The 113127-nt window shown below is 71.4% G+C and carries 109 protein-coding genes, 3 pseudogenes and 1 riboswitch (2 of these 113 only partly in view); of the genes and pseudogenes, 88 read left to right on the top strand and 24 right to left on the bottom strand.

Annotated features, from left to right (window positions below):
* Positions 1–496, bottom strand: partial view of a DUF2470 domain-containing protein gene (locus tag AAT21_RS31420; RefSeq protein ID WP_046780375.1) — the 5' portion only. Its footprint begins 200 nt before the window's first position; the window shows 496 of its 696 coding nt (coding positions 1–496); its start codon is at positions 494–496; its stop codon lies beyond the left edge, outside the window.
* Positions 497–782: 286 nt separating this feature from the next.
* On the opposite strand from AAT21_RS31420, the gene rpsD reads away from it, so the two are divergent.
* Positions 783–1394: a 30S ribosomal protein S4 gene (gene rpsD, locus AAT21_RS31415; protein WP_030026606.1), complete on the top strand. Its 612-nt coding sequence runs from the start codon at positions 783–785 to the stop codon at positions 1392–1394.
* A 91-nt stretch (positions 1395–1485) separates the two neighbouring features.
* Here rpsD and AAT21_RS31410 read toward each other — a convergent pair whose 3' ends face one another.
* A complete protein-coding gene (locus AAT21_RS31410; protein WP_046780374.1) occupies positions 1486–3732 on the bottom strand; it encodes an ATP-binding protein in 2247 nt (748 codons plus the stop codon).
* Between the two features lie 161 nt (positions 3733–3893).
* Between AAT21_RS31410 and AAT21_RS31405 the strand changes: the two genes are divergently transcribed.
* The 15 genes from AAT21_RS31405 to nusB all read left to right on the top strand — a co-directional run bounded on the left by AAT21_RS31405 (position 3894) and on the right by nusB (position 17443).
* Positions 3894–4334 (top strand): DUF948 domain-containing protein, encoded by a 441-nt coding sequence (locus AAT21_RS31405; RefSeq protein WP_046780373.1) that lies wholly within the window; start codon positions 3894–3896, stop codon positions 4332–4334.
* 8 nt (positions 4335–4342) lie between these two features.
* Positions 4343–4687 carry a DUF6167 family protein gene (locus AAT21_RS31400; RefSeq protein WP_046780372.1) on the top strand — a complete coding sequence of 115 codons (345 nt, stop codon included), beginning with the start codon at positions 4343–4345 and terminating at the stop codon, positions 4685–4687.
* On the top strand, positions 4687–7356 hold the full coding sequence (gene alaS, locus AAT21_RS31395; RefSeq protein WP_046780371.1) for an alanine--tRNA ligase: 2670 nt from the start codon (positions 4687–4689) through the stop codon (positions 7354–7356). The genes AAT21_RS31400 and alaS overlap by 1 nt, the downstream gene beginning before the upstream one ends.
* 2 nt (positions 7357–7358) lie before the next feature.
* The gene (ruvX, locus tag AAT21_RS31390) at positions 7359–7829 is read left to right on the top strand and encodes a Holliday junction resolvase RuvX (protein ID WP_046780370.1); all 471 of its coding nucleotides are present in this window, start codon (positions 7359–7361) and stop codon (positions 7827–7829) included.
* 128 nt (positions 7830–7957) lie between these two features.
* Positions 7958–9715, top strand: coding sequence for an endolytic transglycosylase MltG (mltG, locus tag AAT21_RS31385; RefSeq protein WP_046780369.1), 1758 nt, complete (start codon positions 7958–7960; stop codon positions 9713–9715).
* 6 nt (positions 9716–9721) lie between these two features.
* A complete protein-coding gene (locus tag AAT21_RS31380; protein WP_046780368.1) occupies positions 9722–10549 on the top strand; it encodes a shikimate dehydrogenase in 828 nt (275 codons plus the stop codon).
* Positions 10550–10663: 114 nt separating this feature from the next.
* Positions 10664–10855, top strand: coding sequence for a hypothetical protein (locus AAT21_RS31375; protein WP_046780367.1), 192 nt, complete (start codon positions 10664–10666; stop codon positions 10853–10855).
* 133 nt (positions 10856–10988) lie between these two features.
* On the top strand, positions 10989–12173 hold the full coding sequence (gene aroC, locus AAT21_RS31370) for a chorismate synthase (RefSeq protein WP_046780366.1): 1185 nt from the start codon (positions 10989–10991) through the stop codon (positions 12171–12173).
* The gene (locus tag AAT21_RS31365) at positions 12170–12688 is read left to right on the top strand and encodes a shikimate kinase (RefSeq protein ID WP_046780365.1); all 519 of its coding nucleotides are present in this window, start codon (positions 12170–12172) and stop codon (positions 12686–12688) included. The genes aroC and AAT21_RS31365 overlap by 4 nt, the downstream gene beginning before the upstream one ends.
* On the top strand, positions 12685–13776 hold the full coding sequence (aroB, locus tag AAT21_RS31360) for a 3-dehydroquinate synthase (RefSeq protein ID WP_046780364.1): 1092 nt from the start codon (positions 12685–12687) through the stop codon (positions 13774–13776). Before AAT21_RS31365 ends, aroB begins: the two co-directional genes overlap by 4 nt.
* Positions 13773–14213 (top strand): type II 3-dehydroquinate dehydratase, encoded by a 441-nt coding sequence (gene aroQ, locus AAT21_RS31355; protein ID WP_030965137.1) that lies wholly within the window; start codon positions 13773–13775, stop codon positions 14211–14213. The genes aroB and aroQ overlap by 4 nt, the downstream gene beginning before the upstream one ends.
* Positions 14214–14306: 93 nt before the next feature.
* Positions 14307–15077, top strand: a complete 771-nt coding sequence (locus AAT21_RS31350) for an AAA family ATPase (protein ID WP_046780363.1) — start codon at positions 14307–14309, stop codon at positions 15075–15077.
* Positions 15078–15273: 196 nt separating this feature from the next.
* Positions 15274–16380 (top strand): aminopeptidase P family protein, encoded by a 1107-nt coding sequence (locus AAT21_RS31345; RefSeq protein WP_046780362.1) that lies wholly within the window; start codon positions 15274–15276, stop codon positions 16378–16380.
* 59 nt (positions 16381–16439) lie between these two features.
* On the top strand, positions 16440–17006 hold the full coding sequence (efp, locus tag AAT21_RS31340; protein ID WP_030026187.1) for an elongation factor P: 567 nt from the start codon (positions 16440–16442) through the stop codon (positions 17004–17006).
* A 2-nt stretch (positions 17007–17008) separates the two neighbouring features.
* Entirely contained in the window at positions 17009–17443 is a 435-nt protein-coding gene (gene nusB, locus AAT21_RS31335) for a transcription antitermination factor NusB (protein WP_030965741.1), read from the top strand.
* Positions 17444–17666: 223 nt separating this feature from the next.
* On the opposite strand, the gene bldD is transcribed toward nusB, so the two are convergent.
* The gene (bldD, locus tag AAT21_RS31330; RefSeq protein ID WP_030026184.1) at positions 17667–18167 is read right to left on the bottom strand and encodes a transcriptional regulator BldD; all 501 of its coding nucleotides are present in this window, start codon (positions 18165–18167) and stop codon (positions 17667–17669) included.
* 287 nt (positions 18168–18454) lie between these two features.
* Here bldD and pyrR point away from each other — a divergent pair, with 287 nt between their 5' ends.
* From pyrR to AAT21_RS31260, 14 genes are all read left to right on the top strand, one after another.
* Positions 18455–19030, top strand: coding sequence for a bifunctional pyr operon transcriptional regulator/uracil phosphoribosyltransferase PyrR (gene pyrR / locus AAT21_RS31325; RefSeq protein ID WP_030656222.1), 576 nt, complete (start codon positions 18455–18457; stop codon positions 19028–19030).
* A gap of 129 nt (positions 19031–19159) precedes the next feature.
* Entirely contained in the window at positions 19160–20155 is a 996-nt protein-coding gene (locus tag AAT21_RS31320; protein ID WP_046780361.1) for an aspartate carbamoyltransferase catalytic subunit, read from the top strand.
* Between the two features lie 2 nt (positions 20156–20157).
* Positions 20158–21444: a dihydroorotase gene (locus tag AAT21_RS31315; protein WP_046780360.1), complete on the top strand. Its 1287-nt coding sequence runs from the start codon at positions 20158–20160 to the stop codon at positions 21442–21444.
* Complete coding sequence (locus AAT21_RS31310) at positions 21441–22022, top strand: PH-like domain-containing protein (protein WP_046780359.1); 582 nt, start codon at positions 21441–21443, stop codon at positions 22020–22022. Before AAT21_RS31315 ends, AAT21_RS31310 begins: the two co-directional genes overlap by 4 nt.
* A complete protein-coding gene (gene carA, locus AAT21_RS31305; protein ID WP_046780358.1) occupies positions 22019–23167 on the top strand; it encodes a glutamine-hydrolyzing carbamoyl-phosphate synthase small subunit in 1149 nt (382 codons plus the stop codon). The genes AAT21_RS31310 and carA overlap by 4 nt, the downstream gene beginning before the upstream one ends.
* Positions 23160–26468, top strand: coding sequence for a carbamoyl-phosphate synthase large subunit (carB, locus tag AAT21_RS31300; protein WP_046780357.1), 3309 nt, complete (start codon positions 23160–23162; stop codon positions 26466–26468). The genes carA and carB overlap by 8 nt, the downstream gene beginning before the upstream one ends.
* An 89-nt stretch (positions 26469–26557) precedes the next feature.
* Positions 26558–27667, top strand: a complete 1110-nt coding sequence (locus tag AAT21_RS31295) for a quinone-dependent dihydroorotate dehydrogenase (protein ID WP_046780356.1) — start codon at positions 26558–26560, stop codon at positions 27665–27667.
* Positions 27664–28503 (top strand): orotidine-5'-phosphate decarboxylase, encoded by an 840-nt coding sequence (gene pyrF, locus AAT21_RS31290; protein ID WP_079026087.1) that lies wholly within the window; start codon positions 27664–27666, stop codon positions 28501–28503. The genes AAT21_RS31295 and pyrF overlap by 4 nt, the downstream gene beginning before the upstream one ends.
* 327 nt (positions 28504–28830) lie before the next feature.
* Positions 28831–29154, top strand: coding sequence for an integration host factor (locus AAT21_RS31285; protein WP_030008746.1), 324 nt, complete (start codon positions 28831–28833; stop codon positions 29152–29154).
* A 61-nt stretch (positions 29155–29215) separates the two neighbouring features.
* On the top strand, positions 29216–29779 hold the full coding sequence (gene gmk, locus AAT21_RS31280) for a guanylate kinase (RefSeq protein ID WP_079026086.1): 564 nt from the start codon (positions 29216–29218) through the stop codon (positions 29777–29779).
* Positions 29780–29853: 74 nt separating this feature from the next.
* Positions 29854–30126, top strand: a complete 273-nt coding sequence (rpoZ, locus tag AAT21_RS31275) for a DNA-directed RNA polymerase subunit omega (protein WP_004948662.1) — start codon at positions 29854–29856, stop codon at positions 30124–30126.
* A 130-nt stretch (positions 30127–30256) separates the two neighbouring features.
* Positions 30257–31471 (top strand): bifunctional phosphopantothenoylcysteine decarboxylase/phosphopantothenate--cysteine ligase CoaBC, encoded by a 1215-nt coding sequence (gene coaBC, locus AAT21_RS31270; protein WP_046780354.1) that lies wholly within the window; start codon positions 30257–30259, stop codon positions 31469–31471.
* Between the two features lie 197 nt (positions 31472–31668).
* A complete protein-coding gene (gene metK, locus AAT21_RS31265; RefSeq protein ID WP_046780353.1) occupies positions 31669–32877 on the top strand; it encodes a methionine adenosyltransferase in 1209 nt (402 codons plus the stop codon).
* Positions 32878–32989: 112 nt separating this feature from the next.
* A complete protein-coding gene (locus AAT21_RS31260) occupies positions 32990–35089 on the top strand; it encodes a primosomal protein N' (protein WP_459543216.1) in 2100 nt (699 codons plus the stop codon).
* A gap of 172 nt (positions 35090–35261) precedes the next feature.
* Here AAT21_RS31260 and AAT21_RS31255 read toward each other — a convergent pair whose 3' ends face one another.
* On the bottom strand, positions 35262–35852 hold the full coding sequence (locus AAT21_RS31255; protein ID WP_046780351.1) for a hypothetical protein: 591 nt from the start codon (positions 35850–35852) through the stop codon (positions 35262–35264).
* Positions 35853–36103: 251 nt separating this feature from the next.
* Here AAT21_RS31255 and fmt point away from each other — a divergent pair, with 251 nt between their 5' ends.
* The 15 genes from fmt to AAT21_RS31185 all read left to right on the top strand — a co-directional run bounded on the left by fmt (position 36104) and on the right by AAT21_RS31185 (position 50104).
* Positions 36104–37048, top strand: coding sequence for a methionyl-tRNA formyltransferase (fmt, locus tag AAT21_RS31250; RefSeq protein ID WP_046780350.1), 945 nt, complete (start codon positions 36104–36106; stop codon positions 37046–37048).
* A 160-nt stretch (positions 37049–37208) separates the two neighbouring features.
* On the top strand, positions 37209–38684 hold the full coding sequence (locus tag AAT21_RS31245) for an RsmB/NOP family class I SAM-dependent RNA methyltransferase (protein ID WP_046780349.1): 1476 nt from the start codon (positions 37209–37211) through the stop codon (positions 38682–38684).
* A 135-nt stretch (positions 38685–38819) separates the two neighbouring features.
* Entirely contained in the window at positions 38820–38987 is a 168-nt protein-coding gene (locus AAT21_RS36290; protein ID WP_079026085.1) for an Imm21 family immunity protein, read from the top strand.
* A gap of 193 nt (positions 38988–39180) precedes the next feature.
* On the top strand, positions 39181–39564 hold the full coding sequence (locus AAT21_RS31240; protein WP_046780348.1) for a DUF6507 family protein: 384 nt from the start codon (positions 39181–39183) through the stop codon (positions 39562–39564).
* On the top strand, positions 39561–41912 hold the full coding sequence (locus tag AAT21_RS31235) for a hypothetical protein (protein WP_046780347.1): 2352 nt from the start codon (positions 39561–39563) through the stop codon (positions 41910–41912). The genes AAT21_RS31240 and AAT21_RS31235 overlap by 4 nt, the downstream gene beginning before the upstream one ends.
* Before the next feature lie 12 nt (positions 41913–41924).
* Positions 41925–42212: a hypothetical protein gene (locus AAT21_RS31230; protein WP_046780346.1), complete on the top strand. Its 288-nt coding sequence runs from the start codon at positions 41925–41927 to the stop codon at positions 42210–42212.
* A gap of 4 nt (positions 42213–42216) precedes the next feature.
* Positions 42217–42753 (top strand): hypothetical protein, encoded by a 537-nt coding sequence (locus tag AAT21_RS31225; RefSeq protein WP_046780345.1) that lies wholly within the window; start codon positions 42217–42219, stop codon positions 42751–42753.
* Between the two features lie 15 nt (positions 42754–42768).
* Complete coding sequence (locus AAT21_RS31220) at positions 42769–43401, top strand: hypothetical protein (RefSeq protein WP_052758075.1); 633 nt, start codon at positions 42769–42771, stop codon at positions 43399–43401.
* Entirely contained in the window at positions 43401–44231 is an 831-nt protein-coding gene (locus AAT21_RS31215) for a hypothetical protein (protein WP_235439293.1), read from the top strand. The genes AAT21_RS31220 and AAT21_RS31215 overlap by 1 nt, the downstream gene beginning before the upstream one ends.
* 21 nt (positions 44232–44252) lie before the next feature.
* Positions 44253–45686 carry a DUF6177 family protein gene (locus AAT21_RS31210; protein WP_046780344.1) on the top strand — a complete coding sequence of 478 codons (1434 nt, stop codon included), beginning with the start codon at positions 44253–44255 and terminating at the stop codon, positions 45684–45686.
* A 1264-nt stretch (positions 45687–46950) separates the two neighbouring features.
* Positions 46951–47637, top strand: a complete 687-nt coding sequence (gene rpe, locus AAT21_RS31205; RefSeq protein WP_046780343.1) for a ribulose-phosphate 3-epimerase — start codon at positions 46951–46953, stop codon at positions 47635–47637.
* 138 nt (positions 47638–47775) lie between these two features.
* Entirely contained in the window at positions 47776–48792 is a 1017-nt protein-coding gene (locus AAT21_RS31200; protein WP_030964475.1) for a sugar-binding transcriptional regulator, read from the top strand.
* A 112-nt stretch (positions 48793–48904) separates the two neighbouring features.
* Positions 48905–49126, top strand: a complete 222-nt coding sequence (locus AAT21_RS31195) for a CarD family transcriptional regulator (RefSeq protein ID WP_046780342.1) — start codon at positions 48905–48907, stop codon at positions 49124–49126.
* 49 nt (positions 49127–49175) lie between these two features.
* Positions 49176–49673: a guanyl-specific ribonuclease gene (locus AAT21_RS31190; RefSeq protein ID WP_046780341.1), complete on the top strand. Its 498-nt coding sequence runs from the start codon at positions 49176–49178 to the stop codon at positions 49671–49673.
* Positions 49670–50104, top strand: coding sequence for a barstar family protein (locus AAT21_RS31185; protein WP_046780340.1), 435 nt, complete (start codon positions 49670–49672; stop codon positions 50102–50104). Before AAT21_RS31190 ends, AAT21_RS31185 begins: the two co-directional genes overlap by 4 nt.
* A gap of 142 nt (positions 50105–50246) precedes the next feature.
* On the opposite strand, the gene AAT21_RS39930 is transcribed toward AAT21_RS31185, so the two are convergent.
* The 5 genes from AAT21_RS39930 to AAT21_RS31160 form a co-directional block, all read right to left on the bottom strand.
* Positions 50247–50717: a group II truncated hemoglobin gene (locus AAT21_RS39930; protein ID WP_046780339.1), complete on the bottom strand. Its 471-nt coding sequence runs from the start codon at positions 50715–50717 to the stop codon at positions 50247–50249.
* Entirely contained in the window at positions 50714–51043 is a 330-nt protein-coding gene (locus tag AAT21_RS39925) for a putative quinol monooxygenase (protein WP_030036642.1), read from the bottom strand. The genes AAT21_RS39930 and AAT21_RS39925 overlap by 4 nt, the downstream gene beginning before the upstream one ends.
* Before the next feature lie 72 nt (positions 51044–51115).
* Positions 51116–51625, bottom strand: coding sequence for a hypothetical protein (locus AAT21_RS31170; RefSeq protein WP_046780338.1), 510 nt, complete (start codon positions 51623–51625; stop codon positions 51116–51118).
* A gap of 55 nt (positions 51626–51680) precedes the next feature.
* Positions 51681–53432 carry an FAD-dependent oxidoreductase gene (locus AAT21_RS31165; RefSeq protein ID WP_079026083.1) on the bottom strand — a complete coding sequence of 584 codons (1752 nt, stop codon included), beginning with the start codon at positions 53430–53432 and terminating at the stop codon, positions 51681–51683.
* Positions 53429–53728, bottom strand: coding sequence for a UBP-type zinc finger domain-containing protein (locus tag AAT21_RS31160; protein ID WP_412180359.1), 300 nt, complete (start codon positions 53726–53728; stop codon positions 53429–53431). Before AAT21_RS31160 ends, AAT21_RS31165 begins: the two co-directional genes overlap by 4 nt.
* Positions 53729–53989: 261 nt before the next feature.
* Here AAT21_RS31160 and AAT21_RS31155 point away from each other — a divergent pair, with 261 nt between their 5' ends.
* The 28 genes and pseudogenes from AAT21_RS31155 (at position 53990) to AAT21_RS31025 (ending at position 81002) form a co-directional block, all read left to right on the top strand.
* Positions 53990–54814: a type 1 glutamine amidotransferase domain-containing protein gene (locus AAT21_RS31155; RefSeq protein ID WP_030964488.1), complete on the top strand. Its 825-nt coding sequence runs from the start codon at positions 53990–53992 to the stop codon at positions 54812–54814.
* Positions 54815–54856: 42 nt separating this feature from the next.
* Positions 54857–56497, top strand: a complete 1641-nt coding sequence (locus AAT21_RS31150) for a thiamine pyrophosphate-binding protein (RefSeq protein WP_046780477.1) — start codon at positions 54857–54859, stop codon at positions 56495–56497.
* Positions 56498–56569: 72 nt separating this feature from the next.
* A complete protein-coding gene (locus AAT21_RS31145; protein ID WP_046780336.1) occupies positions 56570–57004 on the top strand; it encodes a nuclear transport factor 2 family protein in 435 nt (144 codons plus the stop codon).
* A gap of 44 nt (positions 57005–57048) precedes the next feature.
* A complete protein-coding gene (locus AAT21_RS31140; RefSeq protein ID WP_046780335.1) occupies positions 57049–57504 on the top strand; it encodes a nuclear transport factor 2 family protein in 456 nt (151 codons plus the stop codon).
* A 15-nt stretch (positions 57505–57519) separates the two neighbouring features.
* Positions 57520–57891, top strand: a complete 372-nt coding sequence (locus AAT21_RS31135) for a nuclear transport factor 2 family protein (protein ID WP_046780476.1) — start codon at positions 57520–57522, stop codon at positions 57889–57891.
* Between the two features lie 10 nt (positions 57892–57901).
* Positions 57902–59506, top strand: a complete 1605-nt coding sequence (locus tag AAT21_RS31130; protein ID WP_046780334.1) for a GMC family oxidoreductase — start codon at positions 57902–57904, stop codon at positions 59504–59506.
* Positions 59499–60110 carry a DJ-1/PfpI family protein gene (locus AAT21_RS31125; protein ID WP_079026081.1) on the top strand — a complete coding sequence of 204 codons (612 nt, stop codon included), beginning with the start codon at positions 59499–59501 and terminating at the stop codon, positions 60108–60110. Before AAT21_RS31130 ends, AAT21_RS31125 begins: the two co-directional genes overlap by 8 nt.
* Positions 60110–60547: a VOC family protein gene (locus AAT21_RS31120; RefSeq protein WP_046780333.1), complete on the top strand. Its 438-nt coding sequence runs from the start codon at positions 60110–60112 to the stop codon at positions 60545–60547. Before AAT21_RS31125 ends, AAT21_RS31120 begins: the two co-directional genes overlap by 1 nt.
* Before the next feature lies 1 nt (position 60548).
* Positions 60549–62372 carry an AGE family epimerase/isomerase gene (locus AAT21_RS31115; protein ID WP_046780332.1) on the top strand — a complete coding sequence of 608 codons (1824 nt, stop codon included), beginning with the start codon at positions 60549–60551 and terminating at the stop codon, positions 62370–62372.
* A 37-nt stretch (positions 62373–62409) separates the two neighbouring features.
* Positions 62410–62754: an STAS domain-containing protein gene (locus tag AAT21_RS31110; RefSeq protein ID WP_046780331.1), complete on the top strand. Its 345-nt coding sequence runs from the start codon at positions 62410–62412 to the stop codon at positions 62752–62754.
* Positions 62751–64898 (top strand): glycogen debranching protein GlgX, encoded by a 2148-nt coding sequence (gene glgX, locus AAT21_RS31105; RefSeq protein WP_046780330.1) that lies wholly within the window; start codon positions 62751–62753, stop codon positions 64896–64898. The genes AAT21_RS31110 and glgX overlap by 4 nt, the downstream gene beginning before the upstream one ends.
* A 16-nt stretch (positions 64899–64914) precedes the next feature.
* The gene (locus tag AAT21_RS31100; RefSeq protein ID WP_030964503.1) at positions 64915–65226 is read left to right on the top strand and encodes an STAS domain-containing protein; all 312 of its coding nucleotides are present in this window, start codon (positions 64915–64917) and stop codon (positions 65224–65226) included.
* A 14-nt stretch (positions 65227–65240) separates the two neighbouring features.
* Positions 65241–65696, top strand: a complete 456-nt coding sequence (locus tag AAT21_RS31095; RefSeq protein WP_046780329.1) for an ATP-binding protein — start codon at positions 65241–65243, stop codon at positions 65694–65696.
* Positions 65678–66937, top strand: coding sequence for a PP2C family protein-serine/threonine phosphatase (locus AAT21_RS31090; protein WP_052758074.1), 1260 nt, complete (start codon positions 65678–65680; stop codon positions 66935–66937). The genes AAT21_RS31095 and AAT21_RS31090 overlap by 19 nt, the downstream gene beginning before the upstream one ends.
* A pseudogene (locus AAT21_RS31085) lies at positions 66938–67544 on the top strand (MinD/ParA family ATP-binding protein); the annotation flags it as partial.
* A gap of 1 nt (position 67545) precedes the next feature.
* A pseudogene (locus tag AAT21_RS39485) lies at positions 67546–67764 on the top strand (MinD/ParA family ATP-binding protein); the annotation flags it as partial.
* Positions 67765–67833: 69 nt separating this feature from the next.
* Complete coding sequence (locus AAT21_RS31080; RefSeq protein ID WP_052758072.1) at positions 67834–68574, top strand: type 1 glutamine amidotransferase domain-containing protein; 741 nt, start codon at positions 67834–67836, stop codon at positions 68572–68574.
* A 39-nt stretch (positions 68575–68613) separates the two neighbouring features.
* A complete protein-coding gene (locus AAT21_RS31075) occupies positions 68614–70098 on the top strand; it encodes an aldehyde dehydrogenase family protein (RefSeq protein ID WP_046780328.1) in 1485 nt (494 codons plus the stop codon).
* Positions 70099–70129: 31 nt separating this feature from the next.
* On the top strand, positions 70130–70744 hold the full coding sequence (locus tag AAT21_RS31070; RefSeq protein WP_046780327.1) for an NADPH-dependent F420 reductase: 615 nt from the start codon (positions 70130–70132) through the stop codon (positions 70742–70744).
* Positions 70741–71253, top strand: a complete 513-nt coding sequence (locus tag AAT21_RS31065; protein ID WP_412180360.1) for a (2Fe-2S)-binding protein — start codon at positions 70741–70743, stop codon at positions 71251–71253. The genes AAT21_RS31070 and AAT21_RS31065 overlap by 4 nt, the downstream gene beginning before the upstream one ends.
* A 5-nt stretch (positions 71254–71258) precedes the next feature.
* Positions 71259–73664: a xanthine dehydrogenase family protein molybdopterin-binding subunit gene (locus tag AAT21_RS31060; protein WP_046780325.1), complete on the top strand. Its 2406-nt coding sequence runs from the start codon at positions 71259–71261 to the stop codon at positions 73662–73664.
* On the top strand, positions 73661–74491 hold the full coding sequence (locus AAT21_RS31055) for an FAD binding domain-containing protein (RefSeq protein WP_046780324.1): 831 nt from the start codon (positions 73661–73663) through the stop codon (positions 74489–74491). Before AAT21_RS31060 ends, AAT21_RS31055 begins: the two co-directional genes overlap by 4 nt.
* Positions 74492–74578: 87 nt before the next feature.
* Positions 74579–75799, top strand: coding sequence for an MFS transporter (locus tag AAT21_RS31050; protein WP_046780323.1), 1221 nt, complete (start codon positions 74579–74581; stop codon positions 75797–75799).
* Positions 75796–77325, top strand: coding sequence for an ATP-binding protein (locus AAT21_RS31045; protein WP_052758071.1), 1530 nt, complete (start codon positions 75796–75798; stop codon positions 77323–77325). Before AAT21_RS31050 ends, AAT21_RS31045 begins: the two co-directional genes overlap by 4 nt.
* Positions 77326–77337: 12 nt before the next feature.
* Positions 77338–77679, top strand: a complete 342-nt coding sequence (locus tag AAT21_RS31040; RefSeq protein ID WP_046780322.1) for a nuclear transport factor 2 family protein — start codon at positions 77338–77340, stop codon at positions 77677–77679.
* A gap of 101 nt (positions 77680–77780) precedes the next feature.
* Positions 77781–78425 (top strand): TMEM175 family protein, encoded by a 645-nt coding sequence (locus AAT21_RS31035; RefSeq protein ID WP_046780470.1) that lies wholly within the window; start codon positions 77781–77783, stop codon positions 78423–78425.
* 73 nt (positions 78426–78498) lie between these two features.
* A complete protein-coding gene (locus AAT21_RS31030; RefSeq protein WP_079026080.1) occupies positions 78499–79818 on the top strand; it encodes an IS701 family transposase in 1320 nt (439 codons plus the stop codon).
* On the top strand, positions 79818–81002 hold the full coding sequence (locus AAT21_RS31025; protein WP_046780321.1) for an XdhC family protein: 1185 nt from the start codon (positions 79818–79820) through the stop codon (positions 81000–81002). The genes AAT21_RS31030 and AAT21_RS31025 overlap by 1 nt, the downstream gene beginning before the upstream one ends.
* On the opposite strand, the gene AAT21_RS31020 is transcribed toward AAT21_RS31025, so the two are convergent.
* Positions 80983–81348 carry a cupin domain-containing protein gene (locus AAT21_RS31020; protein WP_046780320.1) on the bottom strand — a complete coding sequence of 122 codons (366 nt, stop codon included), beginning with the start codon at positions 81346–81348 and terminating at the stop codon, positions 80983–80985. The genes AAT21_RS31025 and AAT21_RS31020 overlap by 20 nt on opposite strands.
* A 247-nt stretch (positions 81349–81595) precedes the next feature.
* Here AAT21_RS31020 and AAT21_RS31015 point away from each other — a divergent pair, with 247 nt between their 5' ends.
* Positions 81596–83059: a GuaB1 family IMP dehydrogenase-related protein gene (locus tag AAT21_RS31015; RefSeq protein WP_046780468.1), complete on the top strand. Its 1464-nt coding sequence runs from the start codon at positions 81596–81598 to the stop codon at positions 83057–83059.
* A 91-nt stretch (positions 83060–83150) separates the two neighbouring features.
* Here AAT21_RS31015 and AAT21_RS31010 read toward each other — a convergent pair whose 3' ends face one another.
* From AAT21_RS31010 to AAT21_RS30985, 6 genes are all read right to left on the bottom strand, one after another.
* A complete protein-coding gene (locus AAT21_RS31010; protein WP_046780319.1) occupies positions 83151–84398 on the bottom strand; it encodes a sensor histidine kinase in 1248 nt (415 codons plus the stop codon).
* On the bottom strand, positions 84395–86125 hold the full coding sequence (locus tag AAT21_RS31005) for a sodium/solute symporter (protein ID WP_046780318.1): 1731 nt from the start codon (positions 86123–86125) through the stop codon (positions 84395–84397). The genes AAT21_RS31010 and AAT21_RS31005 overlap by 4 nt, the downstream gene beginning before the upstream one ends.
* Positions 86126–86220: 95 nt before the next feature.
* Entirely contained in the window at positions 86221–86496 is a 276-nt protein-coding gene (locus AAT21_RS31000) for a hypothetical protein (RefSeq protein WP_046780317.1), read from the bottom strand.
* Positions 86497–86683: 187 nt separating this feature from the next.
* Positions 86684–87508: a LytR/AlgR family response regulator transcription factor gene (locus AAT21_RS30995; protein WP_046780316.1), complete on the bottom strand. Its 825-nt coding sequence runs from the start codon at positions 87506–87508 to the stop codon at positions 86684–86686.
* Positions 87509–87630: 122 nt separating this feature from the next.
* Entirely contained in the window at positions 87631–88578 is a 948-nt protein-coding gene (locus tag AAT21_RS30990; RefSeq protein ID WP_046780467.1) for an SCO0930 family lipoprotein, read from the bottom strand.
* A gap of 116 nt (positions 88579–88694) precedes the next feature.
* Positions 88695–89672 carry a GDSL-type esterase/lipase family protein gene (locus AAT21_RS30985; protein WP_046780466.1) on the bottom strand — a complete coding sequence of 326 codons (978 nt, stop codon included), beginning with the start codon at positions 89670–89672 and terminating at the stop codon, positions 88695–88697.
* Positions 89673–90298: 626 nt separating this feature from the next.
* Here AAT21_RS30985 and AAT21_RS30980 point away from each other — a divergent pair.
* Both AAT21_RS30980 and AAT21_RS30975 read left to right on the top strand, forming a co-directional pair.
* Positions 90299–91789: an amino acid permease gene (locus AAT21_RS30980; protein WP_046780315.1), complete on the top strand. Its 1491-nt coding sequence runs from the start codon at positions 90299–90301 to the stop codon at positions 91787–91789.
* A gap of 10 nt (positions 91790–91799) precedes the next feature.
* Complete coding sequence (locus tag AAT21_RS30975; RefSeq protein ID WP_030027017.1) at positions 91800–92255, top strand: Lrp/AsnC family transcriptional regulator; 456 nt, start codon at positions 91800–91802, stop codon at positions 92253–92255.
* 43 nt (positions 92256–92298) lie between these two features.
* Here AAT21_RS30975 and AAT21_RS30970 read toward each other — a convergent pair whose 3' ends face one another.
* Complete coding sequence (locus AAT21_RS30970; RefSeq protein ID WP_030027015.1) at positions 92299–92490, bottom strand: DUF1059 domain-containing protein; 192 nt, start codon at positions 92488–92490, stop codon at positions 92299–92301.
* A 168-nt stretch (positions 92491–92658) separates the two neighbouring features.
* Between AAT21_RS30970 and AAT21_RS30965 the strand changes: the two genes are divergently transcribed.
* From AAT21_RS30965 to AAT21_RS30955, 3 genes are all read left to right on the top strand, one after another.
* The gene (locus tag AAT21_RS30965; protein WP_046780465.1) at positions 92659–93396 is read left to right on the top strand and encodes an SAM-dependent methyltransferase; all 738 of its coding nucleotides are present in this window, start codon (positions 92659–92661) and stop codon (positions 93394–93396) included.
* Positions 93397–93557: 161 nt separating this feature from the next.
* Entirely contained in the window at positions 93558–94358 is an 801-nt protein-coding gene (locus AAT21_RS30960; protein WP_046780314.1) for a carbon-nitrogen hydrolase family protein, read from the top strand.
* A 77-nt stretch (positions 94359–94435) separates the two neighbouring features.
* The gene (locus AAT21_RS30955; protein ID WP_046780313.1) at positions 94436–96133 is read left to right on the top strand and encodes a flavin monoamine oxidase family protein; all 1698 of its coding nucleotides are present in this window, start codon (positions 94436–94438) and stop codon (positions 96131–96133) included.
* 93 nt (positions 96134–96226) lie between these two features.
* On the opposite strand, the gene AAT21_RS30950 is transcribed toward AAT21_RS30955, so the two are convergent.
* The 3 genes from AAT21_RS30950 to AAT21_RS30940 form a co-directional block, all read right to left on the bottom strand.
* Positions 96227–96868, bottom strand: a complete 642-nt coding sequence (locus AAT21_RS30950) for a DUF5995 family protein (protein WP_046780312.1) — start codon at positions 96866–96868, stop codon at positions 96227–96229.
* Between the two features lie 75 nt (positions 96869–96943).
* Positions 96944–98341 (bottom strand): uracil-xanthine permease family protein, encoded by a 1398-nt coding sequence (locus tag AAT21_RS30945; RefSeq protein ID WP_046780464.1) that lies wholly within the window; start codon positions 98339–98341, stop codon positions 96944–96946.
* A 120-nt stretch (positions 98342–98461) separates the two neighbouring features.
* Positions 98462–99703 (bottom strand): MFS transporter, encoded by a 1242-nt coding sequence (locus tag AAT21_RS30940; protein WP_046780311.1) that lies wholly within the window; start codon positions 99701–99703, stop codon positions 98462–98464.
* A 55-nt stretch (positions 99704–99758) separates the two neighbouring features.
* On the opposite strand from AAT21_RS30940, the gene AAT21_RS30935 reads away from it, so the two are divergent.
* Entirely contained in the window at positions 99759–100910 is a 1152-nt protein-coding gene (locus tag AAT21_RS30935; protein ID WP_046780310.1) for an ROK family transcriptional regulator, read from the top strand.
* 334 nt (positions 100911–101244) lie between these two features.
* Positions 101245–101973, top strand: a pseudogene (locus AAT21_RS36275) (serine hydrolase domain-containing protein); the annotation flags it as partial.
* A 163-nt stretch (positions 101974–102136) separates the two neighbouring features.
* Here AAT21_RS36275 and AAT21_RS30930 read toward each other — a convergent pair.
* The 4 genes from AAT21_RS30930 to AAT21_RS30915 all read right to left on the bottom strand — a co-directional run bounded on the left by AAT21_RS30930 (position 102137) and on the right by AAT21_RS30915 (position 107214).
* On the bottom strand, positions 102137–102721 hold the full coding sequence (locus AAT21_RS30930; protein ID WP_046780309.1) for a DinB family protein: 585 nt from the start codon (positions 102719–102721) through the stop codon (positions 102137–102139).
* A 219-nt stretch (positions 102722–102940) separates the two neighbouring features.
* Positions 102941–103795 carry an SDR family oxidoreductase gene (locus tag AAT21_RS30925; protein ID WP_079026079.1) on the bottom strand — a complete coding sequence of 285 codons (855 nt, stop codon included), beginning with the start codon at positions 103793–103795 and terminating at the stop codon, positions 102941–102943.
* A 59-nt stretch (positions 103796–103854) separates the two neighbouring features.
* The gene (locus AAT21_RS30920) at positions 103855–104754 is read right to left on the bottom strand and encodes an RNA polymerase sigma-70 factor (protein WP_235439291.1); all 900 of its coding nucleotides are present in this window, start codon (positions 104752–104754) and stop codon (positions 103855–103857) included.
* 102 nt (positions 104755–104856) lie between these two features.
* Entirely contained in the window at positions 104857–107214 is a 2358-nt protein-coding gene (locus AAT21_RS30915) for a chitinase C-terminal domain-containing protein (RefSeq protein WP_046780308.1), read from the bottom strand.
* A gap of 296 nt (positions 107215–107510) precedes the next feature.
* A riboswitch (FMN riboswitch) is annotated at positions 107511–107640 on the top strand.
* Between the two features lie 150 nt (positions 107641–107790).
* On the opposite strand from AAT21_RS30915, the gene ribD reads away from it, so the two are divergent.
* From ribD to hisG, 7 genes are all read left to right on the top strand, one after another.
* A complete protein-coding gene (ribD, locus tag AAT21_RS30910; RefSeq protein WP_079026078.1) occupies positions 107791–108927 on the top strand; it encodes a bifunctional diaminohydroxyphosphoribosylaminopyrimidine deaminase/5-amino-6-(5-phosphoribosylamino)uracil reductase RibD in 1137 nt (378 codons plus the stop codon).
* Complete coding sequence (locus tag AAT21_RS30905) at positions 108928–109557, top strand: riboflavin synthase (RefSeq protein WP_046780307.1); 630 nt, start codon at positions 108928–108930, stop codon at positions 109555–109557. It begins immediately after the preceding gene.
* Positions 109554–110207 (top strand): nicotinamide mononucleotide transporter family protein, encoded by a 654-nt coding sequence (locus tag AAT21_RS30900; protein ID WP_046780306.1) that lies wholly within the window; start codon positions 109554–109556, stop codon positions 110205–110207. The genes AAT21_RS30905 and AAT21_RS30900 overlap by 4 nt, the downstream gene beginning before the upstream one ends.
* Positions 110204–111493 carry a bifunctional 3,4-dihydroxy-2-butanone-4-phosphate synthase/GTP cyclohydrolase II gene (locus AAT21_RS30895; RefSeq protein WP_046780305.1) on the top strand — a complete coding sequence of 430 codons (1290 nt, stop codon included), beginning with the start codon at positions 110204–110206 and terminating at the stop codon, positions 111491–111493. The genes AAT21_RS30900 and AAT21_RS30895 overlap by 4 nt, the downstream gene beginning before the upstream one ends.
* Positions 111494–111547: 54 nt before the next feature.
* A complete protein-coding gene (gene ribH / locus AAT21_RS30890; RefSeq protein ID WP_007262951.1) occupies positions 111548–112033 on the top strand; it encodes a 6,7-dimethyl-8-ribityllumazine synthase in 486 nt (161 codons plus the stop codon).
* A gap of 61 nt (positions 112034–112094) precedes the next feature.
* Entirely contained in the window at positions 112095–112376 is a 282-nt protein-coding gene (locus AAT21_RS30885) for a phosphoribosyl-ATP diphosphatase (RefSeq protein ID WP_046780304.1), read from the top strand.
* Positions 112377–112444: 68 nt separating this feature from the next.
* Positions 112445–113127, top strand: partial view of an ATP phosphoribosyltransferase gene (gene hisG / locus AAT21_RS30880; RefSeq protein ID WP_046780303.1) — the 5' portion only. The gene runs 166 nt beyond the window's last position; only the first 683 of its 849 coding nucleotides appear in the window; the start codon lies at positions 112445–112447; its stop codon lies beyond the right edge, outside the window.

The following is a 113127-nucleotide window of genomic DNA, read 5'->3' as shown; positions in this document are numbered from 1 at the left end:
ACAGCTCGGCGATCCGGTCGCCGTGGGAGGAGTGCAGGTGCTGGAGCAGCTCCGCCTCGTGCGGGGACACCGGGTCCGGCTCCGCCGATGCCAGGTCCTCGGGGTCCACCTGCTCGGCGCCCCACAGGTCGTCCACCGTGATCTCGCCGACCTCCAGCCGCAGCATCATCCAGGCCGGGCGGCCCCCGCCCTGGAGAAGATCCGCGGGGGCGTCGAGGGATTCGCCGAGGCCCAGCAGCTCGCCCACCGGGTGGCGCTCGGCGAGCAGTGCGGCGCAGACCGCGCGGTCGTCCCCGCGCACCGGAGTCAGCCACCCGGCCAGCCACGCACGGCCTCGGATACGATGTGGGACGGACACCGGCGCCACATCCGTGATCTCGATCACGGCGGTGAGGTCGTCGTCCTGGGCGTGAGCGGCTGCCCTGGCAGCCGCGGATTCCCCGGAAACAAGGAGAATCACGTCCCCGTCCGGGGTGACGGTCCGTGCGACCGGCATCCCTGTCCCGAACTCCTCGGAACCGTGACTGTCACGAGCACCGATCAGCGTGAGGGATACTGAGGCGTTGGACTCTACGAGGGTTCGTACGCGTTCGGCTCCGGTGAGCTGCCGAACGCCTTCCCTGGGACGCGGCTGACCTTGCTTATCGTCGGCGCAAGCGGATTCTGTTTCGTTGGAATCCGAACTGCGTTGCGCACTGGGCAGGGGGATCCCATGTGGTCGAGACATTACGTCCTCCTCGCTAAGGTAAGCCTCACCTAACTTACATGGAGGTAGGTTCCCCGTGAACCAGAAGCGACCCAAGGTCAAGAAGTCTCGCGCCCTCGGCATCGCCCTGACGCCGAAGGCCGTCAAGTACTTCGAGGCCCGCCCCTACCCGCCGGGCGAGCACGGCCGTGGCCGCAAGCAGAACTCGGACTACAAGGTCCGTCTGCTGGAGAAGCAGCGTCTGCGCGCTCAGTACGACATCTCCGAGCGCCAGATGGCCCGCGCGTACGACCGCGCCAAGAAGGCCGAGGGCAAGACGGGCGAGGCGCTGGTCGTCGAGCTCGAGCGTCGTCTCGACGCCCTGGTCCTGCGTTCGGGCATCGCCCGCACGATCTACCAGGCCCGCCAGATGGTCGTCCACGGCCACATCGAGGTCAACGGCGCCAAGGTCGACAAGCCGTCGTTCCGTGTCCGCCCGGACGACGTCATCACCGTGCGCGAGCGCAGCCGCGAGAAGGTTCCGTTCCAGGTCGCCCGTGAGGGTGGCTACGCAGGCGAGGGCGAGACCCCGCGCTACCTGCAGGTCAACCTGAAGGCCCTGGCCTTCCGCCTGGACCGCGACCCGAACCGCAAGGAAATCCCGGTCATCTGCGACGAGCAGCTCGTCGTCGAGTACTACGCCCGCTGATCTTCCGGCAGGCGTAGCCCTCACAGGCTGGTGCAAACCCGCCGTCCCCTCCGGGGGCGGCGGGTTTTCCGCTTCCGGCGCCGGGACACCCCTAGGGCTGGTCCGCCGGCGCCGTACTGCGCGAGAGACGGGGGCCGGGCATCCCGCCCGGTGCGCCGGCCGGTCGCGGCGCCGACGCCGCCCCGCGCAGCGCCCGCACCACCAGCGACTCCCGGCTCAGCTCCCGCCCCTCGGCCTCGTACGCCGCGTACCGCTCCGCGCCCAGCAGCTCACCCGCCCGCTCCCGGCAGAGCAGCCGCGGGGCGTTGAAGTACCCCGAGCCGAACAGCTGCAGCCCCACCGCGCCCCACAGCGGCTCCGCGGCGCCCTGGAGCACCGCGGCCTCGGCCGGATCGCCCTCCGCGACCGTCACCAGGGCGAGCAGCTCCAGCGCCAGCACCAGCCCGACCAGGTCGTTGAAGGCGTGGTTGACCTCCACGCACTCGGTCAGCAGCCGCCTGGCCTCCGGCGCGCCGCCCGCCTCCAGGGCCGCGTACGCCAGCACGTACAGGGCGTACGCCTTCGTCCAGAGCTCCCCGCGCTCCTCGCAGATCTCCCGGACCTCCCCGCACAGCGCCAGCGCCCCCGGCAGGTCCCCGAGGAACGCCAGCGCCATCCCCAGCTCCACCTGGCACATCAGGACGTTGCTGTTCAGCTCCCCGGCCGCCCGGTACTGCTCCAGCGCCTCGCCCAGCAGCTCCCGGGCCCGGGCCATGTCGTCCGACACCAGGGCCAGACAGCCCAGCCGGTGCACCGCGTACGCCGCCGCCACCCGGTTCCCGCTGCGCGCCGCCGCGTCCCGGCACTCGTGCAGGGCGCACATCGAAGCCGTCGCGTCCCCCTGCAGGGCCGCGACGTAGCCCAGCACCCACAGGGCCTTCAGCCGCGAGCTCTCGTACTCCGTCGCCGCCCCGCCCGGAGCGTCCAGGGTCCGGTCCAGCCAGTGCCGGCCTTCCGTCAGGCGGCCGCAGCCCGCCCAGAAGAACCACAGGGTGCCCGCCAGGTACCGGCCCAGATGCAGCTCGTCCGGCTCGTCCAGGCAGCACTCCAGGGCCAGCCGCAGGTTCGGCAGCTCCACCTCCACCAGCGCGGCCACCTCGTACTGACGCGGGCTGAACCAGTCCAGCTCGCACCAGGTCGCCAGCCCCATGTACCAGTCCCGGTGCCGCCGCCGCAGCCGCACCGCGTCGCCCAGCGACTCCAGCCAGCCCGCCCCGTACAGCCGTACGGTCTCCAGCATCCGGAAGCGGACCCCCGCGGCCGTCTCCTCCCGGACCAGCAGGGACTGGGCGAGGAGCTCGCCCACCAGGTCCAGCACGTCCTCCACCGGCAGGTCCGGACCGGCGCACACGTACTCGGCGGCGTCCAGGTCGAACTGCCCCGCGAACACCGACAGCCGCGCCCACAGCAACCGCTCGGACGGCGTGCACAGTTCATGGCTCCAGCCGATGGCGGTACGCAGCGCCCGGTGCCGGGGGAGCCCCCCGCGCGCACCGCCCGTCAGCAGCCTGAACGGGTCCTCCAGCCGGGCGAGCACCTGGGCCGGGGACAGCGTCCGCAGCCGGCCCGCCGCCAGCTCCAGGGCGAGCGGGATCCCGTCGAGGCGCGCGCACAGCTCCACGAGCTCGGCCCGGTTGGCCGCGGTCACCGCGAACGCCGGGTCGGCGGCGGCCGCACGGACCGACAGCAGCTCCAGCGCCTCCGCCGGGGCCGGAGGGGCGAGCGGGAACACGCGCTCCCCCTCCAGCTCCAGCGGGCGTCGGCCGGCTGCGAGCACCCGCAGGCCGGGGCAGCGCAGCAGCAGCTCCCGCACCAGAGCGGCGGTCTCCTCCACCAGGTGCTCGAAGCCGTCCAGGACCAGCAGCAGGTCCTGGCCGGCCACATGCTCGGCCAGGACCGCCCGGGGCGGCCGGGTGGTGTGGTCGGTCAGCCCGAGCGCCTCGGCGAGCGTCAGCTCCAGCAGCCCCGGATCCCGTACGCCGGCCAGCTCGGCCAGCCGGACGCCGTCGCGGTGGCGTACCCGCCCCGGCGCACGCGCCCCTGGTGCCCCTTGTGCTTCCCGCGCTTCCCGCGCCTGGGGCGTTCCCTCCGCGGCTTCCCGCGCCCCTTCGGCGGCCGCCCGGGCCGCCGCGAGCACCAGCCGGGACTTGCCGACCCCGCCCGCACCGGTCACGGTCACCAGCCGCGAGTCCTCCAGCAGGCGCCCCAGCGCGGCGAGTTCGGCACCCCGCCCGATGAACCCGCTCAGCTCCGAGGGAAGATTGCCCCGGCCGGTATCTCGAAGGGGTCTGTGTCGCATGGGACACGGAGCGTACTGGCCCGGATGCACTGCGTCCAAGACAGGTGCCCCCGACCCCGAATTCGGGTACGGCCGGGTATCCCCGGCGCGATAGGGTCGGAGGGTCGTTCGTAGGAATCGCCACTGCCGGCGATCCGGGTAGAGACAGAGAGCGGTGTGACGTGTCCGGTGTAGAGGTGGCCGGGATCATCGTGGCCGTCTTCTGGGCCATCCTGATCTCCTTCCTCGCCGTCGCCCTGGTGCGGCTGGCGCAGGTGCTCAGGGCGACCACCCGACTGGTGTCCGAGGTCACCGACCAGGCCGTACCGCTCCTGGCCGACGCCGCTGGCACCGTCCGCTCCGCGCGCACCCAGCTCGACCGGGTCGACGCGATCGCGAGCGACGTCCAGGAGGTCACCTCGAACGCCTCCGCCCTGTCCTCCACCGTGGCCACCGCCTTCGGCGGCCCGCTCGTGAAGGTCGCCGCCTTCGGCTACGGCGTCCGCAAGGCACTGGGCAAGAGGGACGCGGCCCCGGGCGGCGTGCCGCCGAGGGAATCCCGCCGTACTGTGATCGTTGGCCGAACGGTGCCGGCCGCCCGGCGCCGGAAGCAGAAGGGCTGAGACCGCCGATGTTCCGCCGAGCCTTCTGGTTCACCGCCGGCGCAGCCGCCGGCGTGTGGGCCACCACCAAGGTCAACCGGCAGCTCAAGAAGCTGACCCCGGAGAGTCTCGCAGCCCAGGCGGCGGACAAGGCCGTCGAGGCGGGCCACCGCCTCAAGGACTTCGCCCTCGACGTCAGAGCGGGAATGACGCAGCGCGAGGACGAGCTGAACGATGCGCTGGGGCTCCACCAGGACCCCGACCGGCCCGACAACGTCACCGCCCTCCCGGGGCCGCGGCGGCTGCGGGCCATCCAGAACGACCAGACCGACCACCGACCAAAGCTTTCGTACAACCGGAATGAGGACCACTGATGGAGTCGGCTGAAATCCGCCGCCGCTGGCTGAGCTTCTTCGAGGAGCGCGGTCACGCCGTTGTCCCTTCGGCGTCGCTCATCGCGGACGACCCGACTCTGCTGCTGGTCAACGCGGGCATGGTCCCCTTCAAGCCGTACTTCCTCGGTGAGACCAAGCCCCCGGCCCCCCGGGCCACCAGCGTGCAGAAGTGCGTCCGTACGCCGGACATCGAAGAGGTCGGCAAGACCACCCGCCACGGCACGTTCTTCCAGATGTGCGGCAACTTCTCCTTCGGCGACTACTTCAAGGAAGGCGCCATCAAGTACGCCTGGGAGCTGCTCACCAGCTCCGTGGCGGACGGCGGCTACGGCCTGGAGCCCGAGAAGCTCTGGATCACGGTCTACCTCGACGACGACGAGGCCGAGCAGATCTGGCGCGAGAAGATCGGCGTGCCCGCCGAGCGCATCCAGCGCCTGGGCAAGAAGGACAACTTCTGGTCCATGGGCGTCCCGGGCCCCTGCGGCCCGTGCTCCGAGATCAACTACGACCGCGGTCCGGAGTTCGGCGTCGAGGGCGGCCCCGCCGTCAACGACGAGCGCTACGTGGAGATCTGGAACCTGGTCTTCATGCAGTACGAGCGCGGCGCCGGCGACGGCAAGGAGGACTTCCCGATCCTCGGCGACCTGCCGTCGAAGAACATCGACACCGGTCTCGGCCTCGAGCGCCTCGCCATGATCCTGCAGGGCGTGCAGAACATGTACGAGACCGACACCCTGCGCGTGGTCATGGACAAGGCCACCGAGCTGACCGGCGTGCGCTACGGCGCCGCCCAGGGCACCGACGTCTCGATGCGCGTGGTCGCCGACCACATGCGCACCTCCGTCATGCTCATCGGCGACGGCGTCACCCCCGGCAACGAGGGCCGCGGCTACGTGCTGCGCCGCATCATGCGCCGCGCCATCCGCAACATGCGCCTCATGGGCGCCACGGGCCCCGTCGTGCAGGACCTCGTCGACGTCGTGATCGACACGATGGGCCAGCAGTACCCGGAGCTCGTCACCGACCGCAAGCGCATCGAGACCGTCGCCCTCGCCGAAGAGGCCGCCTTCCTCAAGGCGCTCAAGGGCGGCACGAACATCCTCGACACCGCCGTGACCGAGACCAAGGCCGCCGGCGGCACGGTCCTCTCCGGCGACAAGGCGTTCCTGCTCCACGACACCTGGGGCTTCCCGATCGACCTCACCCTGGAGATGGCCGCCGAACAGGGGCTCTCCGTGGACGAGCCGGGCTTCCGCCGCCTGATGCAGGAGCAGCGCGACCGCGCCAAGGCCGACGCCAAGGCCAAGAAGACCGGCCACGCCGACGTCGCCGCCTACCGCGAGATCGCCGACGCGGCCGGTGCCACCGAGTTCACCGGTTACGCCACCAACCAGGGCGAGTCCACCATCGTCGGCCTCCTGGTCAACGGCGTCTCCGCGCCCGCCGCCTCCGAGGGCGACGAGGTCGAGGTCGTCCTCGACCGCACCCCCTTCTACGCCGAGGGCGGCGGCCAGCTGGCCGACCAGGGCCGGATCAAGCTCGACACCGGCGCCGTCATCGAGATCCGCGACGTCCAGCAGCCGGTTCCCGGCGTCTCCGTACACAAGGGATCCGTCCAGGTCGGCGAGGTGACGGTGGGCGCCTCCGCGTACGCCGCCATCGACGTCAAGCGCCGCCGGGCCATCGCCCGCGCCCACTCGGCCACGCACCTGACCCACCAGGCGCTGCGCGACGCGCTCGGCCCGACCGCCGCCCAGGCCGGCTCGGAGAACAGCCCCGGCCGCTTCCGCTTCGACTTCGGCTCGCCGAACGCCGTCCCCGGCTCGGTCCTCACCGACGTCGAGCAGAAGATCAACGACGTGCTCTCGCGCGAGCTCGAAGTGACCGCCGAGATCATGAGCATCGACGAGGCGAAGAAGCAGGGCGCCATCGCCGAGTTCGGCGAGAAGTACGGCGAGCGTGTCCGCGTCGTGACCATCGGCGACTTCTCCAAGGAACTGTGCGGCGGCACGCACGTCGGCAACACCGCCCAGCTGGGCCTGGTGAAGCTGCTCGGCGAGTCCTCCATCGGCTCCGGCGTGCGCCGCGTCGAGGCCCTCGTCGGCGTGGACGCGTACAACTTCCTCGCCAAGGAACACACGGTCGTCGCCCAGCTCCAGGAGCTGGTCAAGGGCCGTCCGGAGGAGCTGCCGGAGAAGATCTCCGCCATGCTCGGCAAGCTGAAGGACGCCGAGAAGGAGATCGAGAAGTTCCGCGCGGAGAAGGTCCTCCAGGCTGCCGCCGGGCTCGCCCAGAACGCCCAGGACATCAAGGGCGTCGCCCTGGTCGTGGGCCAGGTGACGGACGGCGTCGGCGCCGACGACCTGCGCAAGCTGGTCCTCGACGTCCGCGGCCGCATCCCTGGCGACCGCCCGGCCGTCGTGGCCCTGTTCACCGTGGCGAACGACCGCCCGCTGACCGTCATCGCCACCAACGAGGCCGCCCGCGAGCGGGGCCTCAAGGCCGGCGACCTGGTCCGTACGGCCGCCAAGACCCTCGGTGGCGGCGGTGGCGGCAAGCCGGACGTCGCCCAGGGCGGCGGCCAGAACCCGGCAGCCGTCCCGGAGGCCATCAGCGCCGTCGAGCGCCTCGTCGTCGAGACGGTCTGACGATGACACTGCGCCGCGGCCGCCGACTGGCCATCGACGTCGGGGACGCCCGGATCGGGGTCGCGTCCTGCGATCCCGATGGGGTGTTGGCCACACCGGTGGAGACGGTTCCGGGCCGGGACATCCCCTTCGCCCACCGGCGGCTGCGGCAGCTCGTCGAGGAGTACGAGCCCCTCGAAGTCGTGGTCGGCCTCCCTCGCTCGCTCAGCGGGCGGGAGGGGCCGGCCGCGGCCAAGGTGCGCGCCTTCGCGACCGAACTGGCCAAGGGCATCAAGCCGGTGACGGTCCGTCTGGTCGACGAGCGGATGACCACGGTCACCGCCGCCCAGGGGCTGAGGGCCTCCGGAAGGAACGCGAAGAAGGGCCGGTCGGTCATCGATCAGGCCGCCGCTGTGGTGATCCTTCAGAACGCTCTTGAGACCGAACGGGTATCGGGTAATCCGCCTGGTGAGTGCGTCGAAGTGGTTGTCTGATCGCGATACGGTAACGTTCCGCGCGATGAGGCGGCATTCGAACAGCCGTCGATCACCGTCAAAGAGGCGGAACCGGTTGCCACGGATGACGGAGTCCGTGGCCTCCGTCTCGCGGCTCTAGGGGACCGATGACTGACTATGGCCGGGGCCGTGGCCCCGAACCCTGGCACCCTGAGGACCCCCTGTACGGGGACCAGGGGTGGACCGGGCACCAGACCCAGCAGGGCCCGGTGCCGTACGCCGGTGCGCCGCAGCAGGAGTACCAGCAGGAGCCCCAGTACCAGCAGCCGTACCCCCAGCAGCCCCAGTACCAGGAGTACCAGCAGTACCCCGGGTACCCACAGCAGCAGCAGTACGCGCAGCAGCAGTACCCCCAGCCTCAGCAGGGGTACGCCCCCCAGCAGGCTCAGCACCCGCAGCAGGCTCAGCATCCGCAGTACGCGCAGCAGCCGCAGTCCCAGCCCCAGCCCCAGCAGCCGGTCTACGACAGCCAGGGCTGGGACACCGGCCAGGGCCAGTACACGGCCGCGGTGCAGACCGACCCGTACGCGGGTGCGGACTACGCACAGCACCCGTCGGCCGGCTACCCGGGGGAGACCCCGGACCTCTACGGCACCGACGAGGCCTTCCCGCCGCCGCAGCCCCCGGGCCGGCGTCACCTGGAGCCGGAACCGGTCGAGGAGAAGGAGCCCGAGGGCGACCTCCGCGTCGGCGGCGCCGGCCGGGACGGTGACGACGACGGTGACGACGACGAGCCCGACGGCCGTCGCGGCGGTCGTACGAAGGGCGGCAAGCCCAAGAAGCGCAGCGGTATGGCCTGCCTGGTCGCGGCCGTGGTCATCCTCGGCGTGGTCGGCGGTGGCGGCTACTACGGCTACAGCTACATCAAGGAGAGGTTCGCGCCCGCCGAGGACTTCGCGGGCGAGGGCGCCGGCGAGACGGTCGACGTCGAGATCCCCAAGGGCGCGGGCCTCGGGCAGATGGGCCGGATCCTGAAGGAGGCCGGCGTCGTCGCGAGCGCCCAGGCCTTCGTCGACGCGGCGAACGCCAACCCCAAGGGCAAGTCCATCCAGCCCGGTGTCTACCCGATGAAGAAGAAGATGTCGGGTGCGGCCGCCGTCGCCGTGATGATCGACCCCACCAAGCTGAACGTCCTCACCGTCGCCGAGGGCTGGCGCAATACCAAGGTGTACGAGGCGATCGACAAGAAGCTCGGCCAGCCCCAGGGCGCCACCCAGGAGATCGCGCAGCGCGAGGCCAAGAACCTCGGCCTGCCGGCCTGGGCCGGGAACAACCCCAAGCTCAGCGATCCCCTCGAAGGCTTCCTGTTCCCGGCGCGCTACGACCTCAGCAAGGACACGACCCCCGAGTCGCTGCTCAGGCAGATGGTCAAGAACGCCTCCGACAAGTACGCGGAGCTGGGCATCGAGGCCAAGGCCAAGGAGCTGGGGCTGGAGAACCCGCTGCAGGTCGTCACGGTCGCCAGCCTCGTCAACGCCGAGGGCAAGAACCACGACGACTTCCGCAAGATGTCCGAGGTCGTCTACAACCGCATGAAGAAGACCAACGACGTCACGAACCAGAAGATCGAGTTCGACTCGACGTACAACTACGCCAAGAACCAGAGCGAGATCAACTTCAACCTCAAGGAAGCCCAGGCGTTCAACAACCCGTACAACACCCACTTCATCAAGGGGCTGCCGGTCGGCCCGATCGGGAACCCGGGCATGGACGCGCTTACCGCTACGCTCAACCCGGATCACGGCGGCTGGATGTTCTTCGTGTCGGTCGACGGCAACACGACGACCTTCACCAAGACCTACGACGAGCACCTCAAGCTCGTCGCCGAGTTCCAGGAACGGCAGAAGCAGAAGAACGGCGGGTAGCAGGACATGACACGGATACGGGCCGCGGTGCTGGGTTCCCCCATCGAGCACTCGCTCTCACCGGTGCTGCACCGTGCCGCGTACCGGGAGCTGGGCCTCGTCGACTGGTCGTACGACCGGTTCGAGATCGACGAGGCCGCGCTCCCGGGGTTCGTGTCCGGGCTCGGCCCCGAGTGGGCCGGGCTGTCGCTGACCATGCCGCTCAAGCGGGCGGTCATCGCGCTGCTGGACGGCGTCAGCGACACGGCGGCCTCGGTCGAGGCGGTCAACACGGTCGTCCGCACCGAGGACGGCCGGCTCCTGGGCGACAACACCGATATCCCGGGCATCGTCGCCGCGCTGCACGAGCGCGGTGTCGAGAAGGTGTCCGCGGCGGCCATCCTCGGCGCCGGGGCCACCGCCTCCTCGGCGCTCGCCGCGCTCTCGCGGATCTGCACCGGCGAGGTCACGGCGTACGTCCGCTCGCGGGCCCGCGCCGACGAGATGCGGCAGTGGGGCGAGCGGCTCGGCGTGGCCGTCCGCACGGCCGACTGGTCGCGGGCGGCCGCGGCGCTCGAAGCACCGCTGGTCATCGCGACCACCCCGGCCGGAGCCACCGACGAACTGGCCGCGGCGGTCCCGGACGCTCCGGGCACCCTCTTCGACGTCCTCTACGACCCGTGGCCCACGGCCCTGGCCGCCGCCTGGTCCGGGCGCGGGGGCAACCTCCTCGGCGGGCTGGACCTGCTGGTGCACCAGGCGGTCCTCCAGGTCGAGCAGATGACCGGCCGCTCCCCGGCGCCGCTCGAAGTGATGCGGCGGGCGGGCCTCGCGGCCCTCTCCGGAGCCCACTGACGCTCCGCGCCGCCGGGGCGGTCCACCGTCTCGGACGATCTTGGCAGGATCGGGCCTACTCACCGGTAATGTCAGCCCTTACCCTGTTCACCTGCACCTTTACAGGGGGATGGGATGGACGGGACCGACACGGAACAGATGCTCGCGTCGAAGTGGGACCTCCCCTTCGCGTTGTTCGCCATGCTCAGGGTCGCCTTCGGTGACCTGCCGATCTGGGCCAAGGCCCTGGTCTTCGGACTCCTCGGTTCCGTCGGCGTGTGGACGGCCGTCAGCTGGCTCCGCGGGCGCCGCGGCCGGGTCCGCTGACCAGCGGGGCGTCCGATAGCTGGACCGGGGCCCGTGAAACCGCTCCGGACGTGGGAGGATTCGGGTGAGGCGGGTCCGGGCCGCGCACCCGATCGCGCCGTCGCAGTACCAGGCGCGAGCATGAGGAGCATCGTTGAGCAGGTTGCGTTGGCTGACCGCGGGAGAGTCGCACGGACCGGCACTGGTCGCGACGCTGGAGGGCCTTCCCGCCGGCGTCCCGGTCACCACCGAGCTGGTGGCCGATCACCTGGCCCGGCGCCGGCTCGGCTATGGCCGCGGTGCCCGCATGAAGTTCGAGCAGGACGAGATCACCTTCCTCGGCGGCGTCCGCCACGGGCTGTCCCAGGGCGGCCCTGTCGCGGTCATGATCGGCAACACCGAGTGGCCGAAGTGGGAGACCGTCATGTCGGCCGACCCGGTCGACCCCTCGCTGCTCAAGGACACCGGCCGCAACGCGCCGCTGACCCGGCCCCGCCCCGGCCACGCCGACCTCGCGGGCATGCAGAAGTACGGCTTCGACGAGGCCCGGCCGATCCTGGAGCGCGCCAGCGCCCGTGAGACCGCCGCCCGCGTCGCCCTCGGCGCCGTCGCCCGCTCCTTCATCAAGGAGGTCGCGGGCATCGAGATCGTCTCCCACGTGGTCGAACTGGCCTCGGCCAAGGCGCCCTACGGCGTCTACCCGACCCCCGCCGACGTCGACAAGCTCGACGCCGACCCGGTGCGCTGCCTCGACGCCGACGCGTCGAAGGCGATGGTCGCGGAGATCGACCAGGCCCACAAGGATGGCGACACCCTCGGCGGCGTCGTCGAGGTCCTCGCCTACGGCGTCCCGGTCGGCCTCGGCTCGCACGTCCACTGGGACCGCCGGCTCGACGCCCGTCTCGCCGCCGCCCTCATGGGCATCCAGGCCATCAAGGGCGTCGAGGTCGGCGACGGCTTCGAGCTCGCCCGGGTGCCCGGCTCGAAGGCGCACGACGAGATCGTCTCCACCCCCGAGGGCATCAAGCGCACCTCCGGCCGCTCCGGCGGCACCGAAGGCGGCCTGACCACCGGCGAACTGCTGCGCGTCCGCGCCGCGATGAAGCCCATCGCGACCGTCCCGCGCGCCCTGGCCACCGTCGACGTGGCCACCGGCGAGGCGGCGGTGGCCCACCACCAGCGCTCCGACGTGTGCGCCGTCCCCGCAGCCGGCATCGTCGCCGAGGCGATGGTCGCCCTCGTGCTCGCCGACGCCGTCGTCGAGAAGTTCGGCGGCGACTCCGTCCCCGAGACCCGCCGCAACGTCCGCGCCTACCTCGACAACCTGCAGATCCGGTGACGGCCGGACCGCTCGTCGTCCTCGTCGGGCCCATGGGGTCAGGCAAGTCCACGGTGGGGGCGCTGCTCGCCGAGCGGCTCGGCGTCCCCTACCGGGACACCGACGCCGACATCGTCACGGCCCAGGGCCGGCCGATCTCCGACATCTTCGTCGACGAGGGCGAGCCGTACTTCCGTGAGCTGGAGCGGCAGGCCGTCGCGGCCGCCGTCGCCGAGCACACCGGAGTCCTCGCCCTCGGCGGCGGCGCCGTCCTCGACGAGGGCACCCGCACGCTGCTGACCGGCCTGCCCGTCGCCTACCTCTCGATGGACGTCGAAGAAGCCGTACGGCGCGTGGGCCTCGGTGCCGCGCGCCCGCTGCTCGCCGTCAACCCGCGCCGCCAGTGGCGCGAGCTGATGGACGCCCGGCGCCCCCTCTACACCGAAGTCGCCCGCGTCGTCGTCGCCACCGACGACCGCACCCCCGAAGAGGTCGCCCAGGCGGTCCTCGACGCTCTGGAGTTGAAGGACGTATGACAGACCAGGTGACGCGGATCCACGTCGGCGCAAGCGCCGGCCATGACCCGTACGACGTGCTGGTCGGGCGGCAGCTGCTCGGCGAGCTCGGCTCCCTGATCGGTACGAAGGCCCAGCGGGTCGCCGTGATCCACCCCGAGGCCCTCGCCTCGACCGGTGAGGCGCTGCGCGACGACCTCGCCGACCAGGGCTTCGAGGCGATCGCCATCCAGGTGCCGAACGCCGAAGAGGCCAAGACGGTCGAGGTCGCCGCGTACTGCTGGAAGGCGCTCGGCCAGTCCGGCTTCACCCGCACCGACGTCATCGTCGGCGTCGGCGGCGGAGCCACCACCGACCTCGCCGGGTTCGTCGCCGCCAGCTGGCTGCGCGGCGTGCGCTGGGTCGCCGTACCCACCACCGTCCTGGCGATGGTGGACGCGGCCGTCGGCGGCAAGACCGGAATCAACACCGCCGAGGGCAAGAACCTCGTCGGCGCCTTCCACCCGCCGGCCGGCGTGCTCTGCGACCTGGCGGCGCTGGAGTCGCTGCCGGTCAACGACTACGTCAGCGGCCTCGCCGAGATCATCAAGGCCGGCTTCATCTCCGACCCGGTGATCCTCGACCTGATCGAGGAGGACCCGCAGGCCGCCCGCACGCCCGACGGCCCGCACACCGCCGAGCTGATCGTGCGCTCCATCCAGGTCAAGGCCGACGTGGTCTCCAGCGACCTCAAGGAATCGGGGCTGCGGGAGATCCTCAACTACGGCCACACCCTCGCGCACGCCATCGAGAAGAACGAGCGCTACAAGTGGCGGCACGGCGCGGCCGTGTCGGTCGGCATGGTCTTCGCCGCCGAACTCGGCCGGCTCGCCGGCCGCCTCGACGACGCCACCGCCGACCGGCACAAGGAGGTCCTCGCCTCCGTCGGCCTGCCGCTGACCTACCGCGGCGACCAGTGGCCCAAGCTGCTCCAGACCATGCAGGTCGACAAGAAGTCCCGCGGCAACCTGCTGCGCTTCATCGTCCTCGACGGACTGGCCAAGCCGACCGTCCTGGAGGGCCCCGACCCGGCGCACCTGATCGCCGCCTACGGCGAGGTGTCGGCGTGAGCCGCCGCGTCCTCGTGCTGAACGGCCCGAACCTGGGCCGGCTCGGCTCGCGCGAGCCCGACGTGTACGGGGCCACCTCGTACGCAGGGCTGGTGGACAGCTGCCGCTCGCTGGGGGAGGAGCTCGGCTTCGACGTCGAGGTCCGCGAGACCAACGACGAGGGCGAGATGATCCGCTGGCTGCACGAGGCGGCGGACGGGAAGATCCCGGTGGTCATCAACCCCGGGGCCTTCACCCACTACTCGTACGGCATGCGGGACGCGGCCGCGCAGCGTACGGCGCCGCTGATCGAGGTGCACATCTCGAACCCGTACGCCCGCGAGGAGTTCCGGCACACCTCGGTCATCGCGGCCGTGGCGACCGGGACCGTGGCGGGCTTCGGGATCGGTTCCTACCGGCTGGCGCTGCGGGCGCTGGCGGACGAGACCGACGCCTGACACTCCCGCCCGGTGGCCTGGTGGACGGCCGGGCCCGCGCGGTCATATAACGTTCTCGCATCAGTGGCAGGAACGAGACGAAAGTGGCAGCGGATGCACCAAGGAGTGGGTGGCGGGGGCTGGGGGCAGCCGGGGCAGCGTCCTTCTGCGCCCCCGCAGCCGCCCATACCCCCGGCCCAGGGCTGGCCGGGTGCGCACCCGCCGGCGCCGCCGTCCCGGCACCCGGCCCCGCCGCCGCCCCAGGTGGCGCCCGTGCCGGAGCCCACCGGGCACATCCCGCTGCCGCCCGCGGTGGCGGGAACGGGCGGCGCCGTGCTCGCCGTCCTGCTGATCGGGCCCGCCGGCGCGGGCAAGACCACCGTGGCCCGGCACTGGGCCAGCACCCGGCCCGTGCCGACCGCCCACATCAGCCTGGACGACGTGCGCGAATGGGTCTGCTCCGGCTTCGCCGACCCGCAGGCCGGCTGGAACGAGCACTCCGAGGCGCAGTACCGCCTCGCCCGCCGCACCTGCGGCTTCGCGGCCCGCAACTACCTGGCCAACGGCATCTCCTGCATCCTCGACGACGCCGTCTTCCCCGACCGGCCCGTGGTGGGTCTGGGTGGCTGGAAGCGCCACGTGGGACCGACGCTGCTGCCGGTCGTGCTCCTGCCCGGCCTGGAGATCGTCCTGGAGCGCAACGCCGAGCGCTCCGGCAACCGCAGGCTCTCCGACGAGGAGGTCGCCCGCATCCACGGCCGGATGGCCGGCTGGTACGGATCCGGGCTGCCGATCATCGACAACTCCCAGCTCGACGTCGAAGGCACCGCCCGCGCCCTCGACGAGGCCCTGGCCAGGGCCCTCCCGGCCCCCAGCGGCTGGTAGCCGCCCGGGGAGGACCTCCGGCAGACCTCCGGGGGAGCCGGCCCGGTGGGACAGGCCCCGGCAACGGGCCGGCCGGGACGGCCCGGGGATCCGGCCTGCGGATCCCGCCCGCCGTGCTGCCCCGCCGTGCCCTGCCGCGCCCCGTCCGGACGCGCTCGCCGGGCCGGATCCGCGGGGCGCTCGTACGCTCGAAGACATGTCAGACGTGTACGCCGCCCGTCGGGGCCTGCTTCGCGACCGATGCGCCGCCGCGGGGAACGCCGCCGCGCTGATCACGCGTCCGGCGAACGTCCGCTACCTCTCCGGGGCGTCACCGCTCGGCGCCGTCCTCCTCGTGGGACCGACCGAGGACGCCCTGTTCTGCGCCGGCGCACCCACCGGCGAGGCCGACGAGGGCCGCCTCGACGAACACCTCCGGGTCACCGTGCTGGCCGGCCGCGGCGGGGACCCCGCCGTCGCGGCGGCCGACGCCGCCTCCTCCGTACGCGCCGACTCCCTCGCCGTGGAGGAGCACCACCTCACCGTCGCCCGGCACCGGGCGCTGCGGTCCGTCGCGCCCGGACTGCGCCTCGCCGACCTCGGGACCGCGGTCGAGCAGCAGCGCCTCGTCAAGGACGAGGGGGAGATCGCCTGCCTGCGGATCGCCGCCGAGATCGCCGACCAGGCCCTGGGCGAGCTGCTGGAGTCCATCCTCGTCGGACGTACCGAGCGCCACCTCGCCCTGGAACTGGAGCGGCGCCTCGTCGACCACGGCGCGGACGGCCCGGCCTTCCCCACCTCCGTCGGCACCGGCCCGCACTCCGGCCGCTCCCGGCACCGGCCCTCCGACCGCAGGGTGGAGGAGGGGGACTTCCTCTCCGTCTGCCTGGGCGCCAACTACCGCGGCTACCGGTGCGAGATCGGCCGGACCTTCGTCATCGGCACGACGCCCGCCGACTGGCAGATCGAGCTGTACGACTGCGTCTTCACCGCCCAGCGGGCGGGACGGGAGGCACTGCTGCCGGGAGCCGCCTACCGGGAGGTGGACCACGCGGCCCGCTCCGTACTGGACTCCGCGGGCCACGCGGAGGCCCTCGCTCCATGGACCGGACACGGCGTAGGCCTCGAAATCGACGAGGACCCGCAGCTTGCACCTACGGCAATGGGTAAACTGGACGCTTGCGTGCCGGTCACCGTCGAACCGGGGGTTCACCTCCCCGGCCGGGGAGGTGTCCGGATCGATGACACGCTCGTCGTACGCCCCGAGGCGGACGGCGGTCCCGAGCTACTCACCATTACGACCAAGGAGCTGCTCGCGCTCTAGCCCGCACTGCCGGGTGGTGCGTGCACCCGTGGTCTTCCAGTGCAGGAGATTCCGCAACCGTGGCTTCCACGAACGACCTCAAGAACGGCATGGTGCTCAAGCTCGACGGTGACCAGCTCTGGTCCGTCGTCGAGTTCCAGCACGTCAAGCCCGGCAAGGGCCCGGCCTTCGTGCGCACCAAGCTCAAGCACGTGCTTTCCGGCAAGGTCGTCGACAAGACCTTCAACGCCGGCACGAAGGTCGAGACCGCCACCATCGACCGCCGTGACATGCAGTTCTCGTACATGGACGGCGAGTACTTCGTCTTCATGGACATGCAGACCTACGACCAGCTGATGGTCGACCCCAAGGCCGTCGGCGACGCCGCCAACTTCCTCATCGAGGGCTTCACCGCCTCGGTCGCGCAGCACGAGGGCTCGGTGCTCTACGTCGAGCTCCCCGCCGCCGTCGAGCTCACCATCGAGCACACCGACCCGGGCGTCCAGGGCGACCGCTCCACCGGTGGCACCAAGCCGGCGAAGCTGGAGACCGGCCACGAGATCCAGGTCCCGCTCTTCGTCAACACGGGCGAGAAGGTCAAGGTCGACACCCGCACCAGCGACTACCTCGGCCGGGTGAACAGCTAACCGTGGCTGCCCGGAGCAACGCGCGCAAGCGCGCCTTCCAGATCCTCTTCGAGGCCGACCAGCGCGGGGTGTCCGTCCGCGAGGTCCTCGCGGACTGGATCCGCCACGCGCGGTCGGACGACCGGCAGCCGCCGGTCAGCGCCTTCACGATGGATCTCGTCGAGGGTTACGCCGACAAGGTGAACCGCATCGACGACCTGATCGTCACCTACGCAGTGGACTGGGACCTCGACCGTATGCCGGCCGCGGACCGGAACATCGTGCGACTCGGTGCCTACGAGCTGATCTGGGTGGACGACACCCCGGACGCCGTGGCCATCGACGAGGCCGTCCAGCTGGCCAAGGAGTTCTCGACGGACGAGTCCCCCTCGTTCGTGAACGGGCTGCTGGCCCGTTTCAAGGACCTGAAGCCGAGCCTGCGGCGCAGCGAGAGCTGACCGCAGGCCACCCCACAGCAGCACCGGCACCGCCGTACGGAAGGGCCCGCAGCGCACGCGCACGCGCTGCGGGCCCTTCCGTCGCCCCGCTCCCGTCGCCGGGGCGCGGGGCGCGGGGCGAAAAGAGGGCACGAAACAGGTGACGAAAAACCGGTGGGTGCCGGGCCCCCGCAAGGGTCCGGCACCCACCGGTAAACGTTTCTGCTGGTGTGGAGCCCGAGGATCAGACGTCCTCGTGCGCCACCGCCCGACGGGCGTCCGCGTCCAGCACGCCCCAGCTGATGAGCTGCTCGGTCAGGACCGAGGGCGACTGGTCGTAGATGACAGCCAGGGTGCGCAGGTCGTCCTGGCGGATCGACAGCACCTTGCCGTTGTAGTCGCCGCGCTGGCTCTGGATCGTGGCCGCGTAACGCTGCAGCGGGCCGGCCTTCTCGGCGGGCACGCCCGCCAGACGCTCCAGGTCGAGGCGCAGCTTCGGCGGCGGCTCGGCCGCTCCGCCGGGAGTCGTGCCGGGCAGCAGTTCCTGCACCGGAACCCCGTAGAAGTCCGCCAGTTCGGCCAGGCGCTGGACGGTCACGGCGCGGTCCCCGCGCTCGTACGACCCGACCACCACGGCCTTCCACCGGCCCTGCGACTTCTCCTCGACACCGTGGAGGGAAAGGCCCTGCTGGGTGCGGATGGCGCGGAGCTTGGCCCCGAGCTGTTTGGCGTATTCGCTGGACATAACGCTCCCGGACGCTGTGACGCTGTGACTGCATGGACACTGCGACTACATAACTACGTGCGGCTCCGCCGCGCGGCTGGTAACTCACTGTGAGGTTACGCAGCGTTACTTGGGTGCGTCAAGCCGAATGGTCTTCATCCCCCCGCGAGGGCGGCGCCAGCAGCCCCGTGGGCGCCCCCGCACCACCCCCGGGTGCCGGGCCACCGCCGCCGCCCTGGTACCGTGGGAGACGTACATCAGACGTCCTTTAAGGTCCGTCCCGTGAGGCGGAGAAGGAGGTCCTTTTCATGGACGCCCAGCAGAATTCCGATTCCGCGCGCCCCGTACTGGAGGCGCAGGACATCGCCCGGGTCCTGACCCGTATCGCCCACGAGATCGTCGAACGCGCCAAGGGCGCCGACGACGTGGTGCTCCTCGGCATCCCCACCCGCGGTGTGTACCTGGCCCGCCGGCTGGCGGCCAAGCTCGAAGAGATCACCGGCACGAAGATCCCGGTCGGCTCCCTCGACATCACCATGTACCGCGACGACCTGCGGATGAAGCCCGCCCGCGCCATCGGCCGCACCGAGATCCCCGGTGACGACCTCGACGGCCGCCTCGTCGTCCTCGTCGACGACGTCCTCTTCTCCGGGCGCACCATCCGCGCCGCGCTCGACGCCCTCGGCGACCTCGGCCGCCCCCGCGCCGTGCAGCTCGCCGTGCTCGTCGACCGCGGCCACCGCGAACTGCCGATCCGCGCCGACTACGTCGGCAAGAACCTCCCCACGTCGCTGCGGGAGACCGTCAAGGTCCAGCTCCAGGAGGAGGACGGCCGTGACGCCGTGCTGCTCGGCCAGCGGACCGCCCAGGCAGCAGGGCAGTAGCCGACCACGACGACGGACCCCGGCGGGGTCCGCGCCGAGCCCTGCCCTGCCCGCCCGCACGCCTGCACGTCAGTCCGCTGCACGTCAGTCCGCCTGCACCATGCCCTCCCGACCTACGGAGCCATCCAGATGAAGCGCCACCTCATCTCGGCCGCCGATCTCACGCGCGACGACGCCGTCCTGATCCTCGACACCGCCGAGGAGATGGCCCGCGTCGCGGACCGGCCGATCAAGAAGCTGCCCACCCTGCGCGGTCTCACCGTCGTCAACCTCTTCTTCGAGGACTCGACCCGCACCCGGATCTCCTTCGAGGCGGCCGCCAAGCGGCTCTCCGCCGACGTCATCAACTTCTCCGCCAAGGGCTCCTCGGTTTCCAAGGGCGAATCCCTGAAGGACACCGCGCTGACCCTGGAGGCGATGGGCGCCGACGCCGTCGTCATCCGCCACCACGCCTCCGGCGCCCCCTACCGGCTCGCGACCTCCGGCTGGATCGACTCCGCCGTCGTCAACGCCGGCGACGGCACCCACGAGCACCCCACCCAGGCCCTGCTGGACGCCTTCACCATGCGCCGCCGCCTGGTCGGCCGCGACGCGGGCCTCGGCAAGGACCTCTCCGGCCGTCGCATCACCATCGTCGGCGATGTCCTGCACAGCCGCGTGGCCCGCTCCAACGTCCACCTGCTGCACACCCTCGGCGCCGAGGTCACCCTGGTGGCCCCGCCCACCCTGGTCCCGATCGGCGCCCGGACCTGGCCGTGCGAGGTCTCGTACAGCCTCGACGACGTGCTGCCGAAGTCCGATGCGGTGATGATGCTCCGTGTGCAGCGCGAACGCATGAACGCCGCCTTCTTCCCGACCGAGCGCGAGTACTCCCGCCGCTACGGCCTCGACGGCGACCGCATGGCCAAGATGCCCGAGCACGCCATCGTGATGCACCCCGGCCCGATGAACCGAGGCATGGAGATCACCGCCCAGGTCGCCGACTCCGACCGCTGCACCGCCGTCGAGCAGGTCGCCAACGGCGTCTCCACCCGGATGGCCGTCCTCTACCTGCTGCTCGGAGGCTCCGAGCCTGCTGTCACGACCACCCCCGCCGCCCCCGCCCGTACCGAGGAGAGCAAGTAACCATGAGCAAGATCCTTATCCGTGGCGCGAAGGTACTCGGCGGCGAGGCGCAGGACGTCCTGATCGACGGCGAGACCATCGCGGAGGTCGGCACCGGCCTGTCCGCCGAGGGCGCGACCGTCATCGAGGCCGCCGGCCAGGTCCTCCTCCCCGGCCTCGTCGACCTGCACACCCACCTGCGCGAGCCCGGCCGCGAGGACTCCGAGACCGTCCTGACCGGCACCCGCGCCGCCGCCTCCGGTGGCTACACCGCCGTCTTCGCCATGGCGAACACCTTCCCGGTCGCCGACACCGCCGGCGTCGTCGAGCAGGTCTGGCGCCTGGGCAAGGAGTCCGGCTACTGCGACGTGCAGCCCATCGGCGCCGTCACCGTCGGCCTGGAGGGCAAGCAGCTCTCCGAGCTGGGCGCCATGCACGAGTCCGCCGCCCGCGTCACCGTCTTCTCCGACGACGGCAAGTGCGTCGACGACGCCGTGATCATGCGCCGCGCCCTGGAGTACGTGAAGGCCTTCGGCGGCGTCGTCGCCCAGCACGCCCAGGAGCCCCGCCTCACCGAGGGCGCCCAGATGAACGAGGGCGTCGTCTCCGCCGAGCTCGGCCTCGGCGGCTGGCCCGCCGTCGCCGAGGAGTCGATCATCGCCCGCGACGTCCTCCTCGCCGAGCACGTCGGCTCCCGCGTCCACATCTGCCACCTCTCCACCGCAGGCTCCGTCGAGATCGTCCGCTGGGCCAAGTCCCGCGGCATCGACGTCACCGCCGAGGTCACCCCGCACCACCTGCTCCTCACCGACGAGCTCGTCCGCTCGTACAACGCGGTCTACAAGGTCAACCCGCCGCTGCGCACCGAGCGCGACGTCATGGCCCTGCGCGAGGCGCTCGCCGACGGCACGATCGACATCGTCGCCACCGACCACGCCCCGCACCCGCACGAGGACAAGGACTGCGAGTGGGCCGCAGCCGCCATGGGCATGGTCGGCCTGGAGACCGCGCTCTCCGTCGTCCAGCAGACGATGGTGGAGACCGGGCTGATCGACTGGGCGGGCGTCGCCGAGCGGATGAGCTTCGCCCCGGCCCGCATCGGCGGTCTCGAGAACCACGGCCGTCCCGTCTCGGCAGGTGAACCCGCGAACCTGACGCTGGTCGATACCTCGTACCGTGGTGTCGTGGACCCCGCACATTTCGCCTCCCGCAGCCGCAACACGCCTTACGAGGGCCGCGAGCTGCCGGGACGCGTCACTCACACCTTCCTGCGGGGCCGGGCAACGGTCGTGGACGGGACACTGGCGTGACACCTGCAGTAATCCAACTGGCCGCCGAGGCCGCCGAACGACAGTCGGCGGAGGTGACCGAAGTCGGCGCCCGCATCGCATGGGTGATCGGCCTGGTCGTCTTCATCGCGTTCGTGTACTGGCTGATGCGGCAGGGCTGGAAGTGGCGAGGGGCCCTGCAGAACGATCTGCCCGAGCTCCCCGCCGCCCCCGACGGCCTCCCCGAGCACCGGCTGGCACTCACCGGCCGGTACCACGGGTCCACCACCGCCGGGCAGTGGCTCGACCGGATCGTCGCCCACGGCCTGGGCGTCCGCAGCCGGGTCGAGCTCACGCTCACCGACGCGGGCCTCGACGTGGTCCGACCGGGTGCAGGCGACTTCTTCGTACCGGCCGCGCAGCTGCGCGGCGCCCGCCTCGACAAGGGAATCGCGGGCAAGGTACTCACCGAGGGCGGTCTGCTGGTCGTCACCTGGGCGCACGGCGACAAGCTGATCGACTCCGGATTCCGCTCCGACCGCGCGGCCGAACACGCCGCATGGGTCGAAGCGATCAACCTCATGAACTCATCCATCACGACGGAAGGCGCCGAACGATGACGACCTCCACCAGGGGAGCAGCCAAAGCTCCCGCCGTACTCGTCCTGGAGGACGGCCGCATCTTCCGCGGCCGCGCCTACGGCGCAGTGGGGGAGACCTTCGGCGAGGCCGTGTTCTCCACTGGCATGACCGGATACCAGGAGACCCTCACCGACCCGTCGTACCACCGGCAGGTCGTCGTCATGACCGCCCCCCACGTGGGCAACACCGGCGTCAACGACGAGGACCCCGAGTCCTCCCGCATCTGGGTCTCCGGCTACGTCGTGCGCGACCCCGCACGCGTCCCCTCCAACTGGCGCTCCCGGCGCACCCTGGACGAGGAGCTCGTCCAGCAGGGTGTCGTCGGCATCTCCGGCATCGACACCCGCGCCCTGACCCGGCACCTGCGCGAGCGCGGCGCCATGCGCGTCGGCATCTTCTCCGGCGAGGCCTGGGCCGGCACCCGTGACGAGGCCCTGCTGGACAAGGTCCGCTCCCAGCCCGAGATGAAGGGCGCGAACCTCTCCGCCGAGGTCGCCACCAAGGAGACGTACGTCGTCCCCGCGATCGGCGAGAAGCGCTTCACCGTCGCCGCCGTCGACCTCGGCATCAAGGGCATGACCCCGCACCGCATGGCCGAGCGCGGCATCGAGGTCCACGTCCTGCCCGCCACGGCGACCGTCGAGGACATCTACGGCGTCTCCCCGGACGGGGTGTTCTTCTCCAACGGCCCCGGCGACCCGGCCACCGCCGACCACGCCGTCTCCGTCATGCAGGGCGTCCTGGAGCGCAGGACGCCGCTCTTCGGCATCTGCTTCGGCAACCAGATCCTCGGACGCGCCCTCGGCTTCGGCACCTACAAGCTGAAGTACGGCCACCGCGGCATCAACCAGCCGGTCCAGGACCGCACCACCGGCAAGGTCGAGGTCACCGCGCACAACCACGGCTTCGCCGTCGACGCGCCCCTCGACAAGGTCTCCGAGACCCCCTACGGCCGCGCCGAGGTCTCCCACGTCTGCCTGAACGACAACGTCGTGGAAGGCCTCCAGCTGCTCGACCAGCCGGCCTTCTCCGTCCAGTACCACCCCGAAGCGGCCGCCGGCCCGCACGACGCCGCGTACCTCTTCGACCGCTTCGTATCTCTGATGGAGGCCGAGCGTGCCTAAGCGCACCGATATCCAGTCCGTCCTGGTCATCGGCTCCGGCCCGATCGTCATCGGCCAGGCCGCGGAGTTCGACTACTCCGGCACCCAGGCCTGCCGCGTGCTCAAGGCCGAGGGCCTGCGCGTCATCCTGGTGAACTCCAACCCGGCGACGATCATGACCGACCCGGAGATCGCCGACGCCACGTACGTCGAGCCGATCACCCCCGAGTTCGTCGAGAAGATCATCGCGAAGGAGCGCCCCGACGCGCTGCTCCCGACCCTCGGCGGCCAGACCGCCCTGAACACCGCCATCTCCATGCACGAGCAGGGTGTGCTGGAGAAGTACGGCGTCGAGCTCATTGGCGCCAACGTCGAGGCCATCAACAAGGGCGAGGACCGCGACCTCTTCAAGGGCGTCGTCGAGGCCGTCAAGGCCAAGATCGGCTACGGCGAGTCCGCCCGCTCGGTCATCTGCCACTCGATGGACGACGTCCTGCGGGGCGTCGAGACCCTCGGCGGCTACCCCGTCGTCGTCCGCCCCTCCTTCACCATGGGCGGCGCCGGCTCCGGCTTCGCCCACGACGAGGACGAGCTGCGCCGCATCGCCGGCCAGGGCCTCACGCTCTCCCCGACCACCGAGGTGCTCCTGGAGGAGTCCATCCTCGGCTGGAAGGAGTACGAGCTGGAGCTGATGCGCGATCGCCACGACAACGTGGTCGTCGTCTGCTCCATCGAGAACTTCGACCCGATGGGCGTCCACACCGGCGACTCCATCACCGTCGCCCCCGCGATGACGCTCACCGACCGCGAGTACCAGCGGCTGCGCGACATCGGCATCGCGATCATCCGCGAGGTCGGCGTCGACACCGGCGGCTGCAACATCCAGTTCGCGATCGACCCGGCCGACGGCCGCGTCATCGTCATCGAGATGAACCCGCGCGTCTCGCGCTCCTCGGCGCTCGCGTCGAAGGCCACCGGCTTCCCGATCGCCAAGATCGCCGCCAAGCTGGCCATCGGGTACACCCTCGACGAGGTCCCCAACGACATCACCGAGAAGACGCCGGCCTCCTTCGAGCCGACCCTCGACTACGTCGTCGTCAAGGCCCCGCGCTTCGCCTTCGAGAAGTTCCCGGTCGCCGACGCCACCCTCACCACCACCATGAAGTCGGTCGGCGAGGCCATGGCCATCGGCCGCAACTTCACCGAGGCCCTCCAGAAGGCCCTGCGCTCGCTGGAGAAGAAGGGCTCGCAGTTCACCTTCGTCGGCGAGCCCGGCGACAAGGACGAACTGCTGGCCACCGCGGTCCGCCCCACCGACGGCCGCATCAACACCGTCATGCAGGCCATCCGCGCCGGCGCCACCCAGGAAGAGGTCTTCGCGTCCACGAAGATCGACCCCTGGTTCGTCGACCAGCTCTTCCTGATCAAGGAGATCGCCGACGAACTCGCCGGCGCCGAGAAGCTGGAGCCCGAGCTCCTCGCCGAGGCCAAGCGCCACGGCTTCTCCGACGTCCAGATCGCCGAGATCCGCGGCCTGCGCGAGGACGTCGTCCGCGAGGTCCGCCACGCCCTCGGCGTCCGCCCGGTCTACAAGACGGTCGACACCTGCGCCGCCGAGTTCGCCGCCAAGACCCCGTACTTCTACTCCTCCTACGACGAGGAGTCCGAGGTCGCCCCGCGCACCAAGCCCGCGGTCATCATCCTGGGCTCCGGCCCGAACCGCATCGGCCAGGGCATCGAGTTCGACTACTCCTGCGTCCACGCCTCCTTCGCCCTCAGCGACGCCGGCTACGAGACCGTGATGGTCAACTGCAACCCGGAGACCGTCTCCACCGACTACGACACCTCCGACCGCCTGTACTTCGAGCCGCTGACGCTCGAGGACGTGCTGGAGATCGTCCACGCCGAGTCGCTCGCCGGCCCCATCGCCGGCGTCGTCGTCCAGCTCGGCGGCCAGACCCCCCTGGGCCTCGCCCAGGCCCTCAAGGACAACGGCGTCCCGGTCGTCGGCACCTCGCCCGAGGCCATCCACGCCGCCGAGGACCGCGGCGCCTTCGGCCGCGTCCTGGCCGAGGCTGGCCTGCCCGCCCCCAAGCACGGCACCGCCACCACCTTCGCGGGCGCCAAGGCGATCGCCGACGAGATCGGCTACCCGGTCCTGGTGCGCCCGTCCTACGTGCTCGGCGGCCGAGGCATGGAGATCGTCTACGACGAGACCCGCCTGGAGTCGTACATCGCGGAGTCCACCGAGATCTCCCCGACCCGCCCCGTGCTGGTCGACCGCTTCCTCGACGACGCCATCGAGATCGACGTCGACGCCCTCTACGACGGCAACGAGCTCTACCTCGGCGGCGTCATGGAGCACATCGAGGAGGCCGGTATCCACTCCGGCGACTCGGCCTGTGCCCTGCCCCCGATCACCCTCGGCGGCTACGACATCAAGCGCCTGCGCGCCTCCACCGAGGGCATCGCCAAGGGCGTCGGCGTCCGTGGCCTGATCAACATCCAGTTCGCGATGGCCGGCGACATCCTCTACGTCCTGGAGGCCAACCCCCGCGCCTCCCGGACCGTCCCCTTCACCTCGAAGGCCACGGCCGTCCCGCTCGCGAAGGCCGCCGCCCGCATCTCGCTCGGCGCCACCATCGCCGAGCTGCGCGAGGAGGGCCTGCTCCCGAAGACCGGCGACGGCGGCACCCTGCCGATCGACGCGCCGATCTCCGTCAAGGAGGCCGTCATGCCGTGGTCGCGCTTCCGCGACATCCACGGCCGCGGCGTGGACACCGTCCTCGGCCCGGAGATGCGCTCCACCGGCGAGGTCATGGGCATCGACGCCGTCTTCGGCACCGCCTACGCCAAGTCGCAGGCCGGCGCCTACGGCCCGCTGCCCACCAAGGGCCGCGCCTTCATCTCCGTCGCCAACCGCGACAAGCGCTCGATGATCTTCCCGGCCCGCGAGCTCGTCGCCCACGGCTTCGAGCTGATGGCCACCTCCGGCACCGCCGAGGTCCTGCGCCGCAACGGCATCAACGTCACCGTCGTGCGCAAGCTCAGCGAGGGCGAGGGCCCGAACGGCGAGAAGACCATCGTCCAGCTGATCCACGACGGCCAGGTCGACCTGATCGTCAACACCCCGTACGGCACCGGCGGCCGCCTCGACGGCTACGAGATCCGCACGGCCGCCGTGGCGCGCGGCGTCCCGTGCCTGACCACGGTCCAGGCGCTCGCCGCGGCCGTCCAGGGCATCGACGCGCTCAACCGCGGCGACGTGGGCGTCCGCTCCCTCCAGGAGCACGCGGAGCACCTGACCGCGGCCCGCGACTGACACCCGTACAGCCCGGAATGGGGGAGGGGGACACCGGCTTTCACGACGGGTGTCCCCCTCTTCACGAGCGCAGAGGGATCCTCTCGACGATGTACAAGATCTTCTTCAACCTGGTCTTCAAGCGGATGGACCCGGAAGCCGCCCACTACATGGCCTTCCGGTGGATCCGCCTCGCGGCCCGCACCCCCGTGCTGCGCACCTTCGTGGCGGCCGCCCTGGCCCCGCGGTACGAGGAGCTGCGCACGGAGGCCCTCGGCCTGCGCATGCACGGCCCCTTCGGGCTCGCGGCCGGCTTCGACAAGAACGCCGTCGCCATCGACGGCATGTCGATGCTCGGCTTCGACCACATCGAGATCGGCACGGTCACCGCCGAGGCGCAGCCCGGCAACCCCAGGAAGCGGCTGTTCCGGCTCGTGCCGGACCGCGCCCTGATCAACCGCATGGGCTTCAACAACGAGGGCTCGGCGGCCGTCGCGGCCCGTTTGGCGGCCCGCCAGGAGGTCTTCAGGACCGTCGTGGGCGTCAACATCGGCAAGACGAAGGTCGTCCCCGAGGAGGAGGCCGTGGGGGACTACGTCACCTCCACCGAGCGCCTCGCCCGCCACGCCGACTACCTCGTCGTCAACGTCTCCTCGCCCAACACGCCCGGCCTGCGCAACCTCCAGGCCACCGAGTCGCTGCGCCCCCTGCTGACGGCCGTCCGCGAGGCCGCGGACCGGGTCGTCACCGACCGCCGGGTCCCGCTGCTGGTCAAGATCGCCCCCGACCTCGCGGACGAGGACGTCGACGCCGTCGCCGACCTGGCCCTGGAGCTCGGCCTGGACGGCATCATCGCGACGAACACCACCATTGCGCGCGACGGCCTCGGCCTGAAGTCCTCCCCGTCCCTGGTCAAGGAGACCGGCGGGCTCTCCGGCGCACCCGTCAAGGAGCGCTCCCTGGAGGTCCTGCGCCGGCTGTACGCCCGCGTGGGCGACCGCCTGGTGCTGGTGGGGGTCGGCGGCATCGAGAACGCCGAGGACGCCTGGCAGCGGATCCTGGCCGGCGCCACGCTGATCCAGGGCTACAGCGCCTTCATCTACGAAGGCCCGTGCTACGCCCGCGCCATTCACAAGGGCCTGGCTGCGCGCCTGGCCGCCAGCCCGTACGCGACGCTCGCCGAAGCGGTGGGCGCCGAGACCCGAAAGGCCGCACAGTGACCCTGACCCCGTTCGGCACCCGCCTGCGCGCCGCGATGGACTCCCGCGGCCCGCTGTGCGTGGGCATCGACCCGCACGCCGCCCTGCTGGCGCAGTGGGGACTGAAGGACGACATCGCGGGCCTGGAGCACTTCTCGCGCACGGTCGTCGAGGCGCTCGCGGAGTCGGTGGCGGTCTTCAAGCCGCAGGCCGCCTTCTTCGAGCGGTTCGGCTCCAAGGGCGTCGCCGTGCTGGAGCGGACCGTCGCGGACGCCCGCGCCGCCGGGACCCTGGTCGTGATGGACGCCAAGCGCGGCGACATCGGCTCGACCATGGCCGCGTACGCCTCGGCCTTCCTGGACCCGGCCTCGCCGCTGTTCTCGGACGCGCTGACGGTGTCCCCGTACCTGGGCTACGGCTCCCTGGGGCCCGCCGTCGACCTGGCCCGGGAGTCGGGCGCGGGCCTGTTCGTCCTGGCGCTGACGTCGAACCCGGAGGGCGCCGAGGTCCAGCGGGCGGTCCGCGAGGACGGCCGCACCATCGGGGCCACGATGCTGGCGCACCTGGCCGCCGAGAACGCGGACGCCGCCCCGATGGGATCCTTCGGCGCGGTGGTCGGGGCCACCCTGGGCGACCTGTCCTCCTTCGACCTAGACATCAACGGGCCGCTGCTGGCCCCCGGGATCGGCGCGCAGGGCGCGACCGCGGCGGACCTGCCGACGGTCTTCGGCAAGGCCGTGCGCAACGTGGTCCCGAACGTCTCCCGCGGTGTCCTGAAGCACGGCCCGGACGTGAACGCCCTGCGCGACTCGGCGCGGCGCTTCGCCGACGAGATCCGCGAGGCCGTTTCCGCATAGGAAAACGCCCGCCGGGACCTCCCGGATCCCCTCCTGGGACCCCGCTCCGCATCCGCGCGGAGCGGGGTCTCGCACTTTCTGACGAAAATCGAACGCTCTTCATCGGACAAAACAGGGGTATTTTGTCCGTGATGTACGGTTCAGCAGAGGCTGACCAGGACTTTTCGTTCGTTCTCGCTGACTGGAGCGGTGTTGGCCGCTAGTCTCCGAGCAGAGTGAACGCGCAGCGAACGAGTTTCATCGCTGTTCGGGAGCTCGCCTGGTGTGGTGCCCTTGGGTTCCCCACCGGTCCGTATCCGACAGTTCGACATCCGAGGTGACGTAGGCGTGGCTCTTCCGCCCCTTACCCCTGAACAGCGCGCAGCCGCGCTCGAAAAGGCCGCCGCGGCTCGCCGGGAGCGGGCCGAGGTGAAGAATCGACTCAAGCACTCCGGCGCCTCGCTCCAAGAGGTCATCAAGACGGGCCAGGAGAACGACGTCATCGGCAAGATGAAGGTCTCCGCCCTGCTGGAGTCCCTGCCTGGCGTGGGCAAGGTGCGCGCCAAGCAGATCATGGAGCGTCTCGGCATCTCCGAGTCCCGGCGTGTCCGAGGTCTCGGCTCCAACCAGATCGCCTCTCTGGAGCGCGAGTTCGGCAGCACCGGCGCCTGAGGCGTCGCCTGGCGTTCTCCCGGTGTTCTCAGGCAGTCCTGGGAACCTGGATAATCGCTCTATGGCAGCAGAGGTTCGTCCGCGGCTGACCGTGCTCTCCGGCCCCTCAGGGGTCGGCAAGAGCACGGTCGTCGCGCATATGCGCAAGGTTCACCCCGAGGTATGGCTCTCGGTGTCGGCCACCACCCGCAAGCCGCGGCCCGGTGAGCGACACGGAGTCCAGTACTTCTTCGTCAACGACGACGAGTTCGACAAGCTGATCGCCAACGGCGAGCTGCTGGAGTGGGCCGAGTTCGCGGGCAACCGCTACGGCACACCGCGCGGCGCGGTGCAGGAGCGCCTGGAAAACGGCGAACCCGTACTGCTGGAGATCGACCTCCAGGGCGCACGGCTCGTCCGCGAGTCGATGCCCGAGGCCCAGCTGGTCTTCCTGGCCCCGCCGAGCTGGGATGAACTGGTCCGACGGCTGACCGGCCGGGGCACCGAATCGGCCGAGGTGATCGAGCGCCGGCTCGCCGCCGCCAGGATCGAACTCGCTGCCGAGTCGGAGTTCGACGTCACCCTGGTCAACACCTCCGTCGAGGACGTGGCGCGTGAGCTGCTAGCCTTGATGGAAGTTGTCTGAATCGTCGGTCGATCTTCACAGAAGTCGCCCGACCCGGACGGCCCAAACTTTCATCCATCTTCGGAAGGTAGAGCGTGTCCTCTTCCATCACTGCGCCCGAGGGCATCATCAACCCGCCGATCGACGAGCTGCTCGAGGCCACGGACTCGAAGTACAGCCTCGTGATCTACGCGGCCAAGCGCGCGCGTCAGATCAACGCGTACTACTCGCAGCTCGGTGAGGGCCTGCTGGAGTACGTCGGCCCGCTGGTGGACACCCACGTCCACGAGAAGCCGCTTTCGATCGCGCTGCGCGAGATCAACGCGGGTCTGCTGACCTCCGAGGCCATCGAGGCCCCGGCCCAGTAAGGCACCGAGAATTTCCTTCACCACAGGCCCGGCAGAACATCTGCCGGGCCTGTGGTGTGTCATGGGTGGGTACGACGATCAGAGCCGAACGCGGCGGACGTGTCGAGAGTGTCAAAAGGGGTGTGCGCGGATGGGTAAGCCGAAGGTCGTGCTGGGCGTCAGCGGCGGGATCGCCGCCTACAAGGCGTGCGAGTTGCTGCGCCGGCTGACCGAGTCCGGGCACGACGTGCGGGTGGTGCCCACGAAGTCCTCCCTGAACTTCGTCGGCGAGGCCACCTGGGCCGCCCTGTCCGGGAACCCGGCCTCCACCGAGGTGTGGGAGACCGTCCACGAGGTGCCCCACGTGCGCATCGGCCAGGGCGCCGACCTCGTCGTCGTCGCCCCCGCCACCGCCGACATGCTGGCCAGGGCCGCCCACGGGCTCGCCGACGACCTGCTCACGAACACCCTGCTGACGGCCCGCTGTCCGGTGGTCTTCGCCCCCGCGATGCACACCGAGATGTGGGAGCACCCCGCCACCCAGGAGAACGTGGCCACCCTGCGCCGCCGCGGGGCCCTCGTCATCGAGCCCGCCGTGGGCCGGCTCACCGGCAAGGACACCGGCAAGGGGCGGCTGCCCGACCCCGAGGAGATCTTCGAGGTGTGCCGGCAGGTCCTGCGCCGCGGGGTGGCCGAGCCGGACCTCGCCGGCCGCCACGTCGTGATCAGCGCCGGCGGCACCCGCGAGCCGCTCGACCCGGTGCGCTTCCTCGGCAACCGCTCCTCCGGCAAGCAGGGCTACGCGCTCGCCCGCACCGCCGTCGCCCGCGGGGCCCGGGTCACCCTGGTGGCGGCCAACACCGCTCTGGCCGACCCCGCCGGGGTGGACGTCGTACGCGTGGGGACGGCCGTACAGCTGCGGGAGGCCGTGCTCAAGGCGGCGGGGGACGCCGACGCCGTGGTCATGGCCGCGGCCGTGGCCGACTTCCGGCCCGCCGAGTACGCCGGCGGCAAGATCAAGAAGAAGGACGGGGAGGACCCCGCCCCGGTGGCACTCGTGCGTAACCCGGACGTCCTCGCCGAGGTCTCCGCCGACCGGGCGCGGGAGGGCCAGGTGGTCGTCGGCTTCGCGGCCGAGACCGACGACGTGCTCGACAACGGCCGCGCCAAGCTCCGCCGCAAGGGATGTGATCTTCTCGTCGTGAACGAGGTCGGCGAGACGCGCACCTTTGGATCCGAGGAGAACGAGGCGATCATCCTGGCCTCCGACGGGTCGGAAATCCCGGTGCCCTACGGTCCCAAGGAAGCCCTCGCCGAGGTGATTTGGGACCAGGTTACGCAGCGGTTCACATCACGACGCGCCTGAGCCGATTCCCCTTCACTCGGTCATCTCTGTGCGCAAGAATGTCAGTGCCGCAGGTCACACGGCTCCCACAAGGCGAGACGGATGGTCCGGGCAACGGTGACGACCGATAAACTGCATCCGGAACGTGATCGGGCGCAGCCCCCGATGCGGTTCCGCCAAATGATCAGCCAGCAGCCGCTGCAACCCCAGGGAGCGTTGTGTCCCGTCGTCTCTTCACCTCGGAGTCCGTCACCGAGGGCCACCCCGACAAGATCGCTGACCAGATCAGCGACACGATCCTCGACGCACTCCTCACCGAGGACCCGACCTCGCGCGTCGCCGTGGAGACCCTCATCACCACGGGTCTCGTGCACATCGCGGGTGAGGTGACGACGAAGGCCTACGCGCCGATCGCGCAGCTCGTCCGGGACAAGATCCTCGAAATCGGCTACGACTCCTCGAAGAAGGGCTTCGACGGCGCCTCCTGCGGCGTGTCGGTGTCCATCGGCGCCCAGTCCCCGGACATCGCGCAGGGCGTCGACACCGCCTACGAGAAGCGGGTCGAGGGCGACGAGGACGAGCTCGACAAGCAGGGTGCCGGCGACCAGGGCCTGATGTTCGGCTACGCCTGCGACGAGACCCCCGAGCTCATGCCGCTGCCGATCCACATCGCGCACCGGCTCTCGCGCCGCCTGTCCGAGGTCCGCAAGAACGGCACCATCCCGTACCTGCGCCCCGACGGCAAGACCCAGGTCACCATCGAGTACGACGGCGACAAGGCCGTCCGCCTCGACACCGTCGTGGTCTCCTCGCAGCACGCCTCCGACATCGACCTCGACTCGCTGCTCGCACCCGACATCCGCGAGTTCGTCGTCGAGCACGTCCTGGCCCAGCTCGTCGAGGACGGCATCAAGCTCGACACCGAGGGCTACCGCCTGCTGGTGAACCCGACCGGACGCTTCGAGATCGGCGGCCCGATGGGCGACGCCGGCCTCACCGGCCGCAAGATCATCATCGACACCTACGGCGGCATGGCCCGCCACGGTGGCGGCGCCTTCTCCGGCAAGGACCCGTCCAAGGTCGACCGCTCCGCCGCCTACGCCATGCGCTGGGTCGCCAAGAACGTGGTCGCCGCCGGCCTCGCCTCGCGCTGTGAGGTCCAGGTCGCGTACGCCATCGGCAAGGCCGAGCCCGTCGGCCTCTTCGTCGAGACCTTCGGCACCGCCAAGATCGAGACGCAGAAGATCGAGGACGCGATCGGCGAGGTCTTCGACCTGCGCCCGGCCGCGATCATCCGCGACCTCGACCTGCTGCGCCCGATCTACGCCCAGACCGCCGCCTACGGCCACTTCGGCCGCGAGCTGCCGGACTTCACCTGGGAGCGCACCGACCGCGTCGACGCGCTGCGCGCCGCCGCCGGCCTGTAGGCACCACCTGTAGGCACCACGCAGGATCATCCGCGACTAGGCCCCGGACCCCACGGTCCGGGGCCTTGTCGCGCAGGCCCGCATGTCAGAGCGATTTGGTAAGAATGCTGATGTGAGCAGCGCGAATGATTCCCCGCCGGAGCAGCTCGCACTGATCCGGGAGATGGTCGCCGAGGCGAAGGCCAAGGCGCCCAAGGCGAAGCCGCGTACCTGGCGGGGAGCCGCCCTGGCCGAGGAACTGCCCGTCGCCCGCGTCCTGGTGAACAAGGGCGTGCTCCACCTCGACCGCACCTTCGACTACGCCGTGCCCGCCGAGCTCTCCGAAGCCGCCCGGCCCGGTGTCCGCGTCCGCGTCCGCTTCGGTGCCGGCTCCCACCAGGTGCACGGAGGCCGACGCGAGGGCGGCGGCCTCATCGACGGCTTCATCGTCGAACGCCGCGCCGAGTCCGACTACAACGGCGCCCTCGCCGCCCTCGCCCAGGTGGTCTCGCCCGAGGTCGTGCTCAGCCCCCGCATGCTCGCCCTCGCCCGCGCCGTCGCCGACCGCTACGCCGGCAGCCTCGCCGACGTGCTCCAGCTCGCCCTGCCCCCGCGCAACGCCCGCGCCGAGGCCAGACCCTCCCCGCAGCCCCTGCCGCCGCCCGCCGCCCCCGAGCCCGGCGGCTGGGAGCGGTACGCGGCCGGCCCCGGCTTCCTGCGCGCCCTCGCCACCGGCGGTACACCGCGCGCCGTGTGGACCGCTCTGCCCGGCCCCGGCTGGGCCGACGAGCTCGCCCGCGCCATGGCCGCCACCCTCGCCTCCGGACGCGGCGCCCTCGCCGTTCTCCCCGACGGGCGGACCGCCGGCCGGGTGGACGCCGCCCTGACCGCCCTCCTCGGCGAAGGACGGCACGCGCTGCTGACCGCCGAGTCCGGACCCGAGAAGCGCTACCGTCAGTGGCTCGCGGTCCACCGGGGCTCCGTCCGCGCCGTCATCGGCACCCGGGCCACGATGTTCGCCCCCGTCCGCGACCTCGGACTGGTCGCGATCTGGGACGACGGCGACTCCAGCCACAGCGAGGACCGCGCCCCCTTCCCGCACGTCCGCGAAGTACTGGAACTGCGCGCCGTCAGCGACGGCTGCGCCTTCCTCGCCGGCAGCACCAGCTGCACCGTGGAGGCCGCGCAGCTCGTCGAGTCCGGCTGGGCCCGCCCGATCGTCGCGGCCCGCGAGACCGTACGGGCCCACGCGCCCCGGATCCGTACCGTCGGCGACGAGCTGCTGGCCCGCGACGAGGCGGCCCGCGCCGCCCGACTGCCCAGCCTGGCGTGGGAGACCGTACGGGAGGGACTGAAGACCGGGCCCGTCCTCGTCCAGGTGCCCCGCCGGGGCTACGTACCCCGCCTGGCGTGCGAGCGCTGCCGGACACCCGCCCGCTGCACCGTCTGCGCCGGACCGTTGGAGGCCCCCGACGAACGGGACCTCACCTGCGGCTGGTGCGGCCGCGACGAGCCGTCCTGGACTTGCGAGGAATGCGGGTCCTTCCGGCTGCGCGCCCAGGTCGTCGGCGCCCGGCGCACCGCCGAGGAACTGGGCCGGGCCTTCCCGGCCGTGCCCGTGCGGACCTCCGGCCGCGACCACGTCCTGGAGGAGGTGCCGGACCGGCCCGCGCTCGTCGTGAGCACCCCCGGCGCCGAACCGGTGGCGGCGGGCGCCGGGTACGCGGCCGCGCTGCTCCTCGACGGCTGGGCCATGCTGACCCGCCCCGACCTGCGGGCCGGCGAGGACGCCCTGCGGCGCTGGATCGCCGCCGCCTCCCTCGTCCGCGCGGACGGCCAGGTCGTGGTGGTCGCCGAGCCGACGCTGCGCCCCGTACAGGCGCTCGTCCGCTGGGACCCGGTGGGCCACGCCGTACGGGAGCTCGCGGAGCGGGCCCAGCTCGGCTTCCCGCCCGTCTCCCGGATGGCCGCGGTCGCCGGGCGGGGCGAAGCCGTGGAGACCTTCCTCGCCGGGGCCGGACTGCCGCCCGACGCCGAGATCCTCGGCCCGGTGCCGCTGCCCGGACGGCGCGGGGAGCCGTCCCCGGGGGAGCGGGCCCTGGTCCGGGTCCCGCCCGGCAGCGGAGCCGCCCTGGCGGCGGCCCTGAAGTCCGCACAGGCGGCGCGCCTGGCCCGCGGTGTTCCCGCGGCGGACGCGGTACGGGTCCGGATCGACCCGGCGGACATCGGCTGACACGGGCAGACGTCGCCCGTCGGCTCACCCGGCCGGCACCGCCCGGCGGACCCCGGGGCCCGGACGCCGAAGCCCCGGCGGGGGCCCGTGAGGGCGTCCCGGCCGGGGCGATCGCATGCGGGGCGGCCCGGAGCCGGCCGTCGGGGGTCGGCGTCCCGGCGGCGGGACGGCGTCAGCCGCTGCGCGGCCCGGGGAAGGCCGGGGACCGCGGAACCTCCCCGAGGCCGCGTACGGGAGGACCTCCGGCAGTGGCAGTGGCAGTGGCGGTGGCGGTGGCGGTGGCAGCGGCAGCGGCCTGGGCCTCCTCGCGCACCGGCTGCGGCGGCACCGAACGGGCGGCCGGGACGGTGGGCAGCGGCCCGAGGGTCCGGGTGGTCGTCCCCTCGGCCAGCGGCTCGGCGGCCTCCGCCGACTGCGCCCGCCGGGCACCGTAGCGGCGGTGCACCGCCTGCTTGGTGACACCGAGCGCCGAGCCGACCGCGTCCCACGAGAAGCCGAGCGAGCGGTCGAAGTCCACCGCGGCGGTGACCAGCGTCTCCACGCTGTCCCGCAGCTCCTGGGCGAGGCGGACGGTGGGCGCGGGCGCCCGGCCGTAGACGACGAAGCCCGTGGAGGGGCCCGAGCGACGCGGGCGGTACACGTTGCCGAGCTGGGCGGTGAGCGTACGCAGGGCATCCACCTGCCGGCGGACCCGCTCGATGTCCCGTACCAGGAGGTGCAGGCTGGCCCGGGCTTGGGCGTCGTGGGTGGCGTGGTCGGCCATGAAGAAGCCTCTCGAACCGGTGCTGAAGGGCGGACCGGGCCGCAGACATCGTTCGCACGCGGCCCGTTTCGGTCAATCTCTCTTGACCAACGCGCCACCCGTCGTGCAGGTCACGCTGTGGGGGCGTGTCGGCATATGCGAGTGGCGCGCGCGTGTACGCACGCCCCCTCCGGACCACGGGTGGGGCGTCCGGCTGACGCCCCATAGACTGGTGCGCTGCTGACAGCCGACATAGCGAGGTAGGACCCCCAGTGAAGCTCGTCTTCGCAGGCACCCCCGAGGTCGCCGTACCCGCCCTGGACGCCCTGATCGCCTCCGGGCGGCACGAGGTCGCGGCCGTCGTCACCCGGCCCGACGCACCGGCCGGGCGCGGCCGGCGGCTCGTCGCCAGCCCGGTCGCCGAACGCGCCGAAGAGGCCGGCATCGAGGTCCTCAAGCCCACCCGGCCGCGCGACCCCGAGTTCCAGGCCCGGCTGCGCGACATCGGCCCCGACTGCTGCCCGGTCGTCGCCTACGGGGCCATCCTCCCCAAGAGCGCCCTCGACATCCCGCGCCACGGCTGGGTCAACCTGCACTTCTCCCTGCTGCCCTCCTGGCGCGGAGCCGCCCCCGTCCAGCACTCGATCATGGCGGGCGACCAGCTCACCGGCGCCTCCACCTTCCAGATCGAGGAAGGCCTGGACTCGGGTCCGGTCTACGGCGTCCTCACCGAGGAGATCCGGCCGACCGACAACAGCGGCGACCTGCTCACGCGGCTCGCGTTCGCCGGCGCCGGACTCCTCGCCGCCACCATGGACGGCATCGAGGACGGCACCCTGCGCGCCGTCGCCCAGCCCGACGACGGGATCTCCCTCGCACCCAAGATCACGGTGGAGGACGCCCGGATCGACTGGACGGCCCCCGCGATGCGTGCCGACCGCGTCGTACGCGGCTGCACGCCGACCCCGGGCGCGTGGACCGTCTTCCGGGGGGAGCGGCTCAAGCTGATCTCGCTGGGCATGGTCGCCGACCGCACCGACCTGGCGCCGGGCGCGCTGTCCGCCACCAAGAACAACGTTCACGTCGGCACCGGCTCGCACGCCGTCGAGCTGCTCTGGGTCCAGCCGCAGGGCAAGAAGCCGATGCGGGCAGCCGACTGGGCGCGCGGGGTGCGGATCGCCCCCGGCGAGCGGCTCGGCGGGGCCGACGTAGGCTGAACAGTGCGGCACGGTGCGGCCGTGCCGGCCGCCCGCGACACGCCGGGACCGCACCCCGCATCCCCGCCCTCCCGGCGGCCGCACCACTCGCAGCACCTCGCTGTACCTCGCAGCACCTCGAAGTATTTCGTAGCACTCGTACATCCGGAGCACCTTTCACGTGAGCGAACAGCCCCGTCAGCCCCGCCGCAGGCCCGCCCCCGCAGGAGCGGGCGGCAAGCAGGCCAAGCCGTACCGCCGGCCCCAGAAGGACCCCGTCCGGATGCTGGCCTTCGAGGTGCTGCGGGCGGTGGACGAACGCGACGCCTACGCCAACCTCGTCCTGCCGCCGCTGCTCAGGAAGGCCCGCCAGGACGAGAAGTTCCAGGCGCGCGACGCGGCACTGGCCACCGAGCTGGTCTACGGGACGCTGCGCCGCCAGGGCACCTACGACGCGGTCATCAAGGCCTGCATCGACCGCCCCCTGCGCGAGGTGGACCCGCCGGTCCTGGACGTCCTCTCCCTCGGTGCCCACCAGCTCCTGGGCACCCGGATCCCCACCCACGCGGCCGTCTCGGCGAGCGTGGAGCTGGCCCGGGTGGTGCTCGGGGACGGGCGCGCCAAGTTCGTCAACGCCGTACTGCGGAAGATCGCCGCGCATGACCTGGACGGCTGGCTGGAGCGGGTCGCGCCGCCGTACGAGGAGGACGCCGAGGAGCACCTCGCCGTCTACCACTCGCACCCCAGGTGGGTCGTCAGCGCCCTGTGGGACGCGCTGGGCGGCGGACGCGCCGGGATCGAGGACCTGCTGGAGGCCGACAACGAGCGGCCCGAGGTGACCCTGGTCGCCCGGCCGGGCCGGTCCACCCCGCAGGAGCTGCTGGAGGCCGTCGGCGAGGAGTCGGCGCTCCCGGGCCGCTGGTCGCCGTACGCCGTCCGGATGGCCGAGGGCGGCGAGCCGGGCGCGCTGGAGGCGGTGCGCGAGGGCCGCGCCGGCGTCCAGGACGAGGGCAGCCAGCTGGTGGCGATGGCCCTCGCGGCCGTACCCGTCGAAGGCCGTGACGAGCGCTGGCTCGACGGCTGCGCCGGCCCGGGCGGCAAGGCGGCCCTGCTCGGCGCGCTCGCGGCCGAGCGCGGGGCCTTCCTGCTGGCCTCGGAGAAGCAGCCGCACCGGGCCCGGCTGGTGGAGCGGGCCCTCGCGGGCAACCCGGGCCCGTACCAGGTCATCACGGCCGACGGCACCCGTCCGGCGTGGCGGCCGGGCTCCTTCGACCGCGTCCTGATGGACGTGCCGTGCTCCGGCCTCGGCGCACTGCGCCGCCGCCCGGAGGCGCGCTGGCGCCGTCGCCCGGAGGACCTGGAGGGCTTCGCGCCGCTCCAGCGCGGGCTGCTACGGCAGGCGCTGACGGCGGTGCGGGTCGGCGGGGTCGTCGGCTACGCGACGTGCTCCCCGCACCTGGCGGAGACCCGGGTCGTGGTGGACGACGTCCTCAAGGGCCGCGGCGCCGGCAACGCGCCGGTGTCCGCCGAACTCATCGACGCCCGGCCGTTCATGGCCGGCGTCCCCGCCCTGGGCGACGGCCCGGACGTCCAGCTCTGGCCCCACCTGCACGGCACGGACGCGATGTACCTGGCCCTGCTGCGCCGCACGGCGTAGCCGCGCCCGGCCCCGCGCCGTACGGCCCGACGCCCCCGCGACGACGTCCGTCGCGGGGGCGTCCCGTATCCACGCGCTGTCGTGACCCTGTCAGTGGGCGCCGGCAGACCGACGCCATAGCCCCTTTCCCCCGTACTGGCGGACGAGCCGGCCGCCACCTGCTACCTGCCCGAGCACCGGGTCTTCCTACGCCGGCTCGCCGCCGACTCCGAGGCCGGAGTGCAGGCCGCCGCGGAGGCGGTCCTCGCGGACCCCGGCACGCAGCGGAAGGGGACCGCGCACCCTGAACTGCCGGGGTCGTGAATCGGCGTGGGGTCGTTCCATGCTCGGTCACAACTCCGTGCCAGGGATGGCCGACAGGACCGGATGACCCTCATTCACTTTGCAGACAGCAATGCCGGGTTGATAGAAATGGATCACCTGTGCGGGTGGGCGGCGATGCCGTTGCCCGGCGTCGGGGCACTGGAGAGAAGCGTTGTGAGGAACGGGGGACAACGTGTCTACGTGGGACATCAAGCCAGCCGGCGTCCGAGGCGTACTGAACAAAACCGCCGAAGCGGGCAGCAAGTTCGAGGAAGAGTTCACGTCGTACAGCGACGGCCTGGTCGGCGCCGCGACGTGGGCGGGCACGATGGTGCTGGGCGGGACCGAGCTGCCCAAGGAGGGCGCGTTCGGCCCTGTGGCCCAGGCATTGCTTGAGTTTCAGCAGCGAACGGAAAACGACCTGAAGTTCCTTCCCGTCCGGACGGGCAAGTCCATCACCGGTGCGCGCCTGGCCACCGAGGAGTACGTCAAGGGCGACCTGCAGATGGCGAAGAACAAGCAGGAGGAGTACTCCAAGGCTCCGACCGCGGAAGAGCTGAAGGGTCCCAAGAAGTGATCGACGTCGGGAAGATACCGACCTTCACCGGCAACCTGGACACCCTGGAGACGCACGCGGCCGCGCTCAAGACGACCGCCTCCGGCATCCGCGGCACCGGCAGGGACGTGCACAACGCCTTCCAGGCGCTGGACCCGGTCTATGACGCCCCCGAGCAGGAGGAGTTGCTCAACTCGACGATTCCCGTGCGGGACAAGGCGGATGCCTTCGCGACGAAGCTGGAGTCCGTCAGCGGGGCGCTGACGGGTTTCGCGTCGAGCGCCCGTCCGCTGGTGGACAAGATGAAGCAACTCCGCATCGACGCGGAGAAGTTCGTCGCGGACAACAAGGACGACGAGGACTGGCAGCAGGACCAGGGCAAGATCGACGAGAACGCGCGCCTCGTCCGCGAGGTCGGCGTGACCTGGGTGGCGTTCCAGGGCGTCGAGCGCGACGCGGCCAACAAGATCACCAGCCTGGTGGGCGGCACGCACTTCGTCGTCGACGACGGTTCCCACAAGGCCGGCATGTACGGCTTCAAGGCGAGCGACGTCAAGGACGCCAAGGAGACGCCTTGGGGTACGGCCGACGAGCGCGAGTACACGGGTCTGCGCGCGGCGTGGGAGTGGACGAAGGACAACGTCGGCAGCGGCCTGAAGGGCTTCTTCGTCGACGGAGTCTGGGGCACCCTCAAGGGCCTCGGCAACATGGTCAACGTGTTCGACATGGACACCCTCAAGGAGACCTGGTCGGGCATCGGTGACGTCTTCCAGGGTGTCAGCGGCTACCTCCTCACGCCGTGGGACTGGGCGATGGACAAGATGCTCGGCCCGGCGGACCACAGCGTCCGCGAGAAGAACAAGGCGGCCCTGCGCAACTTCGGCAAGTCGCTGGTCGCGTGGGACGAGTGGGGCAAGGATCCCGCACGGGCGGGCGGGACGGTGCTGTTCAACGTCCTGACGCTCGGCGCCGGTTCGGCCCTCAAGCTCGGCCGGGCCGGGAAACTGGGCGTGGGCTCGGAGATCGCGACCGTGGTGGGCAAGGCAGGCGTGCTCGTCGACCCGATGAGCTACCTCGGCAAGGCCGCGAGCGTCACCAAGATCAAGGTCGGCGACTTCATGGAGGGCCTGAAGGCGAGCAGGGCGGGCGTGGACGACATGGCCCGCAACATGCCCGGCGGAGCCTCCCCCCACCCGGCCGACACGACCGCGCCCCCCGGCTACGAGTACACCGACCCGCAGGGCAAGAAGCGTGTCGTCGGCCACGACGGCACCATCCGCGACGAGCACGGCAACGTCGTCCCCGACACCGAGCCCGTCCGGGAGCCGCACAAGGACGACCTGCCCAACACCCATGAGCCTGCCCCGGCCAGGGAACGCGTCCTCGAAGGCGCGGGCGGCCCCAGCCGAGCGGAGAACTCCACGGGCCACCCGACGGGCCCTGCCCACGCGACCGGCGGATCCCACGCCCCGGGTGGCAGCAACCACTCCGTCGGCGGCTCGGCATCCCACACCCCCGGCGGCACGGGCCACAACACGGCCCACAACAGCCACACCACGCCGGGCGGCGGCGGGGGAGCAGGGGCACATACCGCCCCCCACACGACAGGTGGCGGTACCGCCTCGCACGGCGACACGGCCACGACGGGCGGCGACGGCTCGGGTGGCGGCTCGACCGGCCCGCACCACGGCGACGGCTCAGGCGTTCCGCACCAGGGTGACGCCGGCGGCCACGACACCTCGGGCAACTCCGGTGACGGAGGCGGCCAGGGCGATGCCCCGGACGCTTCGACCGGCGGGGCGGGCGACCAGCCGATGGACCCCAAGGTGGTCGACGAACGCATCAAGGACCTGGACGACAGGCAGGGCGGCGAGGGGCATGCGCCAGGCCGTCATCTCTACCCTGCCGACCAGGCATTGATCGACCGCCTTGGTACGGTACTCCGCGACGACAACGGGGTGCCGAAGGTGTACGGACCGAACTCGAACTATCCGGGGTTGCTCAAGTCCGAAAACAACATCGACCCGCTGACCGGAGAGACGGTGGACGGCGTGCACGGTGGCGTCCACCGCGTCGGCCCTTACGCCACTCGATTTGATCATGCGGAAGACATGGTGCGAGCGGACGCATATTTTCGCGACGAGTTCGCGCGAACCGGGGAGATGCCGAAAGACGCATCCATCGAGGACGTCTTGGGGTCGAAAGCTGAGGATCGATTCACCGGATATTATCGCGACCCCAATAATCTCTCCGAGTTCAAGTCGGTTGACTTCGAAGGCGGATCGATCGTTCCGGTCTACCGCCTCCACGATGGCAAATTGACCCTGCATACCATGTTCGCCAACCCGGCACCCGGCCGTCACCCGTAAAAGAGGAGTTCAGTGGACGAGCGATTTGAGCGCTTTGTCAAGGGGTATCTCAATATGGTGGAGGGTTATGATACGAGTGGATATCTCAGGCCCACGCTGATGGGATTCAATGATTCTTTTGTCGAAGCGGTCCGTATGGGGTTTGCCCGGGCCCTGGCGGACGAGGAATTCGGGCCGGCTGAATATGAGCGGCTGACCGATATCGAATTTCCCGACAGGGAGACCCTCCGGTCTTACCTTCAGGCGATGTACGATTACCTTTTCAATGAGGCGCCGGAACAGCCGATGCCGCCTGGGTGACCACATGGCGTCGAGTTTTGCGATCCAGGCGGGCCGCCCGGCCGTTCGGGAGTGCCGGTGCGCCGCTGACCTGGCCGACGCGGTCGGTGGGATGTACGCCTCCGGGACCGAGGACGCCATCCTTGTGTGGAATCTGGTGCCGGTGCGGCTGTCTTACCGCAATGACCTTGCCGTCCTGCTTGATGACCTCGTGCCCCTCCTTGAGGAGGTAGGACGCCCGGGATTCTCGGACGCCCAGGTCTTCTGGGGGTCGGACACGTTCTCGGCCGAGTGGGTGATCGTCCGCGAGGGCGATTCACTGAGGATCCGGGCGTGCTGGCACAGCACGCTCGGCAACTACGAGTCGCTGCTCGCGGAGCGGGGCGATGTCTTGGTCCTCACGGAGGAATTCATCGGAGAGTGGGCGAAGCTTCTGCGGCGGATCGTCACTGATGTCGAGGCGCAGTGTGCGGAGGTGGAGGACAGTGACCTCCTCGGCCGCGCCAAAGCTCTGTTGGCCCGGTCGTCAGATATCCCGGCAGCATGTGCTGCCCCGACGTAGGAGAGTTGGCCGGCCATGTTGATGCGTGCTCCCCAGGAGAGCGGATCGTGGACCTGGATCCTGGATGATGTGACGGGTCCCGATCTGGAGTTCGCGCTCAACGCTGCGGCGCGCATGAGCGCGGTGCTCGAGAAGCACGATCTGCTGGAGCCGCATTCAATCGGGTGGTCCTGGCGTCACGCCGCCAGAAGGGGCCTCGCGGGCGATAGCTGCCTGAGCGTCAGCCCGAGTGCGATCGCCGGCCCGGCATTGCCGGATCGGCTCCGTTCATTTCATCCGCAGGCGCGAATCAGCTCGATCATATTGCTGGGATCGGGAGCCTGGTTCGACGCGGACGGTGAACGCCACCGCGAGGACCGGCTGGTGGAACTCTTTCTGGCGCCCGACGAAACGGATGTCTGGGTCGAACTGTCCGTGCACCACGACGTCTGGGCGCAATGCGATTTCCAGGGCCGGCCGCAGCCGCGCATCCACGCCAACAACGCGCCCCGGCTCGCCGCCGCCCTGCGGGAGATCGAGCAAGTACTCGGCGTCGCGGCGGAGCCCGGCGAGCCGACGTACTACGGATGCGCCGAGGGTTACGGCCTGAAGGCTCCCGACATCATCGACGGGCTGGGACCGGACGTGTCCGGTGCCCTACTCGGCTAGTGGGCGACGCATTCGGCGAGAGGAGGCGCCGGACCGTGCAGGGATATGACCCATTGCTCGGTACGGATTTCGACGGACGACCGACGGACGACATCCATGACGTCATCTACGACGCGTTCGAAAGTCCCCGTCACCTGAACCGTGTTCCCGGCCTCGTCGCCTTGATGAACGGTCCAGGCCCGTCCGAGATCGAGCGATTCCTGGCGTGCGTGGTGCTGACGACCTGGGGCGAGGCGGCGGGCTACGAGGCGGTGGTCCGTGCCGCTGCGGATCCCAGGAGGGCTGCCTGGTACGGCATCTCGATCGACCGGAAGTTCTCCGTGGACAACACGTTCGCGCAGCTCGCGGATGCCGTCGCCGAGCGGGACCTGACACGGGAGAAGGGAACCGAGCCCCTTCGGCTGCACGCCGCCCGCGCGCTGGTGCGGATCGCCGACAGCGAGTACTTCGAGGACAAGCTGGGCGAGTTGTTCGACAGGAGCACGCTCGGGGTGCTGCTGGACGACGTCAGGGACGTCATCGGCCGGGGCGTGCGGTCACTGGCGGCGGGTGAGAAGCGCTCGTTCGACCTGCCCACACAGCTGGTGGACCTGGCGTCCGGTGTTTCCACGGTCGACGGGTGCCTGGGCGTGGCGTCGGCCATGAGCGTGCTCGACGTCAGCCGCTCCCCGCGAGCGCTGATCCATGCCGTCCCCATCGTCTCCCGTGCGCGGGGCCCGGAAGGCCGCCGGTTCGGCGAGTACCTGCTGACCTTCGGAGACGAACGAGTGCGCGCGGAGGCCCGCGAGGCACTGAGAGAAATATACGAGCGACATGAGTGGCACGAGTGAGATGACGACAAGGAACACGGCATGACCAAGGACGTGATCGCGCTCACCGAGCGCATGCCGGACGCGCTGAGCGTCCTGGCGGGCCTGCTCGCGGGCGGACCGGACCTGCTGGTCGATTCCGCTGGCGACGGCGCCGTGGTGCAACTGTGCGATGGCGAGGGCCGGCCGCTCGTCTCGATCGAGGTCCCGCTGATGCTCCAGGTGCCGGGCGAGGCGGTCCGGCTGCTGGGGCCGGGAGCCGAGCTGTCGGGCGACGGCCCGGCGTGGTGGGTCGAGGCGCGCGCCGCCGCGGGCGTGCCGCAGGCCGAGCAGCTCGCCGGGGCCTTCGCGGCCCGGCTGACCATGCTCCTGGGCGGGCGGGTCTGGCCGCCGGACGCCCCAGGCACCGTCGGCGCGGCCCGCCCGGTCGACGTGTCCGGCATCACCGCCGTACCGGCGCCCGCCGCCGCCCAGCCGGCCGTGGACATGCTCACCGACAAGGCCGCCGTCGTCCTCCAGGACCGCCCCGTCGTCCCCATGACGAGCTGGCTCTCCGAGGTGCTGCGGGCCACCGTGGAGAGCGACCGGTCCCTGCAGATCGTCACCCCGCCGCACTGCCGCCTCTCCACGCCCACCCGCCTGCTGCTGCAGTCCATGCCCGCCCGCTGGGTGGTGCAGGACGAGCGGTGCGGCTACTACGACGGGCTCACGGGCGCCGTACTGACCTGGCAGGACGACGCCTTCGCCCCTGCCCGGGGCGAGAACGGCGAGACGCCGGTGGCGCAGGCCTTCAGGGAGTCCGCGGCCGGACCCACCGGTGAGCGCCAGCTCAGCGTCTCCTTCCGTACCCTGCACCGCCCCACGGCGGACCTCGTCCTCGGCGGCGCGCTCGAAGCCGCCTGGCAGGCGCTGACAGGTGGCCCGCCGGCCGGCTGGGGGACCTCCGAGCCCGCAGGCCTGAAGTGGTCGCGGCGCCAGCTGACCGAGCTGGCCTACGAGCGGGCCCCACGCTCCACCTGGACCGTTGTCGTCGGCACGCCGGACCGGCCCGCCGTCGCCACACTCCGCGTGATCCGCACCCCGGAGGGGGTGGAGGAGGACATCACCCTCACCCTGGGCTACGGCCAGGGCGAGGAGATACCGTTTGCGGCCCTTCCGGGGCTGGCAGAGGAGCTGGTGACCCGGTACGGGCTCAAGACCATGCTCTGCCAGCTGCGCGAAGCCCGCCGGGACCTGAGCGCCCCGCCCCACTACGAGCACCCGCCGCTGCCGTACGCCTTCGTACTCGGCCCGGCGGAGGTCCAGGAGGCGGGGCGGGACACCGCGAGCAGGACGCCGCTCAAGGTAGCCCCGGTGCAACTGGGCCCGAAGGCCCGGCCGGGCTTCTACTACGCACTCGGCGACGCCGAGACGGCTGAAAGCTGGGCCGCCCTGGAGAGGCTGCTGCGCCACCTGCGCGGCGCGCCGCCGGCGTAAAGGACGACGCTGGCGCAGGGTGTGAGGCGGGGCGGTGGGGTGGGGGCGGGAGCCGTTTGGGCCTTGGTCAGTGACGCGTATGGGGGTTTCCCGTCAGTCTCATCGTCTCTCCGTGTCGTGCCGGTCCGTCAAGGGCGCTCCTTCGTCGCGTCNCGGCCACCCTTGACCGACCGTCCCGCCCCGGAAATCCGAAAGACTGCCAGGAAGCCCCCAAAGGGACGGGCCGGGAGCAGAAAGGACACAGACGAGGTGGGTGCGCTGCGCGGGCGAAGCCCGGTGCGCCTCCCATCGCTACGCGCTCCTGTCTGGCGGCGTCTGTCAGCCTCTTGGGCTGGGCAGAGTCCGCCACAGATCGCTACGCGCTTCTGTCGGTAGGCGTCTGCGAGCCCCCGTGGTCGGTCATAGACCGCCATCGATCGCTACGAGCTCCTCCGGGACGGCGTCAGCCACCAGTTTTGTGCTGATCGGGGCGCATGAGAGGCCTGAAAGGCCGATCCATCGCCTCAGCCGAACTCAATCCCCGTCAGGGCCACTGCGAGATCCCATGCACACGCCCATATATGAGCAATTGGGGCATATTGAAGCCTCTTTGCGGCGCCCGCCCTCCCTGACCCGGATCGGCTTCGCCTCAGCCGTCATCTGGCGTCTTTCTCCCCACGACAGCCTTCAGGCGCCCTCCGTGAGGAGCAATCCAGGCCTCTGCGGCCTGTGACCCGCCCCAGACGGTATGCGGACGCGTGATCGAGAAGCGCGTAGCGATCTGTGGCGGCTTATGACCAGCCACAGAGGCTCGCGGACGCCGGAGGGCAGGAGCGCGTAGCGATTGGGGGCGCACCGGGCTCCGCCCGCGCAGCGCACCCGCCTCGTCTGTGTCTTTCTGCTCCCGGCCCGTCCCTTTGGGGGCTTCCTGGCAGTCTTTCGGATTTCCGGGGCGGGACGGTCGGTCAAGGGTGGCCGNGACGCGACGAAGGAGCGCCCTTGACGGACCGGCACGACACGGAGAGACGATGAGACTGACGGGAAACCCCCATACGCGTCACTGGCCAAGGCCCGACCGGCTCCCGCTACTCCGGACCGCCCTCGGGCCTCGCCCCGCCGGGCCTTCCGCCTCCCCCTCCCTGCCCCGGCGTCGCCCTCGGCTAGGGCTGAAGCAAATCTGTAAGGGTGGCTTAAGGGTCTTTCGCTGTTCTTTTAGCGTCACTGTGCGGATCCTGACTTGCGGGGTCGTGGCCGGAAGCGGCCGGAGGCATGGCAGGCTTGGGGCATGGCCGCTCAGATTTATCCCAGCATCCTGTCCGCCGACTTCGCCCGTCTCGCCGAGGAGGCGAAGGCCGTCGAGGGGGCCGACTGGCTGCATGTCGACGTCATGGACAACCATTTCGTCCCGAACCTCACCCTCGGCGTGCCGGTCGTGGAGTCCTTGAGCCGGGCCACGGACATCCCGCTGGACCTGCACCTGATGATCGAGAACCCGGACCGCTGGGCTCCGCAGTACGTGGAGGCCGGCGCGGGCTCGGTCACCTTCCACGCCGAGGCCGCGGCGGCGCCCGTACGCCTCGCGCGGGAGATCCGGGCCAAGGGGGCGCGGGCCTCCATGGCGCTCAAGCCCGCGACGCCGATCGAGCAGTACGAGGACATCCTCCCCGAGCTCGACATGCTGCTGATCATGACGGTCGAGCCCGGCTTCGGCGGCCAGCCCTTTCTCGACATCATGCTCCCCAAGATCCGCCGTACCCGGGAGCTGATCGCCAAGCACGGTCTGGAGCTGTGGCTCCAGGTCGACGGCGGGGTGTCGGCCTCCACCATCGAGCGCTGCGCCGAGGCCGGCGCGGACGTCTTCGTGGCGGGCAGCGCGGTCTACGGGGCGGTCGATCCGGCGGCCGCCGTCCGTACGCTGCGTGACCAGGCGGGTGCGGCGATCGCAGCGGCGCCGTGGGCTTGTGACCACTGAGCGGAGCATTGATGAACAGCTCGGTGAACGGGAGCTGTCCAGGCTGATCAACGGCCGTCGGATCTGACAGGATGAACGACGAGTCGAGAGTGTGAACACGAGAGTGTGAACAGCAGTGAGGAGAACGCGGTGTCTGCAATGTCGGCGGGACGGTCAGCCCTGCGGATGGGACCCGCGGAGCTGGTGCAGGCGGCGGCCATGGCGCGCCGCTTCTACCTGGAGGGCAAGTCCAAGATCCAGATCGCCGAGGAGTTCGGCGTGAGCCGCTTCAAGGTGGCCAGGGTGCTGGAGACCGCCCTCGAACGCGACCTCGTACGCATCGAGATCCGGGTACCGGCCGAGCTCGACGCCGAGCGGTCGGACGCGCTCCGGGCCCGGTACGGGCTCCGGCACGCCGTCGTGGTGGAGTCGCCCGCCGACACCACCGAGGACGCCCCGGACCCGGAGAACCTGGGCGCGGTCGCCGCCGACCTGCTGGGCGAACTGGTCAGCGAGGGCGACGTACTGGGCCTCGCGTGGGGCCGGTCGACCATCCACATGGCCGCCTCCCTGCACCGCCTCCCGCAGTGCACCGTGGTCCAGCTGACCGGCGTGTACGACGCAGGGACGGCGGAGCGCGGCTCGGTCGAGGCCGTACGCAGGGCCGCGCAGGTGTCGGGCGGCGACGCGCACCCGATCTACGCGCCCATGCTGCTCCCCGACCCGGCGACGGCGGCCGCGCTGCGCAGCCAGACCGGGATCGCCCGCGCCTTCGACTACTTCGACAAGGTGACGGTCGCGGCCGTCTCCATCGGTTCGTGGGAGCCGGGCATCTCGACCGTCCACGACATGCTGACGGACGAGGAGCGGGCGCACTACGCCTCGCTGGGTGTCGCGGCCGAGATGTCCGCCCACCTCTTCGACGCCGAGGGCCGGCGGGTCGGCCGGGACCTCGGCGAGCGGTGCATCACCGTCGAGGCGGACCGGCTGCGGCGGATCCCCGAGGTCGTGGCGATCGCGGGAGGGCTGCGCAAGGCCTCCGCGATCGGCGCGGTGCTGCGGTCGGGGCTGGTGACCAGCCTGGTCACGGACACGGCGGTCGCCGACTACCTGCTGACCGAGTCGGCTCCGGGGCTGCGGCCGGCCCTGGACCGGGCCGACCCCGACGACCTGTAGGGGCGTACGGGCACCGCGTCGGGGGCCTCGGGGTGTGGATGGTGCGGATGGTGCCGGGATCGAGACCTGAAGGGGCGCCGCGGGACGGCCCGCTGGGCGCATACTGGATCCGATGACAAAATCAGCAGTGCCTCGCCGCCATTTGCCGTCCAGCCCGTTCAAGGCCCCCGTGGAACAGCCCATCCGGCAGTTCAACGTCGGGGACCGGGTCACCCACGACGAGCACGGCCTCGGCCGTGTCGTCGGAATCGAGGAGGGGATCGCCGTTCTCGTCGACTTCGGTGCGGTCCAGAAGCGCATCCTGAGTCCGTACAGCAAGATGGCCGCGCTCTGACGCGACCGAGCGATTCGCGGGCGAATCGGATATTCGACACGATCGGCGCATGATCTTCCGGACCGTGCCCCGATGGTTGCTGCGTTCGCTGGGGGCCGTGGTCCTCTGTGTCGCGCTCGTCGCCGTGGCGGGCTGTGGGGCGCAGGGACCCGGCCCCGCCGTCGCCAGTGGCAGTGCCGACCGCGGGGCGGCTCCCAGCGGGGCCGCACGTACGGACCCCGGTGGCGTTCCTGATGCCGTTCCCGATGCCGTTCCCGGCTGGGCGCGGGGGATGGCCGTCGTACGGGCCGACGCGCTGCCACGGCAGGCGCGGGACGTCCTCGCGCTGATCGACAGGGGCGGCCCGTACCCGTACCGGCAGGACGGCACCGTCTTCGGGAACTTCGAGAAGGTCCTGCCGCGCCAGAAGCGCGGCTACTACCACGAGTTCACGGTGCGCACGCCGGGGGAGCGGGACCGCGGTGCCCGGCGGATCGTGACGGGTGAGGGCGGGGAGTTCTACTACACGGACGACCACTACGAGACCTTCAAGGCGGTTCTCCGATGACCCTTGAGCCGCAGCCGCTCGCCCCGGCGCTCGCCGCCGCCGAGGAGGCGGGCTGGACGACCCTGCGGCTGGACCTGGACGGCGTACGGAGCAAGGCCGGTCTGATGGCGCGGTGCGGGGAGGCCTTGCGGCTGCCGGAGTGGGTCGGCGGGAACTGGGACGCGCTCGCGGATGCCTTGCGGGATCTGTCCTGGTTGCCGGGGGCCGCGGGGCGGCTGGTGGCGGTGACCTCGTGGCGCGGGTACGCGGGGGAGCGGGCGGGGGAGTGGGAGACGTTTGTGGAGGTGCTGGAGGAGGCGGTGGATTTCTGGCGGAAGGGTGGTCGCGGCGAGGTGGGGTTCGCTGTGGTGCTGGCCTTGCCGGAGGCTGGGGGCGGGCCGGTTGTCGGGGCTCCGCCCCGGGCCCCGCGCCTCAAACGCCGGCGAGGCTGAAGACCGGGGCTCCGCCCCCGGCCCCGCGCCTCATGCGCCGGCGGGGCTGGACGGTGCGGCGGGGGCCGGAGGCGCCGGGGCTGAACGAGTGCCTCAGGCGGCCGCGGCACCGGGTGGGGTGGAGCCACCCGGTGCCGGGGGTTCAGTCCGTCTTCGGGGTCCAGGGCGGGGTCTGGCCCCAGGACCAGACCGGGATTTCGGCCGCGTCGACCGGCGGGGGGTTGGGGCCCGAGTAGATCAGGGCCATACGGGTGCCCCACTCGATGTAGTAGGCGAACACCCCGCGGAACTCCGGGTCCGTCGGGAGGCCGACCTCGTCGGCCGTGTCCATCAGCAGGTCCACCCAGCGGCGGCGCTGCTGCTCGGTGATGGCCCGGCCCAGGTGCTTGGTGGCCATGTGCTGGTGGCCGCCGTGGTGGGCGGTGTAGTCCGCCGGGCCGCCGAAGACCTCCGACAGCCACACCGCTACGTGCTGGGGGTGCTCCGAGTCCATGCCCGCGAAGACCGGGGCCAGGATCTCGTCCTGGAGGGCGTGGGCGTAGAAGGCGTCGGTGAGGCGGTTCATGGCCTCCGCCCCGCCCATCCACTCGTAGATGGTGGGTGTGGTGCTCATCGCTGTCCGGCGCCCTTTCCCGTGCCCACGACGCCCGTCACGAGGTAGTGCTGCATCTCCTCGATGGCCGTCACGTAGGGGCGGATCGCGCTGAAGAAGGCCGGGAAGTGCTCCCCCTTGCGGAAGCCGCCCAGGTGCGCCTCGATCGAGGTCCAGCGGATCCGGAGGATGTAGCGCTCCTTCTCCTCCTCGCACCGGGCGAGTTCGTAGTCGATGCACTCGGGCGAGGCGGCCAGGGACTCGGCCGCCCGGGCGTACGCGTCCTCGAAGGCCTGCTGGTCGTCCAATGCGATCCGGTAGCGGATGTATTCGACGGTGGTCGTCATGGTGCGTACCTCTCCCTGGGTGTAGGTCCCGGCCAGCCTTACGCGATCACGCGGCGCCATGGGGCGGATTCGTCATTCGGACCCGGACTTCATGGAGTCGGTCGTGCCGGAGACGTCGGGACCCTGGGCGCGGACCCGGCCGACCTGGTCCAGGGAGTCGCGCAGCTCCGTCAGCCAGCTGTCGGTGTTGCGCCCGACGAGGCGCACGCACCACGCCAGCGCGTCGGCCCGGCTGCGGGCGACGCCGCCGGCGACCAGGGTGTCGAGTACCTGGCGTTCGGACTGGCGCAGCCGGGTCATGACGGGGACGGCGAGGTGGGTGAAGAGGGTCGTCTCGTCACCCACCCGTACGCCCCAGGCGACCTTGCGGCGGTAGAGCTCCTCGGCCTCGCGGGCCACCTCGATGCGCTGTTCGCGGGTGCGTATCCGGAACTCCCGTACCGATTCGGTCGCCGGGATGCTGCCGACGACCGTGATCTCCTCGCGGTCGGCGGTGACCGAGTCGAGGGACTCGTACACGTCCACCGGCAGGCGCTCGGCGAACCATGCGCGGAGCTGTTCGCTCTGTTCGGCTGTAATCATGTAATCAACGTTGCATCCGTCCCGGTCTTGATCGCAAGGAGCGGGGCGTTCGCTCTCAGCCCATCGAGCGGTAGCGGTGGATCAGCGAGACGGCCATCGCCCCCTCGCCCACGCCCGAGGCGACCCGTTTGACCGAGTGGGCGCGGACGTCGCCCGCCGCGAAGACGCCGGGCACGCTCGTCTCCAGGGGGTAGGGGGCGCGCTCCAGGCTCCACTCGGCCGGGAGCTCGCCGCCGTTCGCGATCAGGTCCGAACCGGTGAGGACGAAGCCGTACTCGTCCCGCTCGACGACGCCCGCGAGCCAGTCGGTGTGCGGGCGGGCCCCGATGAAGGTGAACATGAAGCGCGCCGGGATCTCGGTGTCGCGGCCCGTCTGCGCGTCGTGGAGGGTCAGCCGTTCGAGGTGCTCCTCGCCGTCCAGCCGGACCACCGTGGTGCGGACCTTGACCTCGATGTTCGGGGTGCGTTCGATCTCGTCGATCAGGTAGCGGGACATGCTCGCGTCCAGGGAGGACGCGCGCACCAGGATCGTCACGCGGGCGGCGTACTTGGCGAAGTGCACGGCGGCCTGCCCCGCCGAGTTGGCCCCGCCGACGATGAACACGTGCTGGGAGATGCAGGCCGAGCTCTCGGTGGTCGCCGCGCCGTAGTAGAGGCCGGCCCCCTCGAAACGGTCGGCGCCCGGCGCGTCGAGCCGGTTGTACGAGACGCCGGTCGCGAGCAGGACCGTCTCGGCGGAGATCTCCGTGCCGTCGGCGAGGGTGAGGATCTTCGCCGGGTCGTCGCGGGTCAGTGAGACCACCTCCACCGGGTGCAGGATCTCGGCGCCGAACCGGGAGGCCTGGATGGTCGCCCGGCGGGTCAGGTCACCGCCCGAGAGGCCAGAGGGGAAGCCGAGGTAGTTCTCGATCAGGCTGGAGGTGCCGGCCTGGCCGCCCGGGGCGCGGGAGTCCAGCATCAGCGTGGACAGGCCCTCGGAGGCCGCGTAGACGCCGGCCGCCAGGCCCGCGGGGCCCGCGCCGACGATGACGCACTCGTAGTGCGGGCGGGAGGCGGTGGTGGCCAGGCCCAGGCGCTGGGCGAGCTGGGTGTCGGTCGGCGCCGAGAGCACCGACCCGTCCGGGAAGCGGACCAGGGGCAGGGCGCCGTCGGGCTGGGCTGCGATCAGGGTCAGCGCCTCGGGGTCCCGTTCGACGTTGAGGAAGCGGAACGGCTGGCCGTTGCGGGTGAAGAAGTCCCGCACGGCGTGGGTGCCGGGGGAGACCAGGTGGCCGGCGACGATGATCCCGTCGTAGGCGGGCCGGTAGGTCGCCAGCCAGTCCGAGAGCAGGTCGTCCAGGACGGGGAAGAGCCGCTCGTGCGGCGGGTCCCACGGTTTGAGCAGGTAGTAGTCCAGCCGGACCCGGTTGATCGCGGTGATCGCCGCGTCGGTCTCGGCGTACGCGGTCAGAAGCACCCGGCGGGCGTCCGGGAAGCGGCTGACCGCCTCCAGCAGGAACTCCACGCCGGTCACGTCCGGCATGCGCTGGTCCACGAGGAACAGCGCCGGGTCGTGGCCCCGCTCGTCGAGGGAGTCGAGGATCTTCAGGGCGTCGGCGGCAGAGGAGGCGCCGAGGACCCGGTAGCGGTCGCCGTAGGCGCTGCGCAGGTCCCGGCGGACGGCGCGCAGCACCTGCGGGTCGTCGTCGACGGCCAGGATCACCGGCTTGCGGCTCTCCGCACGCTCGGTGGTGCCCGGGGACGTGGCGGGAGCGGCGGACGCGGCGGGCGCGGCGGGCGCGGGGGAACTCTCCCGGGCCGTGCTCATGCGGGGTCCAGCATCAGCTTGTCGGCGTAGCACCAGGCCCAGTCCTCGCCCGGCTCGTGCGAGGCCGCGATCGGGTGCTCGGTGCTCCGGTAGTGCCGGGTGGCGTGACGGTTCTTCGACGAGTCGCAGCACCCGACGTGTCCGCAGGTCAGGCACAGCCTCAGGTGCACCCAGGTGTCGCCGGCGAGGAGGCACTCCTCACAGCCCGCCGCGGTGGGCTCCACCGGGCGTATCCGATCGATGTGTGTGCACAGCAGATCCGTCGTCATCGTCGCCGTCCCTCTCCTCGTGCTCATGCTCGTCACAGCAACACGGCTCGCGCGCCCGCGATTCACGGCGCGTCCAGACCTTAGGCCGGGGCCCGCGAAATGGTTCACCGATTCGGCCGAAGTCAGTTAGTCCTGGAGGTACTTCATGACGTCCGCGAACGACTTCCTGAAGTGCTGCCGTCGCCCGTACCGCTACCTCACGAAGTCGCATGCCGGCGCTTTGACGAAGGCCCGGGGCCCGGCCAGTGTGGGGGACGCCAACGACAACAGGCGGCGCTGGAGGAATACGTGAGCAGAAAGATTCTGGTCATTGTCTCCGAACACGGTTACTGGGCCGAAGAACTGATAGGGCCCGTCTCGAAGTTCGACGAGCGGGGCTACGAGGTCATATTCGCCACGCCGACCGGGAAGCGTGCACACGCTCTTCCGCCGAGCCTCGACGCGAAGTACATCGACCCGCCCCTCGGACGCTCGGTGACCACCGAGGAGAACGCCAGGCTCGGGCGGGAGTTCGAACAGTCGAGCCGGCTGGACTCGCCGCTCGACATCGAAGCGTGGGTGCCCGAGCGCCCGTACACGAGCGACGCGGCCTACCTGCCCAAGCTGGAGCAGTACCACCGCGACCTCGACAAACTCGACGCCGACATCGCCGGATACGACGCGGTCCTCATCGTCGGCGGCAGCGGCCCGATCGCCGACCTCGCCAACAACGAGCGCGTGCACGCCCTGATCCTGGCCTTCCGGAAGGCCGGCAAGGTCGTGGCCGCCGAGTGCTACGGGGTCGCCTGCCTGGCCTTCGCCCGGGACTGGGACGACCGCAGGAGCATCATCTGGGGCAAGCACGTGACCGGCCACTGCAAGGAGTACGACTACAAGGACGGCACCGGATTCCTCGGTACCGACTTCAACATGGGGCCGCCGCCGTATCCGCTGGAGTACATCCTGCGCGACGCGACGGGGCCGCGCGGTGCGTACCACGGGAACTTCGGCAAACCCGTCTCGGTGATCGTCGACTTCCCCTTCGTCACCGGACGTTCCACCCCCGACTCCTATCTGACGGGACAGAAGATCGTAGAGGTCCTGGAGGACGGGCTCACCCGATACGGCTGGTAGTCCCGGAAAGCAACGGGAAATCGAATGGTCGAGGGGGAATTCATGGAAGCCACTCCCGGACGGGAAAGGCTGATCGAGCAGTTCAAGGCCGACGGCCTGAAGGTGATGTTCGGAAATCCGGGGACGGTGGAACAGGGATTCCTCGACGCGGTGGACGCGGCGGAGGACTTCGGTTACGTCCTCGCCCTCCAGGAGACCGTCGCCGCCGGCATCGCCGACGGGTACGCCCGGGCGACCGGCGGCGCGGCCCTCCTCCAGCTCCACTCCGGGGTGGGCCTCGGCAACGGCATCGGGATGCTCTACCAGTCGCTGCGCGGCCACACACCGCTCGTCGTCGTCGCCGGCGACGCCGGGGTGCGCTACGACGCCATGGACGCACAGATGGCGTCCGACCTGGTCGCGATGGCCAGGCCCGTCACCAAGTACGCGACGCGCGTCACCGATCCCCGCTCGGTGCTGCGCACCGTCCGGCGGGCCGTGAAGATCGCGCTCACCCCGCCCCGCGGGCCCGTGTTCGTCGCGCTGCCGATGGACGTGCTGGACGAGCTCAACTCCGAGCCCGTGCTGCCCGCCACCGTCCCGCTCACGGACGTGGCGCCGTCACCGGCGTCGGTGGGCCGGGCGGCCGAACTGCTCGCCTCCGCCGCACGGCCGGTCGTGCTGGTCGGCGACGGGGTGGCGCTCTCCGGGGCGCAGCGCGAGCTCGTCGCCGTCGCCGAGCTGCTGGGCGCCGACGTGTACGAGGTCGACTCCTCCGAGGTGAACATCGCGGCCTCGCACCCGCTGCGGCGCGGCCAGACGGGCCACATGTTCGGCCCGCACAGCAAGGAGCTGATCGGCGACGCCGACGGGGTGCTGATCGTGGGCACCTATGTCTTCCCGGAGGTGTTCCCCGAGCTGGAGAGCCCCTTCCGGGCGGGCGCGAAGGTCGTCCACATCGACCTCAACGCCTACGAGATCGCCAAGAACCACCCGGTGGACCTGGGGCTCGCCGCCGACCCCCGGCAGGCGCTGCACGCGCTGGCCGGGGTACTGGAGCGGCAGCTGACCCCGCAGCGCCGGGCCGCCGCGGCCGCCCGGCTCGACGTACGGACCCGGGAGCGGGACCGGGAGGCGGGCGCGGCCACCGAGGACGACGGCACGCCCATGGGCGTCTTCCTGCGGACCCTGGCCGAACGCACCGGCGGGGACCTGATCGTCTTCGACGAGGCGCTGACCACCTCGCCGCTGGTCACCCGGTACCTGCCGGCGGAGCGTCCCGGCGACTACCACCTCACCCGGGGCGGATCGCTCGGCGTGGGCTTCCCGGGGGCGGTCGGCGCGAAGCTGGCCCGCCCGGACCGGCTCGTCGTGGGCTTCGCGGGCGACGGCGGTTCCATGTACACCTACCAGGCGCTGTGGACCGCGGCCCGGCACGGCATCGACGCGAAGTTCGTCGTCTGCAACAACCGCAAGTACCGGCTGCTGGACGACAACATCGCCCAGTACTGGCGGGAGCGGGACATCCCCGAGCACGGCTTCCCGGGCTCCTTCGACCTCTCGCACCCCGAGATCGACTTCGCCGGACTGGCCCGCTCGCTCGGCGCCGGCGGGATGCGGGTGGAGAAGCCGGACGAGGCGGTCGCCGCGGTGGGCCGGATGCTGTCCCACCCCGGGCCGTTCCTCGTCGACGTGCAGATCTGACCGCCCCCTCCCGCAAACGGAACAGACGGAACAGACGTAACCGGCGCAACAGACGGAACAGGAGGAGACCGCATGCCCGCCGAGCGGCAGCTGACCGAGGACGCGATCCGCACCTTCGCCGAGAACTGGTACGTGGCGCTGGACCAGCACGTGGGCCCGGCCGATGTGCTCGCCCTGATCACCGAGGACCTGGAGTTCAAGGTCCCCGAGGACACCTTCCTCGGACACGAGGGCTTCGGCCGCTGGTACGAGGCCGTCACCCACCGCTTCTTCGACGAGGTGCACACGGTCACGAAGGTGGAGCCCGTCATCGAGGGCGACCGGGCGGTCGTCCGGGTCCTCGTCAACTGGCAGGCCAGGATCTGGGACCCGCCGGCCGCCCGCAGCCAGTGGCTCGGCTTCGACGCCGACCAGACCTGGACCGTGGTCGCCGGCCCCGACGGACCGCTGATCCAGCAGTACACCGTCAACGACCTGGCCCCGATGCCCGGTTCCGCCTCCCTGTGACCGCGACCGACCATGACCGCGACCGCGGTGAAGGAGGAGCGACCATGACCGAAGTGACGCGGGAGCGGGTCCGCGAGGCCTACGCAGCCCTCGGCTCCGGCGACCGGGCACGGATCCTGGAGTACTACTCCGAGGACCTGCGCTGGCTGGTGCCGGGCAACCACCCCCTGGCCGGCTGGTACGAGAGCCTGGACGCCTTCCTGGAGCTGATGGGGCAGACCCACAAGCTCACGGGCGGCACCTTCCGGATGGACCTGGAGGCGGTGCTGGTCGGCGAGGACTGCTCGGCGGACGTGTGCCGCAACGTCGCCCTGCGGGCCGGCGCGGCCGAGGTGAGCGGGTCCCCGTACGAGCGGATGGACTACCCGGTCTTCCACTTCATGCGGTGGCGGGACGGCCGGATCGTCGAGGGCCGCGACGGGCTCTTCGGGGACTCGGCGACCGCCTTCAGCCAGTTCTGGGCGCCGTTCGCGCCGGACGGAACCCGCAGGGACCGATAGAGGGGGATGAGCGCGATGGACGCACGACAGATCCTGCAGAAGTACTACGAGTACGCCAACGCCGGGGACTGGGAACGCTGGTGCGACCTGTTCGCCGAGGACCAGGTCATGGACGAGCAGCTGGCCGGCCACATCGAGGGCCTGGAGGTGCTCCGCTCGATGATGAAGGGCATGGGGACCATGTACCGGGTCTTCCGCAACGAGCCCGTGCACTTCCTCGTCGACGGGGAGAAGGCCGCGGCCGTCTCCCACCTGACCGCGGTCAGCGCCTCGGGCGAGCCCATCGAGGCCGAGGTCATGAACTTCTTCCGGATCGTGGACGGAAAGATCGCCTACATGGCGAACTACCACGACACGGTCCCCTTCCAGGTGCTGAGCCAGGACTGAGGGGGCACAGGTGAGCGTGGAAGAGTACGACTACATCGTCGTGGGAGCGGGCACCGCGGGCAGCGTGCTGGCGGGCCGGCTCTCGGAGGACCCGGACGTCTCCGTCCTCGTCCTGGAGGCGGGCGGCTCCCGGATCCCGCCCGAGGTGGACGACCCGTCCTCCTGGTACAAGCTCCTCGGCGGTCCCGTGGACTGGGGCTACACCAGCACCCCACAGCCCGGGCTCGACGGCCGCCGTACCTACGAGCCGCGCGGCAAGGCCCCCGGCGGCAGCAGCAATCTCTACATCATGATGCACATCCGCGGCCACGCCTCGGACTTCGACAACTGGGCCTACCAGGGCGCGGCCGGCTGGGCGTACGAGGACGTGCTCCCGTACTTCGCACTGCTGGAGGGCCAGGAGGACGCCACCGCCCCCACCACCGGCACCCGCGGCCCGCAGCGGATCACCAACGCCGGGCTGCACGGCCCCAACCCGGTCTCCCGCGCCTTCATCGACGCGGCCGTCGAACTGGGCCACGAGGAGATCGCCGACTTCAACACCGACGGGCCCCGGCGCGGCCTGTTCGGCACCGGCTGGCACCACATCGACGTGGCCGACGGCCGCCGCCAGGGAGCCCTGGCCGCCTATCTGGAGCCGGCGCTCGACCGGCCGAACCTGACCCTGCGCACCAACGCGCAGAGCACCCGGCTCCTCCTCGACGGGGACACCTGCACGGGCGTCGAGTACGTCCAGCTGGAGGCGCCCGCCGACTTCCCCGGCCGGACCGTCCGCGACGGCCACAGCCGTGCCGCCGCGCCCGGCCCGCACACCGTACGGGCCCGGCGCGAGGTGCTCGTCGCCGCCGGGGCGATCGAGTCGCCGAAGCTGCTGCTGCTCTCCGGCATCGGCCGCCCCGAGCAGCTGCGCGAGCATGGCATCGAGGTCACCGCGGCCCTGCCCGGGGTCGGCGAGAACTTCCACAACCACGTCCTGACCGGGCTGATGGCCGAGGTCACCCAGGAGCTCCCGCCGCCCGCGCAGAACCTCTCCGAGAGCGCTCTGTTCCTGTCCTCGCAGCCGGGGCTGCCCGCCCCCGACCTGCAGATCGCCTTCGTCCACGTGCCCTTCGACGTGATCGTCGGCAAGGACCACCCGAACACCGTGTCCATCCTGCCCGGCGTGGTACGCCCGGTCTCGCGCGGCTGGATCCGGCTCGCGAGCGCCGATCCGCTGGCCCACCCGCTGATCAACCCGAACTACCTGGGCGACCGCTGGGACCTGGAACGCATGGTGCAGGGCGTCAGGACCGCCCGGGAGATCTTCGCGACCTCGGCGTTCTCGCCCTGGTACAAGCAGGAGCTGCAGCCCGGCCCCGGCTACGTGAGCGACGAGGACCTGCGCACCTTCGTCAAGCAGAAGTCGGAGAGCTACCACCACCAGGCCGGCTCCTGCCGCATGGGCATCGACGACCTCGCCGTCGTCGACCCGCAGCTGCGGGTGCACGGCGTACGCAACCTGCGCGTGGTCGACGCGAGCGTGATGCCCGCGGTTCCGTCGGGCAACTGCCACACCGCCATCGCGATGATCGCCGAGCGCGCGGCGGACTTCCTGAGGGGGACCTCCCGTGTCTGATGCCGTCCTGCGCGAGGGCGCCCTGTCCGGGACCCGGATCGCGGTCCTGGTCGAGAGCGACTTCTACGAGCCGGAGATCTTCTACTACCAGCACCGGTTCGCCGAGGAGGGCGCCGAGGTCGACTTCCTGACCCGGCTGTGGGGCAACGACTCCCTCACCTTCACCGGGCACGAGTACCGGGCCCCCTTCACCGTGAACCGGTCCCTGGAGGGGCTGGGCGACGAGGAGCTGCGCCGGTACGCGGCGGTCATCGTGCCCTCGGGCATGGTGGCCGACCGGCTGCGCTACACCGAGGACGTGGACGTCCTCGCCCCGGCGACCGAGCTGCTGCGCCGGGCCTTCGAGGAGCCGACGGTCCTCAAGGGGATCATCTGCCACGGCATGTGGCTGGCGTCCTCGATCCCCGGGAAGATCCGCGGCCGCAAGCTGGTCTGCCACAACAACCTGATCGGCGACGTCCGCAACATGGGCGGGGAGTACGTCGACGAGGACGTGGTCGTCGACGGCGACCTGGTCACCGGTCGCACCGGCGCGCACCACCACCTGTTCGCCCGCCGGATCATCGAGCTGATCGCGGCCGGCCGGGGCCGGGGGGCCGGCTGATGGCCGCCGGGCTGCGCTGGTCCCACGTGGGCCTGAACTGCGCGGACCAGAAGACCACCGAGGAGTTCTACACCCGGTACTTCGGCTTCTCCCGGGCCCGCGTCGTCGACCTCGGGGAGGCGCAGATCGTGTTCCTGCGCAAGGGGGACGCGTACCTGGAGCTCTTCGCGGCCGGGGGGACCGAACCGGCCCGCCGGGCGGACGACGACGGTCCGCAGGCCCCCGGCCGGATGCGCCATCTGGCCTTCCAGACCGACAGCGTGGACGCGTTCCTGGCCGACCTGGGCGACGCGGCGGAAGTGACCCTGGGGCCGCTGGACTTCGACGACTTCATCTGCGGCTGGCGGACCGTGTGGGTCCGCGACCCCGACGGGGTGATCGTCGAAGTGAGCCAGGGATACGAGGACGACAGCACTCACGACAAGGACGGTGCATGACATGGCGGACGCCGTGAGCTTCTCCTTCTCCGACACCATCGCGGGCTACGTCGTCCGCTTCGACTCCGGTGCGCGCCTGCTGCGGCTGAAGACCCCGGACGGCCGCGAGTTCGAGGTCTCGCTGGCCGGTGATCCCAGCGCCGAGCTGGTCCGCAACCTGGACGAGCCCTACATCGACGCCTCCGGGCACATCGACGAGATGCTCTCGCCGGGCCGGTTCCTCTTCGTGTACGGCGTCCACTACCCGGAGCACGGCGGCCGTTTCGACGCCAAACGCCTGGTGTTCCTGGGCCGCGGCGCCGAGGACTACCGCTTCGAGGAGGGCAGCTGGTGGATCAAGCAGATCGAGTCGCTGGCCGACTTCTACAAGCGGGCGCAGTTCGGCGACGGGCCGGTGGACTTCACCGAGTACCGCACCGAGATCCGGCTCGGCGGTGACAAGACCGCCAGCCACGTCCAGGAGACCGACACGATCTCCCGCCTGGTCTACGGCATGGCCTCGGCCTACCTGCTGACCGGCAAGGACGAGTACCTGGAGGTCGCCGAGCGCGGCACCGAGTACCTGCGCAAGCACATGCGGGTCGTGGACGGCGAGGAGGACGTCGTCTTCTGGTACCACGGCATCAGCGTCGACGGGGACAGCGAGCGCAAGCTGTTCACCTCGGAGTTCTCCGACGACTACGACGCGATCCCGATGTACGAGCAGATCTACGCGCTGGCCGGCCCGATCCAGACCTACCGGGTCACCGGCGACGTCAGGATCAAGAACGACGCGGACGCCACCATCCGGCTGTTCGACAAGTTCTTCTTCGACCCCGAGCAGGGCGGCTACTACTCCCACATCGACCCGATCCTGTTCAGCGCGGACCACGAGTCCCTCGGCGAGAACGCCGAGCGCAAGAACTGGAACTCCGTCGGCGACCACGCCCCCGCCTACCTGATCAACCTGTACCTGGCGACGGGCGACCAGAAGTACGCCGACTTCCTCGAGTACACCTTCGACACGATCGCGGACAAGTTCCCGGACTACAAGAACAGCCCGTTCGTCCAGGAGCGCTTCATGCGCGACTGGTCGCACGACAAGGCGCACAGCTGGCAGCAGGACCGCGCGGTCGTCGGCCACAACCTGAAGATCGCCTGGAACCTGATGCGGATGAACTCGCTGAAGGCCAAGCCGGCGTACGAGGAGCTCGCCAGGAAGATCGGTGAGATCATGCCGGCCGTCGGCAGCGACGTGCAGCGCGGCGGCTGGTACGACGTCGTGGAGCGCGTGAAGCAGGGCGACCAGGAGACGTATCGATTCGCCTGGCACGACCGCAAGGCCTGGTGGCAGCAGGAGCAGGCGATCCTCGCCTACCTCATCCTGCACGGCACCGTCGGCGGCGACGCGAACCTGCGCGAGGCCCGGCAGGCGCAGGCCTTCTACAACACCTTCTTCCTCGACCACGACGAGGGCGCCGTCTACTTCAACGTCCTCGCCAGCGGGACGCCGTACCTGCTCGGCACCGAGCGGCTCAAGGGCAGCCACTCGATGTCCATGTACCACTCGGCGGAGCTCTGCTACCTCGCCGCCGTGTACAACAACCTGCTCATCAACGGCCGGGAGATGGACTTCCACTTCCAGCCCGACCCGACCGGCCTGCCCGACCGGATCCTGCGCGTCTCGCCCGACCTGCTGCCCGCCGGCGCGGTGCGGATCGCGTCCGTGGAGATCGACGAGAAGCCCTACACCGACTTCGACGCGGAGGCGCTCACCGTGCGCCTGCCCGACGTCCAGAGCCGCGTCAGGGTCAAGGTCCGGCTGCGGCCGACGGCCAAGAAGTAGCGCTCAACGGGGGGCGCCCCAACCAGAGGGGAAGGCAATGACTCTCAACGTCAAAGAACGCCGGAACAAGACGGGCACCGTGCTCGTCGCCACCGGCGAGATCAACAGCGAGACGTCCGGCACACTGCTCCAGGCCCTGCTGCCGCTGGTCCGCGAGGGCAAGCCGCTGCGGATCGACCTCACGGCGGTGACCTACGTCTCCAGCGCGGGCCTGCGCACCCTGCTCGTCGTCTACCGCGAGGCCCAGCACGCCGGCGTGGCCGTCACCCTCTACGGGGTGAGCGAGGAAGTCCGGTTCGTCATGTCGGCCACCGGCTTCCTCGACTTCTTCGAGACCGGCGAGGCCGCCGCGGCCGCCGCCCGGGCCAAGGCCGCGCGATGAGCGAGACCCGGTCCGAGCAGGTCCTGCGCGTCGACGCGTACCCGACCCACGAGGTGGGCGGGTACCGCGTCCGCGCCGGCAAACCGTTCCCCTTCGGGGCCAACGTAGTCCCCGGCGGGGTCAGCTTCTCCGTCTTCTCCGACCAGGCCACCTCCATGACCCTGGTCATCTACCGGCGCGGAGAGCCCGAACCGATGGCCGAACTGGAGTTCCCCGAGGAATTCCGCACCGGAAGCGTGTTCGCCATGACCGTCTTCGGCCTCGACCACGAGAACATCGAGTACGGATACCGGGCCGACGGCCCCTACGACCCGGTCACCGGCCACCGCTTCGACGCCCGCCAGGTCCTCTCCGACCCCTACGCCCGGCTGATCGCCGGCCGTGACGTGTGGGGCGTGGAGCCGGACTACAGCCGCGGCTACCAGTACCGCTCCCGCGTCTGCCTCCAGGACTTCGACTGGGGCGACGACACCCCGCTGGGCATCCCCGCCGAGGACCTCGTCGTCTACGAGGCCCACGTACGCGGCTTCACCCGGCACCCCAACTCGGGCGTCACCGCGCCCGGAACGTTCGCCGGGCTGCGCGAGAAGATCCCGTACCTGAAGGAACTCGGGATCAACTGCATCGAACTGCTGCCCGTGTTCGAGTTCGACGAGAGCGACAACCCGCGCTCCAACCCGGAGACGGGCGAGAAGCTCTTCGACTACTGGGGCTACAACACCGTCTCCTTCTTCGCGCCCAAGGCCGGCTACGCGGCCACCGGACGCTACGGCATGCAGGGCGACGAGTTCCGCACCCTGATCAAGGACCTGCACGCGGCCGGCATCGAGGTCATCCTCGACGTCGTCTTCAACCACACCGCCGAGGGCAACGAGCAGGGGCCGACGATCTCCTTCAAGGGGCTCGACAACGCCACCTACTACATGCTCACGCCCGAGGGCTACTACTTCAACTTCAGCGGCACCGGCAACACGGTCAACTGCAACCACCCCGTCGTACGCAACTTCGTCCTCGACTGCCTGCGCCACTGGGTCGCCGACTACCACATCGACGGGTTCCGCTTCGACCTCGCCGCCATCCTCGGCCGGTCCCTGGACGGCACCCCGCTGCCCAACCCGCCGCTCCTGGAACTGCTCGCCTACGACCCGGTCCTGCGGCACACCAAGCTCATCGCCGAGGCCTGGGACGCCGGCGGCCTCTACGAGGTCGGCAACTTCCCGGCCTACGGCCGCTGGGCGGAGTGGAACGGCAAGTACCGCGACACCGTGCGCCGCTTCCTCAAGGGCGACCCCGGAGTCACCGGCGAACTCGCCACCCGCATCGCCGGCTCGCCCGACCTCTACTCCAGCCGCGGCACCGCCGCCTCGGTCAACTTCCTGACCGCGCACGACGGCTTCTCCCTCGCAGACCTGGTCTCCTACAACGACAAGCACAACGAGGCCAACGGTGAGGGCAACAACGACGGCGCCAACGACAACAACAGCTGGAACTGCGGCGCCGAGGGTCCCACCGACGACCCGGAGATCAACGCCCTGCGCACCCGGCAGATGAAGAACGCCCTCGCCATCCTCCTCACCAGCCAGGGCATCCCGATGCTGCTCTCCGGCGACGAGGTCGGCCGGACCCAGCAGGGCAACAACAACACCTACTGCCAGGACAACGAACTGTCCTGGTTCGACTGGGACCAGGTCGACGACAACGCCGAACTGCTCCGCTTCACCCGCCAGATGATCGCCTTCCGGGGGCGCCACCGCGAGCTGCGCTCCACCTGCCACCCCACCGGACGGGTCCGCGAGCACCTCGGCCTGCCCGACATCAGCTGGCACGGGGAACGGGCCTGGCAGCCCGACTGGTCGGCCGACAGCCGGCTGGTGGCGGTCGCCCGCTGCGGCGCCGGTGACGACGACGTGGTGTACGTGGCCATGAACGCGCACTGGGAATCGCACGACCTGGAACTCCCGGCCCTGCCCGGCGGACGCAGCTGGCACCTGTTCGCCGACACCGGGGCCGAGGCACCGTACGACATCCACACCCCGGGCGCCGAGCCGGAACTCGACAACGCCGGCAAGTACCTGATCGGCCCGCGGTCGGTGGTGATCCTGGTGGGCCGCACGAACGACCCCGACCCGTTCGACACGCCCTGACCGAAGGAGACCTGACATGCCGCTTTCCGTGTCCCTGAGCATCGAGGGCGACACCACCGTGATCGAACTGTCGGGCGAGCTCGACGCCAAGACCGCGCCGGACTTCCACCGGACCATCGAGAAGGCCGCCGGACACGGCACCACCACCGTCGAGATCAGGATGGCCGGCGTCGGCTACATGGCCAGCGCCGGACTGCGCTCCCTGGTCTTCGCCCAGCAGAAGGTCGCCGACGACGTCACCATCAAGGTGGTCGGTGCCATCGAGCCCGTCTCCCGGACCATCCGGACGGCCGGCCTCGACCGCAGCATCGTCCTCTCCGATGAGTGACGACCGTGAGTGACATGGTCGAGCTGGCGAGGACGCCCGTCGTACTGGAGGTGCCCGCCACCGTGGGGGCACTGGGCGACGTCGCCGCGTTCGTCCTGCGGCTGGCCGGACGGGCGGGGCTGGACCGGCGCGCCGCCTACCGGCTCCGCCTGGCCGTCGACGAACTGGCCACGAACATCGTGATGCACGGATACCGGGGCGGCGACGGACGGATCACCGTCCGCGGCCGCTCCGGCCCCGGCGGGGTGCAGATCACCCTTGAGGACTCCGCCCCCGCCTTCGACCCCGTCGCGGGCCGCCTGCCGCCCTGCCCCGGGGTCCCCCCGCAGGACCGGCGGATCGGCGGCCTCGGCATCCACCTGGCCCTGACCAGCGTGGACGCGTTCGCCTACGTGTACAGGGACGGCCGCAACATCAGCACGCTGACTGTGAAGGCTGAGGGGACGGACCCATGCCCTCCACGACCGTGATCATCCTCGACGCGCACCCGGCACCACCGCCCGAACTGCTCGACGCACTGCGGACGATGGACGCCTCACTCGTCACCCGCACGCTGACGGAGCTGCGCGAGGGCCCGCTGGAGCTGCTGCCCGTCGCCGACGTGCTGCTCGCCCCGGCCGAGTCCGACGGGGACGCCGTACGGACGGCCGTACGCCGGCTGCGCCGCTGGGCCGGGGCCCCCATCGTGGTCGTCTGGACCGTGACGGAGTTCGCCGCCCTGGAGGAGCACGTCCGGATCGGGCACGACTACCTCGTACCGCCCTTCCTCCCCGCCCTCGTCGGGGCCCGGCTGCACAGCTGCTCGGAGCGGGCCGGACTCGGCCGCACCCTGCGGGAGGCCGACGCCCGCGCCGAACTCATGGGCTACGAGAAGGAACTGGAGATCGGCCGGGAGATCCAGGCGGGCTTCCTGCCCGAATCACTGCCCGTCCCCGACGGCTGGGAGATCGACGTACGCTTCCGGCCCGCCCGGCAGGTCGCGGGGGACTTCTACGACGTCTTCGAGATCTCCCGCGGCCGCCGGCTGGCCTTCGTCGTCGCCGACGTCTGCGACAAGGGGGTCGGCGCCGCCCTCTTCATGGCACTCATCCGCTCCCTGCTCCGGCACACCGCGCAGAACAGCGGACTGCAGCACCTGGTCGCCGCCGGACGGGCAGGCGGCAGCCGGCGGATCCCGGTCGTCGGTGCCACCCCCCTGCTCACCGCGGTCACCGCCACCAACGGCTACCTCACCAGCAACCACCTGCGGCAGGGGTACTTCGCCACCCTGTTCTTCGGGGTGCTCGACCCGCTCACCGGCAGCCTCGTCTACATCAACGGCGGCCACAACCCGCCCCTGCTGCTGCCCGCCGACGGCAGCCCGCCCGCCCCACTGGACATCACCGGACCGGCCGTCGGCGTCCTGCCCGACTGCGTCTACACGCTCGGCTACGCCCAGCTCGACCCGGGCGACACCCTCTTCGTGTTCACCGACGGAGTGCCCGAGGCACGCTGCCCGAACGGCAGTTTCCTCGGCGACGAACGGATGCTGGAACTGCTCGCCGGCCCACCGGCCAGCGGCAAGGACGTGGTCGACCGGATGGACCTGGCGGTGCGCGAGCACACCGGCACCGCCGAACAGCACGACGACGTCACCATGCTCGCCCTGCACCGGCCGCGTACGGCGCGGGGGCCGTACGCGCTCGGCCCCGGCCACCGGGTGGTGGCCTAGATGGCCCGCACCATCGTGGTGCACTCGCACCGCGGCGGGACGGGCAAGTCCTCCGTACTGGCCAACCTCGCGCTGCTCATCGCGGCCGGGGGACGCCGGGTGGGGGTCGTGGACACCGACATCCAGTCACCCACCCTGGACCTGCTGTTCCGGCTCGGTCCCGGCCCCTCGCTGGCCGACTACCTGCTCGGCCGCTGCGAGATCGAGACCACCGCCCAGCGGGCCGGGGTGCCCGGGCTGTACGTCGTACCGGCCCGGACCGGGACGGCCGCGCTGCGGGAGCTGATGGCCGGCGGCTACGACGTGGGCCTGCTCCCGGAGGGCTTCGACCGGCTCGCCGGCCACTACGCGCTGGACGTCCTGCTGCTCGACACCCACGCCGGGCTCAACAACGAGTCGGTGACCGCGATGGCGAGCGCCGACGTACTGATGATCATGGCCCGGGCGGACCGGATCGACCTCTCCGGGGTCGAGGAGACCATCGCCCTCGCCGGGCGTCTGGCCTGCCGCCGGACCCTGGTGCTGAGCATGGCACCCGCCGGCATCGACCGGGAGGCGGCCCGGCGGCGCTCCGAGGAGGTCTACGGCGCGCCCGTGGCGGGGGGCCNAGCATGGCCCCCGCCGGCATCGACCGGGAGGCGGCCCGGCGGCGCTCCGAGGAGGTCTACGGCGCGCCCGTGGCGGGGATCCTGCCCTACTCGCCGGAAATGGCCTCCTTGTACGGCGAGCGCATATTTGCAGAAGCCCATCCCGACCACCCACTGGTCGGTGAATTCCGCACCATCATCTCGGCGTTGGACGCACGTGACGAAGTATCGCGGGCCTGACGTCACCCCCTTACGCCCCCTGCGGGGGGCGTGTTGAATCGGCAGCGAATCCAGAACAAGGAGAGAATCATGAAGATTCTCGTCGTCATGACGGCCAAGGCGACCCTGCACCTGCTGGACGGTGAACAGCATCCTTCGGGATTCTGGGCAGAGGAATTCGTCGTTCCCTTCTCGCTCTTCAAGGCGGCCGGTCACGACGTGGACGTGGCGACGATCGGCGGCCGCGCGCCCACGGTCGACCTGACGAGCATCGACCCCCAGTTCCTCCAGTGGGTCCGGCCCCAGGGTTCCCCCGACGAGGACGCGGCCAACGCCGCAGAGTACGTCCGGGTCATCGAGAACACCCCGCAGCTGAAGGCGCCCCTGGCCCTGGAGTCCCTCACCGAGAAGGACGTCGCCGACTACGACGGCGTCTACGTCAGCGGCGGCCACGGCGCGATCGGCGACCTGCCCAAGTCCGACGAACTCGCCCAGATCCTGCGCTGGGTCATCGCCCAGGACAAGCCCCTCGCCACCGTCTGCCACGGCCACACCTCGCTGCTCGCGCTGCGCGACGGCGAAGGCCGCTGGCCGTTCGAGGGCTACCGGATGACGGCCTTCTCCCACGACGAGGAACTGGTCACCAACATGGCCGGCCGGCTCCCGCTGATCCTGGAGGTCGAGCTCACCCGGCTCGGCGCCCGGTACGAGAAGGCCGACGCGATCTGGGACTCGCACGTCGTCGTCGACCGCAAGCTGACGACCGGCCAGAACCCGTACTCCTCAAAGGCCCTCGCGGAGACGTTCTTAGCCCAGCTCGCGAAGGGCTAGGGGTGTCCGCCCGCCCGCAACCGACACCGGAAGGCAGCCATGACCAAGCGTGAGCTGAGCGGCCCGCCCCTCGCCAACCCCGGGAAACTGTTCATCGGCGGCAGATGGGTCCCGGCCCGGGACGGCCGTACCGAGCCGGACGTCAGCCCCGTGGACGGACAGGAGATCGTTCCGGTGGCCCAGGCCGCCGCGGCCGACGCGGACGCGGCCGTGGCCGCCGCCCGTACGGCGTACGAGGAAGGGCCGTGGAGCAGACTGTCCGCCCAGGAGCGGGCGCTGCGGCTGAACCGGGTCGGTGAGCTCATCGAGCGCGACCTGGAGGAGATCGCCCTGCTGGAGACCGTGGACATGGGCAAGCCGTTCGCGTTCTCCAGCACGGTCGACGCCCCCATGGCCGCCCAGCTCATGCATTACTACGCCGGGGCCGTGACCCGCGTCGACGGCTCCTCCCGCGCCCCGGCCGGCGGACAGCTCGCCTACACCCTGCGCGAACCGCTGGGCGTGGTCTGCGCGATCACCCCGTTCAACTTCCCGCTGCTGCTGTCGATGACGAAGATCGCACCGGCGCTGGCGGCGGGCAACACGGTCGTCCACAAGCCCTCCCCGGCCACCCCGCTCACCGCACTGAAGATCGCCGAGCTCTTCCAGGAGGCGGAGATCCCCGACGGGGTGCTCAACGTGGTCACCGGCCCCGGCGTGGAGCTGGGCGAGACCCTCACCGACCATCCCGGCATCGACAAGATCGCCTTCACCGGCTCCACGGTGGTCGGCCAGTCGATCATCCGCAGGGCGGCCGGCACCCTGAAGAAGGTGACGATGGAACTCGGCGGCAAGTCCGCCAACATCGTCTTCGCCGACGCCGACCTCGACGCCGCCGAGGAACTCGCCTTCTTCGGCATCTACTACAACAAGGGCGAGATCTGCACCGCCGGATCCCGGCTGCTGCTCCAGCGCCCCATCCACGACGAGCTGGTCGAACGCCTCGTGCGCCGGGCCGCCGCCCTCAAGCCCGGCGACCCGCGCGACCCGGCCACCCTCTTCGGGCCCCTCGCCCACCGCGGCCAGTTCGACAAGGTCAGCTCGTACATCGAGATCGGCGAGAAGGAGGGCGCGGTCCTGCGCACCGGCGGCACCGGCTGGACCCCCGAGGGAGCGTCCAGCGAAGGCCTGTACTTCCTCCCGACCGTCTTCACCGGCGTCGACAACGGGATGCGCATCGCCCAGGAGGAGATCTTCGGCCCGGTGCTGTCGGTCATCCCCTTCGACACCGAGGAGGACGCCGTACGCATCGCCAACGACAGCGCGTACGGCCTCGCCGCCGGCGTCCACACCAAGGACCTGCGCCGCGCCCACCGCGTCGCCTCCCAGATCAAGGCCGGCACGGTCTGGGTCAACTGCTACAACCAGTACGACCCCGCGGTGCCCTACGGCGGCTACAAGGCCTCCGGCTTCGGCCGCGAGTGCGGTCCCGAATCCCTGGAGAGCTACACCCAGACCAAGTCGGTCTGGATCGGCATGGACTGACAGCGGCGGATTCCCTTCCCGAGGAGCGGCAATGCGGACAGGCATCATCGGCACCGGGCGGATCGGCACGGTCCTCGCCAGGATCCTCGTGGCGGCGGGCCACCAGGTGGTCCTCGCAAACGCCCGGGGCCCGCAGACCCTCGGCCCGCTCGTGGCCGAGCTGGGACCGGCAGCCTCGGCGGCGCACCCCGCCGAGGCAGCCGCCCAGGCCGAACTCCTGGTGCTGATGGTGCCCTTCGAGCGCGTGCGGGGACTGCTCCCGCCGCGTGTCGTGCAGGACAAGGTGCTGGTGGACGCGACGAACGCGTTCGGCGGCCCCGGCGCCCCCGCCGACCTCGGCGGGCGCGCCTCCAGCGACCTGGTCGCCGAGTGGTATCCGGACGCCCAGGTCGTGAAATCACTGAACACCATGCATTTCGAAACACTTGCCGTCGCGGGAACCGCACCCGGAGAGCGCCTGGCGCATTTCACCGCGGGCGACGACGCGAAAGCGAAGGAAATCGTCGCGGGAATCATCACGGATCTCGGATTCGCCCCCGTCGACACCGGTCCGCTGCACTCCGGTGGAATTCTCCAACAGCCCGGCGGGCCCCTCTTCAACCGGCCCCTCACGGAAGCGCAGGCGCTGGCATGGATATCACACTGAACGTGAACGGAAGACCCGAGCGGTTCTCGGCCCCGCCGAACGAACTGCTCGTGGAACGGCTCCGCGACGGCCTCGGCCTGACCGGCACCAAGGTCGGCTGCGACACCGGCCAGTGCGGCTCCTGCGTGGTCCGCCTCGACGGCCGCTCCGTCAAGAGCTGCCTGGTCCTCACCGCCTCCGCCGCCGGCGCCGAGGTCGCCACCATCGAAGGCGTCACCACCCGCGGCGGGGAACTGTCCGGCCTCCAGGAGGCCCTGCGCCAGGAACACGGCACCCAGTGCGGCTTCTGCACCCCCGGCATGGTCATGGCCCTCGGCGAGCTCGTCGACGCCACCGCCGACGGCCCGGCCCCCACCGAGCCCGAGATCCGCGAGTGGCTCACCGGCAACCTGTGCCGCTGCACCGGCTACCACAGCGTCGTACGGGGCGTGCAGCGTGCCTGCGCGGCCGGCCGCGCCGAGGTGCCCGCCGGCACCGCCGCATCCACCGCAGCCGCACCGGAGGTGTGAGGGACATGACCACCGTGACGGGGGAGGCCCCGGCCGACCGGGGCGGCGTACTCGGGCAGCCGCTGGACAGCCGCGAGGATCCGCAGCTGCTGCGCGGCGAGGCCACGTACGTGGCGGACATCGACCTGCCGGGCACCGCGCACATGGCCATCCTGGGCAGCCCGGTGGCCCACGCGCGGATCCTGTCCATCGAGACCAAGGCCGCCGAGCAGCTGCCCGGTGTGCTGAAGGTGGCCACCGCGGCCGACTTCACGGACGTCATGCCGCTGCCCTGCATCTGGATCCCCGGCGGCGTCGAGAGCCACTTCCCGCCGCACCCCTACGGGCTACCCGGCGCCCGTCCTGTCCTGACCGGCGACACCGTCCGCCACGTCGGCGACCCCATCGCCGCGGTCGTCGCCGAGACCCCGCGGCAGGCCGCCGCGGCCCTGGCCGCCATCGCCGTCGAGTACGAGCCGCTGCCCGTCGTCACCCGCGCCGACGAGGCCCTCGCCGACGGCGCGCCCCAGCTGCACGAGGCCGTCCCGGGCAACCTCAACGCGTACTGGACCTGCGGCGACAAGGACCGCACCGACGCGGCCATCGCCGCCGCCGAGGTCACCGTCGAGCTCGACCTGGTCAACCAGCGCACCATCAACAGCCCCATCGAACCGCGCGGCGCCGTCGGCGACTACGATTCGGCCACCGGCGAGTACACCCTCTACGCCTCCACCCAGGGCCCGCACAACCACCGCTTCCTGCTCTCCGCGCTGGTCCTCGGGATCCCCTTCAACAAGCTCCGGGTGATCGCCCCGACCGTCGGCGGCAGCTTCGGCACCAAGGGCTACCTGTACCCCGACATGCCCCTGGTCCTGCTGCTCTCCAAGGCGCTCGGCCGGCCGGTGAAATGGGTGGACACCCGTACCGGGCTGATGAACTCCACCGTCCAGGGCCGCGACCACCGCCAGCACGTCACCCTCGCCGGCACCCGCGACGGCCGCATCACCGCGGTGCGCTGCACGAGCCATGCCAACCTCGGCGCGTACCCCTCGACGATCGGCCCCGGTGTCGCCACCGCCCTGATGGGCCGCTCCATCAGCGGCATGTACGACATCGAAGCCGCCTTCTGCGAGGTGTACGCCGCCTTCACCAACACCGTCCCGCTCGGCGCGCAGCGCGGCAGCGGACGCGCCGAGGCCGCCTTCCTCATGGAGCGGCTCGTCGACCGGTACGCCTCCGAGATCGGCATGGACCCGGCGGAGGTGCGGCGCAGGAACCTGGTGCCGAAGGAGAAGTTCCCCTACGACAACGGTCTCGGCTGGACTTACGACTCCGGGGACTACCGGCTGAACTTCGACAAGGCCGTCGAACTGTCCGGCTACGCCGGCATGCCCGCCCGCAAGGCCGAGGCCCGCACCCGCGGCAAGCGGCTCGGCGTCGGCATCGCCACCTACGTCGCGATCTGCGGCGTCGGCCCCTCGACCCGGATGTCGCAGGAGGGCATGCTCGGCGGCACCTGGGAGAGCGCCAACATCCGCGTCCACCCCACCGGCGAGGTCACCGTCACCGTCGGCTCCGCCTCCACCGGCCAGAGCCACGGCACCGTCTTCGCGCAGGTCGCCGCGGACGAGCTCGGCATCGACCCCGCGACCGTCCAGGTCCACGAGGGCGACACGCAGAAGGCCCCCTACGGACAGGGCACCTACGGCTCCCGCTCCTACAGCATGGCCGCGCCCGCCGTGGCACTCACCGCCCGCAAGCTCAAGGCCAAACTGGTCAAGGCCGGCGCCGTCTTCCTGGGCGTGCCCGAGGACAAGGTCGTCTACGAGGGCGGCGCGATCCACGAAGAGGGCAACCCGGAGAACGCCAAAACCTTCGCCGAACTGGCCATGGCCATGTGGTACGGCTGGGGACTGCCCCCGGAGATCGAGCCGGCGCTGGACGAGACCACCCACTTCGACCCGCCGGACTTCAACTACCCCTTCGGCACGCACGTCGCCGTCGTCGAGATCGACGAACTGACCGGCGAGACCGAGGTGGTCGCCTACACCGCCGTCGACGACGCCGGGAACATCGGCAACCCGAAGATCGTCCAGGGGCAGATCGAGGGCAGCATCGTGCACGGCCTGGGCCAGGCCCTGATGGAGGCCGCCGAATACGACGAGAACGGCCGGCTGCTCAGCGCCGACCTCGGCCACTACGCCCTGCCGCGCGCGGCCGACGTGCCGTTCTTCGCGCTCGACAAGACCGTCACGCCCAGCCCGCACAACCCGCTCGGGGCCAAGGGAGCGGGCGAGATCGCCACCGTCCCGCCCGCCGCCGCCGTGGTCAACGCCGTCGTCGACGCCCTCTGCGACCTGGGCGTCCGGCACATCGACATGCCGCTCACCCCCGAGAAGGTCTGGCGCCGCCTGAGAGGGGAATCCCAGTGATCCTCACCGAGTTCGACTACACCCGCCCCGCCGGTCTCGACGAGGCGCTCGCCCTGCTGGCGGGGACCTGCGGCGCCCGGGTGCTGGCCGGCGGCCAGAGCCTGCTGCCCGACCTGCGTGCCGGAGCCGACGACGCCCGCCTGCTCGTCGACATCAGGCAGCTGGCCGAGCTGCGCGGAACCACCCGCACCCCGGACGGCCGCCTGCTGCGCATCGGGGCCCTCACCACGCTCGCCGACCTCGCCGCCGACCCGCTGGTGCTCGCCGAGGCCCCGGAACTGGCCGCCGCGGCCCGCTCCAACGGTGACCCGCAGGTCCGCAACCTCGGCACGGTCGGCGGCAACCTGGCCGCCGCCGGGCGGCCCACCGACCTGCCGGTCGCCGCCCTCGCTGCCGACGCCGCCGTCGAACTGGCCGGGCCGGGCGGCCGTACCACCCTCCCGGCCGAGGAGTTCGCCGCCGCCGGCGCACCCGCCGGCCAGATCCTGACCGCGCTGCTCGTGCCCGCGGCCGGCCCGGCCGCCGCCTTCGAGAAGTCCGCCGACCGCGCCACCCGCTACCCGGTCTGCGCCACCGCCGTGCGGATCACCCCCGACGGGCCGCGCATCGCCGTCACCGGAGCCACCCCCCGGCCGCTGCGCCTGCGCGGGGTCGAGGACCGGCTGAGCGGGGGCCCGTACGACACCGACGCCGTACTCGCCGCCTTCCGCGCCGAACCGCGGGAGCTGTTCGTCCCCGGCCGCGGCACCTCGGCCGAGTACCTCGGCCACCTCGCGGGTGTCCTCACCGCCCGAGCACTGCAGAGGGCCGCGCGGGCCCTTGCCTGACCGACCGACCACGGGCCCCCAGGGCCCAACACGGGGGAGTTGAGTGAAGCAGTGGCCGAACCGTCCCGAACGACCACGGAGGCATCCGTGCCCCCCGCCGCCCGCGCGGCCGGCCCGCCCAGAGGCTCCGGCTTCCGGGTGGTGGGCGCCGTCCTCGTGCTGCTGATGCTCTCCTCCTCCGTGCCCTCCGCCCTGTACGTGCTCTACCAGCAGGAGTGGGGCCTGTCCTCCGGCACGATCACGGTGGTCTTCGCCCTGTACGCCGTCACCGTGCTGGCCGGGCTGCTGCTCTTCGGCTCCCTCTCCGACACCCTGGGCCGGCGTCCCGTCCTGGCCACCGGACTCGTCCTGGCGATCGTCTCGATGGCCCTGTTCGCCGGGGCCCAGGGACTGGGACTGCTCCTGGCCGCCCGCGCCGTGCAGGGTCTCGCCGTGGGCCTCGCCACCGGGGCGATGGGGGCGGCCCTGCTGGAACTGGCCCCCGCCTCGCGCCCGGCGCTGGGAGCCCAGGTCAACAGCGCCGGACCGACCATCGGGATCGGGCTCGGCGGGATCGGCGCCGGACTGCTCGTCCAGTACGCGCCCGCACCGACCGTCCTCAGCTATCTGCTGCTCATCGGGGCCTTCGCCGTCACCCTGGTGGGTGTCGTGCGCATGCCGGAGAGCGCTCCCGGCGCCGGCGGCCGGCCGCGGATGGTCCCGCACCGGATCCACGTACCGGCCGGTGCCCGGGGCCGCTTCCTGGTCCTCGTCCTGACCATCGTGGCCGTCTGGTCCGTGGGCGGGTTCTACCTCTCGCTCGGCCCGCACCTGGCGCTGTCCCTGCTCCGGTCCACGAACTACCTCGTCGGCGGGGCCACGGTCGCCCTGCTCGCCGGCGCCGCCACCGTCGCCCAGCTGATGCTCGGCCGCACCGCGGCGCTGCGCACCGCCGTCCTCGGGCTGCTCGGCATGCTCACCGGCCTGGGTTCGGTGCTGCTCGCGCTGGGCCTCGGCTCGGCCCCCGTGTTCCTGGTGGCCACGGCCGTCCTCGGCGGCGGCTGGGGAGCCGCCTTCCTCGGCGCCTTCCGGGCGCTGAGCGGACTGGCGCAGCCGGCCCACCGCGGTGAACTGACCGCCGCCGTATACGTCTTCGCGTACCTCGCGATGAGCGTGCCGGCCGTGCTCGCCGGGATGCTCACCAACATCCACGGGCTGCACCGGACCTCGGTCGGCTTCATGGCCGCCGTCGCCGCGGTGTGCGCGGTGGCCCTGCTGGCCACCGTACGGCTGGCCGCCCGCACGCGGACCGAGGGGAGCGCCGCATGAACGCGCCGGAGCTGCGCTCCGCCCTGCGGGCACTGGAGGTCTTCGCGGGAATCACCGAGGAACAGCTGGACTGGCTGGTCTCGGTGTCCCGGCCGCAGGTCCTCGCCGACGGGGAGGTGCTCTTCCGGGACGGGGAGGAGGCCACCGGCTTCCACGTCCTGCTCTCGGGAGGCCTCGTCGTCACCAAGGTCGTCGACGGCCGGGAGGAGGTGCTCACCCGGCACTCCACCGAGGAGGAGGGCGCCGCGGCCGAGGACCACGACGGCAAGCCCCCGGCCGCCCACCGTTTCACCGGCGAGCTGCCGCTGCTGACGGACGGCGCGTACGTGGCCACCGCCGCCGCGAGCGGGCCGTCGACCACGGTCGTGGCCTACCCCAAGGCGGTCTTCTTCGAGATGCTCACGCGCTGCCACGGGGTGGCCGCCGTGCTGATCCCCGTCCTGGCCTGGCGCATCAAGTCCTCCGAGGTCCAGGCCCGCAAGCGGGCCACCGTGGAGGCGCTGGGCACCCTCGCGGCCGGGCTCGCGCACGAGCTGAACAACCCGGCGGCGGCGGTCGCCCGGGCCGCGCAGGAACTGGCCCCCGCCCTGGAGCGGCTCACCAGGACCGCCCAGGACTGGGGCGCGGCCGCCACCCCCGCCGAGCGTGCGGTCCTCGACCGGGCCGCCGCGGAGCTGGACGCGCTGCCGCCGCCGGTCACCACCGACCCGCTGGCCCAGGCCGATGCCGAGGAGGAGATCGCCGACTGGGCGGAGGGGGCCGGCACCGAACGGTCCGGTCTGCTCGGCTCGGGCGTCTCCGACCTCGGGCTGGAGCTGGGCTGGCTGCTGGAGCGGACGGAGGGCATCGGCAAGGAGGCCCTCGCCCGCGCCCTCGACCACCTGGCGGCGCTGCTGGAGATCCGTTCGCTCGCCGCCGAGCTGCGGGCCGCGGGCCCGAGGATCTCCCAACTCGTCTCCGCCACCCGGGATTACGCCAATCTCGACCGGGCACCCGAGCAGCGCTTCGCGGTGACCGAGGGACTGGAGAACACGCTGGTCGTGCTGCGTGCCAAGCTCGACGGCATCAGCATCGTGCGTGCGTACGAGCCGGATCTGCCCGAACTGACGGGCTATCCGAGTGAGTTGAACCAGGTGTGGACCAATCTCGTCGACAACGCCGTCGAGGCCATGGAGGGCGCCGGCGTGCTGACGCTGAGCGCCCGGGCCGAGGGCGTCTGCATGGTCGTGGAGGTCACCGACACCGGCCGCGGCATCCCCGAGGAGTCCCTGCCCCGGATCTTCGAGCCCTTCTACACGACCAAGGACGTGGGGAAGGGAACGGGCCTGGGGCTGCACCTCAGCTACCGCATCGTGACCCAGCGCCACCGGGGGTCGCTGACGGCCCGCTCGCGTCCCGGCGAGACCCGGATGGTCGTGCGGCTGCCCTTCGCGGGCAGCGCCGAATCCTGCGTCCCACCTGCGCACACACCCGATACCGCACAGGAAACCGCGTCCACGCGCGCCCCGGGCGCCCCTCCCAGTTGAAACGGAGTCGACATGACCAAGTACGACATCTCCACGCTGCATCCGGTGTTCGTCCGTCAGATGGAGGCGCTGGCCGCGCTGGACATCGAGGCGGTGATGAAGAACTACACCGACGACGCCGTACTGCTGCGCTTCGAGGGCGTCTCGGTGGGCATCGAGGCGGTCCGCGAGACCTTCACCGGCTATCTCACGGTGAAGCCCACGCTGGTGGAACTCCAGGAGTACATCGAGACCGAGGACACCATCTTCTACCGGGCGATCATGAACCTGAACGGCGAACCGGAGCACGCGTTCGGGACACTCGTGGTCCGCGATGGCCGAATCTGGCGCCAGACGGCCGGCTTCGGAAGCTGAGACCGTAAATCTGGGTAGCGTGTGCGGGGAGGGGCGGCAGAACGCACTCTCCCCGTATGCGCGGCCCACGGCGCGCGTCGAGAAATGGCAAAGGGGTGGTCATGGAAAATGAAACCGGGCGGGTCGAAGCATTCAGTGACGGCGTATTCGCCATCATCATTACGATCCTCGTCCTGGAATTAAAGGTTCCGGAAGAAACCGGGGCCGACTTCTGGCACGGCGTCCGCGAACAATGGCCCCATTATGCCGCCTATGTGGTGAGCTTCCTCATCATCGGTGTGATGTGGGTGAACCACCACACCATCTTCAGTCACCTGAAGCGCGTCGACCGTCCGCTGTTGTTCCTGAACCTCATGGTGCTGATGGTGGTCTCGGTGATCCCGTACACCACCAACGTGCTCGCCGAACACCTCACCGAAGGTGGCTCCGCCAACCCGGCCGCCGTGCTCTACAGCCTCGTCACCGTGGCCTACGCCTTGGCGTTCCTGCTCTTCTGGTGGTACGTCACCCGGGTCGGGCACCTCTTCCACGAGCAGGTGGACAAGGACGGCGCGCGGGCCACGCGGGTGCGTTTCGGTCTCGGTGCCATCGCCTACCCCTGCACGGTCGTCCTGGCCTTCTTCTCCGCACCGCTCACCCTTGTCGCACACTTCCTGATCGCGATCTACTATGCGGCGAACCAGATCCCCATCCCCCTCGTGGTAGAGGAAGAGCGGCTCGAATCTGCCAGCGACCTCAGGAAGTAGCCGCAGGGGCCTACGGCCGTTCTCCGCGGTCAAGTAGGGTATCGGATCTAGCTGGTCGCGGGGGAGGCACCAGATGGCTCGCGCAGTCATGCCGGAGGATTCCGTCAAGGAAGTCCCCGAATTGATCGATGTCATGATCTCTCTTCTCTTTGAGTCCTTACCCCGGCGGGACCAGCGAAACTGGGCCCGTGTTTATCTGAACGGCCTCGTGCGGACCAACGGGAAGAAAACAATCCGTAACATCGCCGGAACCGGAGCGAGCTCCGTCGAGCAGAGCCTGCAGCAGTTCATCAGCAAGTCCCCCTGGGACTGGACGCCCGTACGGCGCTCCCTCGCCCAGCACCTCGAACGCACCGCACAGCGCCCGCTGGCCTGGGTGCTCCAGCCCCTGGTCATCGAGAAGGCCGGCGACCGCTCGGTCGGCGTCGGCCGGCAGTTCGTCCCCCAGCTCGGCCGCACCGCCAACTGCCAGCAGGCCAGCGGGATCTGGCTCGCCTCCAGCGAGGCCAGCTTCCCCGTCGAATGGACCCTCACCCTCCCCGGGCCCTGGACCAGCGAACTCATGCGCCGCCGAAGGGCCGGCATCCCCGACACCGCCCGCTCCCTCACCCCCGCCCAGGACGCCGTACACGCCGTCCAGCGGATGGCCGCCACCTGGCAACTCCAGCGCCGGCCCGTGGTGATGGAGGTCGCCAACGGTGACCTGCCGCAGAGCATCGAGTCGTTCGCCCTCCAGGACATTCCCTTCGTCTTCAAGGTCGACGGCTCCCTGCCCGTCTCCTTCGGCGGCGCGGGCCGGCACAAACCCGGCCCGCACACCGCCCCCGCACGCGAACTCATCGACTCCCTGCGCTCCCAGCGCCGCGTCGTCGAATGGACCCGGCACGGCCGGGCCGAAGGAGCGGTGACCCTGCTGACCTCGGCCCCCATCTTCGCCACCCCCTGCGAGGACCGCCCCGCGTCCACCCCGCCGACCCCGCTTCTGCTGGTCGGGGCCTGGACCGAAGCGGCCCTGCTCCCCTCCGAGTTCTGGATCACCAACATCGGGGACCGGCCGCTCGCCCAGCTCTTCCTGCTCGCCAAACTCACCGACCGGGTCTCCCTCGACTTCACCGAGACCTGTGAACAGGTCGGCATCCGCGACTTCGAAGGCCGCTCCTTCCGCGGCTGGCACCACCACGCCACCCTGGCGAGCGTCGCCCACGCCGCGAAACTGCTCTCCGCACGCCCCCACGCCCACGCCCGCGACCCGTATCCCGGCCCCGCGCGCCCCGCCGCCCTCCCCCGGCAGACCACCGCCCTGCCCCGGCCCGCCGCAGCACACCCGGCCACCCCGGCCGTGCTGCCGCCGCACCTGCCCGGACAGACCCCACGCCGCGAATACATCCGCTGATGCTCGACATCGCCGCGGAGCTGCGCGCCTGGTGCGCCGCGCGCCGGGAATTCGCCCTGGCCACCGTGGTCGCCGTCAGCGGCAGCGCGCCGCGCGGCCCCGGCGCCTCGCTCGCCGTCGACGACCGCGGCACCGCGCTCGGCTCCGTGTCCGGGGGCTGCGTGGAATCCGCCGTCCACGACCTGTGCCTCGACGCGATCAGCTCCGGCCGCGGCGGCCTGCACCGCTTCGGCTACAGCGACGACGACGCCTTCGCCGTGGGCCTGACCTGCGGCGGAGTCCTCGACGTCCTGGTCACCCCGGTGCGCGGCCGCGACCCGGTACGGCCCGTTCTCGGCTCGGTCCTCGACGCCGCCGCGGACGGGGCCCGGGCCGCGCTCGCCCGCGTCGTGTCCGGCCCGCCGCGCCAGCTCGGCCGGGCCCTCGCCGTCCACGCCGACGGCTCCTACGAGGGCGGGCTCGCCGGCGGCGCCGCCCTGGACCGGGCCGCCGCCGACCGGGCCCGCGCCCTGCTCCTCGCCGGACACACCGGCACCGCCGAGCTCGGCACCGCCGGCGGGCTGTGCGGGGAGCCCCTGACCCTGCTCGTCGAGTCCGCCGCCCAACCGCCCCGGCTGATCGTCTACGGGGCCATCGACTTCGCCGCCGCCCTGGCCCGGATCGGCGCCTTCCTGGGCCACCGGGTCACCGTGTGCGACGCCCGGCCCGTCTTCGCGACCCCGGCGCGCTTCCCCGCCGCCGACGAGGTGGTCGTCGACTGGCCGCACCGCCATCTGGCCGCACAGTGGGAAGCGGGCCGGCTGGACTCCCGTACCGCCGTCTGTGTTCTCACCCACGACGCGAAATTCGACATACCGCTGCTGGAGCTGGCCCTGCGGCTGCCGCTCGGCTACGTCGGCGCCATGGGTTCGCGGCGCACCCACGCGGAACGCCTCGGACGGCTGCGCGAGGAAGGGGTCACGGACGCCGCCCTGGCCCGGCTGCGCTCACCTATCGGCCTCGACCTCGGCGGTGCCACCCCCGAGGAGACCGCGCTGGCCATCGCCGCCGAGTTCACGGCCTTCCGGCACGGCGGAACCGCGCTCCCGCTGACCGGCGGCGCGGCCCCCATCCACCGAAGACCGGTACCCGCCCCCGCCACCCGCCGCGCGGCCACGGCCGCCCTCAGCCCGCCCCGCCCGTGACGTGCTCCACGACGCGGTGGAATTCGGCGGTCGGGGAGAAGTCGACGTACTCCGTGTCGGCGAGCGCCACGGGGACGTGCCCGGGGCCCCAGTAGAAGGCCTGCCCCTCCTCGTAGACCTCCTCCCCGTCGGCGGTCCGCATCAACAGCCGGCCCTTGAGGAGGTAGCCCCAGTGCGGGCACGGGCACATGTCGCCGGGAAGCCCCTTGAGGGCCTCCGTGAGATCCGTGCCCTGCGGGAGCCGGAAGAATCCGACGGTGAGGTCGCCGCCGATCTCCCGGACCCGCACCTCCAGCCCGTCGCCCTCCATCGCCACGGGTGCCTCGTCCCGCGTCGTCGCCGCCATGGGTCCTCCAGCGCTGCTCGGCCCGGACGCCCCGGGAACTGTCCCGACCCTTCCACTGTGGCCCGGACGGGTGCATCCTGCCCCTCAGGGAACGTGCGGCCGCACCCCCGCGGGACCAAGGTCCCGTAGGAACCAACAACCCGGGCCCGCACTGCCTTGGACGATCGGCCCGGGCGGTGTGAACGCCAGGTCGTGGGAGAATGAAGTACGTGCGTTTCCTCGGCTGCACCCTGTCGAGGTACCTCCGATTGACTGGGATGTTCAGCACGTGCGTTTCCTCAATGACCTGAAGCCGCCGTACGACCTCACGTACGACGATGTGTTCATGGTGCCGAGCCGCTCCGCGGTCGGTTCCCGCCAGGCCGTCGACCTCTCCTCGCCCGACGGGACCGGCACCACCATTCCCCTGGTCGTGGCGAACATGACCGCGATCGCCGGCCGCCGGATGGCCGAGACCGTCGCCCGCCGCGGCGGCATCGTCGTCATCCCGCAGGACATCCCGATCGAGGTCGTCACCGACGTCATCTCCTGGGTGAAGACCCGCCACCTCGTGCTCGACACCCCGATCACGCTGGCGCCCACCCAGACCGTCGCGGACGCGCTGTCCCTGCTGCCCAAGCGCGCCCACGGCGCCGGTGTCGTCGTCGACGGCGAGGGCCGCCCGGTCGGCGTCGTCACCGAGCACGACCTGAGCGGCGTCGACCGCTTCACCCAGCTCTCCGAGGTCATGTCGAAGGAGCTGCTGCTCATCGACGCCGACATCGACCCGCGCGAGGCCTTCAACCAGCTCGACGCCGGCCACCGCAAGCTGGCCCCGGCCGTCGACAAGGACGGCAGGCTCGTCGGCATCCTCACCCGCAAGGGCGCCCTGCGCGCGACCCTCTACACCCCGGCCACCGACGCGAACGGCAAGCTGCGCATCGCGGCCGCCATCGGCATCAACGGCGACTTCGTGGCCAAGGCCAAGCAGCTGCTCGACGCGGGCGTGGACACGCTCGTCATCGACACGGCGCACGGCCACCAGGAGTCGATGATCAACGCGATCAAGGCCGTCCGCGCCCTGGACCCGCAGGTCCCGATCGTGGCCGGCAACATCGTCGCCGCCGAGGGCGTCAAGGACCTCATCGACGCCGGCGCGGACATCATCAAGGTCGGTGTGGGCCCCGGCGCCATGTGCACCACCCGCATGATGACCGGCGTGGGCCGCCCGCAGTTCTCCGCGGTGCTGGAGTGCGCGGCCGAGGCCAAGAAGTACGGCAAGCACGTCTGGGCCGACGGCGGCGTCCGCCACCCGCGCGACGTGGCGATGGCGCTGGCCGCCGGCGCCTCCAACGTCATGATCGGCTCCTGGTTCGCCGGTACCTACGAGTCCCCGGGCGACCTCCAGCAGTCCGCCGAGGGCCGCCTGTACAAGGAGTCCTTCGGCATGGCCTCCGCCCGCGCGGTGCAGAACCGTACGAGCGAGGAGTCGGCCTACGACCGCGCCCGCAAGGGCCTGTTCGAGGAGGGCATCTCCACCTCGCGCATGTTCCTCGACCCGGCCCGCCCGGGCGTCGAGGACCTGATCGACTCGATCATCGCGGGCGTCCGCTCCTCCTGCACCTACGCCGGTGCCGGCTCCCTCGCGGAGTTCGAGGAGAAGGCCGTGGTCGGCATCCAGTCCGCCGCCGGCTACGCCGAGGGCAAGCCGCTGCACGCCAGCTGGAGCTAGTTTCCGTACCTCGCCGTGGCCCCCGGGCCCGTCCGCCGCGGACGGGCCCGGGGGCCACGGGTGTTCAGGCCCGGGGCGGGTCCGGGGTGGTTCAGGCCTGGGGTGGCAGGGCCTGAACCGACGCGGAACTGTGCACGCCCGCCCGGTACTTGGGGATGCGCACCGTCACCTTCATGCCGGCGCCCACCCCCGTCTCCATCACCGGACCGTACGCGTCCCCGTACACCTGCCGGATCCGCTCGTCGACGTTGGGCAGCCCCACCCCCGACGAGGAACCCGCCCGCTCCCCGGCCAGGATCCGGCGCAGCAGCTCCGGATCCATCCCCACTCCGTTGTCCTCGACGGTGATCACCGCGTCGGGTCCCGCGTCCTGCGCCGTGATCGTGATCCGGCACTCCTCGGTGGAGTCCTCCAGCCCGTGCTTGACGGCGTTCTCCACCAGCGGCTGCAGACACAAGAACGGCAGCGCCACCGGCAGCACCTCCGGCGCCACCTGCAACGTCACCTTCAGCCGGTCACCGAACCGGGCCCCCGCCAGCGCCAGATACTGCTGGATGGAACGCAACTCCTCGGCCAGCGTGGTGAAATCCCCGTGCCGCCGGAAGGAGTACCGCGTGAAGTCCGCGAACTCCAGCAGAAGTTCCCGCGCCCGCTCCGGATCGGTCCGCACGAACGAGGCGATCGCCGCCAGCGAGTTGAAGATGAAATGCGGGGAGATCTGCGCCCGCAGCGCCTTGATCTCCGCCTCCATCAGCCGGGTGCGCGAGCGGTCCAGCTCCGACAGCTCCAACTGCACCGACACCCACCGAGCCAGCTCCGTCGCGGCCCGCACCAGCACCGCCGACTCCCGCGAGCCGTACGCCACCAGCGCCCCCAGCATCCCGTCCTCGCCGGTCAGCGGGGCGAACACGGCCCACTTCAACGGACAGTCGGGCCGCTGGCACTCGGTCCGCACGCTCTGACTGCGCCCCGACTCCAGCATCACCGCCACCCGGGCCATCGCCCGCCGCTGGTGGTGGTCGGCCCCCGGGCCGTCCCACGCCAGCACCGCCTCCCGGTCCGTCAGGCACAGCGCCTCCGTACCCAGCAGCGACCGCAGCCGCCGGGCCGCCTTGCGGGCCGCGTCCTCGGTCAGCCCCGCCCGCAGCGGGGGAGCGGCCAGCGAGGCCGTGTGCAACGTGTGGAAGGTGGCCCGCTCCACCGGCGTCCCCAGGTCCAGGCCCGCCAGCCGCTCCCCGCGGCGCGCGTGCCAGCGTCCCGCCGCCCAGCCGGCGCCCAGCATCAGGGCCGCGCCCGCCACCGCCAGCACGGCGAGCAGCGCCTGTCCCGCCCCGGTCACCGCCGTCCCCCCGCCCGGTCCCCGGCCACGACCTCCGGCAGGTGCAGCCGGGCCAGGGTGGCCGCCGTACCGGCCGGGATCCGCGACCGGGTGGCCAGCGACACCACCACCATCGTCAGGAACCCGAGCGGCACCGACCACGCCGCCGGCCAGGCCAGCATCGTGTGCGTCCAGCCCGTCGGAGCCAGCCCGGCCCGCGTCGCCAGGACCGCGCTCAGCGCCGCCCCGCCACCCGTGACCAGCCCCGCCACCGCACCCGGCGGCGTCAGCCCCCGCCACCAGATGCCCAGCACCAGCAGCGGGCAGAACGACGAGGCCGACACGGCGAACGCCAGCCCCACCGCATCCGCCACCGGCACCGCCGTGACCGCCACGCTCACCCCCAGCGGCACCAGGATCGCCAGCAGCGCCGCCGAGCGGAAACTGCGCACCCCGCGCGTCGGCAGCACGTCCTGGTGCAGTACCCCGGCCACCGCCATCGTCAGCCCCGACGCCGTCGACAGGAACGCCGCGAACGCGCCCCCGGCCAGCAACGCCCCCAGCAGTTCCCCCAGCACGCCGCCCAGCATCCGTTCGGGCAGCACCAGCACCGCCGCGTCCGCGTCACCCGTCAGCGCCAGCTCCGGGGCGTAGATCCGGCCCAGCGCCCCGTACACCGGCGGCAGCAGGTAGAAGGCGCCGACCAGCCCCAGCACCGCCAGCGTCGTGCGCCGTGCCGCCCGCCCGTTGGGGCTGGTGTAGAACCGCACCGCCACGTGCGGCAGCCCCATCGTCCCCAGGAACGTGGCCAGGATCAGCCCGTACGTGGCGTACAGCCGGTACTCCCGCAGCTCCCCGGACGGCGGCTCCGACCAGGTGCCCGCCCCCGCACCCGGTTCCTCCCGGGCGTCCGGCACCGGCGTGTCCGGGGCGAACTCCAGCCGCGCGTGGGCCCGTACGGCATGCTCGCCGGCGGCCAGCACCAGCGGCTCCGCCACATGGGAGCGCCCGTCCACCTGCCCGGTCACCGTCACCGCGAGCGGCTCCTTCACCGACAGCCGCACGTCCTGCGCGAGCGTCACCGACGTGGCCTCGCGGAAGACCGCCGGGGCGTCGAAGGTGGCCCGCGGCGCGCCGTCCCCGGCCCACGCGGCGATCAGGAAGAACGCCGGGACCAGCAGAGCGGTGAGCTTGAGCCAGTACTGGAAGGCCTGCACGAAGGTGATGCTGCGCATCCCCCCGGCGGCCACCGCGAGGCTGACCACACCGGCCACGACCAGCCCGCCGGCCCAGTGCGGGGCCCCGGTGAGGACCTCCAGGGTCAGTCCCGCCCCCTGCAACTGCGGCAGCAGGTACAGCCAGCCCACCCCGACCACGAACAGCACCGCGATCCGGCGCACCGTGCGGGACTCCAGCCGCGCCTCCGCGAAGTCGGGCAGCGTGTACGCGCCGGAGCGGCGCAGCGGGGCCGCGACCAGGGCCAGCAGCACCACGTACCCGGCGGTGTAGCCCACCGGGTACCAGAGCATCCCGGGCCCCTGGAGCAGCACCAGACCCGCCACGCCCAGGAACGACGCCGCGGAGAGGTACTCCCCGCTGATCGCCGCCGCGTTCAGCCGCGGCCCCACCGTCCGCGAGGCCACGTAGAAGTCCGAGGTGGTCCGCGATATCCGCAGGCCCAGTGCGCCGAGCAGCAGCGTGACCAGGACGACGACGGCGACCGCGGTCAGCGCGTACGTCTGGTTCACCGGGGCGGTCCTTAGGACGGGGAGGGGTGACCGGAGTCTACGCACGCCCCCCGACCGGGCGACAGGCACGATTCGGACCCTGCCGGTCAGCCCGCTCAGACGGCCGGGTCGCGGTGCTCGGCGCAGTCCCGCAGGGCGATCTCCAGCTCCACGTACGACTCCTCGGCCCGCCGGAAGGCCAGCGTCAGCGCCGCCTCCGCGCGCGGCGGGACCTGGTCGCGGGCGCCCTCGCAGGACTCGTAGAGGATGTCCGCCCAGCGGGCGGCCGCACTGCGCAGCAGGGCGAGCAGCGCCTCGGCCTCGGCGGGCCCCGCCGGCCGCCTCCGCGGCAGTCCGCTCAGGGCGTCGACCAGCGCCTGGACCTCGGACATCTCGCTCCTCCCGCGCCGGGAAGATCCACGATACGCAGCGGCGACGGCCTCGGCCGGTCGTTCACGCCACCGGTGCGGCAGGCGGCTCCCGCGGATCGCCGTACGCCCCTCCCGGTGCGGTGAACGGCATCCGCGCGCGCCCGGCGGTCGCCCGGCCGAGTCCGTCGGCGGCCGTCGGCGGCCGGTTTCAGCCGGTCGCGTGCCGCATCAGGAGGTCCCGCAGCTCCCGCGCGTGCCTGCGGCTCACCTGGAGCTCGGCCGGCCCGACCCGGACCGTGGTGGTGCCCGAGTCCAGCCGGAGCTCGTCGATCCGGGCCAGCGCCACCAGATGGCGGCGGTGGATCCGTACGAACCCGCGCGCCGCCCACCGCTCCTCCAGCGTGGACAGCGGGATCCGCACCAGATGGCTGCCCTCGTCGGTGTGCAGGCGGGCGTAGTCGCCCTGCGCCTCGACGTAGGCGATGTCGGCGATCGCCACGAAGCGGGTGACGCCGCCCAGTTCGACCGCGATCTGCTCCGGGCCCCGGTCGGGTACGGCCGCCTCCGGGGCCGGCCGGGGCGCCGCCACCACGGCCGGCGGGCCCGCCGGCGGCGCGGCGGCCACCAGTACCTCCTCGGCCCGGCCCAGCTGCGCGCAGGCCCGCCGTACGGCCTCGGCCAGCCGCTCCGGGCGCACCGGCTTGAGTACGTAGTCCACGGCCTTCAGGTCGAAGGCCTGCACGGCGAAACCCTCGTGGGCGGTGACGAAGACGATCAGCGGCGGCCGCGCGAACCCGGCCAGCAGCCGGGCGATGTCCAGCCCGGTCAGACCGGCCATGTGGATGTCGAGGAAGACCACGTCGATGCCGTCGGGCCCGTCCGGACCGGACTCCAGCGCCCGGGTGACCCGGCGCAGGGCCTCGGTGGCGTCCGAGGCACCCTCGGCGCTGTGCACCCGGGGGTCCGAGCGCAGCAGGTAGAGGAGTTCCTCCAGGAGCGGCTTCTCGTCGTCGACAGCGAGCACACGCAGCATGCGCCCGAGTGTATGGCGTGTCCGGCGTACTCCCGGGGGGCGGGAACAGGGCGCGGCCCCTGCCCGGGGGGAGGGGGGCAGAGGCCGCGCGGACCGTGGTGGGGGGTCGGGGACCGGAGCGGCTACTGGACGGTGATCAGCTTGCCGTCGGGGGAGACGGCGTACCAGGTGCCGCCGACGCCCTGCCCGTTGGTGTCACCGGGCTTCTTGTCGCCCGAGAAGGTGTAGATCGGCCAGCAGTCGACGGTCTGCTGCTGCTTGCCGTCCGGGCGGTCCATGACCCGGTAGTTCTTCTCGGTGATGCCCTTGGCGTTCGCCTTGTCCACCGGGGGCACGACCGGCCACTTGGTCAGGCAGTCGCCGACGCAGTTGGAGACCATCGGCCAGGCGGTGTCCTTCTTGAAGCGGTAGACGGTCATGCCCTTGCCGTCGACGATGTATTCGCCGAGCTTCGGGTCCTTCGCCACGGACAGGCCGGGCGCCGCCTCCGCGGGGGCCGCCCCGCCCGGTGCGGGCGACGCGGCGGGAGCCTGGGAGGGCGCGGCCTCGGCCGGGGCGCCCTTCGCCGCCTTCTTGCCGTCCGGGCCGAACGCGAACCACACCCCGCCGACGCCCTGCCCGTTGACGTCACCCGGCTTGGCGTCCTTGTTGAAGCGGTAGGCGGGCCAGCCCGCCACCGTCAGCTGCTTCGTGCCGTCGGCGCGCACCACCTCGCCGAGCAGCGACGGGTCCATGCCCGCGGCGGCGGTGACGTCACCGGCCGCGACCACCGGCCAGGTCTTCGCGCAGTCGCCCTCGCAGTTCGACTTCGGCGGCTCGGCCGTGTCCTTGTCGAACCGGTAGAGCGTCAGGCCCGCGCTGTCGGTGAGGACGGGGCCGGCCTTCTCGGTGTTGGAGACGGCCAGTTGTCCGCCGGGCTGGTTGCCCGGGCCTGAGGCCGCCGCCGGAGCTGCGGCGCCGGCCGGCTGGGCTGCGTCCGAGGCCTTGTAATCCGACGGGCCGCAGGCGCTGGCCGCCAGGACGACGGCTACTGCGGCCGCGGCGAAGGTGGTTGCGCGCTTCATGCCCATGTTGATCTCTCCCACATCGTGTCTGTCGTGCCGTCGCCCCCAGCGGCGGCAACTGTGCACAGGACACGCCCCGGTGGGCGGGATCTGTTCACCGCGTCCGGTGTGGGCTGTTTCACTCACCCCGCGCCGAACCCGGTGCGTCGCAGGGCCGTGGCCACAGCGAGGCCGAGCACCTGGTGTCCGCAGTCGTTGGGGTGCAGCCCGTCCGCGAGGTGCTCGGGTCCGAGCAGGTCACGGCCCGGGAGGACGGCGAGCCGGTCGTCGCCGGCGGCGATCCGGTCCCGGGCGGCGCGCTCCATCGCGTCGCGCAGGGCGCCCAGGGTGGCGCCGAGCTTGTTCGGGGTGCGTTCGGCGTCGGGCCGCAGCACGGGGGAGACCAGCAGCAGGGGGGTCCGCGGGTGCCCCTGGCGGACCAGTTCGAGGAAGGCCCGCGTGGTCTCGTAGAGCAGGGGCGCCGAGAAGGGCACCCGGGACCAGCAGTTGGTGCCGAAGGCGAGGGTGAGGGCGTCCGCCGGCAGGCCCGCCAGCTGTTCGGCGGTGGCCAGTTCGCCGCGCGCGGCGCCCGCGTAGCCGAGGTTGACGGTGTCCCAGCCGAGGGCCCGGCCGGCGACGGCGGGCCAGCCGTGGGCGGGGCGGGTGGACCACCAGCCCTCGGTGATCGAGTCGCCGTGGACCACCCAGCGCGGCGCCGGCGGCGCGGGGGTCAGGGCGCCGCCGATCCCGCGCAGGCCGAGGACGAGGGGCGACTGGTTCTCGGGCGGGTGGATGGTGAACGTGCCGCGGAAGGGGCCGTCGCCGGCCCCGAGCCCGATGCGTACGACGGCCTCCGCGGCCGGTTCGGTGAACACCTCGGTGACCACTCCGTGGCGGTCCCACAGCGCGAAGCCGTGTGCGAGGTCGCGCAGGGAGTCCGTGGGGCCGGGCACGGTGGCCCGGTAGCGGATCTCGACGGCCCGCGCGGTCTCGGTGGTGAACTCCAGGCGGACCCCGATGGGCAGGGTGGCCCGCTCACCGGTGTCCCAGGGCAGCCGCATCGTGTCCGCCGGGTCGGCGCGCACCGGACGGCCCTTGTCCAGCCAGGCGACCCCGCGCAGGAAGGGCTGCGGGTCCTGCCACCCGCCGGGGACCTCGTCCCGTTCCCCGCCGCCCTGCCGCTGTCCCGGCCAGGCGCCCTGTCCCGGCCAGGCGCCCTGTCCCCACCGGCCGGTCCCCTCCTGCCACGGTCCGGGCCGGCCCTCGTCGTGCACCGGTGCGCTCACCCTTCGCCTCCGATCGTCGGATACGGGAACTCCATGCCGGCCCGGGTGGCCCCGGGGCCACCGCGTTCACCCGTACCCCGCGGCGTCCGCCCGTACCCCGCACGGGCCCGGTTCCACCGCCGACGTCCGGATCCATGGCGGCACGCTGCGGCAGATCTGACGAGGTGTCAAGAAAGGGGGTCTCCGGCGGTCTGCGCAGCGATCGATCATCCCTACGCAACAAACGACTGTCAGTGACCGATCCGCGCAATGATCGTGCGCCAATGTGCAAGGATGGTCCATTACGGGCGGTATCACTCAGCTCGTAGGCTCACTCGCTGTACGTGGAGTGGCGCGGATCGCCTGCTCGGCGGTCCCCCATGCCAGGCCCTTCCCCTCGTCGGGCCCTGTCCTGCTCCGGACCGTCGCGGTCGACGCCTCATCCCCGACCTCCCCGATCCGCAGTGACAAGGAGTCCCCTCGTGCTCGACCACGGCCAGGCGCCACCGCTCGCTTCCGAGCCCCGCAGGCCCGCCAACCCGCTGCTCCGCCGCAAGCCGGTCGAGCTGCTGGTCGCCGAAGGCGGCCAGGGTGAGGGCGGCGCGCTCAAGCGTTCGCTCACCATGTGGCAGCTGACCATGATCAGCATCGGCGCGACCCTGGGCACCGGCATCTTCGTCGTCCTCGGCGAGGCCACCCCGGTCGCCGGCCCGGCCGTCTTCATCGCCTTCATCGTCGCGGGCCTGACCGCGCTGTTCTCGGCGCTCTCCTACGCCGAGCTCGCCGGCTCCATCCCGGTCTCGGGCTCCTCGTACTCCTACGCCTACGCCACCATGGGCGAGCTCATAGCCTGGGTCTGCGGCTGGTGCCTGATCCTGGAGTACGGCGTCTCCGTCGCGGCCGTCGCCGTCGGCTGGGGCCAGTACCTCAACGAGCTGCTCGACGGCACGCTCGGCTTCACCATCCCCGAGGGCTTCTCCGCACCGCTGGGTGAGGGCGGCTACATCAACCTCCCCGCCCTCGTCGTGGTGCTCCTGTGCATGGTCTTCCTGCTCCGCGGGGCCAAGGAGAGCGCCCGGATCAACACGATCATGGTCGTCGTCAAGATCGTGACGCTGGCGCTGTTCATCGTCATCGGTTTCATGGGCATCAAGGCCGGCAACTACACCCCGCTGGCCCCGCTCGGCATCACCGCCATCAGCACCGCAGCCTCCATGCTCTTCTTCTCCTACATCGGCTTCGACGCGGCCTCCACCGCCGGTGAGGAAGCCAAGAACCCGAAGAAGGACCTGCCCCGCGCGATCATGCTCTCGCTGCTGATCGTCACCGCGATCTACTGCCTCGTCGCCCTGGTCGCCGTCGGCGCCATGCCGTGGCAGGAGTTCGAGGGCAGCGAGGCCGCCCTGGCCCAGATCATGGAGAACGTCACCGGCCACTCCTTCTGGAGCGTCATCCTGGCCGCCGGTGCGGTCGTCGCCATCGCCAGCGTCGTCTTCGCCGTCCTCTACGGCCAGACCCGCATCCTCTTCGCCATGTCCCGCGACGGCCTGATGCCGAAGGCGTTCGCCAAGGTCGACGAGAAGACCGGCACCCCGAAGGTCAACACGATCATCGTCTGCCTCTTCTGCGGACTGCTCGCCGCGTTCATCCCGCTGGGTGAGCTGGCCAACGCCACCAGCATCGGCACGCTCTTCGCCTTCGGCCTGGTCAACGTGGCCGTCGTCATCCTGCGCTACACCCGTCCCGACATGCCCCGCACCTTCAAGGTCGCCCTCTTCCCGGTCACCCCGATCCTGGGCTTCCTCTTCTGCGCGTACCTCATGATCGAGCTGCCGATGGCCACGTGGCTGTGCTTCGGTGGCTGGATGGCGGCCGGGCTCGTGATCTACTTCTTCTACGGCATGCGCCGCTCCAGCCTGGCCACCGTGGCCGCCGTGGCCGCCTCGGCCGCGGAGGTCGCTGAACAGAAGTGATTCACCCCCCGTGCGACTGAACGATCTCGACGAACGCATCGTGCACGCCCTCGCCGAGGACGCCCGCCGCTCCTATGCGGACATCGGCTCCGAGGTCGGGCTCTCCGCCCCCGCCGTCAAGCGGCGCGTGGACCGGCTGCGCGCCGAAGGCGCCATCACCGGATTCACCGTCCGCGTCGACCCGGCGGCCATGGGCTGGGAGACCGAGGGCTTCATCGAGATCTACTGTCGCCACAACACCTCGCCGGACGACATCCGGCGAGGACTGGAGAGATACCCCGAGGTGGTGTCCGCGTCGACCGTCACCGGCGACGCGGACGCCCTCGTCCAGATCTTCGCCTCGGACATGCGGCACTTCGAGCGGGTCCTGGAACGCATCGCGGGCGAGCCCTTCGTCGAACGCACCAAGTCCGTCCTCGTCCTGTCCCCGCTCCTGCGCCGCTTCACCTCGGGCGCCCCCGCGTAGACCCGCCCGCGCGGGCCCGGGCGCGCACCGGTGCCGCGCGGCCTCAGGCGTGCTGCGGCGCCTCGTCCTTCATCATCCCGCGCAGCGAGGCCCGGAACTCCGGAGTGTCCTCGTGGCCGTGCACGGTCGCGGCGTGCTGGGCCGCCGCCGCAATGACCTCTTCCTCCTCGCCCGAGATCGCGAGGGTGCAGTTCATCTCGCTGGGGTAGTCCCTGCAGTCCATGACCTTGCGCATGACGAGCCTCCCGGGACGGGTGTCCGCCGGCGCCGACGCCGGACGGTGCACCTCCCACGATCCTCCTCGCAGGGGCGCGGCGAAACCCGGGCGGGTGCCCGTGCCGGCCCCGGGGCGCGACCGGAAAACCGGATGCCCGGAGCACCCGCCGAACGGGAGAGTGGCCCGGTGAACCGAGAAACGATCTCCCACCTGGCCCACGCCCACCACCCCGTCGCCGCCCCGCTGGGCGACACCGCCGTGGCCCGGCTCCTGGACCGCGCCCTGCCCCGCGGCACCGAACGCGTCCTCGACCTCGGCTGCGGCCCCGGCGAATGGCTGCTGCGGTCCCTGCGCGACCGCCCCGGCGTGCACGGCGTCGGTATCGACGTCTCCCGGACCGCCCTCGACCGGGCCGCGGCCGCCGCACAGGCCCTCGGCGTCGCCGACCGGCTGTCCCTGCACCTGCGGCCCGCCGCGGACCACACCGACCCGCACCCCTACGACCTCGTCCTCAGCATCGGCTCCGCCCACGCCTTCGGCGGGCTCCTGCCCACCCTCGACGCGGCCCGCACCCACCTCGCCCCCGGCGGCCACGTCCTCGTGGGAGACGGTTACTGGGAGCACCCGCCCACCCCCGCGGACCTGGAGGACTTCGGCCCCCTCGCCGACCTGCCCACCCTCGTCGACCAGGTCACAGCGGCCGGCTGGACCCCGGTGTACGGTCACCTCAGCACCCGCGAGGAACTCGACGACTACGAGTGGTCCTGGACCGGCTCCCTGGCCGCCTGGGCCCTTGACCACCCCGACCACCCCGGCAGCGCCGAAGCCCTCGGCGCAGCGAACCACCACCGCAGCGGATGGCTCCGCGGATACCGCGCCACCTGGGGTTTCGTCACCCTCCTGCTGCGCCGGACCGCCGACTGACCGGCCTGGCCGGGCGCGTCGCGCAACGAATCGCCGCCAGTGGCCCTCAACGCGCAACGAATCGCACACCAGCGCGCAACATCGGCGCCTTGTTGCGCCGGGAGGGCGAAACGTACCGTTCATAGGACCGCACCCACCCCTCCTGCCACAGAGGTACGCCCATGCCCCCGCTGCGCACCGCCCTCCTCCAGAGCTCCGGAGTCCTCGGCGACGTCGCCGAGAACCTCAAGGCTCTCGACGAGGCCGCCGAGCGCGCCGCACAGGCGGGGGCCGGGCTGCTGGTCACCTCCGAGATGTTCCTGACCGGCTACGCGCTGGACCTGGAGGCCGTCCCCGGCCTCGCCGAGGCGAGCGACGGCGATTCCGCCCGCACCATCGGCGAGATCGCCCGCCGCCACGGTCTCGCGGTCCTCTACGGCTACCCCGAGCGCGACGGCGACACGGTCTACAACTCCGCCCAGCTCATCGGCCCCGACGGCGCCACCCTCGCGAACTACCGCAAGACCCACCTCTTCGGCTGCTTCGAGCAGGACGCCTTCACCCCCGGCGACACCCCCGTCGTCCAGGCCGACCTCGGCGGCATCCGCATCGGCATCATGATCTGCTACGACGTGGAGTTCCCCGAGAACGTCCGCGCGCACGCGCTCGCCGGCACCGACCTCCTCCTGGTGCCGACCGCCCAGATGCACCCCTTCCAGTTCGTCGCCGAGCACCTCGTCCCCGTCCGGGCCTTCGAGAACCAGATGTACGTCGCGTACGTCAACCGCACCGGCCCCGAGGGCGAGTTCGAGTTCGTCGGCCTCAGCTGCCTGGCGAGCCCCGACGGCACCACCCGTACCCGCGCCGGCCGCGGCGAGGAAATGGTGTTCGGCGAGGTCGACCCCGAGCTGCTCGGCGCCTCGCGCGAGAACAACCCCTACCTGCGCGACCGCCGGCCCGGGCTCTACGCCTCGCTCGTCTGACCCGCACCAGCACTCCCCGTCCCACCCCGCCCCCGCCGCTCCACCCCCCGAGCCCCGCCCGCAAGGAGTCGTACCCCATGACGTCCACGGTGCCCACCACCGCCGTCCCGCACAGCGACGGACAGCCGCCGATCACCATGTTCGGTCCGGACTTCCCGTACGCCTACGACGACTTCCTCGCCCACCCGGCGGGCCTCGGCCAGATACCCGCGACCGAGTTCGGCACCGAGGTCGCCGTCATCGGCGGCGGACTCTCCGGCATCATCTCGGCCTACGAGCTCATGAAGATGGGCCTGCGGCCCGTCGTCTACGAGGCCGACCAGATCGGCGGCCGCCTGCGCACCGTCGGCTTCGAGGGCGCCGAGACCGAGGGCCTCACCGCGGAGATGGGCGCCATGCGCTTCCCGCCCTCCTCCACGGCCCTGCAGCACTACATCGACCTCGTCGGCCTGGTCACCGAGCCGTTCCCGAACCCGCTCGCCGAGGCCACCCCCTCCACGGTCGTCGACCTCAAGGGCGAGTCCCACTACGCGGAGACCATCGCGGACCTCCCGCAGATCTACCGCGACGTCGCCGAGGCCTGGAACGCCTGCCTCGACGAGGGCGCCGACTTCTCCGACATGAACACCGCCATGCGCGAGCGGGACGTCCCGCGCATCCGCGAGATCTGGGCCAAGCTCGTCGAGAAGCTCGACGACGAGACCTTCTACGGCTTCCTGTGCAAGTCGGAGGCCTTCAAGTCCTTCCGCAAGCGCGAGATCTTCGGCCAGGTCGGCTTCGGCACCGGCGGCTGGGACACCGACTTCCCGAACTCGATCCTCGAGATCCTGCGCGTCGTTTACACCGAGGCCGACGACCACCACCGCGGCATCGTCGGCGGCTCGCAGCAGCTGCCGCTGCGCCTGTGGGAGCGCGAGCCCGAGAAGATCGTCCACTGGGCCCAGGGCACCTCCCTGGCCACCCTGCACGGCGGCACCCCGCGCCCCGCCGTGACCCGCCTGCACCGCACCGCCGGCAACCGCATCACCGTCACCGACTCCTCCGGCGACATCCGCACGTACCGCGCCGCGATCTTCACGGCCCAGTCCTGGATGCTGCTGTCGAAGATCGAGTGCGACGACACGCTGTTCCCGATCGACCACTGGACGGCGATCGAGCGCACCCACTACATGGAGTCGTCGAAGCTGTTCGTCCCCGTGGACCGGCCGTTCTGGCTGGACAAGGACGAGGAGACCGGCCGCGACGTCATGTCGATGACGCTGACCGACCGGATGACCCGCGGTACCTACCTGCTGGACAACGGCCCGGACAAGCCCGCCGTCATCTGCCTCTCGTACACCTGGTGCGACGACAGCCTGAAGTGGCTGCCGCTGTCCGCGAACGAGCGGATGGAGGTCATGCTGAAGTCCCTCGGCGAGATCTACCCCAAGGTCGACATCCGCCGTCACATCATTGGCAACCCGGTCACCGTCTCCTGGGAGGACGAGCCCTACTTCATGGGCGCGTTCAAGGCCAACCTCCCCGGCCACTACCGCTACCAGCGCCGCCTGTACACCCACTTCATGCAGGACCGCCTCCCCGAGGACAAGCGCGGCATCTTCCTCGCCGGCGACGACATCTCCTGGACGGCCGGCTGGGCCGAGGGCGCGGTCCAGACCGCCCTCAACGCCGTCTGGGGCGTCATGCACCACCTCGGCGGGTCCACGGACTCCACCAACCCGGGCCCGGGCGACGTCTACGACGAGATCGCCCCGGTCGAACTCCCGGAGGACTGACCCTCCCGGCCCTCCGACAGGGGCCCCGTGATCACGGGCCGCCGCCCCGCGCCGTCAGCACGCGGGGAGGCGGCCCGTTCTCATACCCGGCCCTCAGCCCCGGGGGGTCAGCAGGCAGCGGCCGACCAGGCCGACGCCCGCGTCCAGGGAGTCCGTGAACTCCTCGGCCAGGTCCGGCGCCCGGCGCAGCGTCCACAGCAGCCGGGCCGCCGACCAGGCCCCGGCGCGGGCCCGCTCCAGACTCCACGAACCGACCAGGTGGGTCAGCGGGTCGGCGATCTCCAGCAGGTCCGGACCCGGCATCAGGTCCTCCCGGATGTGCTCCTCCAACGAGACCAGCGTGTCGCCGACCCGGTCGAAGTCCGCCTCCAGAGCCCGCGGTTCGCAGTCCAGCTCCCCGCACGTGGACACCACGGCGAGCGCCAGGTCGTGCCCGATGTGCGCGTTGATCCCGGCCAGCGCGTGCTGCAGCGGCCGGATCCCGGGGTGCCGGCGGTACTGCAGCAGCGGGCGCCAGCAGGCCGGGGCCCGGTCCGCCTCCACCGCCGTCAGGTACCGCTCCGCGAACCGCACGCTGAGGGTCGCCGCCCGCCGGGGCGCCGGGAAGCCCCCGTGCTCGATCCGCCGGTGCAGGGCCTCCGTCACCGTCAGGTAGACCCGGTTGAAGACGGCGACACCGTCCTGCGCCGGGAGCCGCTCCTCCAGGGCGCGCATCCGCGCCAGCACCGCTTCCATGGGGGCAGGGTCGCAGGCGCCGCCACGGATCCGGGGAACTTGGCCGTACGCTTCCCCGGTTCGGGCGAAACCCCGTCAACGGGGCTTGTCCTCCGCCTCCCCGCCGTCGTCGTATGCGGACGTGCCCGCGTCGAGCAGCGGCTCCTGGGGCTTCAGGTGCGCGGGGGCGAAATACCGCAGCGCGTGATAGCCGCCGATCACCACGATCGTGCCCAGCGCGATGCCGCCCAGCTCGAAGCTGTCGGTGATCTGCAGCTTCACACCGCCGACGCCGATGATGATGCCCGCCGCGGCCGGCACCAGGTTCAGCGGATTGCGCAGGTCCACCCGGCCGTTGACCCAGATCTGGGCGCCGAGCAGGCCGATCATCCCGTACAGGATGACCGTGATCCCGCCGAGCACCCCGCCCGGGATCGCGGCGACGACCGCGCCGAACTTGGGGCACAGGCCGAAGAGCAGCGCGAAGCCCGCGGCAGCCCAGTAGGCCGCCGTGGAGTAGACCCGGGTGGCCGCCATGACGCCGATGTTCTCGGAGTACGTGGTGTTCGGCGGGCCGCCGACCGCCGTGGACAGCATCGACGCGGCGCCGTCCGCCGCGATCGCCGTGCCCAGCTTGTCGTCGAGGGGATCACCGGTCATCTCGCCCACGGCCTTGATGTGCCCCGCGTTCTCAGCGATCAGCGCGATCACCACGGGCAGGGCGATCAGGATCGCCGACCACTCGAAGGACGGCCCGTGGAAGGACGGCAGCCCGATCCAGTCGGCCTTCGCCACCGCGGAGAGGTCCAGACGCCAGTGGTCCACGGCCGCCTCCCCGCCCACCGTCGAGTGGATCTTGCCGAAGAGCAGGTCGAACAGCCAGGAGATCGCGTACCCGAAGACCAGCCCCAGGAAGATCGCGATGCGCGACCAGAAACCGCGCAGGCACACCACGGCGAATCCGGTGAACAGCATGGTCAGCAGCGCCGTCCACTGGTCCTGCGGCCAGTACGTCGACGCCGTCACCGGCGCCAGGTTGAAGCCGATCAGCATCACCACCGCGCCCGTGACGATCGGCGGCATCGCCGTGTGGATGACGCGCGCGCCGAACCGCTGCACCGCGAGACCGGCCAGGAACAGCGCCACGCCGACGACGAACACGGCGCCCGTGACGACCGCGCTGTCCCCGCCCCCGGCCCGGATCGCCGCCGCGACACCGACGAAGGACAGCGAACAGCCCAGGTACGACGGCACCCGGCCGCGCGTCGCCAGCAGGAAGATCACCGTCGCGATGCCGGACATCATGATGGCCAGGTTCGGATCCAGGCCCATCAGGACCGGTGCGACGAAACTCGCGCCGAACATCGCCACGACGTGCTGGGCGCCCAGCCCGGCGGTCCGCGGCCACGACAGCCGCTCCTCAGGCCGCACCACCGCGCCGGGGGCCGGGGTCCGCCCGTCTCCGTGCAGGGTCCACCCCACGCCGAGGCCCATGTGCCACTCCTCTTTCCCGGTCTTCCGGGTCTTCCCGGTCATGCGGACGAGCGCGGCAGCGGCCGCGCGCACATCGAAGCCGCAGCGCACGGGTGCGTGCCGCTGCGGCCAGTCGACATATTACGGCCGTATATCAGCAGGTTCGTCGAGATCGGCCGCCGGGCCGGCCTTCCCGGCGAACCCGCCCCCGGACCGCCCCGCCGACGGCTTCGGGCGCAGCACCGAGGCACCCACCACCAGCGCGAACGCCAGCACCGTCACCAGCCCGAACGACACCACCAGCGAGGTCGCGTCGGCCACCGCCCCGATCGCCGACGGCGCGATGAGCCCCGACGTGTACGTGATCGTCGCGACACCGGCGATCGCCTGCGCCGGTGCCGGCCCGCTGCGCCCCGCCGCGGCGAAGGCCAGCGGGACCACCACCGCGATACCGAGCCCGATCAGGGCGAACCCGGTCAGCGCGCCCGCCGGAGTGCGGACGCCGACGACGAGCAGCCCGCCGAGGGTGGCCAGCGCACCGCCCGCCCGGACCGTGCGTACCGCACCGAAGCGGTCCACCACCCGGTCGCCGACCAGCCGGGCCACGGCCATCGTCAGCGCGAAGGCGGTGGTGGAGGCGGCCGCGAGGCCCGCGTCCGTGTGCAGGACGTCCCGCAGGTAGACCGCCGACCAGTCCAGGCTCGCGCCCTCGGCGAACACCGCGCAGAAGCCGATCGCGCCGATGAGCAGCGCGGACTTCGGCGGCAGCGCGAAGTGCGGCGGCGCCTCGGCGCCCTCCGCGCTCCGCAGGTCCAGTACGCCCTGTACGGCGATCAGCCCGGCCGCGGTCAGCACGAGCGCGGCGACCAGGTGGTGCAGCCGGGCGTCGGTCCCGGCGTGCGCGGCGACCGTACCGGCGGCCGACCCCAGGAGCGCGCCCACGCTCCACATGCCGTGCAGGGAGGACATGATCGAGCGGCCCAGCCGGTTCTCGGTCTCCACACCCAGCGCGTTCATCGCCACGTCCGACATGCCCGCGGTGGCCCCGTACACGAAGAGGGCGAGGCACAGCACCGGCAGGTTCGGGGCGAGGCTCGGCAGGATCAGCGAGAGGGTCCACAGCACCAGCAGCCCGCGCAGCGCGGTACGCGCCCCGAACCGGTGGTTGATCCGCCCGGCCAGCGGCATCGCGAGCGCCGCGCCCAGGGCGGGGAAGGCGAGCGCGAGCCCCAGGGTGCCCGCGCCGAGCTGGGCATGGTCCTGGATCCACGGGATGCGGGTGGCGAAGGAGCCGGTGACGGCGCCGTGGGCGCAGAAGACGGCGGCGATGGCGATACGGGCATGGCGCAGGCGCGCCGGGCTGAGGTCGGTGTCCCCGGTCATGAGGCATAAACTATCAGGGAACCTGCCTGATAGATAATGGCCCCGACTCCCTAGGATGGGCGCCGTGACTCCAGCCCACGCCCCGGTACCGTCCCCGGCCTCACCCAGCACGGCCCGGGCCATCAACGACCGCCTCGCCCTGCGACTCCTCCAGGACTCCGGGCCGCTGACGGCGACCCAGCTCAAGACCCTGACCGGCCTCTCCCGCCCGTCCGTCGCCGACCTCGTCGACCGGCTCACCGACGCGGGCCTGATCGAGGTCGTCGGCGAATCCGGCGCACAACGCCGCGGCCCCAACGCCAAGCTCTACGGGATCGTCGCCGGCCGTGCCCACCTGGCCGCCCTCGACGTCCGCACCGACCGGGTCACCGCCGTCGTCACCGACCTGCTCGGCCACCCCCTCGCCGAGGCCGCCCTGCCCGTCGGCGCACCCGAGGACGCGGTCGCCGCCCTGCTGCGCACCGCCCGCGAGGCCGGCGCCGACCAGCTCCACACCGTCGTCGTCGGCGCCCCGGGCCTGGTCACCCCCACCACCGGCGAACTGCGCGACACCATCGGCCTCCCGGCCTGGCACCGGGACCTGGTGACCGCCCTGCAGCGGACCCTGCCCGCCGACGTGGCCGTCGAGAACGAGACCAACCTCGCCGCCCTCGCCGAGCAGCGCCTGGGCGTGGCCCGCGACCTGGACTCCTTCGTCCTGCTGTGGCTCGGCGCCGGGGTCGGCGCGGCCGTGGTCCTGGACGGCCGGCTACGCCGGGGCGCCTCAGGCGGGGCGGGCGAGATCGGCTTCCTCCCCGTACCGGGCACCGGCGGGCTGCCCTCGGCCGCCGACTGTGCGGGTGGCTTCCACGCCCTGGCCGGCCGGGACGCGGTGACCGCACTGGCCCGCGAGCACGGCTTCGCAGGCCCCGCGGAGCAGGCCGTCGCGGGGGCCGCCGGCGCACCCTTCCTCGAAGCCCTCGCCGAACGCCTCGCCCTGGGCGCGGCGGCCGCCGCGGCCCTCCTCGACCCGGGCTGCGTGGTCCTCGCCGGAGAACTCGGCCGCGCGGGCGGCCCCGCCCTGGCCGCCCGGGTCTCCCACCGCCTGGCGGAGCTGACCCCGGTCCCGACGGAGATCCGCGCCACGACCCTGGGCGACCCGGCGGTCCTCGCGGGCGCCCGCCTGGCAGCCCGCGAAGCGGCCCAGCGGGTGCTGTTCGGGGGGTAACCCCACCCCGGAGACGGGCGCTGACGGGATGGTGCGGGGCGGCCGTGCCCGGAAGGGTTGCTCCCGGCGGACTCACCGGTCGCCGAACTGCCGACGATCGCACGGGGGCGACTGATGCGGGAACAGCCACGAAAGCACCCGCAGGAGCACGTACAGCAGCGGGTACGCCACGGGTGGCGTTCGGGCGCGGCCGCCGCAGTCGTCGGTGTCATCGCCATGACCATCATGGGAACGGGCGCCCCGGTCCCGGACTCAGCGGCGACGGCCGGTCCGGACGCCGTCCGGCAGGGTGTGAACGCGCTGGTGCGCTCCTACGGCCAGCCTGCCCGCCGCGATGGCGAGTGTCAGGGGACGCGACGGCCGCACCCGTACCTACGTCGCGGGAGTGGGAGACCTGGCCACCGGATCGAAAGTGCCCCGGGACGGGCAGGTACGGATCGGCAGCAACACCAAGACCTTCACCGCGGTGGTCGTGCTCCAGCTGGCCGGTGAGGGAAAGGTCGGCCTGGAAACTCCCGTGGACACCTATCTGCCCGGCCTCGTCCGGGGACAGGACATCGATGGGCGGCACATCACAGTCCGTCAGCTGCTGCAACACACCAGCGGACTTCCCAACTACACGAAGTACGCCCTCGAACCCCGGCCGTACCGGCCCCGCGACCTCCTCGACATCGCTCTCCGGCACGAGGCCGACTTCGCCCCCGGGACGAGATGGGAGTACAGCAACACGAACTACGTGCTCGCCGGCCTGATCGTCGAGAAGGTCACCGGCCACGCCGTCGCCGAGGAGATGGACCGGCGCATCATCGGACCCCTCGGGCTGCGCCACACCTACTTCCCCGCCCCCGGCGACGCGACCATCCGTGAGCCGCACCCCCACGGCTACCAACGGGAAGCGGCAGGGGAGCCGCTGCGCGACATCACGGAGACGGACCCCTCCTGGAGCTGGGCGGCGGGCCAGCTGATCTCCACCAACTCCGACCTCAACCGCTTCTTCTCCGAACTCCTGAAGGGCCGCCTCCTCCCGGCGGCCCAGCTCGCCGAGATGCGCACCACCGTCCCCGCCGCGTACTTCGGCCGCGGCGCCGGCTACGGACTGGGGCTCGTGAGCAGGCCGCTGTCCGAGCCCCGAGTTCGTCCAGCATCGCCCAGCCGCTTCGACAGATCAGCACTCACGACCGGAATCGTGCCGCTCAAACATCACGTCACGTCACGGGACAGCCTTCTCAAGCCGTGGCTGGTGCGGCCGATCGTGCAGCCTGCTCGATCTTCGCGAAGTAGGCGGTGCGGGCGTCCTCATCGATCTGCATCTCGTGTTCGGGGCGCATCCCGGTCCGGCCGTCCACCCCTTCGCGCAGGACGTCGGCATGCCCGGCATGCCGATTGGTCTCGCCCAGGACATGGACCAGGATGGCGAACAGGTTCGTGTTCGGACAAGGCTCCGACCACCACGGCACGTGGCCAGGGGCATCGAGGGCAAGCTCGTTGATCGTCGCGTCCGAATGTTCCCACGTGCGCCGGTAGAACCCGATGATCTGATCGCGGGTCTCGTCCTCGGTCGCCCACAGATCGCTGCCGTCGGAGTCCTGCCACCGGGGTAGCGGTTCCGGAGAAGGGCGCTCGAAGACCTCGCCGAAGTACCTGGCCTCGACGCTGGCCACGTGTTTGACCAGGCCGAGGAGGTTGGTCCCGGTCACGGTCAAAGGCCGGCGTGCGTCGTACTCGGACAGGCCGTCGAGCTTCCAGAGCAGCGCCTTGCGGTCCCGCCGCAGTCTCCCGTGCAGGTTGTCCTTCGCGAATTCATCGATCATGCGGCATGAGCCTGCCATGGGTCACTCGTCGCCTCAAGATCCAGTACGTGGACCACGACGACCGGCAGCGCCGAAGCCTGGCCAGCTGGCGAACCAGCAGATAGAGGCGGTGAGGCCCAGTAGGCCGATCAACGGCCAAGTTGTCGCCCGTGGCTTCTCGATGCCCTGTTCGATGACGTGCAGGCCGACCCGACACACCGCTCTCTGTGGTGGCTCCGCCTACCGCGCGGCAGCCGGGGATCCGGGGCGAGGGCCGATCCCCCGCCCCGCCGCGAACTGCTCGAACGTTTCGTGGCCGACTGCGTGGGACGGGGTGAGGTGGCCGCCGCGGCGGAAGGCCGCGTAGGCCTTGCCCGGCAGGGGGAGGGGGAGGACGCGGCGGTTGCGGCCCGTCGCCCGCAGGTGGACGCGGGCCAGGTCCGGCAGGCTGCGGATCTGCGGGCCACCCATGTCCGGGACCCGGCCCGACGGGGTCGGGACCGCCAGCTCCGCCATGCGGTCCGCGACCTCGCCGACCGCGATCGGCTGCACCGGTACACCCTTCGGGACCGGCACGACCGGCAGTTTCGCCATGGCGTCCGTCAGCATCGCCACGAGGTCGTGGAACTGCGTCGTACGCAGGATCGTCACGCCCAGCCCGGACGCCTCCAGCAGCCGCTCCACCCGGAGCTTGCGCCGGTAGTAGCCGAGCGGGACCACGTCCACCCCGACGATCGAGATGTAGACGATGTTCCTGACAGTGCCGGTCCGCCGGGCAGCCTCGATGAGGTGCCCGGCGGCCACGTCGTCGCCCTTGCCCGCCCCGCGCGTGTTGCTCGCGCAGTGCACGATCACCTCTGCGCCCGCCAGCGCCGCGTCCAGGCCTGTGCCGTTCCGGAGGTCGACGGGATGGTCCGGGGCGTGCCGGCTCAGCACGCGGACCTCGTGCCCGGCCGCCCGCAGCCGTTCGGTGACGAGCGAGCCGAGCGTTCCGGTGCCTCCTGTGACGACGACAGTGCCCGTAGCGCCCGTAGCGCCCGTAGCGCCCGTAGCGCCCGTAGTACCCGTATTGCCCGTAGTGCCCGAGGTGCCCATGGTGCCGGTCCTTCCCTGGTGCGGTGAGAGGGGTGTTCCCAGCTGGGACCGGACAGCCGTCAGGAATGTGACAGCTGCCGCCGGAGGAATTCCAGCTTCTCCGGGTTGACCACCGTGCTGATGCCGCTGACCAGCCCATTCTCGAATTCGACCAGCAGGACCGCCACCTCGCCGAAGAGCAGCGCGGGCGTCCCGTTGACCTCCGCGACGCTGACCGGCACACCGGCCACGTACTTCGCCATGGCGCCCAGCGCGAACCGGGCGACGGCGTCGCGCCCCAGGATCGGCCGGCGCGCCGCGCTGACCACGCCGCCACCGTCCGACACGTACCGCACGTCGGCCGCCAGCACCCCCTCCAGTTGGGTCAGGTCCCCGCTGCGCGCCGCCGTCAGGAAGCTCTCCACGAGGCCCTGCCACCGTTCGGGGTCGGCGGAGAACCGCTTCGCCTGCGTGTCCGCACGGCCGGCCTCCACCCGGCCCGCCGCACGCCGGTAGATCTGGCGGCAGTTGGCCTCGGTGAGGTCCAGGAGGCCGGAGATCTCCCGGTGGCTGTAGGCGAAGGCCTCGCGCAGCACGTACACGGCGCGCTCGACGGGGGTGAGCTGTTCCAGCAGCAGGAGCAGGGCCACGGAGACGCTGTCCCGCTGCTCCGCGGTCTCCAGCGGGCCGAGGGCGCCGTCCCCGGTGAGGACGGGTTCGGGGAGCCAGGGGCCGACGTAACTCTCGCGCCTGGCGCGCGCCGAGGTGAGGGTGTTGAGGCAGAGGTTGGTGGTGACCTTGGCCAGCCAGGCCCCCGGGTTCTCGATGGCGGAACGGTCCGCGCCGTCCCAGCGCAGGTAGGCGTCCTGCACGATGTCCTCGGCCTCCGCGGCGGAGCCGAGCATGCGGTAGGCGATGCCGAACATCCGGGGCCGGTGGTGCTCGAAGTCCGCTACGGCGGCGGTGACATGTGTGATCACCCGGCCAGCCTACGAGGAGCCGGCCGGGCGGGAACGTGCGAGGACCCGGTGGCCGCCGGGCCACCGGGTCCTCACGTGTGGTCGCCCGTCAGGGCGGTCCGGTCAGCAGGCGCCCTGGTCCTTCCAGACGCCCCACTCGCCGGTGGTGCCGGGCTCCTCGTTCTGCGTCCACCACTGGGCCTTCCAGGTGTGGCCCTTGTGGGAGACGAGGTTCCCGCTGTTGTAGATGGTGCCCGCGACGTACGCCGGGCTGGTGCAGGTCCCGCCGGTCGGCGGCGGGGTGGTCGGGGGCGTCGTCGGAGGGGTCGTCGGGGGCGTGGTGGGCGGGGTGGTGCCGCCGCCCGGCTCGCCGACCGTGGTGCCGCGCGCCAGGTCACCGGCGAGGGCGTACGTCGTGCCGGAGATGTTCACCGTCCAGTTGGAGGGGGTGGACACCGGCAGGTAGTAGTTGAACGCCAGGTCGACGGAGGCGCCGGGGGCCAGCGACTGCCAGGCCGGGAGCTTCAGCGACACCCGGTGGAAGTCGCCCTTCAGGCCGCCCGCGTTGCTGCCCGTGTGGCCGCTGCTGATGACCTTCGTGCCGAAGCCGGACTGGTCGGAGGCGTTGTCCGGGGCAGAGGTCGAGTAGTCGAACTGGAACTCGGTGCCGCCGGGGAGCGCCGTCTTCGTGTTGTTCGTGATCTTGATCTTCGGGGTGATCGGGTAGTTCGAGTCGCCGAGCTTGAACTCGGTGAACTCGGCCTTGATGTCGACCGCCTGGGCCGGCGGCACGGTGGTGCCCGCCTTCTTCGCCCCGTACGGGGAGGCCGCCTTGAACTTGTCGTACATCAGCGTGGTGAGGGTGGAGCCCATCTCGTACTGACCCTTGGCCGCGTTCCAGCCGTAGTCGCCGGCCATCTCCCAGACCATGGTGCCGCCGATGCCGCGGTCCACCACGTAGTCGGCCTTGGCGGCCACCGACTGCTCGTCCTCGGTGGAGAGGAAGACCTTCTTCTGCGCGTTCCACAGCCACGGCGCGACCAGGGTCGAGTCGTACTTGCGGGCGTAGCTGCCGGTCAGCGAGGTGGTCGCCGGGAAGCCGTACTGGGTCACGTAGTCCCCGACGATCCCCTTCTCCAGGTTCTTGGCGTGCCACATCGGGTTCGAGCCCGCGGGGGACTCGTTGCCGTTGTCGTCCTTGTCGTGCCACAGGTTGTCGATGCCGACCGCGCCGTCACCGCACTTGGTCAGCCCCGAGCCGGCCGGGCAGCTGGTCGCCGCCGCCTTGCCCCACAGGCCGTCGGTGCCGCCCTGCACGTTCTTGTGGCCGCGGGTGTAGTACGGCAGGCCGATGTTGATCCGGCCGGCCGGCATGGAGCCGCGGAAGTAGTGGTACGCCCAGTCGGTGTTGAGGTAGCCGATGCCGCCGTACTGCTGGGAGCCGTAGACGCCGGCGGCGGCGAGCTCGCCGTCCTTGCCGTCGTCGAAGAGGGAGGCGTTCGGGCCGACGTACTCGTTCCAGGCGCCGTGCAGGTCGTAGGACATGATGTTGACGTAGTCCAGGTACTGCTGCATCTGGAACGTCTCCATGCCGCGCAGCAGGTAGCCGGAGGAGGGGGCGGCGACGGTCAGCATGTAGTGCTTGCCGTCGGCGGCGCCGGCCGCGTCCAGCTTCTGGCGCAGGCTCTTCATGAGGGCGTCGTAGCCCTTGACCAGGCCGGCGCGCCGGGCGTTGGCGATCTGCCAGTCCAGCGGGTTGCCGGCGTCCTTCATCGTGGTCGGGTACTCGTAGTCGATGTCGACGCCGTTGAAGCCGTACGTGCGGATGAAGTCGACCGAGGACTGGGCGAAGGTGTCGATGCCCGCCTGGTTGACGGATCCGTCCGCGTTGGTGGCCATGCTGTAGAAGCCGCCGGAGGCGACGCGCTTGCCGTCCGCGCCGAAGTAGCCGCCGGTCTCGGCCCAGCCTCCGACGGAGATCAGGGTCTTCACGTCGGGGTGCTGCTTCTTGTACTTCGTCAGCAGGTTGAAGTGGCCCTTGTAGGGGAGCGCCGGGTCCATCTCGGCCCCGGCGACGCCCGGCCAGGTCATCCCGGTGGCCTCGTTGGCGGGGCTGTCGGCTCCGACGGAGATCTTGTTGTCGCTGCCGACGTGCGCGAAGGCGTAGTTGATGTGGGTGATCTTGTCCCACGGGATGTTGTTGACGAGGTACGAGGGCTGGCCGTTCTTGCCGGTGCGCCAGCCGGTGAAGTAGCCGATGACGCGGCGCTGGTGGTCGGCGCCCATCTTCTCGCGGCCCTCGGTGTCGTAGACCGAGCAGTACGGGACGTCGACGCCGGCCGTCTTGTAGAGGCCGTCCGGGCGACAGCTCTCGTTGTCTGCCGCGTGCGAGACGCCCGTCGAGAGCCCGCCGACCAGCAGTCCGGCGATCGCGGCGCCGGATGCCAGGAGCATCGCTCTCGTACGTGTGGGGGACAGCATTGTGCCTCCTGGGGAGGGGAGGATGCAGGACACAAATGGACACAACATGAAGCAACGTGACTGGTGCGTAAGTCTGTTGGCCCGTGACGTGCGCACATCTGACGGGCTGCTCCCGGAAGTTGAAGGGAACGTTAAGAGGACTAGACCAACCCGTCAATAGGTCTGGACCAACCGTGTCTCTGCTCGACCGGGCCCCCACCGCCGTGGCCCCGGCGTCACCCTCTGTGAGCCAGGCCACACCACATCACCTGCATGGCGGGCGACAGGCCGTGGCAGACTGGCTGGAGTACCAGTAGCAGCGCACTCCGGGGTCGGTGTAATTCCGAACCGGCGGTATAGTCCGCGACCCGTCCGCAGCCAGCGGCCGGTTGACCAGGTGAGATTCCTGGACCGACGGTTAAAGTCCGGATGGGAGGCAGTGCGCGGCGGGCCAGTCACCGGTACGCCGCCGTCGGCGTTTCATCGGCATATCCCCGTGGATGTGCCCGGTCGAACCGTTTCTCCGGCCTCGGCGCCCCTGCGTGAGCTGATCCGCTTCATCTGTCGTATCCCGACAGGCCCCGGAGTCCGTGCCCGATGAGGCAGGAGGACCCGGTGGCGACACACGCCGCGCACGCAGCACCCGCACCCGACGCGGGCACCCGTGCCATGCGACGGGCCATCGAGCTCGCTGCCCGCGGACTCGGCTCCACCAGCCCCAACCCGGTCGTCGGCTGCGTCATCACCGACACCTCCGGCACCGTCGTCGGCGAGGGCTGGCACCAGCGGGCCGGCGGCCCGCACGCCGAGGTCCACGCCCTGCGCGCCGCAGGCGCCGCCGCCCGCGGCGGCACCGCCTACGTCACCCTCGAACCCTGCAACCACACCGGCCGCACCGGACCCTGCGCCCAGGCCCTCCTCGGCGCCGGCGTCACCCGTGTCGTCTACGCCGTCCCCGACCCGAACCCGCAGGCCAGCGGCGGTGCCGCCACCCTGCGCGCCGCCGGGATCGACACCGAGGCGGGGCTGCTGCGGGCCGAGGCCGAAGCCGGCAACACCGCCTGGCTGACCTCCGTACGCCTCGGCCGCCCCCACGTGACCTGGAAGTACGCCGCCACCCTCGACGGCCGCAGCGCCGCCGCGGACGGCAGCAGCCGCTGGATCAGCTCCGTCGAGTCCCGGGCCGACGTCCACCGGCTGCGCGCCGAGGCCGACGCCGTCCTCGTCGGCGGCGGCACCCTGCGCGCCGACGACCCGCACCTGGCCGTCCGCGGAATCGACGGCGCCACCCAGCCCCTGCGCGTGGCCCTCGACACCCGCGCCGGCCTCCCGCCGGCCGCCCGCATCCTCGACGACGCCGCGCCCACACTGCTCGTCGTCGACGAGGACGCCGACACCCGCCACCTCCCCGGCGTCGACCTGCTCCGGCTGCCCCTGCGCGACGGCCGGATCCCCCTCGACCAACTCCTGACCCAGCTGTACGCCCGCGGCGTGCGCTCCCTGCTCCTGGAAGGCGGACCCACCCTCGCGGGGGCCTTCCTCGAAGCCGGAGCCGTCGACCGCGTCGTCGGCTACCTCGCCCCCGCCCTGCTCGGCGCCGGCCCCGCCGCCCTCGGCAACGCGGGCATCACCAACATCACCCACGCCCTGCGCCTCGACATCACCGAGGCCGTCCGCGTGGGCCCCGATCTGCGCATCACCGCCCTTCCCGCCACCGCCCCCAAGGAGCACTGAGTGTTCACCGGAATCGTCGAAGAACTGGGCGAGGTCACCGCCGTCGAGCCGCTCCGGGAAGCCTCCCGCTTCCGGCTGCGCGGCCCCCTCGTCACCGAGGACGCCAAGCACGGCGACTCCATCGCCGTCAACGGCGTCTGCCTGACCGTCGTGGAGACCGCCGACGGCGAGTTCACCGCCGACGTCATGCAGGAGACCCTCAACCGCTCCAGCCTCGGCGCCCTGGCCGAGGGCTCCCGGGTCAACCTGGAGCGGCCCATGGCCCTCGGCGGACGGCTCGGCGGCCACCTGGTCCAGGGCCACGTCGACGGCACCGGCGAGATCCTCTCCCGGACCCCCTCCGAGCACTGGGAGATCGTCAAGGTCGCCCTCCCGGAGAACCTCTCCCGCTACGTCGTCGAGAAAGGCTCCATCACGGTCGACGGCGTCAGCCTCACCGTCGTCGAGGCCGCCGCCGACTGGTTCACCATCAGCCTCATCCCCACCACCCTCGCGCTGACCACCCTCGGCATCAAGCAGCCCGGCGACCCGGTCAACCTCGAGGTCGACGTCCTCGCGAAGTACGTCGAGCGCCTCCTGGCCGCCGGCGTGGACCCGCTGCGCGCCAACCCGGCGGGAGAGCCCCGGTGAGCGCCCTGACCTGGCTCAACACGGAGGCCTTCACGGTCTTCGGCCAGAAGGTCATCTGGTCCGACATGATCGGCAACCTGATGGGCCTCGCCGCACTCGCCCTCGGCTGGCGCCGCTCCATCTGGACCTGGCCCGCCCAGCTGCTCTCCGGGCTCATCCTCATCGCCGCCTACGCCTCCGCACACCTCGCCGGCGGCGTCGGCAAGCAGCTCCTGGTCATCGGCGTGGCCGTCTTCGGCTGGATCTCCTGGCAGCGCGGCAAGCAGCAGGCCCAGGACGGCTCCATCGCCGTACGCACCGCCACCTGGACCGAACGCGGACTCCTCCTCGGCGGAGCGGCCCTCGGAACCCTCGCCGTCGGCGGCCTCTTCACCCTCTACCCGTCGCTGTCCTGGAGCCCCTGGGCCGACGCCTACATCTTCGTCGGCACCATCGTCGCGATGGTCGCCCAGGCCCGCGGACTCGTCGAGTTCTGGTTCGCCTGGCTCCTCGTCGACCTGGTCGGCGTCCCCCTCGCCTTCACCGGCGGCCTCGCCTTCTCCGGACTGGTCTACGTCGTCTACTTCGCCCTCGTGGTGTGGGGCGCCTACGACTGGTACCAGCGCTCCCGCACCAACCCCGCCCCGGCCCTCGAAGGAGCAGCGGCATGACCACCCTCAAGCCCGTGCCCGACATCCCCGAAGAGACCTTCCGCCTCGACCCCGTCGAGCAGGCGATCCGCGACATCGCGGCGGGACGCCCCGTGGTCGTCGTCGACGACGAGGACCGCGAGAACGAGGGCGACCTCGTCATCGCCGCCGAGAAGGCCACCCCCGAGATCATCGCCTTCATGATGAGCGAGTGCCGCGGCCTGATCTGCGCCCCCATGGAGGGCCCGGAACTGGACCGGCTCGAACTCCCGCAGATGGTCCAGAACAACACCGAGTCGATGAAGACCGCCTTCACCGTCTCCGTCGACGCGAGCGCCGCCCACGGCGTCACCACCGGCATCTCCGCCGCCGACCGCGCCACCACCCTGCGCCTCCTCGCCCACGGCGTCAGCGGACCCGGCGACTTCGTCCGCCCCGGCCACATCTTCCCCCTGCGCGCCAAGCCCGGCGGCGTCCTGGTCCGCAACGGCCACACGGAGGCCGCCGTCGACCTCGCCCGCCTCGCGGGCCTGCGCCCGGCCGGAGCCATCGTGGAGATCGCCGGCGAGGACGGCGTCATGCTGCGCCTGCCCGAACTGATCCCCTTCGCCCGCAAGCACGGCCTGACGATCATCTCCATCGAGGACCTGATCGCCTACCGGCGCTCCGCCGAGCCCACCGTGCGCCGCGAGGCCGAGGTCCACCTGCCGACCGCCTTCGGCGACTTCACCGCGCACGGCTACCGCTCCACCGTCGACGGCGTCGAGCACGTCGCCCTCGTCCACGGCGAGATCGGCGACGGATCCGACATCCTGGTCCGGATGCACTCCGAGTGCCTGACCGGCGACATCTTCGCCTCCCAGCGCTGCGACTGCGGCCCCCAGCTGCACGCCTCCATGGAACGGATCAAGAACGAGGGCCGCGGCGTCGTCGTCTACCTGCGCGGCCACGAGGGCCGCGGCATCGGACTGCTGTCCAAGCTGCGCGCGTACGAGCTCCAGGAACGCGGCCGCGACACCCTCGACGCCAACCTGGAGCTGGGCCTGCCCGCCGACGCCCGCGACTACGCGGCCGGCGCACGCATCCTCGCCGACCTCGGCGTGCGCAGCGTCCGGCTGCTGACGAACAACCCCGACAAGTCCGCCGCCCTGGAACAGCACGGCATCACGGTCACCAGCCGGGAGGCCATGCCGGTCGAGGCGGGCGAGCACAATCTGCGGTACCTGCGCACCAAGCGGGACCGGATGGGCCACGACCTGCCCTGGCTGGACGGGGCCGTGACCACCTCCGCCTGCGGCAACCAGTAAGCACGCACCACCCCCACCCGTACGTACATCCACGAACCACCGAGGAGCAGAGCTGTGAGCGGCAAGGGCGCACCCGAACTGAGCGTGAAGAACTGCGGCGACCTGCGCGTCGCCGTGATCGCGGCGCAGTGGCACGAAAAGGTCATGGACGGACTGGTCGACGGCGCCCTGCGGGCCCTGCACGAGCTGGGCATCGACGAGCCCACCCTGCTCCGCGTCCCCGGCAGCTTCGAGCTCCCGGTCGTGGCGAAGGTCCTGGCCGGCCGCGGCTACGACGCCATCGTCGCCCTCGGCGTGGTCATCCGCGGCGGCACACCGCACTTCGACTACGTGTGCCAGGGCGTCACCCAGGGCCTGGTCCAGGTGTCGATCGACACCGGGGTCCCCGTCGGCTTCGGCGTTCTGACCTGCGACAACGACGAGCAGGCGCTGGACCGTGCCGGGCTCGAAGGATCGAACGAGGACAAGGGCCACGAAGCGGTCACCGCCGCCGTCTCCACCGCCATGACCCTGCGCACCGTCAGTGAACCCTGGCGCTGAGTGTCCGAGGAGTGAACCCCGGCACCGGGACACCCGGGTGAGCCCTTACTCTAAGGACATCATGGCGAACAAACCCTCCAAGACCTTCGAGGAGCTCTTCACCGAGCTCCAGCACAAGGCCGCCGAAGGCGACCCCAGCACCTCCCGCACCGCCGAGCTCGTCCACAAGGGCGTCCATGCCATCGGCAAGAAGGTCGTCGAGGAGGCCGCCGAGGTCTGGATGGCCGCCGAGTACGAGGGCAAGGAAGCCGCCGCCGAGGAGATCTCCCAGCTGCTGTACCACGTCCAGGTGATGATGGTCGCGCGCGGGATCTCCCTCGACGACGTCTACGCGCACCTCTGAGCACGGGCCGCCCACCCGCCCGTTCACACCCACGCACACCCCGCACACCACGCCTCAAAGGAAGCCCCATGCTGCGCATCGCCGTCCCCAACAAGGGTTCACTCTCCGGACCGGCGTCGGCGATGCTCCATGAGGCCGGCTACCGGATGCGCAAGGAGTCCAAGGAGCTCGTGGTCGTCGACCCCGAGAACGAGGTGGAGTTCTTCTACCTCCGCCCCAAGGACATCGCGATCTACGTCTCCTCGGGCAAGCTCGACATCGGCATCACCGGCCGCGACCTCCTGCTCGACTCCGGCGCCAGCGCCGAGGAGATCCTCCCGCTGAACTTCGGCCGCTCCACCTTCCGCTACGCCACCACCCCCGGCACGGCGAAGGGCCCCGAGGACTTCACCGGGATGACGATCGCCACCTCGTACGAGGGAATCGTCGCCAAGCACCTCGCCGACCAGGGCATCGACGCCTCCGTCGTGCACCTCGACGGCGCGGTCGAGACCGCCATCCAGCTCGGCGTCGCCCAGATCATCGCCGACGTCGTCGAGACCGGCACCAGCCTGCGCAACGCCGGCCTGGAGGTCATCGGCGAGCCGATCCTCACCTCCGAGGCCGTCGTCATCCGCGGCAACGGCGCCGACGCCGCAGACCCGCAGGTCCAGCAGTTCCTGCGCCGCCTGCAGGGCGTCCTCGTGGCCCGCAGCTACGTGATGATGGACTACGACTGCCGCGCCGAGCACCTGGAGCGCGCGGTCGCCCT

The organism is Streptomyces yangpuensis (assembly GCF_001005295.1).
Lineage (GTDB): Bacteria > Actinomycetota > Actinomycetes > Streptomycetales > Streptomycetaceae > Streptomyces > Streptomyces yangpuensis.
Note: the sequence above shows the minus strand (reverse complement) of the source record. Positions and strands in the feature narration are given on the sequence as shown.

What these genes read in the sequence shown, in the direction of transcription:
- AAT21_RS31315 (WP_046780360.1), top strand. Translation starts at nt 20,158, where the DNA reads ATGAGCAAGATCCTTATCCGTGGCGCGAAGGTACTCGGCGGCGAGGCG.
- AAT21_RS31350 (WP_046780363.1), top strand. Translation starts at nt 14,307, where the DNA reads ATGCACCAAGGAGTGGGTGGCGGGGGCTGGGGGCAGCCGGGGCAGCGT.
- AAT21_RS30885 (WP_046780304.1), top strand. Translation starts at nt 112,095, where the DNA reads ATGGCGAACAAACCCTCCAAGACCTTCGAGGAGCTCTTCACCGAGCTC.
- AAT21_RS31345 (WP_046780362.1), top strand. Translation starts at nt 15,274, where the DNA reads ATGTCAGACGTGTACGCCGCCCGTCGGGGCCTGCTTCGCGACCGATGC.
- AAT21_RS30995 (WP_046780316.1), bottom strand. Translation starts at nt 87,508, where the DNA reads ATGCTGCGTGTGCTCGCTGTCGACGACGAGAAGCCGCTCCTGGAGGAA.
- AAT21_RS30895 (WP_046780305.1), top strand. Translation starts at nt 110,204, where the DNA reads ATGACCACCCTCAAGCCCGTGCCCGACATCCCCGAAGAGACCTTCCGC.
- AAT21_RS30970 (WP_030027015.1), bottom strand. Translation starts at nt 92,490, where the DNA reads ATGCGCAAGGTCATGGACTGCAGGGACTACCCCAGCGAGATGAACTGC.
- AAT21_RS31040 (WP_046780322.1), top strand. Translation starts at nt 77,338, where the DNA reads ATGACCAAGTACGACATCTCCACGCTGCATCCGGTGTTCGTCCGTCAG.
- AAT21_RS30930 (WP_046780309.1), bottom strand. Translation starts at nt 102,721, where the DNA reads ATGATCGATGAATTCGCGAAGGACAACCTGCACGGGAGACTGCGGCGG.
- AAT21_RS31100 (WP_030964503.1), top strand. Translation starts at nt 64,915, where the DNA reads ATGCCGCTTTCCGTGTCCCTGAGCATCGAGGGCGACACCACCGTGATC.
- AAT21_RS31160 (WP_412180359.1), bottom strand. Translation starts at nt 53,728, where the DNA reads ATGAGCACGAGGAGAGGGACGGCGACGATGACGACGGATCTGCTGTGC.
- carA (WP_046780358.1), top strand. Translation starts at nt 22,019, where the DNA reads ATGACGACCTCCACCAGGGGAGCAGCCAAAGCTCCCGCCGTACTCGTC.
- AAT21_RS31070 (WP_046780327.1), top strand. Translation starts at nt 70,130, where the DNA reads ATGCGGACAGGCATCATCGGCACCGGGCGGATCGGCACGGTCCTCGCC.
- AAT21_RS30915 (WP_046780308.1), bottom strand. Translation starts at nt 107,214, where the DNA reads ATGCTGTCCCCCACACGTACGAGAGCGATGCTCCTGGCATCCGGCGCC.
- AAT21_RS31380 (WP_046780368.1), top strand. Translation starts at nt 9,722, where the DNA reads ATGACACGGATACGGGCCGCGGTGCTGGGTTCCCCCATCGAGCACTCG.
- AAT21_RS31080 (WP_052758072.1), top strand. Translation starts at nt 67,834, where the DNA reads ATGAAGATTCTCGTCGTCATGACGGCCAAGGCGACCCTGCACCTGCTG.
- AAT21_RS31150 (WP_046780477.1), top strand. Translation starts at nt 54,857, where the DNA reads ATGGAAGCCACTCCCGGACGGGAAAGGCTGATCGAGCAGTTCAAGGCC.
- gmk (WP_079026086.1), top strand. Translation starts at nt 29,216, where the DNA reads ATGGCAGCAGAGGTTCGTCCGCGGCTGACCGTGCTCTCCGGCCCCTCA.
- AAT21_RS31200 (WP_030964475.1), top strand. Translation starts at nt 47,776, where the DNA reads ATGTCGGCGGGACGGTCAGCCCTGCGGATGGGACCCGCGGAGCTGGTG.
- AAT21_RS31165 (WP_079026083.1), bottom strand. Translation starts at nt 53,432, where the DNA reads ATGAGCACGGCCCGGGAGAGTTCCCCCGCGCCCGCCGCGCCCGCCGCG.
- glgX (WP_046780330.1), top strand. Translation starts at nt 62,751, where the DNA reads ATGAGCGAGACCCGGTCCGAGCAGGTCCTGCGCGTCGACGCGTACCCG.
- AAT21_RS39925 (WP_030036642.1), bottom strand. Translation starts at nt 51,043, where the DNA reads ATGACGACCACCGTCGAATACATCCGCTACCGGATCGCATTGGACGAC.
- AAT21_RS31020 (WP_046780320.1), bottom strand. Translation starts at nt 81,348, where the DNA reads ATGGCGGCGACGACGCGGGACGAGGCACCCGTGGCGATGGAGGGCGAC.
- alaS (WP_046780371.1), top strand. Translation starts at nt 4,687, where the DNA reads ATGGAGTCGGCTGAAATCCGCCGCCGCTGGCTGAGCTTCTTCGAGGAG.
- AAT21_RS31225 (WP_046780345.1), top strand. Translation starts at nt 42,217, where the DNA reads ATGGCGTCGAGTTTTGCGATCCAGGCGGGCCGCCCGGCCGTTCGGGAG.
- ribD (WP_079026078.1), top strand. Translation starts at nt 107,791, where the DNA reads ATGAGGCAGGAGGACCCGGTGGCGACACACGCCGCGCACGCAGCACCC.
- AAT21_RS30960 (WP_046780314.1), top strand. Translation starts at nt 93,558, where the DNA reads ATGCCCCCGCTGCGCACCGCCCTCCTCCAGAGCTCCGGAGTCCTCGGC.
- AAT21_RS31295 (WP_046780356.1), top strand. Translation starts at nt 26,558, where the DNA reads ATGTACAAGATCTTCTTCAACCTGGTCTTCAAGCGGATGGACCCGGAA.
- AAT21_RS31375 (WP_046780367.1), top strand. Translation starts at nt 10,664, where the DNA reads ATGGACGGGACCGACACGGAACAGATGCTCGCGTCGAAGTGGGACCTC.
- AAT21_RS31190 (WP_046780341.1), top strand. Translation starts at nt 49,176, where the DNA reads ATGATCTTCCGGACCGTGCCCCGATGGTTGCTGCGTTCGCTGGGGGCC.
- AAT21_RS31060 (WP_046780325.1), top strand. Translation starts at nt 71,259, where the DNA reads ATGACCACCGTGACGGGGGAGGCCCCGGCCGACCGGGGCGGCGTACTC.
- AAT21_RS30950 (WP_046780312.1), bottom strand. Translation starts at nt 96,868, where the DNA reads ATGGAAGCGGTGCTGGCGCGGATGCGCGCCCTGGAGGAGCGGCTCCCG.
- AAT21_RS30955 (WP_046780313.1), top strand. Translation starts at nt 94,436, where the DNA reads ATGACGTCCACGGTGCCCACCACCGCCGTCCCGCACAGCGACGGACAG.
- AAT21_RS31110 (WP_046780331.1), top strand. Translation starts at nt 62,410, where the DNA reads ATGACTCTCAACGTCAAAGAACGCCGGAACAAGACGGGCACCGTGCTC.
- AAT21_RS30990 (WP_046780467.1), bottom strand. Translation starts at nt 88,578, where the DNA reads ATGGGCATGAAGCGCGCAACCACCTTCGCCGCGGCCGCAGTAGCCGTC.
- AAT21_RS30940 (WP_046780311.1), bottom strand. Translation starts at nt 99,703, where the DNA reads ATGACCGGGGACACCGACCTCAGCCCGGCGCGCCTGCGCCATGCCCGT.
- AAT21_RS30925 (WP_079026079.1), bottom strand. Translation starts at nt 103,795, where the DNA reads ATGGGCACCTCGGGCACTACGGGCAATACGGGTACTACGGGCGCTACG.
- AAT21_RS31030 (WP_079026080.1), top strand. Translation starts at nt 78,499, where the DNA reads ATGGCTCGCGCAGTCATGCCGGAGGATTCCGTCAAGGAAGTCCCCGAA.
- AAT21_RS31320 (WP_046780361.1), top strand. Translation starts at nt 19,160, where the DNA reads ATGAAGCGCCACCTCATCTCGGCCGCCGATCTCACGCGCGACGACGCC.
- AAT21_RS31000 (WP_046780317.1), bottom strand. Translation starts at nt 86,496, where the DNA reads ATGTCCGAGGTCCAGGCGCTGGTCGACGCCCTGAGCGGACTGCCGCGG.
- AAT21_RS31025 (WP_046780321.1), top strand. Translation starts at nt 79,818, where the DNA reads ATGCTCGACATCGCCGCGGAGCTGCGCGCCTGGTGCGCCGCGCGCCGG.
- rpe (WP_046780343.1), top strand. Translation starts at nt 46,951, where the DNA reads ATGGCCGCTCAGATTTATCCCAGCATCCTGTCCGCCGACTTCGCCCGT.
- AAT21_RS31115 (WP_046780332.1), top strand. Translation starts at nt 60,549, where the DNA reads ATGGCGGACGCCGTGAGCTTCTCCTTCTCCGACACCATCGCGGGCTAC.
- AAT21_RS31185 (WP_046780340.1), top strand. Translation starts at nt 49,670, where the DNA reads ATGACCCTTGAGCCGCAGCCGCTCGCCCCGGCGCTCGCCGCCGCCGAG.
- AAT21_RS30945 (WP_046780464.1), bottom strand. Translation starts at nt 98,341, where the DNA reads ATGGGCCTCGGCGTGGGGTGGACCCTGCACGGAGACGGGCGGACCCCG.
- AAT21_RS31095 (WP_046780329.1), top strand. Translation starts at nt 65,241, where the DNA reads ATGGTCGAGCTGGCGAGGACGCCCGTCGTACTGGAGGTGCCCGCCACC.
- AAT21_RS31145 (WP_046780336.1), top strand. Translation starts at nt 56,570, where the DNA reads ATGCCCGCCGAGCGGCAGCTGACCGAGGACGCGATCCGCACCTTCGCC.
- AAT21_RS31400 (WP_046780372.1), top strand. Translation starts at nt 4,343, where the DNA reads ATGTTCCGCCGAGCCTTCTGGTTCACCGCCGGCGCAGCCGCCGGCGTG.
- AAT21_RS31045 (WP_052758071.1), top strand. Translation starts at nt 75,796, where the DNA reads ATGAACGCGCCGGAGCTGCGCTCCGCCCTGCGGGCACTGGAGGTCTTC.
- coaBC (WP_046780354.1), top strand. Translation starts at nt 30,257, where the DNA reads ATGGGTAAGCCGAAGGTCGTGCTGGGCGTCAGCGGCGGGATCGCCGCC.
- AAT21_RS31140 (WP_046780335.1), top strand. Translation starts at nt 57,049, where the DNA reads ATGACCGAAGTGACGCGGGAGCGGGTCCGCGAGGCCTACGCAGCCCTC.
- AAT21_RS31210 (WP_046780344.1), top strand. Translation starts at nt 44,253, where the DNA reads ATGACCAAGGACGTGATCGCGCTCACCGAGCGCATGCCGGACGCGCTG.
- ruvX (WP_046780370.1), top strand. Translation starts at nt 7,359, where the DNA reads ATGACACTGCGCCGCGGCCGCCGACTGGCCATCGACGTCGGGGACGCC.
- AAT21_RS30935 (WP_046780310.1), top strand. Translation starts at nt 99,759, where the DNA reads ATGGGCGCCGTGACTCCAGCCCACGCCCCGGTACCGTCCCCGGCCTCA.
- AAT21_RS31195 (WP_046780342.1), top strand. Translation starts at nt 48,905, where the DNA reads ATGACAAAATCAGCAGTGCCTCGCCGCCATTTGCCGTCCAGCCCGTTC.
- bldD (WP_030026184.1), bottom strand. Translation starts at nt 18,167, where the DNA reads ATGTCCAGCGAATACGCCAAACAGCTCGGGGCCAAGCTCCGCGCCATC.
- mltG (WP_046780369.1), top strand. Translation starts at nt 7,958, where the DNA reads ATGACTGACTATGGCCGGGGCCGTGGCCCCGAACCCTGGCACCCTGAG.
- pyrR (WP_030656222.1), top strand. Translation starts at nt 18,455, where the DNA reads ATGGACGCCCAGCAGAATTCCGATTCCGCGCGCCCCGTACTGGAGGCG.
- AAT21_RS31220 (WP_052758075.1), top strand. Translation starts at nt 42,769, where the DNA reads ATGTTGATGCGTGCTCCCCAGGAGAGCGGATCGTGGACCTGGATCCTG.
- AAT21_RS31255 (WP_046780351.1), bottom strand. Translation starts at nt 35,852, where the DNA reads ATGGCCGACCACGCCACCCACGACGCCCAAGCCCGGGCCAGCCTGCAC.
- AAT21_RS31120 (WP_046780333.1), top strand. Translation starts at nt 60,110, where the DNA reads ATGGCCGCCGGGCTGCGCTGGTCCCACGTGGGCCTGAACTGCGCGGAC.
- aroB (WP_046780364.1), top strand. Translation starts at nt 12,685, where the DNA reads ATGACAGACCAGGTGACGCGGATCCACGTCGGCGCAAGCGCCGGCCAT.
- AAT21_RS31135 (WP_046780476.1), top strand. Translation starts at nt 57,520, where the DNA reads ATGGACGCACGACAGATCCTGCAGAAGTACTACGAGTACGCCAACGCC.
- AAT21_RS39930 (WP_046780339.1), bottom strand. Translation starts at nt 50,717, where the DNA reads ATGAGCACCACACCCACCATCTACGAGTGGATGGGCGGGGCGGAGGCC.
- AAT21_RS31170 (WP_046780338.1), bottom strand. Translation starts at nt 51,625, where the DNA reads ATGATTACAGCCGAACAGAGCGAACAGCTCCGCGCATGGTTCGCCGAG.
- AAT21_RS31035 (WP_046780470.1), top strand. Translation starts at nt 77,781, where the DNA reads ATGGAAAATGAAACCGGGCGGGTCGAAGCATTCAGTGACGGCGTATTC.
- AAT21_RS31410 (WP_046780374.1), bottom strand. Translation starts at nt 3,732, where the DNA reads ATGCGACACAGACCCCTTCGAGATACCGGCCGGGGCAATCTTCCCTCG.
- AAT21_RS31090 (WP_052758074.1), top strand. Translation starts at nt 65,678, where the DNA reads ATGCCCTCCACGACCGTGATCATCCTCGACGCGCACCCGGCACCACCG.
- AAT21_RS31075 (WP_046780328.1), top strand. Translation starts at nt 68,614, where the DNA reads ATGACCAAGCGTGAGCTGAGCGGCCCGCCCCTCGCCAACCCCGGGAAA.